General features: G+C 60.9%; 97 protein-coding genes and 2 tRNA genes (1 of these 99 cut by a window edge). 50 read left to right on the top strand and 49 right to left on the bottom strand.

The window, feature by feature from the left end; genetic code table 11:
* Positions 1-61: 61 nt before the first annotated feature.
* From carB to gloB, 6 genes are all read right to left on the bottom strand, one after another.
* Positions 62-3,307, bottom strand: coding sequence for a carbamoyl-phosphate synthase large subunit (gene carB, locus BM136_RS02120; RefSeq protein ID WP_092969885.1), 3,246 nt, complete (start codon positions 3,305-3,307; stop codon positions 62-64).
* A gap of 16 nt (positions 3,308-3,323) precedes the next feature.
* Positions 3,324-3,998, bottom strand: a complete 675-nt coding sequence (leuE, locus tag BM136_RS02115) for a leucine efflux protein LeuE (protein WP_092969883.1) — start codon at positions 3,996-3,998, stop codon at positions 3,324-3,326.
* Between the two features lie 21 nt (positions 3,999-4,019).
* Positions 4,020-5,156, bottom strand: coding sequence for a glutamine-hydrolyzing carbamoyl-phosphate synthase small subunit (gene carA / locus BM136_RS02110; RefSeq protein WP_092969881.1), 1,137 nt, complete (start codon positions 5,154-5,156; stop codon positions 4,020-4,022).
* 347 nt (positions 5,157-5,503) lie between these two features.
* The gene (gene prpE / locus BM136_RS02105; RefSeq protein ID WP_092969879.1) at positions 5,504-7,405 is read right to left on the bottom strand and encodes a propionate--CoA ligase; all 1,902 of its coding nucleotides are present in this window, start codon (positions 7,403-7,405) and stop codon (positions 5,504-5,506) included.
* 145 nt (positions 7,406-7,550) lie between these two features.
* A complete protein-coding gene (locus BM136_RS02100; RefSeq protein WP_092969877.1) occupies positions 7,551-9,101 on the bottom strand; it encodes a transglycosylase SLT domain-containing protein in 1,551 nt (516 codons plus the stop codon).
* 138 nt (positions 9,102-9,239) lie between these two features.
* A complete protein-coding gene (gloB, locus tag BM136_RS02095) occupies positions 9,240-10,079 on the bottom strand; it encodes a hydroxyacylglutathione hydrolase (protein WP_092969875.1) in 840 nt (279 codons plus the stop codon).
* Between gloB and BM136_RS02090 the strand changes: the two genes are divergently transcribed.
* A complete protein-coding gene (locus tag BM136_RS02090) occupies positions 10,078-10,983 on the top strand; it encodes a class I SAM-dependent methyltransferase (protein ID WP_175537058.1) in 906 nt (301 codons plus the stop codon). The genes gloB and BM136_RS02090 overlap by 2 nt on opposite strands.
* A gap of 38 nt (positions 10,984-11,021) precedes the next feature.
* Complete coding sequence (gene rnhA, locus BM136_RS02085; RefSeq protein ID WP_092969873.1) at positions 11,022-11,468, top strand: ribonuclease HI; 447 nt, start codon at positions 11,022-11,024, stop codon at positions 11,466-11,468.
* A gap of 17 nt (positions 11,469-11,485) precedes the next feature.
* Here the strand turns inward: rnhA and BM136_RS02080 are convergent, their stop codons facing one another.
* The 4 genes from BM136_RS02080 to BM136_RS02065 form a co-directional block, all read right to left on the bottom strand.
* Positions 11,486-11,995 (bottom strand): hypothetical protein, encoded by a 510-nt coding sequence (locus BM136_RS02080; RefSeq protein ID WP_092969871.1) that lies wholly within the window; start codon positions 11,993-11,995, stop codon positions 11,486-11,488.
* Between the two features lie 34 nt (positions 11,996-12,029).
* The gene (locus tag BM136_RS02075) at positions 12,030-12,482 is read right to left on the bottom strand and encodes a lysozyme (RefSeq protein WP_092969869.1); all 453 of its coding nucleotides are present in this window, start codon (positions 12,480-12,482) and stop codon (positions 12,030-12,032) included.
* On the bottom strand, positions 12,472-13,236 hold the full coding sequence (locus tag BM136_RS02070) for a DUF2589 domain-containing protein (RefSeq protein WP_092969867.1): 765 nt from the start codon (positions 13,234-13,236) through the stop codon (positions 12,472-12,474). The genes BM136_RS02075 and BM136_RS02070 overlap by 11 nt, the downstream gene beginning before the upstream one ends.
* A gap of 109 nt (positions 13,237-13,345) precedes the next feature.
* Positions 13,346-14,014, bottom strand: a complete 669-nt coding sequence (locus tag BM136_RS02065) for a DUF2589 domain-containing protein (RefSeq protein WP_092969865.1) — start codon at positions 14,012-14,014, stop codon at positions 13,346-13,348.
* 248 nt (positions 14,015-14,262) lie between these two features.
* On the opposite strand from BM136_RS02065, the gene BM136_RS02060 reads away from it, so the two are divergent.
* Positions 14,263-14,922 (top strand): response regulator transcription factor, encoded by a 660-nt coding sequence (locus tag BM136_RS02060; RefSeq protein WP_092969863.1) that lies wholly within the window; start codon positions 14,263-14,265, stop codon positions 14,920-14,922.
* A gap of 174 nt (positions 14,923-15,096) precedes the next feature.
* Positions 15,097-15,375, top strand: coding sequence for a DUF1488 family protein (locus tag BM136_RS02055; RefSeq protein WP_092969861.1), 279 nt, complete (start codon positions 15,097-15,099; stop codon positions 15,373-15,375).
* A 90-nt stretch (positions 15,376-15,465) separates the two neighbouring features.
* On the opposite strand, the gene BM136_RS02050 is transcribed toward BM136_RS02055, so the two are convergent.
* From BM136_RS02050 to BM136_RS25085, 4 genes are all read right to left on the bottom strand, one after another.
* A complete protein-coding gene (locus BM136_RS02050; protein ID WP_092969859.1) occupies positions 15,466-16,974 on the bottom strand; it encodes a SpoVR family protein in 1,509 nt (502 codons plus the stop codon).
* A 117-nt stretch (positions 16,975-17,091) separates the two neighbouring features.
* Positions 17,092-18,354: a YeaH/YhbH family protein gene (locus BM136_RS02045; RefSeq protein ID WP_092969857.1), complete on the bottom strand. Its 1,263-nt coding sequence runs from the start codon at positions 18,352-18,354 to the stop codon at positions 17,092-17,094.
* A 54-nt stretch (positions 18,355-18,408) separates the two neighbouring features.
* On the bottom strand, positions 18,409-20,331 hold the full coding sequence (locus tag BM136_RS02040; protein WP_024975416.1) for a PrkA family serine protein kinase: 1,923 nt from the start codon (positions 20,329-20,331) through the stop codon (positions 18,409-18,411).
* 1,579 nt (positions 20,332-21,910) lie between these two features.
* A complete protein-coding gene (locus BM136_RS25085) occupies positions 21,911-22,183 on the bottom strand; it encodes a hypothetical protein (protein WP_139219333.1) in 273 nt (90 codons plus the stop codon).
* A 191-nt stretch (positions 22,184-22,374) separates the two neighbouring features.
* Here BM136_RS25085 and BM136_RS02035 point away from each other — a divergent pair, with 191 nt between their 5' ends.
* Positions 22,375-23,619 (top strand): MBL fold metallo-hydrolase, encoded by a 1,245-nt coding sequence (locus BM136_RS02035; RefSeq protein ID WP_092969855.1) that lies wholly within the window; start codon positions 22,375-22,377, stop codon positions 23,617-23,619.
* Positions 23,620-23,667: 48 nt separating this feature from the next.
* Entirely contained in the window at positions 23,668-24,282 is a 615-nt protein-coding gene (locus tag BM136_RS25080; RefSeq protein ID WP_139219332.1) for a hypothetical protein, read from the top strand.
* Between the two features lie 108 nt (positions 24,283-24,390).
* On the opposite strand, the gene BM136_RS02025 is transcribed toward BM136_RS25080, so the two are convergent.
* Positions 24,391-24,969 (bottom strand): hypothetical protein, encoded by a 579-nt coding sequence (locus tag BM136_RS02025; protein ID WP_092969851.1) that lies wholly within the window; start codon positions 24,967-24,969, stop codon positions 24,391-24,393.
* Positions 24,970-25,400: 431 nt separating this feature from the next.
* Between BM136_RS02025 and BM136_RS02020 the strand changes: the two genes are divergently transcribed.
* Complete coding sequence (locus BM136_RS02020) at positions 25,401-25,745, top strand: hypothetical protein (RefSeq protein ID WP_092969849.1); 345 nt, start codon at positions 25,401-25,403, stop codon at positions 25,743-25,745.
* Between the two features lie 141 nt (positions 25,746-25,886).
* Here the strand turns inward: BM136_RS02020 and BM136_RS02015 are convergent, their stop codons facing one another.
* A complete protein-coding gene (locus BM136_RS02015) occupies positions 25,887-26,441 on the bottom strand; it encodes a superinfection exclusion B family protein (RefSeq protein ID WP_175537057.1) in 555 nt (184 codons plus the stop codon).
* Positions 26,442-27,428: 987 nt separating this feature from the next.
* On the opposite strand from BM136_RS02015, the gene BM136_RS02005 reads away from it, so the two are divergent.
* From BM136_RS02005 to BM136_RS01970, 7 genes are all read left to right on the top strand, one after another.
* Positions 27,429-27,755, top strand: a complete 327-nt coding sequence (locus BM136_RS02005; protein WP_092969843.1) for a helix-turn-helix transcriptional regulator — start codon at positions 27,429-27,431, stop codon at positions 27,753-27,755.
* Between the two features lie 29 nt (positions 27,756-27,784).
* Positions 27,785-28,705, top strand: a complete 921-nt coding sequence (locus BM136_RS02000) for a replication initiation protein (RefSeq protein ID WP_139219331.1) — start codon at positions 27,785-27,787, stop codon at positions 28,703-28,705.
* A gap of 1,458 nt (positions 28,706-30,163) precedes the next feature.
* Positions 30,164-30,805: a site-specific integrase gene (locus tag BM136_RS01995; RefSeq protein ID WP_254775596.1), complete on the top strand. Its 642-nt coding sequence runs from the start codon at positions 30,164-30,166 to the stop codon at positions 30,803-30,805.
* 318 nt (positions 30,806-31,123) lie between these two features.
* Positions 31,124-35,284 (top strand): HigA family addiction module antitoxin, encoded by a 4,161-nt coding sequence (locus BM136_RS01990; protein WP_092969839.1) that lies wholly within the window; start codon positions 31,124-31,126, stop codon positions 35,282-35,284.
* 163 nt (positions 35,285-35,447) lie between these two features.
* Positions 35,448-36,377, top strand: a complete 930-nt coding sequence (locus tag BM136_RS01980) for a hypothetical protein (RefSeq protein WP_139219330.1) — start codon at positions 35,448-35,450, stop codon at positions 36,375-36,377.
* 584 nt (positions 36,378-36,961) lie between these two features.
* Entirely contained in the window at positions 36,962-37,318 is a 357-nt protein-coding gene (locus BM136_RS01975) for a hypothetical protein (RefSeq protein ID WP_092969835.1), read from the top strand.
* Between the two features lie 195 nt (positions 37,319-37,513).
* Positions 37,514-38,056 carry a hypothetical protein gene (locus BM136_RS01970; RefSeq protein WP_092969833.1) on the top strand — a complete coding sequence of 181 codons (543 nt, stop codon included), beginning with the start codon at positions 37,514-37,516 and terminating at the stop codon, positions 38,054-38,056.
* A gap of 29 nt (positions 38,057-38,085) precedes the next feature.
* On the opposite strand, the gene BM136_RS01965 is transcribed toward BM136_RS01970, so the two are convergent.
* The 4 genes from BM136_RS01965 to BM136_RS01950 all read right to left on the bottom strand — a co-directional run bounded on the left by BM136_RS01965 (position 38,086) and on the right by BM136_RS01950 (position 40,441).
* Positions 38,086-38,772: a hypothetical protein gene (locus BM136_RS01965; RefSeq protein ID WP_092969831.1), complete on the bottom strand. Its 687-nt coding sequence runs from the start codon at positions 38,770-38,772 to the stop codon at positions 38,086-38,088.
* Between the two features lie 18 nt (positions 38,773-38,790).
* Entirely contained in the window at positions 38,791-39,096 is a 306-nt protein-coding gene (locus tag BM136_RS01960; protein WP_092969829.1) for a hypothetical protein, read from the bottom strand.
* Positions 39,093-39,314: a hypothetical protein gene (locus BM136_RS01955; protein WP_092969827.1), complete on the bottom strand. Its 222-nt coding sequence runs from the start codon at positions 39,312-39,314 to the stop codon at positions 39,093-39,095. The genes BM136_RS01960 and BM136_RS01955 overlap by 4 nt, the downstream gene beginning before the upstream one ends.
* Before the next feature lie 86 nt (positions 39,315-39,400).
* Positions 39,401-40,441 carry an integrase gene (locus BM136_RS01950; RefSeq protein WP_092970697.1) on the bottom strand — a complete coding sequence of 347 codons (1,041 nt, stop codon included), beginning with the start codon at positions 40,439-40,441 and terminating at the stop codon, positions 39,401-39,403.
* 1,345 nt (positions 40,442-41,786) lie between these two features.
* On the opposite strand from BM136_RS01950, the gene BM136_RS01940 reads away from it, so the two are divergent.
* The 3 genes from BM136_RS01940 to BM136_RS01930 are packed head-to-tail and all read left to right on the top strand — an operon-like array spanning position 41,787 to position 45,878.
* Entirely contained in the window at positions 41,787-42,182 is a 396-nt protein-coding gene (locus BM136_RS01940; RefSeq protein WP_092969823.1) for a hypothetical protein, read from the top strand.
* Positions 42,175-43,587, top strand: a complete 1,413-nt coding sequence (pilV, locus tag BM136_RS01935; RefSeq protein ID WP_092969821.1) for a shufflon system plasmid conjugative transfer pilus tip adhesin PilV — start codon at positions 42,175-42,177, stop codon at positions 43,585-43,587. The genes BM136_RS01940 and pilV overlap by 8 nt, the downstream gene beginning before the upstream one ends.
* Positions 43,588-43,628: 41 nt before the next feature.
* Complete coding sequence (locus BM136_RS01930; protein WP_092969819.1) at positions 43,629-45,878, top strand: DotA/TraY family protein; 2,250 nt, start codon at positions 43,629-43,631, stop codon at positions 45,876-45,878.
* A 32-nt stretch (positions 45,879-45,910) separates the two neighbouring features.
* On the opposite strand, the gene BM136_RS01925 is transcribed toward BM136_RS01930, so the two are convergent.
* From BM136_RS01925 to mobC, 8 genes are all read right to left on the bottom strand, one after another.
* Positions 45,911-48,070: a P-loop NTPase fold protein gene (locus BM136_RS01925; protein ID WP_092970695.1), complete on the bottom strand. Its 2,160-nt coding sequence runs from the start codon at positions 48,068-48,070 to the stop codon at positions 45,911-45,913.
* A 365-nt stretch (positions 48,071-48,435) separates the two neighbouring features.
* The gene (locus tag BM136_RS01920) at positions 48,436-49,230 is read right to left on the bottom strand and encodes an SIR2 family protein (RefSeq protein WP_092969818.1); all 795 of its coding nucleotides are present in this window, start codon (positions 49,228-49,230) and stop codon (positions 48,436-48,438) included.
* A complete protein-coding gene (locus BM136_RS01915; RefSeq protein ID WP_092969816.1) occupies positions 49,227-49,787 on the bottom strand; it encodes a non-canonical purine NTP pyrophosphatase in 561 nt (186 codons plus the stop codon). The genes BM136_RS01920 and BM136_RS01915 overlap by 4 nt, the downstream gene beginning before the upstream one ends.
* Positions 49,784-50,749, bottom strand: coding sequence for an amidohydrolase family protein (locus tag BM136_RS01910; RefSeq protein WP_254775595.1), 966 nt, complete (start codon positions 50,747-50,749; stop codon positions 49,784-49,786). Before BM136_RS01910 ends, BM136_RS01915 begins: the two co-directional genes overlap by 4 nt.
* Positions 50,750-50,939: 190 nt before the next feature.
* Positions 50,940-51,350, bottom strand: coding sequence for a hypothetical protein (locus BM136_RS25075; protein WP_139219329.1), 411 nt, complete (start codon positions 51,348-51,350; stop codon positions 50,940-50,942).
* 3 nt (positions 51,351-51,353) lie between these two features.
* Complete coding sequence (locus BM136_RS01900) at positions 51,354-52,577, bottom strand: hypothetical protein (protein WP_092969810.1); 1,224 nt, start codon at positions 52,575-52,577, stop codon at positions 51,354-51,356.
* 752 nt (positions 52,578-53,329) lie between these two features.
* Positions 53,330-55,129 (bottom strand): relaxase/mobilization nuclease domain-containing protein, encoded by a 1,800-nt coding sequence (locus tag BM136_RS01895; protein WP_092969808.1) that lies wholly within the window; start codon positions 55,127-55,129, stop codon positions 53,330-53,332.
* Positions 55,126-55,335: a plasmid mobilization relaxosome protein MobC gene (gene mobC, locus BM136_RS25730; protein ID WP_368073436.1), complete on the bottom strand. Its 210-nt coding sequence runs from the start codon at positions 55,333-55,335 to the stop codon at positions 55,126-55,128. Before mobC ends, BM136_RS01895 begins: the two co-directional genes overlap by 4 nt.
* Positions 55,336-57,120: 1,785 nt before the next feature.
* On the opposite strand from mobC, the gene BM136_RS01885 reads away from it, so the two are divergent.
* The 5 genes from BM136_RS01885 to BM136_RS01860 all read left to right on the top strand — a co-directional run bounded on the left by BM136_RS01885 (position 57,121) and on the right by BM136_RS01860 (position 62,226).
* On the top strand, positions 57,121-57,276 hold the full coding sequence (locus tag BM136_RS01885) for a hypothetical protein (protein WP_254775594.1): 156 nt from the start codon (positions 57,121-57,123) through the stop codon (positions 57,274-57,276).
* A 796-nt stretch (positions 57,277-58,072) separates the two neighbouring features.
* A complete protein-coding gene (locus BM136_RS01875) occupies positions 58,073-59,017 on the top strand; it encodes a hypothetical protein (protein WP_092969800.1) in 945 nt (314 codons plus the stop codon).
* A 9-nt stretch (positions 59,018-59,026) separates the two neighbouring features.
* The gene (locus tag BM136_RS01870; RefSeq protein ID WP_092969798.1) at positions 59,027-60,391 is read left to right on the top strand and encodes a phosphoribosyltransferase-like protein; all 1,365 of its coding nucleotides are present in this window, start codon (positions 59,027-59,029) and stop codon (positions 60,389-60,391) included.
* Positions 60,392-60,762: 371 nt separating this feature from the next.
* The gene (locus BM136_RS25725; protein ID WP_368073434.1) at positions 60,763-61,371 is read left to right on the top strand and encodes a YkgJ family cysteine cluster protein; all 609 of its coding nucleotides are present in this window, start codon (positions 60,763-60,765) and stop codon (positions 61,369-61,371) included.
* A 150-nt stretch (positions 61,372-61,521) separates the two neighbouring features.
* Positions 61,522-62,226 carry a hypothetical protein gene (locus BM136_RS01860; RefSeq protein WP_139219328.1) on the top strand — a complete coding sequence of 235 codons (705 nt, stop codon included), beginning with the start codon at positions 61,522-61,524 and terminating at the stop codon, positions 62,224-62,226.
* A 99-nt stretch (positions 62,227-62,325) separates the two neighbouring features.
* Here BM136_RS01860 and BM136_RS01855 read toward each other — a convergent pair whose 3' ends face one another.
* From BM136_RS01855 to BM136_RS01805, 11 genes are all read right to left on the bottom strand, one after another.
* A complete protein-coding gene (locus tag BM136_RS01855) occupies positions 62,326-62,829 on the bottom strand; it encodes a MarR family transcriptional regulator (RefSeq protein WP_092969792.1) in 504 nt (167 codons plus the stop codon).
* A 169-nt stretch (positions 62,830-62,998) separates the two neighbouring features.
* Positions 62,999-64,342 (bottom strand): KAP family P-loop NTPase fold protein, encoded by a 1,344-nt coding sequence (locus tag BM136_RS01850; protein WP_092969790.1) that lies wholly within the window; start codon positions 64,340-64,342, stop codon positions 62,999-63,001.
* 156 nt (positions 64,343-64,498) lie between these two features.
* A complete protein-coding gene (locus tag BM136_RS01845; RefSeq protein ID WP_092969788.1) occupies positions 64,499-64,708 on the bottom strand; it encodes a HEAT repeat domain-containing protein in 210 nt (69 codons plus the stop codon).
* Positions 64,709-65,219: 511 nt separating this feature from the next.
* Positions 65,220-65,753 carry a 3'-5' exonuclease gene (locus BM136_RS01835; RefSeq protein WP_092969784.1) on the bottom strand — a complete coding sequence of 178 codons (534 nt, stop codon included), beginning with the start codon at positions 65,751-65,753 and terminating at the stop codon, positions 65,220-65,222.
* 299 nt (positions 65,754-66,052) lie between these two features.
* Positions 66,053-66,322 (bottom strand): hypothetical protein, encoded by a 270-nt coding sequence (locus BM136_RS25070; protein WP_139219327.1) that lies wholly within the window; start codon positions 66,320-66,322, stop codon positions 66,053-66,055.
* Positions 66,319-66,582, bottom strand: coding sequence for a hypothetical protein (locus tag BM136_RS01830; protein WP_092969782.1), 264 nt, complete (start codon positions 66,580-66,582; stop codon positions 66,319-66,321). Before BM136_RS01830 ends, BM136_RS25070 begins: the two co-directional genes overlap by 4 nt.
* Before the next feature lie 189 nt (positions 66,583-66,771).
* A complete protein-coding gene (locus tag BM136_RS01825) occupies positions 66,772-67,653 on the bottom strand; it encodes a site-specific integrase (RefSeq protein WP_092969780.1) in 882 nt (293 codons plus the stop codon).
* Between the two features lie 271 nt (positions 67,654-67,924).
* Positions 67,925-67,999, bottom strand: a tRNA-Val gene (locus BM136_RS01820).
* A 71-nt stretch (positions 68,000-68,070) separates the two neighbouring features.
* A complete protein-coding gene (gene dnaQ, locus BM136_RS01815) occupies positions 68,071-68,799 on the bottom strand; it encodes a DNA polymerase III subunit epsilon (RefSeq protein WP_092969778.1) in 729 nt (242 codons plus the stop codon).
* Between the two features lie 25 nt (positions 68,800-68,824).
* Positions 68,825-69,691 (bottom strand): formyltetrahydrofolate deformylase, encoded by an 867-nt coding sequence (gene purU / locus BM136_RS01810; RefSeq protein ID WP_092969776.1) that lies wholly within the window; start codon positions 69,689-69,691, stop codon positions 68,825-68,827.
* Positions 69,692-69,726: 35 nt separating this feature from the next.
* Positions 69,727-70,554, bottom strand: coding sequence for an NUDIX hydrolase (locus BM136_RS01805; RefSeq protein ID WP_092969774.1), 828 nt, complete (start codon positions 70,552-70,554; stop codon positions 69,727-69,729).
* Positions 70,555-70,658: 104 nt separating this feature from the next.
* Between BM136_RS01805 and BM136_RS01800 the strand changes: the two genes are divergently transcribed.
* The gene (locus BM136_RS01800) at positions 70,659-71,051 is read left to right on the top strand and encodes a hypothetical protein (protein ID WP_024975412.1); all 393 of its coding nucleotides are present in this window, start codon (positions 70,659-70,661) and stop codon (positions 71,049-71,051) included.
* Positions 71,052-71,055: 4 nt separating this feature from the next.
* On the opposite strand, the gene BM136_RS01795 is transcribed toward BM136_RS01800, so the two are convergent.
* A complete protein-coding gene (locus BM136_RS01795) occupies positions 71,056-71,616 on the bottom strand; it encodes a hypothetical protein (protein WP_092969772.1) in 561 nt (186 codons plus the stop codon).
* A gap of 261 nt (positions 71,617-71,877) precedes the next feature.
* Here BM136_RS01795 and lpxO point away from each other — a divergent pair, with 261 nt between their 5' ends.
* The 12 genes from lpxO (at position 71,878) to BM136_RS01735 (ending at position 85,708) form a co-directional block, all read left to right on the top strand.
* On the top strand, positions 71,878-72,780 hold the full coding sequence (gene lpxO, locus BM136_RS01790) for a lipid A hydroxylase LpxO (protein WP_092969770.1): 903 nt from the start codon (positions 71,878-71,880) through the stop codon (positions 72,778-72,780).
* A 314-nt stretch (positions 72,781-73,094) separates the two neighbouring features.
* Positions 73,095-73,715: a BPSL1445 family SYLF domain-containing lipoprotein gene (locus tag BM136_RS01785; RefSeq protein ID WP_092969768.1), complete on the top strand. Its 621-nt coding sequence runs from the start codon at positions 73,095-73,097 to the stop codon at positions 73,713-73,715.
* Between the two features lie 207 nt (positions 73,716-73,922).
* Complete coding sequence (locus BM136_RS01780) at positions 73,923-75,074, top strand: ABC transporter substrate-binding protein (protein WP_092969766.1); 1,152 nt, start codon at positions 73,923-73,925, stop codon at positions 75,072-75,074.
* A 167-nt stretch (positions 75,075-75,241) separates the two neighbouring features.
* Complete coding sequence (locus tag BM136_RS01775) at positions 75,242-76,216, top strand: LysR family transcriptional regulator (RefSeq protein WP_092969764.1); 975 nt, start codon at positions 75,242-75,244, stop codon at positions 76,214-76,216.
* Complete coding sequence (locus tag BM136_RS01770) at positions 76,213-77,712, top strand: flavin-containing monooxygenase (RefSeq protein ID WP_092969763.1); 1,500 nt, start codon at positions 76,213-76,215, stop codon at positions 77,710-77,712. Before BM136_RS01775 ends, BM136_RS01770 begins: the two co-directional genes overlap by 4 nt.
* Positions 77,709-78,692, top strand: coding sequence for an ABC transporter permease (locus BM136_RS01765; RefSeq protein ID WP_092969761.1), 984 nt, complete (start codon positions 77,709-77,711; stop codon positions 78,690-78,692). Before BM136_RS01770 ends, BM136_RS01765 begins: the two co-directional genes overlap by 4 nt.
* Positions 78,689-79,618, top strand: coding sequence for an ABC transporter permease (locus tag BM136_RS01760; RefSeq protein WP_092969759.1), 930 nt, complete (start codon positions 78,689-78,691; stop codon positions 79,616-79,618). Before BM136_RS01765 ends, BM136_RS01760 begins: the two co-directional genes overlap by 4 nt.
* Complete coding sequence (locus tag BM136_RS01755) at positions 79,615-80,619, top strand: ABC transporter ATP-binding protein (protein ID WP_092969757.1); 1,005 nt, start codon at positions 79,615-79,617, stop codon at positions 80,617-80,619. The genes BM136_RS01760 and BM136_RS01755 overlap by 4 nt, the downstream gene beginning before the upstream one ends.
* Entirely contained in the window at positions 80,616-81,617 is a 1,002-nt protein-coding gene (locus BM136_RS01750; RefSeq protein ID WP_092969755.1) for an ABC transporter ATP-binding protein, read from the top strand. The genes BM136_RS01755 and BM136_RS01750 overlap by 4 nt, the downstream gene beginning before the upstream one ends.
* A gap of 49 nt (positions 81,618-81,666) precedes the next feature.
* Positions 81,667-83,235 carry an ABC transporter substrate-binding protein gene (locus BM136_RS01745; protein WP_092969753.1) on the top strand — a complete coding sequence of 523 codons (1,569 nt, stop codon included), beginning with the start codon at positions 81,667-81,669 and terminating at the stop codon, positions 83,233-83,235.
* 5 nt (positions 83,236-83,240) lie between these two features.
* The gene (locus tag BM136_RS01740) at positions 83,241-85,121 is read left to right on the top strand and encodes a CMD domain protein (RefSeq protein ID WP_092969751.1); all 1,881 of its coding nucleotides are present in this window, start codon (positions 83,241-83,243) and stop codon (positions 85,119-85,121) included.
* Complete coding sequence (locus BM136_RS01735; RefSeq protein ID WP_092969749.1) at positions 85,118-85,708, top strand: peroxidase-related enzyme; 591 nt, start codon at positions 85,118-85,120, stop codon at positions 85,706-85,708. Before BM136_RS01740 ends, BM136_RS01735 begins: the two co-directional genes overlap by 4 nt.
* A 69-nt stretch (positions 85,709-85,777) precedes the next feature.
* Here BM136_RS01735 and BM136_RS01730 read toward each other — a convergent pair whose 3' ends face one another.
* Both BM136_RS01730 and BM136_RS01725 read right to left on the bottom strand, forming a co-directional pair.
* Positions 85,778-86,020, bottom strand: coding sequence for a hypothetical protein (locus tag BM136_RS01730; protein WP_092969747.1), 243 nt, complete (start codon positions 86,018-86,020; stop codon positions 85,778-85,780).
* Between the two features lie 60 nt (positions 86,021-86,080).
* Positions 86,081-87,352, bottom strand: coding sequence for an FAD-binding oxidoreductase (locus BM136_RS01725; protein ID WP_254775593.1), 1,272 nt, complete (start codon positions 87,350-87,352; stop codon positions 86,081-86,083).
* 355 nt (positions 87,353-87,707) lie between these two features.
* Here BM136_RS01725 and BM136_RS01720 point away from each other — a divergent pair, with 355 nt between their 5' ends.
* Positions 87,708-87,965 (top strand): DUF4242 domain-containing protein, encoded by a 258-nt coding sequence (locus tag BM136_RS01720; RefSeq protein ID WP_024975397.1) that lies wholly within the window; start codon positions 87,708-87,710, stop codon positions 87,963-87,965.
* A 12-nt stretch (positions 87,966-87,977) separates the two neighbouring features.
* Positions 87,978-91,043, top strand: a complete 3,066-nt coding sequence (locus BM136_RS01715; RefSeq protein WP_092969744.1) for an AAA family ATPase — start codon at positions 87,978-87,980, stop codon at positions 91,041-91,043.
* Between the two features lie 24 nt (positions 91,044-91,067).
* Here BM136_RS01715 and BM136_RS01710 read toward each other — a convergent pair whose 3' ends face one another.
* The 4 genes from BM136_RS01710 to BM136_RS01695 form a co-directional block, all read right to left on the bottom strand.
* Positions 91,068-93,365: a xanthine dehydrogenase family protein molybdopterin-binding subunit gene (locus tag BM136_RS01710; RefSeq protein ID WP_092969742.1), complete on the bottom strand. Its 2,298-nt coding sequence runs from the start codon at positions 93,363-93,365 to the stop codon at positions 91,068-91,070.
* Positions 93,362-93,829, bottom strand: a complete 468-nt coding sequence (locus BM136_RS01705; RefSeq protein WP_092969740.1) for a (2Fe-2S)-binding protein — start codon at positions 93,827-93,829, stop codon at positions 93,362-93,364. Before BM136_RS01705 ends, BM136_RS01710 begins: the two co-directional genes overlap by 4 nt.
* A 150-nt stretch (positions 93,830-93,979) precedes the next feature.
* Positions 93,980-94,070 (bottom strand) — tRNA-Ser (locus BM136_RS01700).
* A gap of 132 nt (positions 94,071-94,202) precedes the next feature.
* Positions 94,203-94,484: a DUF7696 family protein gene (locus BM136_RS01695; RefSeq protein WP_092969738.1), complete on the bottom strand. Its 282-nt coding sequence runs from the start codon at positions 94,482-94,484 to the stop codon at positions 94,203-94,205.
* A gap of 526 nt (positions 94,485-95,010) precedes the next feature.
* Between BM136_RS01695 and BM136_RS01690 the strand changes: the two genes are divergently transcribed.
* The 4 genes from BM136_RS01690 to BM136_RS01675 all read left to right on the top strand — a co-directional run bounded on the left by BM136_RS01690 (position 95,011) and on the right by BM136_RS01675 (position 101,237).
* Positions 95,011-97,014, top strand: a complete 2,004-nt coding sequence (locus tag BM136_RS01690; protein ID WP_092969736.1) for a CocE/NonD family hydrolase — start codon at positions 95,011-95,013, stop codon at positions 97,012-97,014.
* Between the two features lie 522 nt (positions 97,015-97,536).
* Positions 97,537-99,099, top strand: a complete 1,563-nt coding sequence (locus BM136_RS01685; RefSeq protein ID WP_092969734.1) for a methyl-accepting chemotaxis protein — start codon at positions 97,537-97,539, stop codon at positions 99,097-99,099.
* 316 nt (positions 99,100-99,415) lie between these two features.
* Positions 99,416-100,429, top strand: a complete 1,014-nt coding sequence (locus BM136_RS01680) for a hypothetical protein (RefSeq protein ID WP_092969732.1) — start codon at positions 99,416-99,418, stop codon at positions 100,427-100,429.
* A gap of 4 nt (positions 100,430-100,433) precedes the next feature.
* Positions 100,434-101,237 carry a bestrophin-like domain gene (locus BM136_RS01675; RefSeq protein ID WP_092969730.1) on the top strand — a complete coding sequence of 268 codons (804 nt, stop codon included), beginning with the start codon at positions 100,434-100,436 and terminating at the stop codon, positions 101,235-101,237.
* Between the two features lie 121 nt (positions 101,238-101,358).
* Here BM136_RS01675 and BM136_RS01670 read toward each other — a convergent pair whose 3' ends face one another.
* Positions 101,359-103,422, bottom strand: a complete 2,064-nt coding sequence (locus BM136_RS01670; RefSeq protein ID WP_092969728.1) for a sodium:solute symporter family protein — start codon at positions 103,420-103,422, stop codon at positions 101,359-101,361.
* A 22-nt stretch (positions 103,423-103,444) separates the two neighbouring features.
* Complete coding sequence (gene acs, locus BM136_RS01665) at positions 103,445-105,427, bottom strand: acetate--CoA ligase (RefSeq protein WP_092969726.1); 1,983 nt, start codon at positions 105,425-105,427, stop codon at positions 103,445-103,447.
* Between the two features lie 203 nt (positions 105,428-105,630).
* Here acs and BM136_RS01660 point away from each other — a divergent pair, with 203 nt between their 5' ends.
* From BM136_RS01660 to murI, 4 genes are all read left to right on the top strand, one after another.
* Positions 105,631-106,590, top strand: coding sequence for a DMT family transporter (locus tag BM136_RS01660; RefSeq protein ID WP_092969724.1), 960 nt, complete (start codon positions 105,631-105,633; stop codon positions 106,588-106,590).
* An 87-nt stretch (positions 106,591-106,677) separates the two neighbouring features.
* Positions 106,678-107,217 (top strand): TIGR00645 family protein, encoded by a 540-nt coding sequence (locus BM136_RS01655; RefSeq protein ID WP_092969722.1) that lies wholly within the window; start codon positions 106,678-106,680, stop codon positions 107,215-107,217.
* A gap of 175 nt (positions 107,218-107,392) precedes the next feature.
* Positions 107,393-108,916 (top strand): fumarate hydratase, encoded by a 1,524-nt coding sequence (locus BM136_RS01650; RefSeq protein WP_004634356.1) that lies wholly within the window; start codon positions 107,393-107,395, stop codon positions 108,914-108,916.
* Positions 108,917-108,930: 14 nt separating this feature from the next.
* On the top strand, positions 108,931-109,779 hold the full coding sequence (gene murI / locus BM136_RS01645; RefSeq protein WP_092969720.1) for a glutamate racemase: 849 nt from the start codon (positions 108,931-108,933) through the stop codon (positions 109,777-109,779).
* Between the two features lie 58 nt (positions 109,780-109,837).
* Here murI and BM136_RS01640 read toward each other — a convergent pair whose 3' ends face one another.
* Positions 109,838-111,115: a dicarboxylate/amino acid:cation symporter gene (locus tag BM136_RS01640; RefSeq protein ID WP_092969718.1), complete on the bottom strand. Its 1,278-nt coding sequence runs from the start codon at positions 111,113-111,115 to the stop codon at positions 109,838-109,840.
* Positions 111,116-111,484: 369 nt separating this feature from the next.
* Between BM136_RS01640 and BM136_RS01635 the strand changes: the two genes are divergently transcribed.
* The 5 genes from BM136_RS01635 to BM136_RS01620 form a co-directional block, all read left to right on the top strand.
* Positions 111,485-111,826, top strand: coding sequence for a DHCW motif cupin fold protein (locus BM136_RS01635; RefSeq protein WP_092969716.1), 342 nt, complete (start codon positions 111,485-111,487; stop codon positions 111,824-111,826).
* Positions 111,827-111,962: 136 nt separating this feature from the next.
* Positions 111,963-114,026, top strand: a complete 2,064-nt coding sequence (locus BM136_RS01630) for a ribonucleoside triphosphate reductase (RefSeq protein WP_092969714.1) — start codon at positions 111,963-111,965, stop codon at positions 114,024-114,026.
* On the top strand, positions 114,023-114,199 hold the full coding sequence (gene nrdD / locus BM136_RS25065; protein ID WP_139219326.1) for an anaerobic ribonucleoside-triphosphate reductase: 177 nt from the start codon (positions 114,023-114,025) through the stop codon (positions 114,197-114,199). Before BM136_RS01630 ends, nrdD begins: the two co-directional genes overlap by 4 nt.
* The gene (locus BM136_RS01625) at positions 114,162-114,875 is read left to right on the top strand and encodes an anaerobic ribonucleoside-triphosphate reductase activating protein (RefSeq protein WP_092969713.1); all 714 of its coding nucleotides are present in this window, start codon (positions 114,162-114,164) and stop codon (positions 114,873-114,875) included. Before nrdD ends, BM136_RS01625 begins: the two co-directional genes overlap by 38 nt.
* Before the next feature lie 4 nt (positions 114,876-114,879).
* A protein-coding gene (locus BM136_RS01620; RefSeq protein WP_092969711.1) for a Crp/Fnr family transcriptional regulator crosses the window boundary here: on the top strand, positions 114,880-115,343 show its 5' portion. It continues 214 nt past the right edge of the window; the window shows 464 of its 678 coding nt (coding positions 1-464); it begins with the start codon at positions 114,880-114,882; the stop codon falls past the right edge of the window.

Here is a 115,343-nt window from a genome sequence, read left to right as displayed (position 1 = left end):
CTGCCCCTCTCCGGGCGACTCGCCGCGACGCTATGCCGCGTCGCGGGCCCTGACGATGGGCTTACAGGGTGGCGTGCAGACCCTGCAGATCGTACACATCCAGGTGTTGCATATGCTTCAGGCCCTCCACCGCAGCGCGAGCGCCGGCGATGGTCGTGTAGTACGTCACGCGTTGGGCCAACGCTGCCTGGCGGATGGAACGCGAGTCGGCAATCGCGGCACGCGTCTCGTCGACGGTCGTGAAGACGAGTGCGATCTCGCTGTTCTTGATCATGTCGACAATGTGCGGGCGGCCATCCTTCACCTTGTTCACCACGCGCACGGGAATGCCGGCAGCTTCAATCGCCGAAGCCGTACCACGCGTCGCCACGATCGGGTAGCCCAGCGTATGCAGCGCACGGGCCACTTCCACGGCTTGCGGCTTGTCGCTGTCCTTGACCGTCATCAGCACAGTCCCCTTCTCGGGCAGGCGCGAACCAGCAGCGAGCTGGCTCTTGAAGAGCGCCTCGCCGAAGGTCTTGCCAACGCCCATCACTTCGCCAGTGGAGCGCATTTCCGGTCCAAGCACCGGGTCGACGCCCGGGAACTTGTTGAACGGGAACACGGCTTCCTTGACGCTGTAGTACGCCGGCACGATTTCCTTTTCGATGCCTTGCGAATCCAACGACTGACCTGCCATGCAGCGAGCCGCAACCTTGGCCAACGAGACACCAGTCGCCTTCGAAACGTACGGCACCGTACGCGAAGCACGTGGGTTCACTTCGAGCACGTAGACGATGTCTTCGCCGCCCTTCTGCTGGATGGCGAACTGCACGTTCATCAGACCAACCACGTTCAGCGCCTTCGCCATCGCGGCGGTCTGGCGCTTGAGTTCATCCACGGTGGCCTGCGACAGCGAATACGGCGGCAGCGAGCAAGCCGAGTCACCCGAGTGCACGCCGGCCTGCTCGATGTGCTCCATCACGCCGCCGATGAACACACGCTTGCCGTCAGACAGGCAATCCACGTCGCATTCGATGGCGTCGTTCAGGAAGCGATCGAGCAGCACGGGGCTGTCATTCGACACCTTCACGGCTTCACGCATATAGCGCTCGAGGTCGCGCGGCTCATGCACGATTTCCATCGCACGGCCGCCGAGCACGTACGACGGGCGCACCACCAGGGGGTAGCCGATTTCTTCGGCCAGCTTGAGCGCCTCATCTTCTGCGCGTGCGGTGCGGTTGGGCGGCTGGCGCAGGCCCAGCTCGTGCAGCAGCTTCTGGAAGCGCTCACGGTCTTCGGCCGCATCGATCATGTCCGGCGACGTGCCGATGATGGGCACGCCGTTGGCTTCCAGGTCGAGCGCGAGCTTCAGCGGGGTCTGGCCGCCGTATTGCACGATCACGCCGACCGGCTTCTCCTTGTCCACGATCTCGAGCACGTCTTCCAGCGTCACCGGCTCGAAGTACAGGCGATCGGAGGTGTCGTAATCGGTCGAAACGGTTTCCGGGTTGCAGTTGACCATGATGGTCTCGTACCCGTCTTCGCGCAGCGCCAGCGCAGCGTGCACGCAGCAGTAGTCGAACTCGATGCCTTGGCCGATCCGGTTCGGGCCACCACCCAGAACCATGATCTTCTTGTTGCTGGTCGGCTCGGCTTCGCACTCGCCGTGCTCAGCCTCATAGGTCGAGTACAGATACGCGGTGTTGGTGGCGAATTCGGCAGCGCAGGTGTCCACGCGCTTGTAGACCGGACGGACCTTCTCGGCGATACGCTTCTCACGCACGGCCTTGGAAGTCGTCTTCATCAGCTTGGCAAGGCGGCGGTCGGAGAAGCCCTTCTGCTTGAGCAGACGCAGCTCGGCAGCCGACAGGCTATCCAGTGTGCGAGCCTTGACCAGCGCTTCGGTCTTGACGATGTCTTCGATCTGCGCGAGGAACCAGGGGTCAACGGCGGTCTCGGAGTAGACCTCGTCGATCGACAGGCCCAGGCGGAATGCATCGCCCAGATACCAGATGCGGTCCGGACCGGCTTCGCCGATCTCTTCGATGATCTCGTCGCGGTCGGTGGACTTTTCGTCCAGGCCATCTACGCCGACTTCCAGGCCGCGCAGCGCCTTCTGGAACGATTCCTGGAAGGTACGGCCCATGGCCATCACCTCACCGACCGACTTCATCTGCGTGGTCAGGTGGCTGTCGGCCTGCGGGAATTTTTCGAACGCGAAACGCGGCACCTTGGTGACCACGTAGTCGATCGACGGCTCGAACGACGCCGGGGTCGCGCCACCAGTGATTTCGTTCTTCAGCTCGTCCAGCGTGTAACCGACGGCCAGCTTGGCAGCAACCTTGGCGATCGGGAAACCGGTGGCCTTCGAAGCCAGTGCCGACGAACGCGACACACGCGGGTTCATCTCGATGACGATCATGCGACCGTCCTTCGGATTGATCGAGAACTGCACGTTCGAACCACCCGTATCCACACCAATCTCGCGCAGCACAGCCAGCGAGGCGTTACGCAGGATCTGGTATTCCTTGTCGGTCAGCGTCTGTGCCGGGGCCACGGTGATGGAGTCACCGGTGTGGATGCCCATCGGGTCCAGGTTTTCGATCGAGCAGACGATGATGCAGTTGTCGGCCTTGTCGCGCACGACTTCCATCTCGTATTCCTTCCAGCCGAGCAGCGACTCTTCGATCAGCAGCTCGTTGGTCGGCGAGAGGTCGAGACCGCGCTTGCAGATCTCTTCGAATTCTTCGCGGTTGTAGGCGATGCCGCCGCCCGTGCCGCCCAGCGTGAACGACGGACGGATCACGATCGGGTAGCCGCTCGTGCCGGTTTCCTTGGCGATTTGCGACTGCACGGCCACGGCTTCGTCCATCGAATGCGCAATGCCCGACTTGGCCGAGCCCAGACCGATCTTGGTCATCGCGTCTTTGAACTTCTGACGGTCTTCGGCCTTGTCGATCGCCTCGGGCGATGCGCCGATCAGCTCGACGTTGTACTTCTTCAGCACGCCATGGCGATGCAGGTCCAGCGCGCAGTTCAGCGCGGTCTGGCCGCCCATGGTCGGCAGGATCGCATCCGGACGCTCCTTGGCGATGATGCGCTCGACCACTTCCCACGTGATCGGCTCGATGTAGGTCACATCGGCCGTGTTCGGGTCGGTCATGATCGTGGCCGGGTTGCTGTTGACCAGGACCACCTTGAAGCCTTCTTCGCGGAGCGCCTTGCAAGCCTGCGCGCCGGAGTAATCGAATTCACACGCCTGGCCGATGATGATCGGACCCGCGCCGATGATCAGGATGGTTTTGATATCTGTACGTTTTGGCATAACCCGCTCGATTCGATTAATTCAGTGTGGCCGTCGCCAGCTTGGCGGAGAAGCCGATAAACATGGCGCCGACGCCGCTGCTCATACCGGCAGACAAACGTCGTCGCGCGCGGAACTCCGCGGCCAGCCGCGCGCCCACGAAGATGATGGTGGTCAGGTACAGGAAGCTGCAGATCTGGCAGACCAGCCCCAGCACGACGAACGACACCACCGGCAGCGCATAGTGCGGGTCGACGAACTGGATGAAGAACGAGATGAAGAACAGGATCGCCTTCGGGTTCAGCAGGCTGATGATCAGCGCCTTCTTGAACGGGTGCGATTCATCGGCCGGCGCCGCGTCTTGTGCGACGGATTCGCCGGCCTTGCGCGCGCGCCAATTGCGTACCGCGCCACGCAGCATCTGCAGACCGATCCACGCCAGGTAGGCCGCACCGATGTACTTCACGACGTAGAACAGCGCCGGACTCGCCTTCAACAGCGAAGCCACGCCTGCTGCCGACAACACCATCAGGATGGCATCGCCCAGAAACACGCCGCACGCGCCCTGGTAGCCCGTGCGCACACCGCGGCGGGCGGCCACCGACAGCACGTACATCGAGTTCGGCCCCGGCAGCAGCACGATGAAGATCGTGCCGAGCAGGAAAGTCCAGAACTCGGTGATGCCGAAGTGGGCGAGCATGAAGGCGTTCATGACGATGCGATCTCGTTTGCTTTACTGCTTCGCTGCGTCCATTGCCGCGGTGAAGCGGTCAAACAGATACGCGATGTCGTGCGGACCGGGCGACGCTTCCGGGTGGCCCTGGAAGCAGAACGCCGGGCGGTCGGTCAGCTCGAAGCCCTGCAGCGTGCCGTCGAACAGCGAGACGTGCGTCACGCGCGCGTTGGCCGGCAGCGATTCCGGGTCCACAGCAAAACCGTGGTTCTGCGAGGTGATGACCACACGGCCATCCTGCAGATCCTTGACCGGGTGGTTGGCACCGTGGTGACCGGTTTTCATCTTCAGCGTCTTGGCGCCTACGGCCAGGCCCATGATCTGGTGACCTAGGCAGATGCCGAACGTCGGCAGGCGACGCTCCAGGAATTCCTTGGCGGCAGCGATAGCGTAGTCGCAGGGTTCCGGATCGCCGGGGCCGTTGGAGAGGAATACGCCGTCCGGGTTATGCGCCAGCACCTCGGCCGCGCTGGTTTGTGCCGGCACCACCGTCACGCGGCAGCCACGCTCGGCCAGCATGCGCAGGATGTTGAACTTGACGCCGAAGTCATACGCGACCACGTGGTACTTCGGGGCTTCCTGCTTGCCGTAGCCTCGGCCCAGCGCCCATTCGGTCTGGGTCCACTCGTACGGTTCGGTCACGGATACGACCTTCGCCAGGTCCATGCCCGACAGGCCGGGGAACGAGCGCGCCAGGTCGATGGCTTTCTGCACGTTGTCTTCGCCGGCGAGGATGCAACCGTTCTGAGCGCCCTTCTCGCGCAGGATTCGGGTCAGCTTGCGGGTATCGATTCCGGCGATGGCAACGACCTTCTCACCCTTGAGGTAATGCGAGAGCGAGTGCTCCTTGCGGAAGTTGGACGCGAGGATCGGCAGATCCTTGATGATGAGGCCGGCGGCATGGACTTTCGTAGCTTCGACGTCCTCACGGTTCACGCCAACGTTGCCGATATGCGGATACGTGAGCGTGACGATCTGGCGCGAGTAGCTCGGATCGGTAAGGATTTCCTGATAGCCGGTGATGGCGGTGTTGAACACCACTTCGCCGATCGTATGACCGGCCGCACCGATGGAATAGCCACGAAAGACCGTGCCGTCTGCAAGCGCGAGGATGGCGGGCGGGAAAGACGGCAACACGGGTAGCTCCTGCTGGATTCACCCTGTGCCGACCTGATCACCTTATCGCCAAAGCGGAATTCCGGCTGAGCGGAATCCGGGCCGTTTGCGCGCCGAAAATCGGAACTGGGACAGAACTCACCAGAAATCACCGAGAAACGAGGCAGACGGGGCGGGAGGCGGGAGGTAGGAAGCGGTTGGCGCTAGGGTGATGGGTTTCTGAACTCAAACCTGACGATTATACCCTGGCGCCGCAAAAAACTCAATGAAAGGAAGGACTTAACGGCGTGTGCCACCTCGCGTTGTGACGCTCTTCCATCCCGGCGAACCCAACCTCAAGCTAGCGAGAGCATCACTTTTCTGCCGCCCTACTCACCTCGCATAGCAGCCTGCACCTGAGCCAGTGCCGTCGGGTCTTCGATCGTGGTCAGATCGCCCGGGTCACGCCCTTCCGCTACGGCCTGCATCGCGCGGCGCAGCAGTTTTCCGGAACGCGTCTTGGGCAGCGCCCCGACAAAGAACACCCGCGAAGGCCGCGCCACAGCACCGAGTTGCGCCTCGACCGTGCGCATCAACTCGCCTTCCAGGGCCAAGCGCCCTGCCGCCTCGGTAATGCGCGAGGCGTCACGCACGATGGCAAACCCCATCGCAACCTGTCCCTTGAGTTGATCAGCCACGCCCACCACCGCCACCTCGGCGATGGCCGGATGTGACGACAGACTCTCTTCGATCTCGCGCGTGCCGAGGCGATGCCCCGCCACGTTGATCACATCGTCGGTGCGGCCGAGGATGGTCACGTAGCCCTCTTCGTCGCGCACGCCCCAGTCGAAGCTCGAATAGATGTGCCGCCCAGGAAACGCCGACCAGTAGGTCTTCAGAAAGCGAGCATCGTCGCCCCAGACGGTGGTCATGCAGCCCGGCGGCAGCGGCGCGGCGACGGCGAGGAGCCCTTTCTCCCCCGGGGCGCATGGCTGCCCCGTAGCCTCGTCCAGGATGTCGAGCTTGTAGCCATAGACCGGAAAGCCCGGCGAGCCGAGCTTTTGCATGGAAGGCTCGACCCCTTGCGGAATGGCCAACATCGGCCAGCCAGTTTCGGTCTGCCAGTAGTTGTCGACGATGGGCTTGTGCAGGGCCTCGCCGATCCAGCTGGCAGTGGGCTCGTCCAGCGGCTCGCCGGCAAGAAACAGGCGGCGCAGACTCGACAGGTCATGTCCCTGCAGCAGCGCTGGATCCTGCTTCTTCAGCACGCGAATGGCGGTCGGCGCGGTGAACATCACATTCACGCGGTATTGCTCGACGATGCGCCACCAGACCGCGCCGTCAGGGCGGATTGGCGTGCCTTCGTACATGACCGTCGTCAGGCCCGCCAGCAGCGGCGCATAAACGATGTAGCTGTGGCCGACCACCCAGCCGACATCCGATGCAGTGAACATCGTGTCGCCGGGCTGCGCGCCAAAAATGAGCGGCATCGACGCCGCCAGTGCCACCGCATAGCCGCCGGTATCGCGCTGGACGCCTTTCGGTTTGCCAGTCGTACCCGAGGTGTAGAGGATGTACGAGGGCTCGCTCGACTCCATCCATTCGCATGGCACATCGGCATTCGCGTGCTCTGCCGCGAGCGTTGCGTAATCAACATCGCGCGGGTTGTGCTGCATGGGCGCGAGTTTGCGATTGACGAGCAGCACGCGCTCAGGCTTGTGCGCCGCCAGGTCAATCGCCGCGTCAAGCAACGGCTTGTATTCGACCACCTTGCCCGCTCGCGAGCCCGCATCCGCACTCACGATCACACGCGGCGTAGCGTCGTCAATGCGCGTAGCGAGGCTGTTGGATGCGAAACCGCCGAACACCACCGAGTGGATCGCGCCGATGCGTGCACAGGCCAGCATGGCGAACGCGGCCTCGGGAATCATCGGCAGGTAAATCAGCACGCGATCGCCGCGCCTGACACCCAGCGCCTGCAGACTCGCCGCCATGCGGTTGACCTCGCGATGGAGCTGGCGATATGTGTAGGTGGTCTCCAGGCCGGTTTCGGTGGAGACGTACACCAGCGCCGCTTGCTCACCGCGCGTGGCGAGATGCCGATCGACGGCGTTGTGGCAGAGGTTGGTGCGCCCGCCCACGAACCACTTTGCGAACGGCAAGCGCGAATCGTCGAGGACTGCCGAATACGGCGTTTGCCACTCGATGCGCTGGGCCTGCTCACCCCAAAAGCCTGTGGGATCGTCAATGGAGCGCTGATACAGCGCGCGATATGCGGCGGACATGGGCATGACGTTGTCTCCTGGCCATCGTGTGCGATGGCTCAATCTTGATTGTGCTTGGATACACTTACTTTGCGGTCGCCAACTTACGCAGGTCTTACCGCCGCCCCAAAACAAAACGGCGCCCCGCAGGACGCCGTTTTTCTTGCCAGCCTCAGCGCTTCTTGCGCTTGGCCGAACTGGATGAAGTTGCCACCGGTTTAGCCTTGACCACCGGCTTGCCGGCCACCTTCGCAGTTGGCACGCGCGTGGTTGCCGCTGTGGCGCGCGCCGTCGTGGCCGACACGCGCATCACGCGCACATGCCCACCACGGCTGCCACCGCGCGCTTGCGGCAGCATCAGCACGACACTGTGCCCCTTGGGGATGGCATCGCCGGGGAGCTGGTTCCACGCACGAATCTGGGCAACGGACACGCCGTAGCGCCGCGACAGACCCGCAACCGTGTCACGCTTGCCCGCGCGCACCACCACCTTTCTGAGATCCGGCATGTCGGGTTCGACTGCCATGGTGGCGTTCTCGGCCAACTCGGGGCTGATGTCGGGTGCGTTTTCCTGGGCGCCGTCGGCGCGCGGCACCACCACGGTGGAGCCGGCCTTCAAACGCATGCCCTTCGGAATGCGATTGATCTCGCGAATGGTGTCGGGGTCAACCTTCAGCCGCGCCGCCAACGCCTCCACACGCTCGCGATTGCCGACCGTCACGGCCGTCCAGCTCGAAAGACCGCCGCGGTATGTGTTCAGGTTGTATTGGAACGTTTCTGCGTTGTCGTACGGCAGAAGAATCTGTGGGTTCGACGCGCCCAGGATCACCGGCCGGTTAAACGATGGGTTCAGCGCCTTGAACTCATCCATCGGCAGATTCGCCAGCTTGGCCGCCAGCGTCACATCAATATCACGTGACGTTGTGACGGTGACGAAGTACGGATGGTTGGGAATCTCCGGCAGCGTGACGCCGTAGCGCTCCGGGTTAGCAATGATGTTCTTCACCGCTTGGAGCTTGGGCACATACATGCGCGTCTCGGCGGGCATGTTCAGGTTGACGTAATCCGTCGACAGGCCAGCTGCCTGATTACGCGCAATCGCCCGCGCAACCGCACCTTCGCCCCAGTTGTAGGCGGCCAGCGCGAGTTGCCAGTCGCCAAACTGATCGTGCAGCTTGGAAAGATAGTCAAGCGCAGCATCGGTCGAGGCAAGCACATCGCGACGCTCGTCCTGGAAGACATTCTGCTTGAGGTTGTACGTTCTGCCGGTGCTCGGGATGAACTGCCACATTCCGGCGGCCTTGGCGCTCGACACAGCCTGTGGGTTGAACGCGCTTTCCACGAACGGCAGCAGGGCCAGCTCGGTGGGCATATTGCGCCGCTCCAGCTCTTCAACGATGTGATACAGGTAGCGGTTGGAGCGATCCACCATGCGGCGGAAAGCGTCTGGGCGCTGCGCATACCAGTCGGTACGATCGTCCACAGCCGAGCTTTGCAGGTCGGGCATGGAGAAACCTTGGCGAATGCGCGCCCAGAGATCCTTGGCCGGCCCTTTCAGGGATGCCACGGGCTGCTGATCGACATTGACGACCGGCGCAGGGGCTTGGCCGGTGGCGGTGGAAGCGCTGGTGCTGGCTGTGTCGGCGTTCGGCCCGGGGGCCGTTGCACAGGCCGCAAGGAGCAGACTGAGCACAGTTGCCGCAAGAAGTCGCACGGATCGCATCAAGTTCTGTGAGGTTAGGGCTAAAAATTGCCCCAGATAGTAAGAAACGCATCCGACCGCGTCAACCCGCGTTCACCCGGCGTCGCGCCTGCTGGATGCATCACATGTGGCCGCGGCATCGCCGCGCGCCCAGCATTCTCAACGGAAATCGTTCTTCCACTGACGCAACGCGGCGAAGACTGCCACCGGATCATCCGCGTCGATACCGGCATGGCGTGCCACGGCCTGCGTCACATTGACGTCGTCCGATCGCATGAAGGGATTGGTCGCGCGCTCATGGCCAACGGTAGTGGGTACAGTCGAGCGGCCCTCGGCCCGCAACGCCGTTACCTCATCCTCCCAGGCCGCCAAGTCGGCGTTGCCAGGTTCGACTGCACGCGCAAAGCGCACATTCGATGCAGTGTATTCATGCGCGCAGTAGACACGCGTATCGGGCGCCAGCGCCGCCAGCTTGGCCAGCGACGCGCGCATCTGCGCAGGCGTACCCTCAAAAAGCCGGCCGCAACCGGTGGCGAAGAGTGTATCGCCACAAAACAAGCTCGCCGATGCGGCATTACCCTGAAGGTGCCCCACATAGGCGACGTGGCCGCTGGTATGACCCGGCACATCGATCACCCGAAATGTGGCGGCCGGCTGCAAAAGCGTGACGACATCGCCTTCACGCACCGCCTGCGTGCGGCACGGGATCGCTTCACCTGCTGGGCCGATGACCTGCAATGGCGCACCTTCGGGATTTTCCGGATACGCCGCGAGCAGTTCGCGCACGCCGCCGACGTGATCGCCATGATGATGTGTGATTACAATGGCACCGAGCGCGAGCCCGCGTTCCTTCAGGAAGCGCAGCACCGGTTGCGCGTCGCCCGGGTCGACGACAGCAGCCACACGGCCATCGTGTAGTGCCCAAATATAATTGTCGGTAAACGCAGCGATCGCCTCCACCTCAAGCGCTACACCACGCGGCACACCACCCTGGACCATGTCCGACTCCTCTAACGATCGTCGCATTATAGATTGGCACCACTGGCTCGCTTCGCCGCCCGGGCAATATGTCCTGCGCTGGGAACAGGCGCAGTTCGATCGCACGGTGGCCGACATGTTCGGCTATCACGCGCTGCAGCTCGGCCACCCTGGTTTTGGGGCACTGCGCGAGAACCGCATCCCGCTGATCGCGCGTGTGGTGGATGACATTGACCCGACTGCCCCCACCGAAACGCTCGACCCGATGGACGGCGACCCCGCCGAATCCGCCGACGCGGCTGACACAGAGCCCGACGCCAGCACGCCCCAGCGCCAGGCCACACCGCGCGTCATCTGCCGCTATGACGAACTGCCCTTCGCTTCGCAGAGCATCGACCTCGTCGCGCTGCCCCACGTGCTCGAGTTCACGGATGATCCGCATGAAGTGCTGCGCGAGGTGGCGCGCGTGCTGATGCCCGAGGGGCGCCTGGTCATCACCGGCTTCAACCCGCTGAGCCTTTGGGGTATGCGCCAAGGCATGCGGCGCCTGGGCACGGAATCGTTTCTGCCGGCTCAGAGCCAGATGATTGCGTTCACGCGACTGAAAGACTGGCTCAAGCTGCTCGGATTTGATATCGTGCGCGGCCGTTTCGGCTGCTACTGCCCGCCCAATCGTTCAGACAAATGGCTGCAGCGCACCGCCTTCATGGAAAAGGCCGGCGACCGCTGGTGGCCGATCTTCGGCGCGGTCTACATGCTGCAGGCCGTCAAGCGCGTGCGCACCATGCGTCTGGTCGGCCCGGCATGGAAGACACGCAAATCGCCGGCGCTGGTGCCGGCCGGTACGCCGGTCGCAACACCTTCGGGCTCGCATTCGACCAAGGCGCCATCGGTCACGGCGCGAGACGGCAAATCGGGCGCCTGAGCGCTGCCGTTCCACTCACACGTCACCCACGTTTCTCAATGCAGGAAGTCACCGTTTATTCCGATGGCGCGTGCAAGGGCAACCCCGGCCTCGGCGGCTGGGGCACCGTGCTCGTCTCGGGCAGCCACGAAAAAGAACTCTTTGGCGGCGAAACGCTGACCACCAATAACCGCATGGAGCTGATGGCCGTGATCGAGGCGTTTCGCGCACTCAAGCGGCCGTGCCGGGTGCAGGTGTACACCGATTCGCAATACGTGCAGAAGGGCATCAGCGAATGGTTGGCCGGCTGGAAAGCCCGCGGCTGGAAGACGGCCGACAAGAAACCGGTCAAGAACGACGACCTCTGGCGCACGCTCGACGAACTCGTCACCGGCCACGAGGTGAGCTGGCATTGGGTCAAGGGCCATGCCGGCCATCCCGGCAATGAGCGCGCCGATGCGCTGGCCAACAAGGGCGTCGAGATGGCGCGCCAGGCGAAAGCCTGACGCGGCCGGGCGGTCGCTCACGTGCCCGCGCAGCGCTGCGTGGGGATCTGCGGCGCATTTGCGGCGGTGGTCGTGACGTATTGCGGCTTGCCATCCTGCGCATAAACCAGCCGCAGCGGGCCGCGCTTGGAAAGACCATCGTCGATATCGGCCTGCAACAGACCGGTCTGCGCCCATAAATCACCACCGATGCTGCGCTTCTGCATCATGACGGGGCGATTGGCACCCGGCTCCCAGTTGGCCTGGCGCTCGGGCACGTAGCGGTTGGGCAGCGTGCCGTATGCGTAGAGCTGGCTCAACGCGTCGGCGAGGTAACGCCCAGCTTGGTCATTGAAAATCGGCAGATCCTGGTTTCCGAGTTCGCTGCGGATGCGCTGCGCCTCCGCTGTGCAGGTTGGCGCGACATTGTCGGCCGCGCGGGCATAGGACATGCCGATCGCCACGGCTGCGGCGGCAAGCCAGGTCAGCACGCGATACAGGCGGCGCGGACGGGTGGTGGGAATCACGGACATCGGTTCGGTATGCATGCGAGCTTCTCCGGTGAAGTAACGTGGTGGTGAATCAGGACAGGAACAACTTGCGTTCGGCCTGACGACGCTTCGTCAGCCCCTTGAGCGGCTTGCCGCCGGCCTTGTCCCACAGCAGGAACTGGTTGGCCGCGCCGACGTAATCACCGGCGTTGAGCTTGCGCAGCAGCGTTGACGAGCGCAGCCGCCCCGCCCCCAGGTTGAAGACGAAGGACGCCAGCGCGTCGAACTGACCCTGCGTGATCGACACGCGCACGGCCTTGGCGATGCCTTGCTCGGTGTCGGCGAGGTCTTTGCGCAGCAGCGCTTCGGCCTGCTGCTGCGAGATCGGCCCCTTGAAGGTCTCGCCGGGACGAATCAGGTGGCCATAGCCGATCGTCGGCTTGCCAACCGCATCCAGATACGTCGACAGACGCAGTCCTTCCGATTCCTTGATCAGCGCGAGGCCTCGCTCGCCGGTGGTGCGCGGGTTGTGCTCAGTGCTCATCGCTCTTCTCCTGGGGCGTGCTGGTGGTGTCGGGGCCACCGGAACCGGCTGCATTCGGTTGCACGGGCCTTGGCACCAGCCGATTCGTGTATTCGTCAATCAGCCGCATCACCGCTTCTGGCGGCTGCAGCGCCGTGAACTTCATCTCGATGTCGATGTGCTCGCTATCGCGGCCCGTATCCCGCTTGGAATGCGGCGCGAGCGAGACGTAGAACCGGCCAACGGCGCCGCCGGCAGCGCCGTGTAAAGGCAGGGCCTCGGCGATGTCGCTGCGCACGGTCATGTTCACCGTCATTTCATCGAGCGCGATGCCGCGCGGCATCGCCAACGAGACCAGCGGCAGCGCCAGCCGGTGCTGACTGTCGAGCGCAAGTTCCACCTCGCGGGCGACCAGCGTGCCGCTGTCGTCGGCATCAAAAAACTGGTCGAGCAGCGCGGTGTATTGCTGCGCAAGCATCTGATTGGCGGAGGCTGCGGCATGCTGCATGCCGCGCGTGATGTCGTCGAGCGTCAGGCCATTCAAGCCCGGGTGACCGTGGCTGTTGCTGTTGCTTCCACCGCCGTTGCCACCGCCAGGCGGAGACGAACCCGGTGGCGACGGCGGAGACGCATCGGACGCAGTCTCGGGAAACGGTGCGGCATTGGAAGACACAGGTGGCGCTGGTGGCGCGCTGGCGGGCGGCGCAGGTGGTGTGGCGGGCGCTGACGACGCACGGTCATCATCACGCCCGCGGCGGCTGAAGAGATTGAACATGGTGTCGGGTCGGTCGGATCGATCAGATCAATAGGCGGCGCGCGGCAGGCGCGCACCGATCAGGACACCGGCCGTGGGGAGGCCGGCCGGCGTCCGTCGCCGTGGCGGCTTACGGATTTGCCGGGGCCGGGGCCGGCGCGTTGCCGCCAGCCGGCACCTTTTCGCCGACCATCGTGCCGTCGGTCGGCGTGGCCGGCAGCGGCTTGACGTCGTTCTCCTTGCCCTTGACGACCACCGGCTTGGTTGCCGCGTCAGTCAAGAACTCCATCACGCGCATCAGCGCTTCCGGCGGGTTCTGACGCTTGACCTGGGTGTGGAAGGAGTACTTGGCACGCGTGTCGGTACTACGGGTCTGCTCCGACTTATGCGAGGCGCGTCCCGACACCGACACGCTGAACGGGCCCCAGCCGAGCTTGGCCTGGAACGACCCTTCGGCCTCGGTGCTGGACGACGATTTCTCCGACTGCGAAATCTCCAGCTCGAAGTCGATCGTGCCTTCCTCGATGGCGATCACCGGATGCACGACCGCGCACAGCAGCGGAATGCGCATCGTCTTCTGGATCGTGCCCTGCGACACCCCCTTCTCGTCGACGATGGTTTCGTCGTAGTCAAATTGCACCGCAACGGCTTTGCCGTTCTGAATACACACCTGCAGCAGAAAATCCGCATAGGATTTTGCCGCCGTGGTTTGCGCTGCGATCATGGCCTGCAGCGGCGCAGAGATCATCTTGTCGATCGGCAGCGCATTGATAACCGACCCGATAAGTCCGTTGTCCATTTAAAACTCCTCACATTGAATTATTTGGACGCACAGGTTTGTGTGCCCGAATCCAAAGTAAGAGTTTTTCCTACGGGGTTCGATGCCTCGAAAGTCCCAGCCAAGGCCACGGAACAGCGGCCCAGTACGTATCGACAGGCGGCCCGTGACTTTCGGCACTGAACTTCCGTTTCAATGCATCCGGATCGATCCCGCCCTACAAAATAATCGGTTTCGCCGAAAATAATTAACTGAAGTACGAGGGGTCGATGAATATTCTGGTAATCGATAGCTTGCCGCTTTTTGCGGCAGGTGTGTCCAATGTATTGAATGCACTCGACGCGCAGGGTGTGTTTATCGATACTCACTACGTTGAGCAAATCGGACCGGCTTGCAGGCAAGCCGAACCCAGCGCCGTTGTGATGGAATGGAGCGCACAGGACGACGACGCACGGCAGCGCCTGTCGGAGTTGAAAGCGGTGTTGCCGGAAGTGCCCGTGCTGCTGACGGTGCAAGCGGTCGGCCGGCACGTGGTGGGCGATGCGCTGCGCTTTGGCGCGGCCGGCGTGGTCGACCGGCAAGCCACGGCCGACGTTCTGCTCGAAGCCCTGCTGCGCATTACCTCAGGCGCGGTCTACTTGCCGCCCATCAGTAATCTGTTTCCCGACGATCCGCGCCAAAGCTCAGGAGAAAGCCCGGCCGAACTCTGGCGCCGACTCACGCCGCGGCAACATGAGGTGCTGCAACTGCTTGCAGAGGGCAAATCCAACAAGCAGATTTGCCGCGTGCTCAACGTAGCTGAAGGCACCATCAAAAACCATCTGTACGCGCTGTTCCGGCAAATTGGCGTCAACAACCGGACCGAGGCCGCGCTCTGGCTCTCGCGCTGCAAGGCCAGCCTCGTCCGCCTGCAGATGTGTGCGATGTAGCGCCGCGACATGCACCTGCCCGTGGCCTCCCCTGCCTTTTTCGGACGTCACGGGCCCCAGGGTTCACCGCGGGGTGAAAACACTGAGCCGACCACATTGCATTCACGCAATCGCGCCATACACTGGTTGGAAGGCGGCGCACGGTGCATCGCCGTTTTTTCATGGAGGCCGCCCATGGAAACCATTGAATTCCACGCCAGCCCGCCACGCTATTGCGCTGCGGACCTCACGCTTACCTGCACGGCAAGCGTCGACGGCGTCCCAGCCCGCTATGCGGTGACGGCAGAAGCGCTCGAAGAGCATTTCGGCGCCCGCTCGTGGCGGCAGGAGGATCTGCTGCAAGCTATGGAAAGCCACCGCGGCACCATTGAAGACATGGCGCGTTCGCTGTTCAAGCTGACGGATTCGCACAACATCGTGCTGCGTAGCGGTCATTTCCGCTTCGGCATGTAGCGAAGCGACGGGCAGCATGGCCGACATCCGCGCCTGCGGCGGACAAAAAGAAGGCCAGCGCGAAGCCGGCCTTGTGGAAACGAATGTGGGCTAGTCAGGCTTGCACTCGTGTTTCATCTCGCGTCGCCCGTCTTCGTAGACCACCTCCAGCCGGCACGTAAAGCCCCATAGGCGTACGACGTGCCGCAGCATCTCTTCGTAGTTCGGCCCAAGCGGGCGTCGGTTGCTCTGTAAATGGCGCAGCGTCAATGAGCGATCTCCGCCCACATCAACGTTGGTCACCTGGATGTTGGGCTCGATGTTCGAGAGGTCGTACTGCCCTGCCAACAACTCGCGGATCTTGCGATAGCCATCGTCGTCGTGGATCGCGGTGACGCGCAACTTGGCGTCGCGATCGTCATCGAGCACAGAGAACAGCTTCAACTCGCGGATCACGCGCGGGGAGAGGAATTGCAACAGGAAGCTCTCGTCCTTGAAGTTGCGCATGGCGAAATCGAGTGTCTTCTGCCAATCGCTGCCGGCAATCTCGGGCGCCCAGCGGTAATCCTCTTCTTCTGGCGATTCGCAAATGCGCCGGATGTCCTGGAACATCAGAAAGCCGAGCGTGTATGGGTTCAGGCCGCTGTAGTACGGGCTATTGAATGGCGGCTGATAGATCACGTTGGTATGCGCCTGCAGCAGCTCGAGCATGAAGGCGTCGTTGACGAGTTTCTCGTCGTACAGCTTGTGCAGGATGGTGTAGTGCCAGAAGGTGGCCCAGCCTTCGTTCATCACCTTGGTCTGGCGCTGCGGATAAAAGTACTGCGCGATCTTGCGCACGATGCGCACGATTTCTCGTTGCCACGGCTGCAACTTGGGCGCGTTCTTCTCGATGAAGTACAGCAGGTTCTCTTCCGGCTCGGGCGGAAACTGCGGATCAGGTTCCGGCACGTCGTCTGCGGTTGCCAGCGCACGTGCCCGGTGCGTGGGCAGCGTACGCCACAGGTCGTTCACCTGTGCTTCAAGGTATTTCTCGCGTTCAGCCTGGCGAGCCTGCTCTTCGTTGATCGACAGCTTCTTCGGTCGTCGATAACGATCGACACCGTAGTTCTGCAACGCGTGACAGGAGTCGAGCAGCAGTTCCACCTCCTGCTCGCCGTAGCGCTGCTCGCATTCGGCCACGTAGTTCTTGGCGAAGAGCAGGTAATCGACGATGGCGTCCGCGTTCGTCCACGTCCGGAACAGGTAATTGCCCTTGAAGAAGGAGTTGTGGCCGTAGCAGGCATGCGCGATGGTCAGCGCCTGCATCGGCATCGTGTTCTCCTCCATCAGATAAGCGATGCAGGGGTTCGAGTTGATGACGATCTCGTACGCCAACCCCATGAGGCCGCGCTGGTAACCGCGCTCCGATGCGAGGAAGTGCTTGCCGTATGACCAATGGTTGTAGCCCAGTGGCAGGCCGGACGACGCATAGGCGTCGAGCATCTGCTCGGCGGTGATGATCTCGATCTGGTTCGGATAGGTGTCCAGGCCGAAATCTGCGGCAATCTGGGCGATGCTTTGGTCGTAGCGCCTGATCAGCTCGAAGGTCCACTCCGAGCCCGTAGATAGGTAGGCCATGCTCGTTCCCGTTGGTCCATCACACAGGGTCACAGGTGGCGTGCTCGCCATGGCACACGCTGCCATTGCGCGGCGGCAGTGCCGGGCTGGCAGCAACTCCTGCGGCCCGATCAGCGATCAGGCGGCGCGCTTCTGAAACAGCTCGTGCAACACCGGATAGATTTCGTCCGCCTTGAGGATGCGCTGCATCGCGAAGTTCTCGTGCCCAGCCTTCAACGTAAGATACTCCTCCCACAGGTTCTGCGGCTCCGTGGAGACCACCTCAACATAGGCGTAATACTGCGTCAGCGGCAGGATCGTTTCGCGCAGTATCTTGGCGCACAGCTCCGAGTCCCCTGCCCAGTTGTCGCCATCCGAAGCCTGCGCGCAGTAGATGTTCCATTGGCTTGGTGAATAGCGCTCCTGAATCACTTCCGCCATCAACTTGAGTGCGCTCGACACAACAGTGCCGCCCGACTCCCGTGAGTGAAAGAAATCCTCTTCATCCACTTCCTTGGCCACGGTGTGGTGGCGGATGAAGACGACGTCGATGCGTTCGTAGTTCCGCTTGAGGAACAGGTAGAGCAGCATGAAGAAGCGCTTGGCCAAGTCCTTGCGCGACTCGTCCATCGAGCCGGATACGTCCATCACGCAGAACATCACTGCCTGCGCCTGCGGACGCTTGCGCAGCACGCGGTTGTTGTAGCGCAGGTCGAGCTTTTCAATGAACGGCACGCGATCCAGGCACGAGCGCAGATGTCGCATCTCCTTCATCAGCTCTTGCGCGCGCACGCTGTAAGGGCCGTCGTTTTCCAGCTCCTCGTTGTACTCGCCTTCCAGCTCATGCAGACGGCGCTGATACGGGCTGGACAACGCAATGCGGCGACCGAGCGAGCTGCGCATCGTACGCAGAATCGACAGGTTGGACGGCGTGCCATCGAGCGAAAAACCCGCGCGCACCTTGCGCACCTCCGCGATCTTGGCCAGGCTGCGCTTGGCAAGATCGGGCAACGCCATGTCTTCGAAAAAGAAGTTGAGAAAGTCCTCGCGCGAGAGCGTGAAGATGAAATCGTCTTCGCCCTCGCCCGAGTCGCTGGCCTGCGAACCGGAGCCGCCGCTGCCCTGCTGCGGGCGGTCGAAGCTGTCGCCGCGAATGAACTCTTTGTTGCCCGGGTGAACGCCTTCTCGGCGCCCGCCCGAGCCGTGGTGGAACATGGGCTCGGAGATGTCCTTGACGGGAATGGACACCTGACCGCTCTGCTCGATGTCCATGATCTTGCGACCCGTCACCGCCTTGGCCACCGCACGGCGGATCTGGTCTCGGTAACGCTTGATAAAGCGTTGCTTGTTGACGGTGCTTTTGCCGCCACCGTTCTCCCGCCGATCAATGATCGTGCCCATGTGACTGCCCTCGATTGGAAGTTCGCTGGGTGTCCTTGCCCTCTCCTTACCTCCTTAAGATGACTTCCTGACGCGCAGATACCACTCCACCAGCAAGCGCACCTGCTTCTGGGTATAGCCCTTCTCCACCATGCGGTTCACGAAGTTCTCGTGCTTCTCCTTGTCGTCATGCGACGACTTGGCATTGAACGAGATCACGGGCAGCAGATCCTCCGTGGTCGAGAACATCCGCTTCTCGATCACCGCGCGCAACTTCTCGTAGCTCGTCCAGACCGGGTTCTTGCCTCCGTTCTTGGCCCGCGCCCGAAGCACGAAATTGACGATCTCGTTGCGGAAATCCTTCGGGTTGGAAATGCCCGCCGGTTTTTCCACCTTCTCCAACTCATCGTTCAACGCGCTGCGATCGAGAATCTCGCCCGTGTTCGGATCGCGATATTCCTGATCCTGAATCCAGAGGTCGGCAAACACCACGTAGCGGTCGAAGATGTTCTGCCCGTACTCCGAATAGGACTCCAGATACGAGGTCTGAATCTCCTTGCCGATGAACTCCACGTACGGCGACGTGAGGTATTCCTTGATATAGGACATCAGCTTGGATTCCGTCTCCGGTGGGAACTGCTCGCGCTCGATCTGCTGCTCGAGCACATACAGCAAGTGCACCGGATTGGCCGCCACTTCCGTCCCATCGAAGTTGAAGACCTTCGAGAGCACCTTGAAGGCAAAGCGCGTCGACAAGCCCGTCATGCCCTCGTCGATGCCGGCAAAGTCGCGGTACTCCTGATACGACTTTGCTTTCGGGTCGACATCTTTCAGGCTCTCGCCGTCGTACACGCGCATCTTCGAGAAGATGTTGGAATTCTCGGGCTCCTTGATGCGTGTGAGCACCGCGAACTGCGCCATCATTTTCAGCGTGTTCGGCGCGCACGGCGCCGCGGCCAGCGAGCTGTTGCGCAGCAGCTTGTCGTAGATCTTCACCTCGTCCGACACGCGCAGGCAATACGGCACCTTGACGATGTAAATGCGATCAAGGAACGCCTCGTTGTTGCGATCGGACTTGAAGCTCTGCCACTCCGCCTCGTTCGAGTGCGCCAGGATGACGCCATCAAACGGGATCGCGCCAAAGCCCTCCGTGCCCTTGTAATTGCCTTCCTGCGTGGCCGTCAGCAGCGGGTGCAAGACCTTGATCGGCGCCTTGAACATCTCGACGAACTCGAGCAGCCCGCGGTTGGCCAGGCACAGCCCGCCCGAATACGAATACGCATCCGGATCGTCCTGCGGATAGTCCTCCAGCTTGCGAATGTCGACCTTGCCCACCAGAGACGAAATGTCCTGATTGTTTTCGTCGCCCGGCTCCGTCTTGGAAATCGCAATCTGCGACAGCACCGACGGATGCAGCTTCACCACGCGGAAACGCGTGATGTCGCCATTGAACTCATGCAGCCGCTTGACCGCCCAGGGCGAGGCAATCGTGTTCAGATAGCGTCTCGGGATGCCGTAGTCTTCCTCCAGAATCTTGCCGTCTTCGTCGGGCGAGAACAGCCCGAGCGGGGACTCGTGAATAGGCGAGCCCTGGAGCGCGTAGATGGGAATCTGCTCCATCAGCGCCTTCAACTTCTCGGCAAGCGAGGATTTGCCGCCGCCCGGAGGCCCGAGCAGGTAAAGAATCTGTTTGCGTTCCTCAAGGCCCTGCGCGGCATGTTTGAAGAAGGAAACGATCTGTTCGATCGTGTCCTCCATGCCATAGAACTCCCGGAAAGCCGGGTAGATCTTGATGACCTTGTTGAAGAACAATCGTGACAGCCGAGGATCGTGGTGAGTGTCCACCAGTTCAGGCTGACCAATCGCGGTGAGCATGCGCTCCGCGGCAGTCGCATAGGCGGTCGAGTCTTTTTTGCAGATATCCAGATACTCCTGGATGCTGTACTCGTCCTCTTTGCGAGCTTCAAAACGCGTTGCGTAGTGGCGGAAAATATCCATATCTCCCCCGTAGATTTCTTCCCTACTCCACACCAACAAGCGAGAGCCAGGCTAGTTCTTGCGTGCGTTGCTGATTCCACTGTAGACGAATCACCGATGATCACAAGAACGGTTGAGAGCCTGGAATGGTGCACAACCGTCGCAATTGCGTTAGCGCTCGACAGCATCAAGTGCTAAACGGACCTTGCACGATGCATCAACACGCATGCACCACGACGATCGGCTATCCCGAGCACAGCAGAAAGCGTACCCATGCCACCCGCCCGCGCTCGCAGGTTGGTACGTAACCGATCTGTGCGAGTTCCCGCGCGCACGCTGAATCCAGGAGGGGGATATCCCTGCGTTTTCGTGTCTCGCCAACTGTGGTACTGCACGTGGCGCTTACCAGCAGACCTACGCTTGTAGTGGCAGCTTTTCTTTTTGGCGCGCAACACAGCATTGTGCAAAGCATGGGGCAAAACGGCCTTTGTCGCCCCGACGCGTGCCCACAGCCCGTGGTCGAAAGACCGAAACGGATCGACCAAAGGTGTCTCTTTTTTGCGCCAAGGGAGGTTTGTGCCGGGCGCGACGGTGAATCGGCCGGAAAAGCCCGCACGGAGAACGCGGACAAAAGAAAAAGGCCCTCGGCATTTGCCTGAGGGCCTTTTAAGCGATTTCTCGCTTGTTTGGTGGTGGTACAGGGATTGAACCTGTGACCCCTGCCGTGTGAAACGAAAATTGGCCCAGCTACTTGTGTACAGATTTGCTGCACAGCCTTGAGTCTACTGGGTTTCCTCTCCCTTAGGCTGCCGTCAGTTGCCCTGAAGAGCCTGCCTAGGTGCACCGCTTTTGCACCGCCACAAGCGGGCGCCTAAGAAGCTAGGCGCCGGATAGTTACCCGGCCGACACTGGGCTCGACAAACCGAAGACGGCATCAGCTAGAGCGTGTGGTTGGCCCGGAACGCCGCCTAGCACCATGCCATAGATGGAGAAGCGCCACATTGTGCGCGATGAAGCACTAGGATCTTGTGCCGCCCGATATGTAAACGTTCCTGCACCCAGCGTGACATCGAGTCGCCGCGCCCAACGGCTATCCGCGAACAACTTTTCGAAGGCCATTACTCCCGCGCGGTTGAAGAACGAGGCGCGTAGCTGAATCGGCGGAGATAAGTCTGCCTCCCAGTGATGCCACGCTAGTCCAATCATGATGTACTCACACAGACGCGTAACTCGCTCACTATCAAGGGGCAGCGCCATCGACCCGCGCGGCGCATAGTCTCCACGCCACTGTTTGTTCCAGGCATCTAGAAGCTCTCGATGCAGCCTCGCATTTTTGTTGAGCCGCGGTGGCACTAGTTCGTCCATGGTGCGGCGCGCAGCGGCATGCCTCGCTCCAAACGGCAGTACGGTCACCAAGTAGTGCTCCAAGCGGGACTTTTCATTGTTGCACTGTGCGCACGATGGCACCTGCGGGAGATTTGCACGCTCGGAGGGAAGGAAAAAGCCTCGGGCAATCACGTGGTCACCAGTACTGAAGACCCCTTGTTTTCCGCAGTAGACGCACCGCTTTCCAAGAAAACGCTTGCTCATCGTAGATGCTCTACATCCCTGGTCCGGCAAGCCCCGAACCCGTGGTCAGAACCACTGCAATCGCAGTTAGAACAGCTGCGACCTGATTGAGCTTCGCTGCCTGTGACGCAGCATTGACGATGCCCGCTACCCAGCCGGCATTTGACAACGCTGGATCAACGGGTTCAAGGGCATCAGACCACGTTGGAAGCGTGGCGACGCGACTCGCCTTCCACCAGTAGTAAGAAGCAGCGAGTCCCACGAGGAAACCAGCAACAGCCAAAAACATGGCGAACCCATGCATATCTCACCTCTCCTAGCTGAAGGCCAGTCCAGTGAAGTCGAGGGACGGCCGTCACCATCAAATAGAGAACTGCGCAGACATTACCCCACGGAAGGGGGGCACGGCTGGTAACAAATGGCGGGGTTAAATATCGCGTTTGCCCGTCTCCCGGAACCGCGCGGGTGCACCGTATAAAGCAATCTCGAATCATTATGAACAAACTCTTGGCGCTGCCCATACCCGGTGAATCTTTTCTCCTTCGGCGGGACGGACACAATATCCTCGTGGACGGCGGATACGGTAGTCAGGCCTTGATCTCAGCCCTGTCTGCTCCCGGAGTCGGTGTCAATCATCTGCACATAGTGGTCTGTACACATGCCGATCGGGACCATGCGGGCGGTTTGACAGACCTGCTGGATAGGGCGCCATCTCTGCAAGTGGACGAGTTGTGGTTACCGGGCGCCTGGTCCGAAACGCTGCCAGGACTCTTGCGAAACCCTCGCCGAGTGGTGGACGCGCTGATCGCGGAACTTGAAGAGTTCGGGCCCGACGATGCAGGCAGCCCGGACCAGGATGACGACGCGTTCGAGGCACGTGTACATGCCCGTATTGCCAAACAACGGCGCATTGCACGAGGCGAGCAGCAGAACACTCGATTCGAAACGACGCGGCGCGATGGCGAGACTGGTCTGACGTGGCTGAAGGAGCAAGCGGAAAACGTCGACCTCGATGCCACGTACACCAAGGTTTTCGCCAACGGACGCAGATCGATCAGGTATCGAGCGGCGAAAATGCAGTTAAATCGCCGTTGGACCGCGTTCTGGATCGGCTTGATCGACACCGCCGAGCGCATTCGGAAAATCGCAGTGCAGGCGATTCGTCACGATGTCACGGTGCGATGGTTCGACTTCGGCGAGTTCAGCCGGACGCATCGAGCATCCGGTGGGGCACCCGGGCTGTTGCTTCCGCTGAACTCCGTTGAACTCACGGTGCCGCCGCCTCCTGCCATCGCACTGAGTTACGCGGCGCGGCTCACCCCGGTCAACGAAGAGTGTTTGGTGTTCTTCTCTCCCAGCATGGGTTGGCCCGATGACCTCGGTGTCGTGTTCACCGGCGACTCACCCTTAGGGCATGGGACCAGCTATGAAGACGCGTTGTTGGATTGGCCGTTCGACCCAACGCAGTGGGTAGTCGCGACGACGCCGCATCATGGCTCCGAAAACAACGCTCCCGCCTATGGCCATTTGAGTTCAAGGGTACTCGTAGTGCTCTGGCTGCGTTCTGGTGGGACGTCCAAACACCCTGGCCAGACCTTCCGCAAATTGCACCCGCAAGGCAGAGCGTGCACGCATTGCCCGCATTTGAATCTTCCGCTGCGGGCGGCCGAAGTGCAATTGACGAACTCCGCGGGCTGGCCACTCTTTCGGGTCAGCGCTCACGACTGTCGTTGCCGATAATTGCATCGGCCCAATGACATAGGCGAACCTCAAATCAAGTAACGATCAATGAACGGTATGGATGCGGAGCTACTGGTAATCATCGAGGTTGACCGCGAAGACAGGGTCGTCTGTCAAGCGCCCGGTTGTGGCCATGCGGTCTACAAGCGAGTCCATATTGTTCGCCACGGCGACGTGATGGGCGTCTACGGATCGGATTGCTATGGCCGGCTTTTTCATGACCAGCTTGGTGCGCCGCGCTATGGCGGAGGTACAGGTCGAGTGCTCTCTGTAGAGGAACGGCAACTGCTCGCGCAGAATACCGCACGATTAATTGCGCGGTTTGAGGCGGAGCACCAACTGGCGCTTGAACGAGCTAGCCTGCAAAGGCATCATCTCCAGTTGCAGTTGCAGTTGCAGTTGCAGTTGCAGTTGCAGTTGCAGTTGCAGTTGCAGTTGCAGTTGCAGTTGCAGTTGCAGTTGCAGTTGCAGTTGCAAGCATTGAAGAAGCAGACCGAAATAGAAAACACTTCCGGCCGACTGTCCCAACCTACCGCCGCGCAATTGGCCGCCGTCGAGTGGGAAGCCAAGCAGATGGTACGCGCCAAGTATGGTGTCGATCCAGACGCCCCTGGCTGGCGCGGTTTGGTGATGGCATGTCAGCGTGAACTGCTTGGTCGCTGACCCTCGCGGTAGTGTGGCCCAGGACAGCCGCACGCAAACTCAGTCCCGGGATGCCGGAAGCTGTCGTGGTTACCTCAAGGAATCTTGTCGAGTCCCCGCCCCCTTCTTTCACCTCGCCGGATTTGACGTATTGCGACAGCTTGCCGTAATGCTCTTCAGATTCAGTCGCAAATCTTCGCCGTGCACGTGACGCGGCGGGCAGGTCCCAAGCCGCACGCGGCAGGGACGACTTGCGCTTCCGAACGTCGCGACAACGGTGCTTCTCGACGCCCCGGCAGACAGCTTCTGCACCTGTGTAACGATCGCCAGCGCTTCTTGAAACTCGATCCGCGTGTAGTCGTCAAGCAATGCTCTCGCCCCACCGTCAAAGAGGCGGCGAGCGAGATTCGGGGCGATGCGACGAAAATCGGGGCCTTTCGCATCCAACAGCATGAATTGCTTGAACGAGACGATGTCACCCCGCCAGTCCTTGCCTCCTTGGCGGCGGCGAGGTCCGACGCCCACCCACGTCAGCTTTCCGGCTATTCCGCAGCTCTGCGGCTCCGGCCCAATGCCACCGACACCGATCACGGCATCAAAGCGACGGTTTCGCACAGCGCCCATGCAATCGTTAACGCCAAATTGCCCGGTCCAATCCGGATCACCGATATGCGTGCGTTTGTAGGTGAGGATTCGAAGTGATGACATCGGAATTTTCCTAAGTCTTAGCAACCGCGACCACGCAGGCTCGCCTTGCTGGCCAAGTAGTCCTTCAAGTTCCCGCAGCAAAACACGGCGACTTAGCGCGACCTCCTCAGCGCCCTTCGGCGGGTCATGCTCTATGCCCTCGTCGGCCTTAGGGCAGCGGCTCGAGGTCAAGTTGCCGGCGACAGATGACCCGCACTAGAGATTCGGTCTTGCCCGGGATGACACCTTAAGTAAGTTCTCTGGGCTTTAGGTGCCGAGTAAAGCCTAGTTCGGTATGCTGCCGGCACACCACTCCAGATCTGACAATGAAACGATATCCAGCCGATCGACATCCCGATAGCACGACTGTGCTTACGCATTGGGAGAACCTATATCACACGAACACGGTACCGGTCTCGCGTCATCTCGACGCGATATCCTATGCCCAGAACATGACCAAGGACGTGGAAGACATCGACGAAATTCCAGCAACGTTGATGGCGTTCCTGGCAGAGCTGCCCGTTGAAGAGTTGATGCATGCGGATGACCGTCGCAAGGGCTCGGTACTGGGGCTACTGTCCTTGGCATACCTGCTGCGGCACCAAGATTGCGAAGCCTCGATTCGCCGGATGTTGGGCAATGGGGACGGTATCGCGATAATTCGGATCACCGGCGATCTGAACAATTACAAGGTCAGCCCCGAACTGTTTGAAGACTGGGACTCATACCAAGCCTTCCTGGGCCCAATGCTGGCCAAGGGCGACATGGACCTAGGGAAGAACAGTACGTTGCTCTGAACGGGCGGGTTGCAGACCGATTCGGTCTGCAACCGACCCAGACGCTCCAGCCGGTCGTGTTCAAATTGGTCGCTGTGCGTTGGCCCACCTCGCCACTGTGTCACCAATGCCCCAATCACACTCTGATACCTGTTTGATGCATCAGCGCGACATCCATGCGTGAGGCTCAGTGGCCTGCTGTAAAGCCCCATCAAGCAAAGAGGGATTCTTCTCCAGCGACTCGCGCGCCCACGGCTCCAAGTTATACGGGAAGCCGCTGATAGCATGACCGATGGCGGACGAGCGATACAGAATCCTCTTTGCCTCCAAACCACCGACCACTCCGTCCCCAATTGCATACGTAACCGAGGCCTTTCTACCAAGGATGTAGGGAGCTAGCCGCGCCTTCTCATCAGGGGTGAGCCTTAACAAGGCCCGCTCTCGCCGCTTCTGCGTACGCCTAGTTGCGAGCCATTGCTTGAAGGCATTCCAAACGTAGATGACACCATGTGCGAGTAAATATGCGCAAGACAACGTGAAGGCAATGCCCAACCACGGACGAAACTCTTTGACCAACTTGACGACACCCAGAAGGTCTAAGACTGAGGTGGGCACGAAAATCAAGAAGCCAGCGCCGACAGCGACGGCCAGAAGGGGCTTGACAGCAATCTCCCCAAACGCCTTGACTGCCTCTTGAACGTCCTTGACTAAGCCCACGTACCCTCCCTCCTGCAAGCAGATGCAGCAAGACTCTTCTCGAGTTGATCGAAAAGCAGGTCGATTTCATCGTCGGTCATAGCTTCAACCGAGATTCCAGCCCACGGTTCTGGGTACGTTTGGCGCCAGCCCGTGTCCTGGTGCCGGTATTGCGGGTACCAAGGCGCATCGACGTTCCCTCCCTGAAATCGAATACGTAGCCGATTGAGCGCAGCTCCATTCGGGCGTCTCGGATCAAATGGTTGATCTCCGTCCTCTAATAACCGGTAATCCTCGTCCGTAACGACGCGCTCTTCCTCTTGATAGATGAACTCCTGCAGCAAGAGGTCTTGTTCCGTGACTGAATCCCGATCTTCAAAGACCTCCCCGCCAAGACTCGCCAAATGAGAGCGCCACAACCTGTCCCACTCGAGCTTCTCCGCATCGGTAGCCTTGTTCAGCTTAGGGGGGCAGCCGCCACTTCGGCCTGCTGGCGCAAGGGGCGCCCTGCCCGTCGAGTACCGTCTCAGGCCCGCAGCAAAATCTTTGAGGGCTCTTCTCTCTCGTTGAAAACGGCCACAGGGATCTCCCTCATCCAGTAGCTGCAGCAATCCCAACGCTCGCAGCTCTTCCTGAGTGACATGCCCCATGACTATGGCGTCTGCAGCTACCTGCCGTAGTCGTTCGATACGAAGCGCCTGCTTGTTATGACGGTCGTCTCCTGCATCGTATCGTGGGCATGCATACCGCCGCCACTCCTGACCTGTCTCCCGGTCATAAGGGCCGGAAAGGCCGAGACCATACAGATACTCCAGTTCCGCTCGCGGAAGCCTTGAGTTCCTTTCGATAAAACGCAGCAGTGCGGAGGTGAGGTCCTTCAATCGCCGTTGGCCATGGTCGCCATCTGCATGTCGCCCGGACTTCCAGCGTTGTCGCTCACCGTCCATTAAAACCTCCCCAAATGCCCTTTTGTTCTGCATACGACCTGAAAGCATCCTAGCAAAACTGATGGATACCAGGAAGGTACGGGGAAAGACCATGGCTAGGGAAATAAGCGATTTCCGTGTGGCATTCGCGCAGATGGATGGGGCTGCGTTGCTGACGCCTGATGAGTTCGGCGAGCTCATCGGCAAAACACGCAACGCGATCTACCACATCTTGTGCCGAGACCCAGCCGCGTTGCCCACGCCCGTGTTTCGGCAAAACCGCTACGTCCGTTGGCGAGCCAGTGACGTTCGTGACTGGATCAAGAATTTGCCCACAACTCAGCCGCGTGAAATTGCAGACAAGCCACGCCGCGGCAGACCCCGCCAGGCAGCGCAGAACGTCTTTTGACGCGGTTCTGGATAGTTGCTCCTTGCACTATGGACGAGGTCTCCAATGTGAGCGCCCTCGCGCCTGTTGAGACGGGCAGCCCGGGCCTGGCGATTGATCGCATCCAGATTCCTACCCGCGTTCAACAGCGCGCGACGGAATCCATTGAGGCACGACGCGACGCGTTGGAGCCGCAACAACTCTTCCTGCCTGGCATGGACGAGTTCATGCGAGCGATGCCTAATCATATCGCCCGTTCAAGCCTTTTCGCGCCGGTTGCTCGTGGGCGAAAACGTATCCACAAGGACACCGTTCTCGTCAGCCGCGGCGATGCAGTCATCAAGTTTTGGGGCGAGCAACTGGACGAGGCTCAGGCGGACGTTTGGATGCAAGCCATGCACGAAGCAAGCCGCAGGGCGTTGGGAGAGCCTGTCGTCATCAAGCGGGCGGAATTTCTGCGTTCGATCGGACGGCAGACCGGCAACTACGAATACAAATGGCTCAACCGAACGATGCAGACCCTGACCTTCGCAATGCTGGTCATCGAGGTTCGCGCGAAGGACGGCAAGCCAAAGCTATCTGTCGGGAAGAATCGCGCGCTACACATGGTTGAGGGCTTCGATTTCGACGATCTGACTGAGTCGTACACGCTGCGCATCGATCCTCGCTGGCGGCTCATGTTTGAAAACCGCGAGTTCGCTTTGATCGACTGGGACAAACGGCTTCGCTTTGGTGTCCGACAGGACATGGCCAAGGCACTGCAGCGCCTGGTGGCTACTTCTGACGACAACGTTCAGCGGCATTCGCTCGATTGGCTCAAAGCAAAGCTGGAATACACCGGTCGCATGCGGGATTTCTTGGGGGCGTTGGAGCGCGCCATGCGGGAACTCGAACGGCTCGACATCATCGCTGGCGGTCGCATCGAAACTAGCACCAAAGGGCGGACTCAAGCGGTATGGGTGAAGCTATGACGGTCATCGGGGTTACGTCGCGGCCCTATCGGGGTTACATCGCGCTTTATCGGGGTTACGTCGCTGCTTTTCGGGGTTACGTCGCACACCAAGCCCACAACCCTTTGTATCCATTGAGTTTTTCAGCCTGTTTTTGCCCTCTACCTTCTTTCTACCTTCTCTCTACCAGCGGAGCCCTGTGGACAACGCCATCGAAGCGACTTGCTCACTTGCCCAGCAGCGCAGCTGCGGAGTTAAAGCTGACCCTGCAGCGCTGCTGCTTCAGCGATTTGCTCGCATTCAAATTCAAAAATAAGGGAACAAGATGAGGCCACGCCCAAAAATTCGATTGGTGACGTTGATGCTGTTGGCAGGGCCCAATGCTCTGGCAGCACCGGCACTGTGCTCTCCGGGATATCAGGACTCGACTTGCGTATCTCCAATTCAACACGGGGCAATTCCTCCGCCCGTTTGCCCAACTGGCTACAGGCAAACGACCCCACCCGTCTGGATGGGCTCGGTTTGGAGCGCGCCGGGATGCCAACCGCCATCGCCACCGCCTGCCGCAGTGGTGCCCACAGCGCCCGCTTTGGTTTCGGTTGGCTATGGCTGCCCCGGATGGACCATCTACAGCTACTCAGACGGCTCAGTACAGCGGGTATGGGATCCGGACAACCCCGACAACGTCCTGGTTCAAGGCGGGGCCTGCAGTGATCGCGGCTGACCGCATGCACAGCCGAATCGCCCCTCCGCTCCGCTTCGGGTCGCCGCTCTCCCCGGCTACACCGGGTCCCCGGGCGGCTCGATTCGGGCGCGACGGCGCGCGCGGATGCCAATTCATTGAACTACCGCTGATTGCTTGCAGGAAGAAGTTGGGGGTGGCTTTCTCTCTCAGCTCGGGCAAGCCGCCTCGCGGCGCGTCAGCCCCGAAGGGGTGGCCGCGAGGAGCCGGTGTGGCAACCGGGGGACCGCCGCCAATGGTGGCGGCTGTCCACAGCCGTGCGCTGTGGGCAGCGCGGTTGTCCACGGGCGGACGCGGGAAGGACGGCACGCCATGGCAACCGCTGGGGTGCAAACCGCTCCCCCACGCTCTAGCGAACCCCGCATGCGCTGACACCAACCACATTAGCGCACCACCCATTGGCACCCGTGCATGCCGATTTCATCGCACAGAAAACCAATGTCGGTCCCTTGTCCGACCCTCATGTCGGACAAGGGGGGCTGGCTGACTTTGGGTGTCAATTCCGACATGCGCAGACATGGCGAATTGGTACCCAAAGTCAGTCAGCCCCACACCCCTCAGGGGTCGGGATGCATCGCATCCCGGGGGTGGTTTTGAGCCGCGTGCGAACCATCGAGAAATCGATCCATTAGACGGCGAACGAACCGTTAAACACCGACCCAACTACCGAGACCACTCAGATGGGGAAGGCAAAAAAGTCCGCACTCAAGTTGCTGCCACCAGACTGGCGGGAAACCATGTTCGATCGCGCGTCCCAACTGGACTGGCGCGAATCGCGGCCGCAGCTACTACCCGCGCTAGCCCTACTGCGCGTGATCGGCTGCCGGCCGACCGAGATCGAGCGAGGGGTGCGCATCCTGTATCGCAATGGCGCGCTCCTAATCGCCGTGTCGGGAGCTAAATGCAGCGAAGAAAGGGGGATACGCACGAGGGCATACAAGTTCGAAATTGGGCCGCCCCCAGATACCCACCCTGCCCTGCAAACGCTGCGTGAGTTTGCCGAGCAGAATGGGACGGATGGCGAGGCTTGGGTGACCCACAAGGCCGATTACCTCTACAACTCCGTGATTGCTCTAGGCAAAGCCGTGTTTCCAAAGCTGCGAACACGTGTGAGCCCGTACTGCTTTCGCCATCAAGTTGCGTCGGATTTGAAGGCAGATCCTGACGTGCCCCTCGATGAGGCAGCGATGTTCATGGGGCATCTATCGGACTACTCGATTGGTCGGTACGGCCGTGCGACTCACGGCAAGAGAGGAGGCGAAAGAGTCAAGCCGCTCGGAGTCCAGACATCCCGGCCAGTGAAACACTCGCCCAAAGTCGACAAGCTGGCTCGCTTCAAGATCGCCAGCGCGCAACGACGCAAGCTTGGACCAAGCTAGGAGCGCTCGCCGCATGGACGCTCGAGCCGAGATGCGTCAAAGATGCGTCGTTTCTGCGTCAATTTCGTCATCGCTGTGAAAGCGAAGACGAATCGGTTTCCCCAATGCGTCGAAGTTGCGTCGTTTCCTATGAAACTTGGCCGCTACCCTGTCTAGCGGGTCATGTGCGTCGAAGATGCGTCACTTGCCGACACCAACGAAATAGATGGGCCACAAATGTGCATTATTCGCCGCAATTTTCTTGCAGCAATTCATTTTTGTATTCTGTAGCGCTACACGCTACATTAACCTCATCTCGATTTCGATTTGAGGCGTCACATGTCTAAGGCAACAGGCATCCCCGACCGCGGCTCGGACGCACCCAACGCTTCAATTCCTAGCCATCCAGGCCAGCACATCCGCTCCTCGGTGCTGGCACCAAGAAAGCTCTCGGTTGTAGCCGCCGCAAAGTTAGTCGGCGTCGGCAGACCCGCTCTCTCCAACCTCCTCAATGGTCACGCAGCAGTGACGCCCCAAATGGCGTCGCGCATTGAAATCGCCTTTGGCATTCCGGCTCAAGACCTGCTCGACATGCAGGCCGCATACGACGCCGCTCAATCCAAGGCGAAAGGAGTGCCGGCGGACGCCATGCCGTATGTCCCCCCCTTCTTGGGCATAAAGGCCACCGACATCGAGAAGTGGGTTGTGCGAAACATCGCCGCGCGCACTCGATTTTCGGTTCTGCTACGCACACTTGCGAACTCTACCTGCGACGGGATCACGAAAATCGACTTTCCGGGAAACGACGATGCAGAACGACCTGGTTGGGACGGCTACATCGTATCCACTCGTGCAACACCCTGGATTCCCGAGGGCATGTCTGGCTGGGAATTTGGGGTCAACGAAGACGTTAAGGGCAAAGCCGACGGCGATTTTGCGAAAAGCGTGAAAGCCCTCAAGAAGGAGGAGCGCGATCAAACAACGTTCGTGTTCGTTACCCCACGCCACTGGCCAGCCAAAGATAAATGGATCGAAACCAACAAAGCCAAGGGACTCTGGAAGGATGTGCGTGCGTACGACTCCAGCGACCTAGAACAATGGTTCGAACAGTCTCTTTCCGCGCAGACTTGGTTCGCAAACGAAACAGAGCACGACTCCGAGGGCGTGCGCTCGCTCGACAAATGCTGGCGCGACTGGGCGAACGTAGCAAATCCGCCGCTCTCTGGGTCGTTGTTTGCCTCGTCGGTCGCAAGCGCAGAGCGCACCCTGTTGCCATTGCTCAGGAAGCAGCCCGAGGCGCCGGTGGTTATAGCCGCCGATTCAACCGAAGAAGCGCTGGCATTCTTGGCCCAGCTCTTCAGCCCTGCCGGAGGAGACGAACTCGCGAGCTTTCGCGATCGCGTCCTCGTTATCGATAAGCAGGGAGTTCTACCCAAGCTGGCGCAAGGCGCCAAGAATTTCATCGCCGTTGCGGCAAACACCGCAGTCGAGCGAGAGCTCGGTCCATTCACGCGCTTAATACATACCATAGTTGTCTGCCCACGCAACGCAGCGAATGCCAATCCGGACATAGTCCTCGAGCCTGTGAACTACGAGGCGTTCCGCTCCGCACTTGAGGCGATGGGATACGGCCGCGACGACGTCACCAGGTACAGCAATGAATCGGGACGCTCCCTCACTGTGCTGCGCCGACGTCTTGCAAACGTTCCTGGCGTTCGGACTCCAGAGTGGGCCGCTGACCACCAGGTAGCGCACAGCCTAGCCCCTTTTCTGCTTATCGGCGCGTGGAATGCCACAAATCCCGCCGACCAAACAGCACTCACGCTCCTTGCTGGGGCCAAGTCCTATGAGGCTCTCGAGAAGGAGTTCCAACGACTCGCCCGGCTGAACGACGCCCCCGTCTGGTCGGTAGGCACCTACCGAGGCGTGGTATCCAAGATTGACCTGCTCTTCGCCATTGCCGGCTCGATGACAGAGCAGGATATTCGGAATTACCTAGACGTTGCCGGAATAGTTCTCGGTGAAGATGACCCCAAGCTGGACCTGCCCGACGACAAGCGTTGGACCGCGTCCATTTACGGCAAGTCGCGGGAATTTTCGTCCGCATTGCGACAAGGAATTTCCGAGACGATGGTCCTGTTGGCCGTTCACGGCAACTTTCTGTTCCAGGCTCGCCTTGGTTTTGACTGCAGTGCAGCAGTCACTCGACTTGTAGAGCAACTTCTTACTCCACTGAACACGCGCATTCTTGAGGCCAACGATCGAGACCTCACCGCCTACGCGGAAGCCTCACCAGAGGCATTCCTTTCAATCTTGGAGGATGATCTACAAAAAAGTGACCCCGCTTGTTATGGCTTGATGAGGCCCGCAGGCACCGGTGTCTTCGGCGGGTGCCCGCGAACTGGCCTGCTTTGGGCCCTCGAAGGGCTTGCATGGAACCCTCATCTGCTATCCCGAGCAGCGCTCATCCTAGCCCAGCTGGCCGGCATCGAAATTAACGACAACTGGTCCAACAAGCCGATCCGCTCGCTTGCAGCCATCTTCCGGGCTTGGATGCCGCAAACTGCAGCTGACCATGACGCTCGCCTAGGCGTCTTGAAGCTGCTGGCAAAACGCTTTCCCGAGGTCGCTTGGCGAATCTGCATGGATCAGCTCAGCGCAGGTCCGCAAACCGGGGACTACAGCCACAAGCCAAAGTGGCGTACCGACGCTCACGGCTTTGGAGAACCCCTCAAGACGTGGGCACTAATCCACGCTTTCGTGCGGGCAACTATCGATATAGTGCTGGATTGGCAAAACGGTTACTCGCGGGAAATGCTCTGTGACCTGATCGAGCGCCTCTATGTCCTCCCGGAAGAGCATCAAACGGAGGTGTGGAACCTAGTCAAGACTTGGGCAGAGGCCGGCGCATCGGATCGCGATAAGGCCTTTGTGTGTGAAAAAATTCGCACCACCATCTTGTCGCGGCGCGGCGCGGCGCGCGCAAAGACCAAGGGCGAATTCGCAAAACTATCGGCGGCCGCGATCATCGCACGTCGACAGTTGGAGCCGACGGACCTCCTCAACAAACACGAGTGGCTATTTCGGCAGCATTGGGTCCAAACGTCTGCGGATGAACTGCAAGACGGCGAGATGGATTTCGGAAAGCGCGAAGAGCACATCGCCCAACTCAGAACGAACGCTTTGCAGCAAATCCTTGAGGTACACGGACTAGCTGGCATCTTTGACCTTGCCGAGATAGGTAATGCCGCCACGTCTATCGGGATACTGATGATGCAACGGATTCTGCCGAAAACTGATGTGCCCGACTTCTTGTTGACCGCTTTGTCGTCGTCCACCGAGGACCTGACGAGGAACAGAAAGAACCTCATTGTCGGAGCCACGAGGGCGCTGGAAGAGGGAAAACAATTGGTCGACACCCTGAAGAGGGTGCAGGACGCGCTTCCCGAAGGTGACTTTCTTCAACTGCTGCTGCTCTCCCCCTTTCGGCGTAGCTGCTGGCAGATTGTCGACGAACTTCAATCGGAGCTGGGCCGAAAGTACTGGGACACAGTCACCCCAGAATGGATTTTTGGTGTTGACGACGAATGCATCGAAGCCGTGGAACGTCTTCTGACGGCCGGTCGACCTCGAGCCGCGTTCGCTTGTGCCCAGTATAAGTTTGAGGTGCTCGGGCCCGAATTGCTGTTTCGCGTCATGTGGGAAATCGCCCATAAACAGGGACGAGATCAATCTGGCCAGTTCCAGCTCGATCAGTACTACGTGCAAGAGGCGTTCTCAATCATCGATAGAAGCACCGCCCTTACGCTGGAACAGAAAGCCGGTCTTGAGTTCGCATACATCGACGCGCTGTCGACCCCTTGGGGTAGAGGGGAGAAGCACGGCGTCCCGAACCTCCAAAAATACGTCGAGGAGCACCCGGAAATGTATGTCCAGGCTGTGGTGTGGACGTACAAGCGCGGCGACGAAGGCGAAGATCCGCCGAATTGGAAGGTTGCCCCTGATCAGGTTCAGCACCTTGCGGAGCGTGGATACAAGCTCCTTGATGGGCTCGATAGGGTTCCCGGCCACGACGAAAAAGGGGAGCTCCAAGCAAGCTTGCTTGCGGAATGGGTGAAAGCGGTACGAGACGGATGCGCCGAACTGGGCCGACTGGATATTGCGGATGTATGCATTGGGAAGTTGCTTTCGCACGCCCCCGTAGGAAACGACGGTATCTGGCCATGTGCGCCTGTGCGCGACGTCATGGAAGATGTGCATTCGAAGGCCATGATGGAAGGCGTCCGCACAGGGCTGTACAACTCACGAGGGGCAGTTTGGCGTGGCGAAGGCGGCGATCAAGAGAGGAGTCAAGCGGAGAAGTATCGTCCTTGGGCGAATGCGCTCCAGTACACACACCCATTTGTGGCGACCGAAGTGTTGATGGGCATGGTGGCAACCTACGAGCAAGAAGCCGTGCGAGAGGACGCGAGAGCGGGAATCGTCCGGCGGATGCGCTAGCTTTTGACTGCTGCACGAGATCAATCGACCTGTGCACGCGAATGCACTGAAAAGCAGCTGAGCCCCCCCCCGGAGAACTTGCAATCAAACATCACCCCAGATCCCGTAAATTAATATCTGATAAAAAATATAAATACAAATATCAACAAAACAGAACCTGATCATGTCCACGATTGATTTAATAGGCGCAATTAGCGCAATTTTTGGAATTCTGTCCTTCGGCGGCAGCCTTTTCATTGGAACCGCAATGGCCACCAAGAAGTGGAGAGAGGCCATCATTAAAGAGCTTAACGGCCGATCCTTTGGGGCCGCCACACTTGAGCAATTGGCACGAACATGGGCCGCTATATTCGAGCGATACTTTGGGAACCGATTTTTATCTCCCAGACAACTTATAACAATACCACTCTACACAATGGTAGTATCGCTCGCTTATATTAGCGCATGGATTCTACACAACATCAACTGGAACATCCTCGCCGTTTTCCAACCCTTCTCCCCACTGATGAAGCAGGCGCTATATGACTATTTTCACGAGGCGATATTCGTTGCGCTGATCGTCGATATATTCGCCATCTCCTTTACCCGCATCGCAATTCGCTCCGGCCGCGCAAATGGCTTCTTGTCTTTCCGTTTTTTTTCTATTTTTTTGCTATCGATCTCCATTTCGTTTGCAATATTTTCGCTCGGAACATTTGCTATGCGCGTTTGGGATATGGTCAGACTTTACATTGACCACGCGCCGCAAGACCCCATCCCGATCATGCCCTACAGGCCCTTTAGCAGTTTTGACGTGCTACTTAATCCATTTAACACCCCAACAATAATGCACGTGACGTCGCGCGGCGTCTTTTCAACTTACTTCATACCGGAGCCAGTTTTATTCTATACAGCCCTGACAAGCCAACTATCGTTCCTCTTAATCATCTCATCACACCTTCTCGCAAAGTTATTTCTGCTTATCAGAAACTCTTCTGTGGCAATATTGAAAATTGCCGGGACGCCGAATGGCGCTGCAATCGGCGTATTTGCATCGATGATGATTTGGATGTTTACGATTACTCTTTTCTTCGCCATCCTAGCCTTTCATTGATCAAACTTAGGCGGGAAGGAGAGCTGGCGAAGGCGAACACGATGGTTCGACGCTGCACTACCGAAACACTGTCCACTGTGGCGTAAGCTGCCAACGCGTCGCGCAATGGTCGCCTGAAGTGCTTGGCATCACCGGGCGTTGCCCCGCGGTTGGATAGGGCTCTCGTAGTTGCTGCTCGAGCGCGCATCGAGCCCAATTCTTCCTCCATCTCGTCAATTGCACCGGCCTCTCGTCTGGCGTTCTGAATCTTCACCGTTCGTTCTGAATCCATCATTTTGTGTCGATGCATCTCATCCGCCCTCGCCTAGTGAGGTTATTTGGTCGCGGTCGTTGCTTGGAAGCGGCATTTGCACTCTTTCGCGCTCGACTCACGCAGCGTATTCTTGGCAGGACGCAGTGAGCAGAGGTCCTCGCGCCAGCCGACAAATTCGGGCGATATATGCACGGCAATTTGTTTCTCAAGCGCGAACGAAGCGGTCGCCACACCGTACGCGAGCTGGAGGCGAACGGCATCAAGCCCGTCTACAGCACACGTAAGCGCCAAGACCACTCTGTGGCCATCAAATCTACTAAGGAGTAGCAAGATGACATTCGACAGCGGGGTCATGTTTGGCCGGGCTCTGGCAGCCGAACGAAACGCGCGCGAGTGGCAGAACTATGCTCGCAACTTGGAAACCCAAATCAGGCAGCTTAGGGCCAAGCTGTCATCAACAGCGCAAAATCACGAAGAGACATGCGAAGTCTTGCGCCTGACTGTAGATTTGCATAACAGACAGCAAGCGCGCGCGGCCGCGCTTGACGCACTGCAGAATAAGCTTGCTATCGAACTGGCGAAATTCAGCCCAAACAATCCGCTAGTCCCCCCTCAGTTCCGCGCCATGATTGTCGAGAAGGCGGCCAAAGCCGAGCTCGCCCCGCAGCAGATAAAGCTGAAACCGTGAGCCGTCGTGACACCGAGCAGCGCCTCGGAACCACCAATCACCTCTGACCGCAGCTTTCACATTCAGGCTCGAGAGTTGGGGTTATCTGGTCGCGCTTGGGTGAATTGGTCGAACCTGGACACTACGAAATCCGCTCTTCCGGAGCTGGCACCTGGCGCGTATGCTGGTTTCATGCCTCTACAACGAGATCAAACCATGCCTGCCGACAAGCTGGGCCGTTACATCACGAGCGACTTGTTCCTCAAGCGCGCTAACGAAGCCATTGCCAGGGCTGTGCGTGACCTTGAGGCGCGGGGTATTCAGCCTTGCTATCTGGACCGGAAAACTGGCCTGATTGTTGGTCGCGATCGAACCTATCGCATCCAACTGCGAGACCCGGCCGTGCAGGCAGTCGTGCTGGAACTATTTGCGGACGGCAAGCACGGCGAGCTGATGGACCGACTTGTGGCGTTCGCCGCGACCGACCTCGGAGCGCACCAGGTCAACTACGCGACGCGTGCTGTTACCGGTCTCCTACTGCTGGCAAAGACAGCCATGCCGCGCGAAGCCGCACATTTTGTTCAAACGGTGCGTGAGCAGATGGCGGGAGTGCGGCCATACCCGGAGCTGGTCGAACTGGCCGAGCTGCTGATTGAAGCAGATGCGCGCAGCGATGACGTGCCCCGAGATCCGACCATCATCGATGATGCGCTGTTCTCGCAGCGCATCGAGGCCATCACGCAGGCCCTCCGCCAATGACGAAGGCAGTCGATGACCGGCATCCCCTTCTACAGCGCCAGTGCTACGACGCCAATTGCGCCCACGACAAAGCCGGCTAAGGCGTACCACCAACGACTTTCCTTGAGCGATTTGATACGCTCTTCCGCCGCCTGAGCCGCTTCGCGCTTGACCCGCGCCCGCTCATCGGCACCGGCCAACCACGTTCGCCACACACGATATCGGTCATTGATAACTTCCGCGCAGCGATCTGCCGACAGATCGCTCGCAGCTAGCTCATCGGCTACGCTCCAAGCCCACGCGAAGGCCTGTGGCGCGTTTGCGCCCTCCTCTTGAAGGTCGTACAGCTTGGCACGCTGCCAGAACGGTATCGAACCTGTGCCGGCGCGCAAATACAGAACCAGCACCATCGCAAAGAACGCAGCGTTATGACCGTGGCCCGACAGGAGACGATGAGCCGCCTCATGCAGATAAATCGAGGTAATCAGCTCTGGTTGCGGCTCCCACTCGGCGCGCTCGACACAGCGCAGGTCGATGACCACCTCGCCGGATTCAGTGCAATCCGATGGAACACAAAACCCCAGCCAGGGTGACTCCCCTGCCCCCAACTGCTGACGCATTAGCAATATGGGAATCTCCCGCATGTTGATGCGCGCCAGCAACTCGCTCGACACCGCCTTTGCAAGCGCCGGAGGCGGGGCAACGTCTACTAGACGAAGTGCTCGAATCGAGGTCATGAATCCCCTTTTTTCCACCTACCGTCGGTTGATCAGGAAGAAGAGCTTTCTCGTCATGGGAGTAGCGATGCAGTACCCGTTGACCACCGTGTAATTGGTGGTCATCTCGTTATAGAAAGCTTCGATCCTAGCGTTGTATTCCGCGACAAAAGACGCCGCCTCTGGATCGACCGCGATCAATTTCGCGGGCAATGGATCGTCCGGCGTAGCCGGTCCAGGTTGGACGCCTCCCTCGGAGTTGGAAGGGATCGACAAACCGTGCTGGGCCGCTGCCAGGTTAGAGGCCACTAGGATGGCGGCCGCGATGGCGGCTTTCGCACTCATATGGCCACCTCTAGTCCCGTGCACGCCTTGAGCATACGGCGCGCATCGAGCACGCCCCACAGATAACCTTGCGCCGGGGCCGTCGGTGCTTCCTGAATCAACTGCTCGAGGTCTGCAAGCGGGATTAGGAACGGATCTCTCAGCTCCAAAATCTGCGAAAGTTCGCTGTCGCGTGGAAGAGCGGAGATGGGGTGCGACGATAGAATGGGCACAGCCATGATTCACCTCTCAGTAGGTGAGTTGTGGTCAGGCTTGTTGGCCGGTGCCAGCCGACCGACAAGCCGCTTAGTAAAGCGGGTAGGGGTCAGCCAAGCTTGCGCGCAAGATCACGGGCGTGGGGCTTGTAGTACACACGGTGCAAGACAGTCAACGTCTTGTGACCCGTGATGGCTGCCAATTCGAGAACATTGCCCACGAGCTCCGATAGGCGGGTAGTGGCCTCTCTTCGGATATCGTGAAAGTGGAAATCTGTCAGTTGGGCACGTTCACAAGCACGAACAAAGACTTTTTTCAGTGCGTCCGGAGTGATAGGAAAGACCCGACCGCTGATATGCCTGGGCAGTGCAGACAAAGTGGTAACGGCCCGACTAGATAGGGGTACATCACGCGTCTCACCATTTTTTGTATCGTGGAGCCGAACATATCGGTCCTCAAGGAATACGTCCGACCAGCGCAGCGATAGAATTTCGCTGCGGCGCATTGCGGTTTCGATCGCAACAATGACGACCGGACGAACCCAATCGTTCCGGCTGCCTCCCGCTTCAAAGCGCCCGAAATTGTCCCGAGGACTTGGCTCCAGCTCAGCCAAAAGCCTTTGCTCTTCATCAATCGACAGCCGACGAGTGCGAGCCCGATTTTCGCGCGGCCGACGGATCAAAGACACCGGGTTGGTCTCAATGTGGACCCCCCACTCCTTGCGGGCAACGTTGATCACATGACCGATCAACGTGAGCTCGCGATTGACAGTTGAGCCGCTAACAGGCCTGCAGCCGCCGGCGCCAGTCAACCTCCTGTCGCGATAGTCAGCGAGGACCTTACTGGTGAGTGCGGTGATCTTGTACGCCGCGATGACGTCTTCTCGGAGCTTCTTGATGCGAAGGATCTCACCTGCCCCGCCCTTCTTCTGCGGCGACACCTCCTTTGCGTAACGACTTAGCAGGTCGTCAAAGGTGTTGCGTTCGGCCTCTGACCTATCGACAAACGCCCCCCTGTCCATATCGGACTCGATCCGGCGGGCCCAGGCCTCGGCCGTAGCTTTTGTGTCGAAAGTGCGGGTCTGCAACGGGTAGCCGCGCCGGCGCACAAACGCACGCCAGTAGTTCCCGCGCTTTGAGATGGATGCCACTTGATGCTCCAGACAATCGTTGAACAACGTCTGGGCCAATTTTCGAGGTGCACCACTTTTGCACCAAAAGGGCATTCCGCGAGGTTTCGCAGCAAAGAAAAAAGGCCCTCGGCGAATGCCAGAGGGCCTTGTTTCATGCGATTTCTCGCGAATTGGTGGGTGGTACAGGGATTGAACCTGTGACCCCTGCCGTGTGAATCGGAAGTGATGCGCCAGTCCCACAAGGGGGAAAACAATAATACGCTTTAATAACAAGAGCTTACGTTAGCTCCAAGCGGTTCATGTTAGCACTAGTTAGCTTTTCGCGTGGAGCATTTTTGGGCCGCTTCCGCCATTTTTTCTTGGGCCCATCCCATGAATGCTGGGAGCGGCTGAGGCTCTGGAGCCCGTGAAGGGACAAGCGGAATCGGTCCACTCCGAGGTCGCGGGGAAACGTCCCATTGCCGCTCCTTGACTACCCTCATCGCCACGACGAAGCGTTGCGGCGACATGCTGCGACGACGCAGGTCCCCCCTCTTAATTGCGCGCCACTCATCCGGGGAAAAGTGCAGCAACTCGCTCAGTTGCTTTTGTGTGAGTCCGTCCTTCTTAGCCCGAGCCTCAACGTAGTTCGCCCATGCGCTATAGACGCCGTATCGGTAGTCCCGATAGACCGGCGGCTCAGTACGCGGCCGCCCGGGCTTCCGCGCCTCAGCAGCTATGCCAGACGTCTGTGCCAGCACCTCTGCGGCAAGAACCTGCTCCGCTACGCCCTTGCGAACTCTGTCGATCAGCCTCTCGGCCGTCCACTTGGCCCAAAGTTCTTGCTCATGCGTCAGCAGATCGTCGGCCCCTGCTTCGCAGCCATCACTGGCCGGCGCAACGGCGTCGATGCGACCGCTAGAGAGCGAAGCAGCGACAAGCGATCTCAATACACCCATTTTCCCTCACCACGAATTTTGCACCCTCGCCATCGCGAGCCCTCATGGCTAGCGTGTGGCTTGTTATTCGTACCGACGTTGGAGATAGGTCATGTTAGCCGATCGAACGAGAAATTTTGCACTGGCAATACAGGTGTCTCGCATGAGAGACGACGTGCTTGTTGGCGTGACGGAGGTTGCTGCCCTGTGCGGGCTCTCCGAGGTGTACGTCAAACAAAAGCGTTTGCCTGGCTTCCCGCGCCCTCATCCTGGTTTCCGCCTACTCAAGTGGCGGCTTGGAGATGTCCGCGACTGGATACGCACGGCCACGCCTGCAGGGGAAACTCAATGACCCCCAGAACTACGTCGGCGGTGCTTTGCGCGCTCTCGCCTACCAGATCTGAAGCCCACGCCCTGACCAATTGCGCGGCGCAGCAAAGAACGTTATGACCCGCGACAACTGGACCCAATGGCTTTGGCGCACCGCTAGAGGCTACGCCCTCCTTCTTGTATTCATCTGGCTGCCTCTGGGGCTGCATCGACTCGTGATGCGTCGCCGCGCCTGGTGGCTCTTTCCCGCGCTGTTTTTCATTGGCGGAGGCATAGGCGCTGCTGGCATCCGCTACGTATCGCGCTCGCCAGCCTGGGGACTGTTCCTGTTGCCCTACTTTGCGCTGTTGGCGCATGACACCTTAACCCTGTGGACATGGGCGTGGCCTCGTCGTGAAGCGTTCGCTGACGCGTTACGACGCTTGGATGTGCGCTTTGAAGTATCGCTCCATCTTGCGATGGGCATGGCGCTGGCAGTAGTGCTGTGGTTGTTGGAGATCCACTATGGTTAAGCAACGTGGCTTCACGGCCATCGAACTCATTGTTGTGCTGATCGTATCCGTCGCGGCAATTGGTCTAGGCGGGCAGTACCTCTCGAACTACGCAGATGCTCAGGTCGACCAAGCAGCAGCGGATCACATGAAGACGGTATCCGACGCGGCCGTCAAGTACATCAAGGACAACTACGCTGCGGTTACTGCCAATGCAACCGCGACGACACCGGCGGTCATCACGGTGACGATGCTCAAGAGTACGTCGTACCTGACTAGTTCAGTTACCGACCAGAACGCCTACGGACAGACCTACCAAGTTTTAGCGCTGCAGCCTGTCGCCAACAAGCTGCAAACACTGGTCATCACAACGGGCGGCGAGACCATTCCGGAGATGAGCACTCGTCGAATCGCGCAACTCTCGGGGGCGCGAGGTGGTTTCATCTCCAAGTCGAACCCGGCTACAGCCACGGGGAGCTACGGTGGATGGTCAATGCCACTTGCAAGCTACGGGGTGTCGCCCGGCGCTGGGCACATTGCGACCGCCCTGTTTTTTGACGACGGGATGCTGGTCAGCGACTACCTTTACCGAAGCACTGTGCCAGGACACCCGGAGCTGAACCGCATGAATACTGCGGTCGATATGGGTGGCAACAACGTTAACAATGCCTCTGCGGTGAATGCCCAGCAGGTGGTCGTTCCGGCCGGGAACAGCGTGAAGGTCGGCAACACGGCGCTGTATGGCGACTCACTAAACGCTGCAGTCAGAAGCGCGCCTGGCGGCGCTGTCTACGCGCAGGATACGAACGGCAACTACGTGACGGTCAACTCGGGAAGCGTGAATGCGAGCGGAAACGTCAATGCGTCCGGGAATATGACAGCTGGGGGAGCCGTCAATGCGCAAAGCCCAGGAGGATACGGGCCAACTTCCCTGCAGTCGTATGGGCTGAATGGTGCGTCTCATATCTATATCGAGCCCTCAAGCGGCAACAACCTCTATTTGACAACCAGTGGGTGGAACAACACCGGCTCGTTGTCCAGCTACTTCGGTCAGAACTACTTTCAGAATCGTGTTGTCGCGAACGAGTATCTGCAGGTCGCTGGGAAAGCAAACGTAGGCTGGGGATGCTCACCCAATGGACTGCAAGCGCAGGACGCATCTGGGTCAGGGGCCCCCTTGTATTGCGAGAACGGGGTATGGCGGCGCCTTGGAGGCATCTCGTACGCAACGACATACAACGTTGGCTATCAGCAAGTGGCCGATCTCGGCGTTCACCTCTTCTGCACATTGTCCGGGACACAGAACAACTTCGGCACCGTCGTCGGAAACACTTATTCTGCAGTGTTCGGTAACGTCAACACTTACTGGCAGTATCAGTCCATTGGACATACCGCAGACTACGGGTGGGTCACATGTTTCGACTAACGGGAAATGCTGTCCGGATCCGATCGTCGGGACACGTCTCGATGAAGACAATCCTCGTCCTGCTCCTTGCTCTGGCCGCCGGTGTGGCACATGCGGACTCATCGCTGGGCACGCCACTCAATCAGTTCTCGCCGCCAGCTGGTGACACCTCCGTCGACTTCATGCGCGAGGTGTTCGGCAGCATCGTCGGCATGATCTCCTCGGGCGGAAATCTTCAAACCGGCCAAGCAGATGGCGTGCTCGGTTCGATGATGAAGGTGTTCAACAGCGCGGTCCTGTTCCTGGGCATGCTCTTCGTTGGCTACACCACGGTCAAAGGAACGGTTGATTCCGCGCATGACGGTGAGATCCTCGGCAAGAAGATGTCGTCGATTTGGATACCGCTGCGCACTGTTGGAGGCACTGCCCTGCTGTTGCCGCTAGGCTCGGGCTACTCGCTCATTCAGATCGGGATTCTGTGGCTTGCACTCCAAGGCATCGGTGTCGCCGACGCCGTCTGGAAGGCTGCGATCGAGCAGATCCATCGAGACAACATGATCTCGCGCCCGATGATCCCCGACTCGCGTCCGCTCGCCGCGAACATCCTGAAGTTCGAGGTCTGCGCCGCGGCGATGAACAAGCAGTTCCAGGACTCGGGCCGCTCAACGAGAATTCAGCCCGCCTCGGCCAACCAGGTACTGACGAATACGGGGGAAGTGCTCAACTACGACGTGTTCGATGCCGTGCCAGCTGTTGGGGCGTATACGACTACGCAGAATTTCTCTAACGCTCAGTACACGGTCACCAGCTACCAGTGGAAGGCGAATGACAACAGCTACCTCAATCCTGTCGTCTGCGGTGGGATCTCGTGGAAGCAGTCTTGGGAAGCGTCTGCTGGAAACAGCAACACCAAGGTCATCAAGGCCCCGATCATGGCGGCGCATGCTCAAGCAGTGCAGTCCATGATTCAGGAGCTGCAGCCCGTCGCCGCGCAGATTGTGGCGGGGCAAAAGCCGGCGACGGGAGCAGTCGACCGAGCCGCCAACAACTACGAGAACGCACTGCGCAACGCGGCGAAGAATGCCGTCTCGCAGACCAACGATCGAGCCCGAAGCGACTTCCTGCAGGCAGCCAAGGACGGCGGCTGGATTTTCGCGGGGACTTGGTACAACCACATCGTGAAGATGAACGATGTGATGCAGTCGACTTTGAACGGCCTCCCCACCTCCGAGCCGATCGACATCACCGACAAGGAGACCAAGGACGCTCTGCAAACCTATCAAGACGCCATGGCTGCGGCTGACGAGTACACAAAGAATCGTGTGGAAGGCATCCGGCAGGTCTACTACAACCAGACCGACGTCCGGGCCCCGCAGCAAGGCGAAGGCGCTTGGGAATACGTCCGGAAGCTCATCTCTGCACCCTTCATGGGCGCGATCAATCTGATGACGCAGTCGATTGCAGGTTCGAACCTCAATCACATGAGTCAGATGAAGTCGTTTGGCGACACCATTGTCGGCACCGGCGAGGCACTATTGGCAACAATGGCGGCCGCTACGGGCACAGCAAACAGCGCCGCTGCAAAGGCAACTGTAGGCCTGGCTTTCGATGTCGGGGCCGTCATCCAGTTTCTTTCTGGTTTGGTGACAACGCTCACCATCGCCCTGTTCTTCTTCGGTGCGGTGCTGTCGACCTACGTCCCAATGATCCCTTTCATCACCTGGATGACCTCTGTGGTGAACTGGTTCGTGCTGGCATTAGAGTCGGTCATTGCCGGCCCTCTATTCGCGGTTGCACACGTCCACCCTGACGGAGACGATGCCGTCGGCAAAGCCGGTCACGGGTACATGATGACTCTGTCGCTTGTAATGCGACCTTCGCTAATGCTATTCGGGCTAATTGGAGGCATGTTGCTGACGCAACCGGTGGTCGGTCTCATCAACATCGCGTTTATGACCGTAGTAGCAGGAGTACAGGCCGACTCCACCACAGGCATCGTCTCCTTCTTTGCCTATGTTGCGATCTACGTCACGGTCATGACGACAGTGGTACACATCGTCTTTTCGCTAATCCACTGGATCCCGGACAACATCCTGCGGTGGCTTGGCGCCCACGCTGGCGGCATCTCCAGCGCAGAGGGAGCCGGCGATAAGGGGCACGACATCTTGGTCGGCGGCACGCGCGAAGTCAAACATGGTGCCAGCGGTAGCCTGGGGGGAACCCGCCCGAAACGGCCGGGTGCCGGCGTTGGGGCGTTGGACGAAATCAAGCCCAGCCCAACGCCATCGAACAAAGATCTCCTCGGAAACTGAGTCGTGGGGCGCCGACCAATCAACGTAACCGCTCAACCTTGCCCGCCCCGTTCCGGTTGATCCCAAGCCTGCAGGAATTCCACTAGCTCAGGCGCATTGCCCTCCGCAGCAATTTCCTCAGCCCGTCGCCGAAAAACATCAAGATCCGCAAACTCACCCAGGCTCTTCACACGAGCGTGAGTCGTGCGCTTCGCCACTACGTCGCCAAGCCCGTGAAGCCCCAGACCTTGACTCCAACCATAGGAGGTAAAGGCCTTCACGAGTTGCCTAACCCCTACTTCCGTATCCACAAGCGTGGCCACCCAAGCACGGATGGCTGCGCCACCATCGTCGGCGAGATCGAGCCACCAATGGAGCAGGAATGCCAATTGTCTATGAGGCGCTAGAGAACCATCTTTGGCCGCAGCAATCAGGCGAGCATGCAGCAATTCGCGCAATCGCCCCGCGTCGGCTTCAGTTGTCAGGCATTGCTCAACAGGCTCTGGGGGGCGTTCTCCATGAGGATGATAGTCACTCCATGCAGACCGTACGAAATCTGCCAACCAGCCAATGGGTGCGCCCTGACATGCCTCGACGAAAAGCGTAGAACGCTCCTCTAGCGCCATACGCTCGCGCGTCAGGCTGCGCAGCAGCCAATGCAGACGAAGCTCATTGCTACCGATCGAGAAGGCCCCCGCCTCATCCGCCTCTACGTTGAGTTCGTCCGCTATTGCGAACAACGCAGTCAATAGCGAGGGCACCTGCTCGCGGCTGATTCGCTCAGCGTTTGTATCCAGCTCGCCCAGCAGCACCGCTGCTTTTGTCCCACCTGCTTTGCGCACCACCTTAAGGGCATCTCGCATTGTCGCGATGACGTACTCGCGATCACCCGCTCGGCGTATGAATTCCTCCAGCTCTGCCCGAGGAAGGATGTCGTCGCCAACGGTGAAGCGAAAATAGGAATCGAAGTGGGCATTCGAACAAACGCGTCTTTCGGCGGCCCATCGACGCGCAAAGCCCTCGCTATAACCCCTGTTCGCCCACACGGACTCAAGTGCGGGAAAGAGACGCATCAGCAAGCGACGTAGCCGCTCATGTTGAGCGGGAGGCTCGGCACCGAAGAGAAGCTCGCGATATTTCTCAGCGGCCGCTGAGCGGTTGCCTCTAACGTCGGGGGACGCATCGCACATCACGGACTTGTTCTGCCGAACCGCGCGGTAGGTGGATGGGTAGAGAAGCCGGCAGACTTCCAAGGCGAGAAAGTCCGCTAGGTTGACCTCACCCTCAACAGCCGGCCACGTAACCGCGAGTGCGTTTGCAAAACGTGCAACGTCCCTTGGCGTGCGTACCAAATGGGCGATGCCATCGTGAAAGACGTTCATGAAGCGCGTCACGTCATCTTCACCGGGAGTGCCACAGATGGCCGCAATCTGGCTCAGTAAGTGTGCTTGAAGATCGGCCGGCGATGGCTCCGGCAATTCGAACGCAGCCTGTACGATCTTTTCCAGGTAGTGTGGCCCCTCGGATGGATACCTCTCGCTGACGATCTTCTCGGCAAGTTGACGGTCATAGACCAACAGATACATCACATTTGGTAGGCGCCCAACAGACTTAACGAGCCGAAAGATCAGTAGTGCTTCGTCGGGCGACAGGCGATCAATGTCATCAACAATGACAAGAAAGCGCTTCTTTTGCTCTGCCAGTGCCCGAGACAAATCGCTGTGGAGCTTTTCAACGCTCTCGTCCTGCTCGATCAGGCCGCCGATCCACTCCATCACGCTGCCTGCAGCCTTACCGATACCACCTGCGCCGGCCACGTCAGCAGCCCCACCGAGCACTGAGCCCGCACGCAGCAATCGAGCGCCGAGCTTCGGCAAAGCCTTTTTTATCTTTTCGCCTAAGCTGGGCGCAAAGCCAGCGTACAGTTCGCGAAAAAATGCAAGCGCTAGCGCGTCCTCGCCACGAAACCACCAGCACGCGAAATCAATGACTACGAGCTCGTCGGCCTTGACTGCATCCGCGAGATGGTGACGGATTAGATTGACGGCGCTGCTTTTTCCCGAGCCCCACGGCCCATTCACCGCCACTACCGACCCGGTCGGCGCCTTTAGCCTTCGTATGCTGCTAGCTAAGGCACGCGCAAATGGGTCAATACCGAATCGATCTTCGCTCGGCTCGGAAATCGGCTGATCATTGTGAGATAGGAGATCCATGCTCGTCGTCATTCCCGTACGTAGAAAGTGACGATAGCGTACCCGCCAGCAGCTGGCCAGCGTCTCAAGTTGCGGGATACACGCGAGCGCCACCGTCACGCATCACCATCCGGACGGTGAAGACAGTCCCGCCTAAAAACGGGATATCCGCATTATTCGGTTGATCTCGCCGTGTGCACTTCAACGTATGGGCGAGAGTAAATCCGGGGGCGTCGCGAAGCGGCCAGAAGCAGACGATCAGGGCTACTTCTGAAACGACCGCTCCAGCCTTGCGGTCAGTCGCTGACTGCCGATACCTTGGTAGCTTCTGGTCAAGAGCCGCCCTTCCCGAGAAGCTACCTCCGCCCACTCGGTGTTACTCAAAGTCAGGTCACCAAGTCCTGAAGGAAATCCGTGAGCGCCTTCTTGGGGTCGTCCTCCTCTGAAACGATCATCTTGATCCCCCAGTGGCCCAAGACCTCCTGAGCCACCGGATTCGGACGATTTGTGAAAACGTAGGACTTCGGCCTTGCGGACGCAAGGGGAGATCGCCTCCACATCTCCGTCAGGCGATAAAACAGGAGGCGGATGTTGACATCGTTCAGGCTGTAGCCGATGAAGAGGACAGAGCTGCCCAGCACGTCATTACGGAGCTTGATGTCCAGCGGCGTATCGAAGTCCAGCCGCTGGAAGTAACTGGTCTCATCAAGGACGATCGAGTCGTCTGCGTCGAAATCGCCATGGAACTTGATGATCTGCCGGCGACCATCGGTGACGGAAACGAGATCGGCCACACTTGCGATCTTGTCGTACTTCACACCGAACGCATCGTGGGCGTTCTCCAACCATCGGTCGTAGTTGGTGGTGTAGATCCTGGAGAAATTGCCCTGTGTGATCAGCCGATGAATGTCGGACTTGGAGACGTCCGTTGTTGATTTATGCCATTCACGGTCCATCCAGCTGCGCAGCTGCCCGAGCCCGCCTTTCTTCTTCTTGTAAAACTCTGCAAGGGCCAGATGAGTGCCGTAGGTAGAGAAGATTTTTGGGTCATAGCCAAGCTCCTCCGCGATGTGCGCGATCAAAGCGCCCCAATCCGGCAGGTCAAGGTTGGCAGACACTCCGGCGCCCACAAACAGCATCAGCTTGCCGGCGCGATGCGCATCAAGCAGTTCGTCTCTCATCTTTTGCCCTTCGCGGATTTGAGGTGGGCAGCAAACAGATCGAGTGCTTTGCGCCGCATGGAGATGTGGTCCTTGGCCGCCCCCATCTGGGCGAACGTCTGAGTGCTGCCATCAGGGATGAAAACACAGTCCCATTGGAAATCAGTAGGACCGGCAGGTGTGCGAGGTACGGTCCCGTTGATCGCACCCTCGAATATGTGGATTTCGCGTCCGTCGCAGTACCCGAGGATCGTCTTGGCGGTCACCTTGGCGTCGCCAAGACCTGCAACGAGATCAGCAAAGCGATCCGCCTGCAGCCTGTCCCAGAATATCTGCGTCAAACCTGCGGGAAGGCCATTGAGGCCGTTCAAGTACAAGCCGGTGTGCTCGACGAACAACGGGCGACCGATGGCTTCGAACGCTTTGGCCACCTTGTCTCGCACCAACCGGTCAACGTCTTCTGTCTGAAGCTCCTCGATTTTCTTCGACACCGGCACGATGTCCACCTCAACCGGTGCTAGGATCCGCTGCACCTCGGCAATCTTGTGCTCGTTGCCGGACATGAATCGGATTTTCAAGTTAGATCCTTCATGAATGAGTAGCGCTTAGCTAGTTCGTACTGCTGTCGCATGTCACCGATCGACAGGCCTTCGGCCATCGCGGCGGCTTGGTCGTCCGCTAGGCCGTGCTGGTGGATTGCGGGGTTATCCGAGCAAATGACAAAAGGAACGCCATATCGGCGGAACTGTTGAAGCGGGTGAGCTTCGTTCGTAGGAACTGCGCCCGTGAGGCGATTGCTGATTGGGCACACCTCTACGCAAATGCCCCTCGCGGAAAGAAGCTCCAGCAGCTCTGGATCCTTGCCAGCCGCTGTCCCGTGGCCAACGCGATCTGCGCCGAACAACTCTACGGCAGATCGGACATTCTCCACGCGGCCGGTTTCACCGGCATGGATCGTGATCCCTAGCCCGAACCTATCTTTGGCCTCCCGAAAGAGCGAGGGCAACTCCGTCGGATACGCCATTTCTTCATCGCCAGCCAAGTCAAGCCCAACCACTTCTTTCGGCTCACCAAGGTCCTGGTAGGCCTGCAGGAGGGTGGACAGGCTGACCGCGCTGTAGTCGCCACGCGTCACCGTGAGAATCAGGCCTCGACGGATACCGTGGCGCTGTGCAGCTTCCCCGGTCGATTCGATCAAGCGCTCAAGCGCCTGCGCTGGCGAACACTTCTGAAGCGCCGCGAGGTACAGAACGCTGCTTCGGAGTTCGACGAAGCGCACGTTGTTTTCCGCCAAGCCTGCGACAACCGCAAGGGTGAGGTGATCGAGGTTTTCGCGCTTCCTAGGAAAGAGTCGCAAAACTTGCCAACACGTCAGGTATTCGCCCAGAGATTGGCAGGGTGTAGCCCGAACTAGGTCTCGCTCGAACTCGAATCCAGCCGGCAATACGGTCGCTTCGTCAGTCAGGATCTCTCGAACCTTCGACGTTGGAATAGCGCCGTTCATGTGCACATGAAGCTCACCCCGGTTAGGCACATCCATGCCACTCCCATCTGCGCCTGCCTCCTCGACGACGCCGGCTTCTCCCAGCGTCCATGGCAGATCTAGTTGCCGCTGATCCAATCGTCGTCCCCGTATCTACCTATTGAGCATCTAACCTACTCGTTTTTGAGTATCCTAAAGCGTTCGCAGATTTTAATGCCGCTTCGCAGACCTGTAGGCATGGGAGTGATTATACGATCACGGGTACCGCGGATGGGAAAGTGATATTGATCCTACTAAGATCTGAGGCTGCGACAAAAATTCGGATTGCGAGATCTTTTCGGACATAGGCCGCGGCAACTCGATGGTTGCCGTCATAAATGTGGCCTGTTATCTCTTCCCCATGGTTTACCAACATTAAAGCTGGCGTTTCCATTTCCATACCAAAAAGAGTCGCAATGCGGTTTATGTGGAAGTCCCTAGCCTCTTCGGGCGTTTTAATCTTTTGCATTGCTTCTTCCCAACCCATGGGCTCGTGAGCTCCACGGGAGATAGCTTCCAACACCTCTGCCTCTGAAATCGGTTTGCATTTCCACATTTTTCCATCCAGCGGATCAACGAATTTTCGAAGCTCGGTCGATGGGATTTCATATAATTTCATATCTTACCAATCCATGTTTGCAGCGCGCTCTTGAGCATCCAACTGGCGTCTGATTAGCCTCCCCATAGCGTCGACTGAACGCATTGCCAATAGGTAGGTTCCATCGCTTGCGAACGTAAGCACAGTAGGAACTTCGCTCTCCATATATTCCCTCGCTGGCTCCCTTGGGCCAGTCCAAAGATGCGTGACGAATGCCTCGATTTGCAGTAACGCAGCCTTCTCATCGAATGCCGGTCCGCCCGTTAGAGAGTAGCCATGCCTAGGATTTCTCGTAAGGAGGACGGGCACGGCGCCTGCTCCTGAGTGAAAAGAGAATGCCTCACCACGTTTTCCAAACGCACCGTGTGCCATATAGTTTCGGATTTGAGTCCTCAGAGCGAGAAGACCGTCGTAGTGGCTTTTTGTAGCGATATCGTTGATATCCAGCGCCGTCCTAAATTTTGTTTTCCAATCTGCTGCCGCTAATTTTGCAACCTCTTCTCCCGTTCGGATAAATCCTTGCAAGACTGCGAGATGGATGAAAACGTGTTCAGTCCAACCAAAAAATGCCTCAATTGCAGCCTGAGCACTCCACTCCGCCTCTTCCTTGAGTCTGATGGAGGGAAACATATGCGCAAACCGCAGTTTATAGCCGGGCACCCCCTCATCGGACGAAGTCATCTCTTCGCGTCGAAGTAATGACTCCGACGTCTTCAACTCAAACTGCTCGCAGAAGAACCGATATCGCTCAAAAAGTGCGGCACTTGTGTTTACAACATTGATATCGCGACCCTTAGCGGCAGTTTGGGCTCGCCATTCAAAGTAAGGTGCAGCTAAGTCTACAGCCCGTTTTATGCGCCGAACAATCTCACGAGCATCGGATTCTTCGCCTTCGCTCGCCACTCCACTACTTCTTGCAGACGGATTGGAATTCGGTGCAAATACGCCCATCCCCATCTTTCGATGCTCCACTCCGTAGAGCTTGCGGCCAAGGCGGACTGGCACAGCCCAAGCGACCTTCTCCCATCGTCCAAGACACGGGAATCTCAAAAGATCGATCAGAAGAAAATGTACTAGATAGTGTGGCGGCAAATCCCGCCCGGCCTTGGTCCACGATGATAAGAAGAAGCTCTTAGACTCGTCTTTGGAAGCGGGCGGTCCGGCGGGAACGAGGTCATCCATCGCGGATAGCGCGGCATCGCGGACTGCGAGTAGCTCAGGGGGAAGCGCTTCTTCTTGGTTTTTCATGAGACAAATATGTCGAGTTCGAAGGCCGGCCAACTCGCGCGGTTGGGTCTATTATTCCAAACACGAACGGTGTCTCAGGTGTTGGCTCAAGCCCCTAACGAACACACAGCATGCCAAGAACTACTCGCCGTACACTCGAAAGCAAAAGCGTGGCGATGCGGGAGAAATGGCAGGGTAACCTCTCACACGGCCACCACGCGGACAAGATGCCTCGAATGGCTGAAGCGAGGAATACAGCAGACACTTGCAGATGAAAGCCTACTGTACGTGAAGGGGCGAACTGGGACGAACGATCCTGCTGTTCGGTCGCAGTTTCGACCGTCAACTCTTGCATTGCAGCAGGCGATTGGCACGTCAACCACGAAATGCGAATGCCTCGAAAACCAATAGCAGACCGAAAGAGCCTAGCCTCTCTTTGAGAGCGCTCCCGATTTAGCGTCGTACGCATAGCCTCGTTCAGCGTAAGCCTTGGTCCGTGACTCCTCAAAGAGGGCCGCAGCTACGTCATCTCGGAGAAGAGGATGAGTCGGAGCCAGCTCGGCCAGGGCTTTCCGTAGCGCGCGAACGTAGTCAACACTGACCTTGCGCTCAACATGTTCGTTGAGTTCCGCATTCAAGACAGCGGACAGCCGTCCCTGCAATTTCTGTGAGTGCTCGGCCCATTCAGCAACCGCTGTTTGCCCATCTCGCACGGCTGCATTTCGGGCTGCCATCCCGGCGGCCAGACCATTCGTGTAGTTGCTCATCGCGCTCTACCTTATTCGATGTCGAGGGCCATCTGCCTCGGATACAGCCTCATCACAGGTATCGCCTCTCGCCGGCGAATTGACGTCGCTGCCTTGTACCTCTCCAACCTCCAACCCAGAGATCAATACGTCGGCAACCGCCACAGCGTGGGGCTTCAATCCGATTTTGCCATCAATAGCATCTTGCAGCTCACGCGGCATGCGACCCGCACGGATTTCTCGTAGCCAAAATGCCAGATCCTCGACTTCAAATACCAGCCGGCTGCGATCGGCGTCTGCCGCGCGTAGGATTCGCTCGCAGTGCCGCAGGTATACGGACCAGGCCTCCGAATTTCTGGCCATGGCCCGCTCGATCAACAACATATCCTTCGCCTGCAGCAACGCAGTCCGACTCGCGGTGGCGATACTCTTCGCCTGATGGTATTGCCGGTCCGCGTGGAGTTCGGCAAACACGTATTGATCAGCACGCAGCGTGTCACCCTCGATGCTGGTCAACGGAATCTTGGCGTAACGTGCCCGATGTACTGCCAGATCCGCTTCTGCCCGAGCTTTAAGCAAGAGAAGTTGTCGCCCCACGGGGTCTTTCTCTTTGTTCGCAGCCCGCATAGCAATGTCGTAGCGACGCTCAGCAAGCGCGACCAAATCTTCCTTAGTTGGCTCGTAGCCGATCACCGTGATCCCCGTGAGCTGCCCCTGCATCCATACCCGTCGGCGAAAATCGATTGAGCCAGCGACTTCGGTCCCAGTCCACCCCTTCTCACGCGCGAGCTGCAATGCTGCTCTCACGACTGTGTCTGGCGAGCGTTCGAACCGTATCCGATCGCCCAAATCATGGAAGGCGGGCGATTGGCTTCGCCTCCACGCATAGGTGCCGTTAACCAGACGGACAAATAGAAGATCAATAGTGCGGTTGCTGCGTACCGGACGCACCAATTCTTCGAGCGCAACCGCTTCTGCCCGCAGAACATTCTCCGATTCCTCCCCCTCGCGCGCCTTCGCTGCAGCAGCAAGCTTCTCAATGAGGGACACATGTCTGCCCTGGTCAAAACCGGTCCTCTTGGCCAGGTTGGCCCATTTGTACTTGGAGCCGAGGTCAGACGCCTTCATCACCTCGCCATCAAGGCGGAACGAAAACCCATTCATCCGCCCAGTGCTGGCCAAGTTGGGGACAAGCTGCAACCCAGCTTCATCACAAATCTGTACAAAGCCCTCAAAGCTGCCAGCTTGGATTGCACGATTCAAAATGACCTGCATGCGCTCCTTGAGAGACGTCTGCCCGGTGCGTTTCTTCCGCGCCGCCTCCCCCTTCGCTCGCTTCGGGTGTTCAGGTTCGCTATTCCGCCCGGGCGTCAATCGCAACCCAAACTCGCGCTCCAGCGCCTGTGTCGACTCAATCGCAGCCCTCACATCATTTCGGCCGTGCCACAAAGTGGCATCGAGACCAATTCGGCTAACAACAAGATGCACATGATCGAAATCGGTGTCGTCATGGCGCACCGCTACCCACATGTGATTCTCGTCGTCGATACCCATGAGCTGCAGATGACGCTTGCAAATTCGCTGCCAAGCGATGCTATCAAGCCGCTCACCCTTAGGCAGCGCTAGCGAACAGTGCCAAACCGGGTTCTTGGCTTCGGGCCGGAGCTTCCGGCAAATAGCGAACTCGGCCGCCAAGCCACGTGGGTCGGTAGCGGCCATGTTGCCGCCGACGATTGAAGCACGGTCGCCCTTCCCTTTCTGCCCCGCCCCAAAGACATACGCCAGCAGGCCTCGAAACCCATTGCCTCGACCGACTTTGGCCTTCATCGCTGCTTTTCGCTCAAGACTTGCAATGCCAGCGACTTCGCGACTGCGGCCAGGCGCCGGATGACACTCTCGTCGACACCGGTAGCGGTACCCGCATTCAGGTGGTGGGCGATCTGATTTAAGTTGCTGCCAACGCGTGCCAGCTCAAGATACGTCTCCCGATTGACTGCAGGGATCTCTGCTCGCGCCGGCACCACCGAACCCATCGCAGCCTGGCGAATGAAGGTCGCTGGCGGAAGACCTGCCTCAGATGCACGTCTTTCTATATGCGCCCGCTCGCCTCTGTTTAGCCGGATAGCCACCACATGTCGCAGGCCACGTTCCGGAACTTCCGCCATCCCATCCCTCATCTGCCCTCCAAACTCTCATGGTGGGGAAGCAAAGCGCCCCACCTACCCCGTAGGGCGAGGTGAACTCCGGATGAAGCGTGCTAGCACGCGTAATACGGAGTTATACCTCGCTACCCGCCTAATCTGAGAGCAATATAGGGTTGCGCCAGCCAATTTAACAAGCCGGGTCACGGTGACCTATTTTTATGGTCGAATCTCTATAAATTTGGCCACATTGACTATCTAGCCCACTGAGCTAGGAAATTTAGTCAACAGTGACCTACGCTTGCGTAAAAACCAATCAAATTTAGGTCACAGTGACTGCATATGTTTCGAAACTTGGGTCACAGTGATCCTTCTCTACATAGAAATTGGGTCACATTGACTCCAATTGAGCCCATCATCAGGTTTGGATCACAACGAATCCAGTTTGGCGTGTTCTTTGTAGTGTTGTTTTAATGTTCAAAACCAAACTACCTGAAGCAGGTGTTCTCGTAGCGTCAAGCTAGGGCACAAATCGCTCTACGTGGGTGATCGAAATCCCCTGAACCTTCGTGCTGACGCCAACTTCCAGAGCAGGCTCGTCGAGGTAACTCGGATACCCCGCCGCCCTAAGTGAAGAATGGCCAACTTGAGATGCCTCTCGCTCCCATCGTCCGCAGCCCACGCCGCGCGACTGACACGGCCGCTTTCCGCTCTGATGAGCAGTTGAATACTCGTCAAACCACAGGTAAATTACGCACCCCGAAGCGACTGACCGGATGAGATCGAGCGCTTCCTGGCGGCGAAAGCCGTACCCGCGCAAGGCGGGTCGAAAGTGGTGTCCGGATCTGCTTCACAGCTTTTGAAAGAGGCGCCTTCGGCGCCTCTTTCCATTTCTGCGCCACCGATTGATCGCAGGATATGCGTACGCCAATGTGACTCACATTTCCACGAACCACCGGTGCCCTTAGGTCACATTGACTTATCGGAGCCCTGTGGATATCTCCCCATATCTTTTCACTTTACCTACACGGTGAAAGTTTATGGGGTTATAGGTGAAAGCTTATGGGGCACCCACATCCCCACATTTGTTCACCTATAGCCCCATAAACATTAACCTTCCAGCCCCATATCCTTTCACCTTCAGCGCGAATTATCCTTTCCATTCATAGCCTTATAAGCACGTATACGTATACAGTTTGTTTGTTATTTAAGAACAAACAGACAAACTAAAGACACAGCCTGCACGCCAGTTTGGCGACGGCGGTACATCAAGCTATGGACAGCCGCTACGCGGCCCGCATGGACCGGCTGATGGACAACCCGATGGACAGGCTACACGCCTGCCCACAGGTTGCCCACGAACCGGCCCACACTTGTCCACAGCAGCATCGGTATGCGCGCCAAAAGCACGACCGGCCAGCCACAAGTGTCCCTGCAACACAAAATCGCTCAGAGTGGTTGTAAACGTGCACTGAGGCACCACTGCGACCCCTTACTACCAAATAACCTGCACTCACGCCCCTCCGGGGCATGATGCCGTCGATTTCGCGAAGCAGTAGTGCGATGGTTCCCAGACGCGGATGAAGCTTGACGAGGCGGCCGACAGGCCGGATCGGTAAAGCTGCTAGGCTACCTACGAGACAGGGAGTTGATATGAGTGACCCCGTGGATACAAAGATGCCGGCCACACCCTCCGCGCCGAAAGTCGTGATTCGCCGCTCCTCGAAGCGCGTGGCAGTCACCGCTGCCATGAAGGAACGGCTGCGCAGCAACGCGAAGGTGTCCACCCGTGATGTCTTCCCAGAGCTGCCAGAATGGCGGATCGTGCGATAGATCAGAACGAGCGTTGTAGCTCGCCTTTCATAGTGGGCTCGACGGACGGGGCACCGGTCGCGCAGAGGACCAAATCACGCTCAAGAACCAAGCTTTGCAACAGAAAACGCATGCCGATAACGGCCAGGTGCCCCCCAAGCTCAGTGAGGGGGGGCGCGAGCCCATCGCCTCGAACCCTCAAAACGCAGTTGGCACAACAGCACACCAGCTTTGCAGAGCACGTCACACGAGTTTTGCCCCTGTCTGTGCGGTCCGCTGCTCCTTCGGACTTCGCTGCACCGGCTCCCCATGGCGTCCATCGGAGAAATTTCAATAAAAATCAAACAGTTAGATGCAAATCTCTTCCGGCGAAAACTAACTAAAGTTGGGGGCCCGGAAACCACCTTGTGCGCATCCCATGTGCTGTTTTCCGAGCAACTGCTTGGGCCAGCCGCTCGTTTGAGTTGACACCGAAGCCAGGACTTGACAAAATATTCTTCATCTGTCGCACAACGGACTAACTTAGAGGTCGCTTGTGCGGGGTAACCCCTCGCAGCCACCGGCTGCGTACGGATAGCGAAATCTGCGGTTACGGCAGATTTCCCCTCTTGATCTGCGCACCTCGCTCAAGAGCGGTAAGAAGGGGTGTGCCCCCGTCCGACAGGAACTGGATCCAATCCAGTGGGCACGCGGAAGGAGTCAGCCTTCTTGCAGCAAGCGGAATCCTCGGCGCTTGTTGTGACATAGATATCCCGAGCAGAACATTGTAATCACCTCAAGTGGCAACGCTTGAGGTGATTGCGTTTGTGGGCGCCGAATGCATATCTCTTCTACCCTCTCACCGACGGAACAAGCATTTGTTGAAACAGCTCTGGCGGGTTACCTCGCAAGTAAGGGGCCATTCATCCTCGGCGCTGAGCTGGGCCAGTTTGTTACTCAGGCCATCAGACCGCGGACGGTAAAGCAGCTTGGCGGGCTAAAGAAAATCGCTGCTACCGATTTGGAAGGGTTGCTCCAAGAGACGGCCCCAGATCCAGACGCGGTCGACGTCGTCTATGAGATCCTCCCCTCCCGAGTTCAACGACCGCTTCCGCAGGATCTCGCCAACGCCAAGGGCGGTGTCATGGAGGTGGCCGGAAAATCTCTGTGGCGCATCTTCTCCAACCCGCGCCGTGATAACGACTTACTTGTCGACGGAGACGGGCGTATCTTCGCAAGCGCACCAGGCGCCGTAGCCCCCGAGACCTACCAGCAGCTCGCAAAACCTACCGAGGAACAATTTCGAGCACTAGCAGAACAATTCGCCGATAGCCAGACTGACCTCGCCCAGAAGAGTTTCCTCAAGGCTGCGCTCGCACCGGAGGACTACTATGACGGTTGGATTAAAGAGTTGCGCCGACTGCGCGGGCCATCGTCGAATTTGCTGCGTGAATGGGAGACGTTGAAGTCGGAGTACGTAGCCAAACAGCTCCATGACAGCCTATTGGCTTGCAATGCTGACAACGTGCGGGCGACAGAGATTGTTCGTTTGGCGCGCCCCAACGTTTACTCCAATGCGGTCGCGCATAGCGCGCCCGCCGTTGCTGGACAACACAAAGCAAGCCATCCCCCCTCCCAGCTTTCCAGTGCTGGGGCCGAGTTGTCCGAACTCAGGAATATCCTCCATCACGCGATTGATCTAATGTCGTTTGCCGAACTGCGTGAGCTGAAAATCTCAGCCGGGGTGTATTACGACGCGACGCAGCAGGCGAAGTTGAGATAATCCTTCGCTATGCGGCAACTGGTGATCGTCTGCGGGCGTGAAAACGCGACAGCAGTGCGCAAAGGGCTAGCGATGTACGGCCACCCTCGGGCCGTGTCCGACTTCGTGAGCGTAGTCGACCTTGATCTAGAGACGGATCTCGACCCACATCAATTGCGAGGGCGTGTCTATGAGCTCGTAAAAAGACATCCTGCGGCAAGTAAGGCCACCGGCGAGCCACTCGTCTGTACCACGCGAGAAATATCGAAAGCACTAAGCATCAACGTACTAAAAGGGATGATCCCGCTGGAGGCCGAGATTGTTCGGGCTCGCGACCTTTGTTCCTTGCAAGCCACTGATGGGTCTCCACTTATCTGCCGACTGCTGAATAAGTGCGACCTGTCACTGAAAAACGCTACCGCACACTACATCTCCCAATGGGACCATCACCAGCTCGGGCGTCCGGAAGTTCTGGCGTGGTTGGAGCAATTTGGTGCACTCGGAAAATTCAGGTGGATCGGCGAAGCAATCCTCCGGAGTCTTCGCATTATCGATGCCAACGAGCTTGGGCAAGGCTTTGCGTCAGTTTTTAATGGCATGGACGGCGAGCTGTGCGTCAATCGCGATGCCCGTCGGCATGGGAAGAGTGGCGACACGATCGCGACATTGATAACGAAGCGCAGCAACCGTATTGTCCACGAATCGCCCGCAACCGCCATTGACCAACACGGCAAACGCAAGATCATCCTATTTGAGGATGGGCTGTGGTCTGGAACCGAGGCCATGGGCGTCATCGAGAGCTTACAGGGTAAGCGGCAGGGCAAAGAAAAGACCCGCGCACTGCAGGATCCAGCATGCCTGAGTGAGGTTGAATTTACCTTTGCCTACGGAGTTGCCACAGACTACGGCCAGTCCGTCGTAAGACGGTTCATCCATGACGTGGGCCTAAACGGGATCTTTACGGTTGTGGCCGCAGAGACCGTTTCAGTGGCCAGCGATAAGCTGCTGTCGGATATTGAAAGTGGCCTCCTACCCTTGGATGAAATTCGCCGAATAGGGCCGCCTCTGTCTGAACTTCGCCCTTACATAAACAAGGAGTTGATCAAGGACTCCAGCGTGCCTGCAGCACAGCAGCAGGAAGCGGCAACTTTTTGCTCGGAAGTCGGCCGGCAGCTTTTTGCCGCCTACCTTGAAGGTATGCAGAAAACTGCCAATTGGGACCCGTGGCCGGAAGAGAAAGTAGCTACGTGCGGCCTCGGTATGAATGGCTTAGGAATGGTGCACGCCTTCAGCCACTCGGTGCCTAAGGCGACTCTACCGTTGATTTGGGGTAATGGTCTCGTGGAGTGGAAGGGACGCCACGTCAACTGGCGACCTCTACTGCCAAATGCCTGATCAGAGCGCAGAGTGGACTTATCACCGCAGTACCGGCAGATGACGTGCGACGACATGCTGACCTGGCCTTCAACAGAGCTTGAATAGCAGCGCCACAGAAGCACCTCGATGAAGGACAGGCTGGCCACCCGCTCGAACTGAGTACCCCTGCCAGTCGCGGCGGTGACGCAGGCATATGCAATTGCGGTTCAATCGGGCACGCAACACCGTTAGTCAACTCGTGCCGCGCAGACGCCAGAAATCTCTACTCCTGAGCAGTATTAAATCTGCGCGGGGCCGGAATGTTCGACTGGACGCTCAAGTTCCATTGATAACAAGCCGATATGCAGCTTTACGAGAGACCTTTATAACCCTTGATCCACGCGGATATCGTGACGTCAGCTCCAATCAAGTTTTTCAAAAGTCCCGCGGACGTAAAGCTACCGCCGATTCCAGAGTCTCTCGTGCATAACGCTAACGCGCTTTACGCTTCGTTGAACCAGCCGGGACGCTCGTTGGGTGAGCAACTGAAACAGGTCTACACATACCTGGACGAGTTCAGACCGTATGTGAACTCTTTCGTCTCCTGCTCCAAGGGCTGCTCACATTGCTGTTCAATAGATGTCCAGTTGACGACCCTTGAAGCTGAGTACATACAGGTCTACGCAGGAGTCCCCCTTGATGCAAGGGAAGGGCTGACAACGGGACACCGGACTCCCTGCCCGTTCCTAACCGATGCTGGGGCATGTGGAATATACGAGCACCGGCCGGTCGTTTGTCGTATCTATCATGCACTCGGGGATCCAAAAAACTGCTTGCCGGGTCGCTCACAAATTCAGTATGGTGCGCCCCCCAAATATGGGAACGATATTTTCGCGAATCTAGTCCGTTGGGTACACCATGTCACCGCGCACGCGAACGGTACATGCAAGGATATTCGGAATTTTTTCCCATATCCTCGGGCACAGGTTCAATCGTTCCTATCGCAACGGACGCGCTGAACACAGCTTGCCAGAGCGGCAACTACCGGCGCGAGGAGAAACCGAACATGCCTCGCCGGCTACAGCGCCCGTGCCATAGCTCTCCCGGCCGAGCACCTCGCATGTTGCGCGTACGGCCACATGAGTTCTTTTCAGCGACACAAGCTCTCGATGACGCCTGCGTTCCCCTCCTCGGGATCATCAAAAGTGCCCGCACCCCAGCAATCTGTCGAGCCGGTGTGGTGGGAGAAAACAGTCGAGTATCTCTACGCATCAAGGGAGATGGCTCAGTACGCATTCGTTGCCCCGCTCGCCGGGAAGCATGAAGCGGCTGGCGATCTGGTACTGCGCGACCTCAACGCGCGATGGAACTTGGTTGAGTTCAAACGTGCAGAACCTGACATCGACTCTGAACGTGAGAAATATGACTGCGTCAGCGATGCGTTCAAGCTCTTCGTGACCGCATTCGGCACAGGCAAGAGAAACCTGCCTCATTTCATCGTATTTGGACACCTTGACGAACAAGGCACGCTAGCTCTTCAAGCGAGGCACTATTGGGGACGTTGGACAGGGGTTGAGATCGCAACGGATCGGTCCGTACCCGTCAATGCGATCAGCAGATTTGGTCAAACATATGAGCACTTCATCAGCTACCTCAGCATCCTGCTTACTCTCAAGTCCAGGACAAACTCGACCTCCGCAAGTCGCCCCGAGTTTCAATCCGTCATTGGGATCACTGGCAATTGCGCAATAGCTGTTCCCCTGTCAGATTTCATCGACGGAACCCCACAATTGGCACATAGGCTCCCCCCTGAGTCAGCGGAGACTGTTTTACATTCCCCAACGCAGGCGGCCGATACGGACTGCGCGCCCTGAAGCGACAATCTTCCTTCGACGTACCGAGTGTGGCAAAGCCTAGGCTTTTGCGCCTAAAAACGCGTGCCGATAATAGCTCGCGACTAAAGTCTCGAACTGTCACGCGCCCTGCATACGTTCGATGTCGAGGGCACGCTGGCGCCCCGCGGCAGTCAGTTGCAGGAAATCACGGTCACTGGCAAAGGGTTGCTCCAACAACCCTTTTGCGATCAGCTCGTCGGCAATCGCTTGCACTGCAAGCCGGGAGAGTGGCAAGCGTTCGTAGTCGAGATACCTTATGTTGAGCGATTGCTTGTCGTTGCGCCCTACGGCCAAGAGCATGTTGGCTTGATCCGGTGTGAGGCTATCATCAGACCGCCACGTTGTAACAACGTGCGTCACCACACGATACCCCTTGCCAAAAAACTGCGCCAACCAGATTGCCAGCAATGTACCCGTGAACAGCATCACAGCAACAAGCGCAAAACCCCAGGGTTCCGGCGCGGCAGGCACATAGCCGGGAGCGAGCCGATTACCGACATATAGGCCCGCACTGGCAACAAAGGCTGCGGTGACCACGGAGCGCGACAGGTTCAGGTGTTTGAGCAATGCAGTCCAGTCCATCCCCTACCCTCCAAATCCTCATTTCTTGAGATTAAGTCGTCCGGTGACCACCGTGCCACTGACCGCGCCAGCATCGGGCAGGCCATGTGAACCCGCACGGAATGCCTGGACCGATGTTTGTCCGCAAGTCGCAGCAAACGGTCGAGAGGGAACCCTTGCCTGAGTTCACCTACTGAACCTCAAAATCAAGGCTCTGCATGAGCGTGCGCATGGTCTTCACGGGTGAACGCGCTGCCGACCGAATCATGCCGCGTCCGAAGAGTAGTTGAGACTCCTCGTCATCCAGCGCTTGCTCATCATCCCGAATCTGCGCCAGGGAAAGCAGATTCACTAGGGCCTGCACGTAGTCAGAGACCCATCCCCCAGGTTGAGCAATGCGCTGGACCACGTCTTGTAAGAGCGCAACGCCGCGCTCGTTTGCTTGGGAGTCGTCAGCGCGAATACCGTCGAACAGCTCGGGATATTTGACTCGTAACGCGACGAGGAAGCTCAGAAGAGCGGGCCAGCGGGGCCTCACCAAGAAGCACATGGCGCAAGCACGCTCGACCTCACGGAGCGACAAACGGAAGGCCTCGGCCCATACAGTCAGATGGTGCCCCAACTCACCACCGTCGTCGCCGTAGTCGTAGCGGCGCAATACATAGCTGACGAACCCGCGCATGAAATGCGCGCCTCGATCCAGCTCCCATGAACGGGGGCGCGGCAAGGCAAGGGACAGGTGCAGGAACTTGCCCAGATAGGTCGCAGCGTCCGTTTCCGCACCGTACACGCCTTTGACAGCCGTTTCGAGCTGGCGGCGATTCATGACTAGGACGAATACGAGGTTCGGCACGTCAAAGTAGTGCTTAATACGTTCGAGCAAGCGCACCGCAAACGCCGGCCGGCACCGGTCCAACTCGTCGATAATGATCACCACCGGCTTGTCATCGTTGCCTTTGGCAAAGGTCTCCAGCTCCTTGCGGAAAGCCCGCATCGAATCGCGCTCTTTGTCATGCTGCTCGATGCGACGCTTAACCCACGCCTGCGCCGCGTCGGCGCCTTTCTCCCCCGCCTTCGCAACCTGGTCGGACCATTCGCTGGCGAGATCCGCAGTGCCGACGGCTTTGCCCACCAGGTTGATGGTCATCTTGGCGGCCATTGGCATCAAGGCCTTGCCGACCTGGGCAGCCTGATTGCTCAGCCGCTCCGCAAGCGATTTGTCGGCTGCACTCAGCCGCCGCACTTCGGCCGCCAACAATAGAAACGGGTCTTCGACGTAATCGTTCTCGAAGGCATCGATCCAACCAACGCGGTAATTTTCCGCCTTGAGATACGCGGCCCAGTGGCGAGCGAACCAGGTCTTGCCCTCGCCCCATGGAGCATCAAGAGCGATCACAGCACCCAGGCGCAGACGTGCGAGATAGCCGGTCAATTGCTCGGCCAAGCGGCGCCGGTCAAGCACGTCACCCTCGAACGGGTTGACAATGGTGTCCCAGCGATCGGTGGGCAAAGTCAGTTGCGAAGCTTCAGACATGGCACGGGCGTAGTGTAGAAGTAGCTAATTTCGGCAGGACAGCGATTTTTGGGCTGAAACGCCGCGCAGATAGCAGCAAGTTATCTGCAATGGCGGAAACACAGCGAAAAAGCCGCCAAAAATCGGCGGCTTTAGTTTGTATCCTCCTCCCAATGGCTACCGATGCGTGGCTTGGCCGAGTGCGCGAGCTGCAGCTGCTCGCACTTCAGCGGCCTCGCGCGCGTTGAGAATCTTGATCAACTCCTGCCGTGCCACCGAGCCCCCAATGATCCCGAGCCCCTCAATTGCCGCAACACGCAGCCCAACAGCTTCCCGACCGTTCAGAATCTGAAGCAGTGAATTGAGCGCGTCCGTTTCGTTTGCCATAGTGTCCTCGATATAATTAATTGTGCAGCCATGTTACTTCTGCCGCGTGGGGCCGGTGGCGCGCAAGGCCGTCAAGGCCGATCGGGCCACGCGCATCGTCTGATGCCTCCAGGCCTCCTCTCAGTATCTTTATTCCTGCAGCAACGACAAAAAATCTGCCATTGGAAGGCTAATGATCGACGATCAATCTGTCTTCGCTCGCACCAGCAACTTCCACCGGATCGGCGGCTGGTCCGTCCCATGCTGGTGATGGTTTTGTGGCGGGAACGGGTCGCCTTTGTTGCTGGCTACCTCCTTGTTGCATCCTGTGCAACGGTAAATGCCAGATAGCGGGACCGTCTCTCCCGGTTTGTGGACCGCGTTCCAATGCGAACGATCTGCCACACCTTTAGTTACGCGGTTTGCATCGATATACCACGCCATATCCCCCCCTCTACCAGCGTGCGCTGTTGTCGGTCGAGAACACAATGTGAAGGCAAACAGATGTGATTCAAGGACGCTTCCATTAAAACTATTGGTCAAGGATGACCTGCAATAGTTTGGCTACATTGAGCGCGTCATCCAGGGCTCGGTGGTGCGCACCATCAAGCGGTAAGCCGGCCAACTCCAAGGCCTTCGCCATACCAACCTCCTTGCCAATACGTCGTGCCTTGGCGAACAGCCGCTTCGCATTCACGTGAGGTAGGTCAATGGGTAAGGCGATGCCGTGTCGCGCGCTGTCACGTTCAAGCTGCTTGCAGTCCCACGCGCCCCAACTTGCCCACACCGAGTTGGGCTGCCCGCAGTACGCTACGAACGTCCGTAGGGCCTCGGCTACTGCAGGGAACAGGGGGGCGCTGTCTACGTCGGCCTGACGGATACCCGTCAGCGCCGAACAGAATGGGGTGAGTCGGGGATTGACAACTGGGCGCACGAAGGCCTGAAAACAATCCACCACAGAACCATCGGCCATCCACACTGCACCGACCTCAATGCATTCCATATCGAACGATGGCGCGTTTTCGTCGCACGTGGCTTCGAGATCTACAACCAGAATGTTTGGCATGGCCGGCCAGATGTTTGGATTGGGAAAGTATCCATCAATGGTCGCAAGGCAAGGCCGCAGTGTGGGCAAGCGTGGAAAACCTCGTGGGCAGGCTCGTGGTCAACCCGCAGGGTTGTCCAACAGCCTGTCCATCAGGTTATCCATGCGGGGCGCGCAGCGGCTGTCCACACAGGAGGCCGCGTCAGTCCCAGCAATCCTCCCGGAGGTCTCGCCACCAAAGCCATGCCAATGTGCGTTGACTCGGAAATGCGCTTTCCCCATAAACGTTCACCTTCAACCAAGGAACACGGGCGATCACGCTAACGGCTCCCTCCGCTTACGCGTACTGCCAACTCGTCATAGGGTTCCCCGCCGTTCGGCACGTCATGTTCGCCCGCACCATAGTCAGCAGGCGCATGTTTCTCTGCTCTGCCAAACACGCATGCGTGCGGGATTTTGTTTGCACCAATCAACAGTGGTTGCTTAACGACTGTGCTGACATCGTCGTAGCCAAACTCACAGCTATCGACGACAACCCGTGCATCGGCTGGATATGTGCGCAGGATTTCAATCAGTTGTTGGACGGTCATTGTTCGTCCTCCATGAGCTCGGTCAGGTTTGCTGCGAAGAGATCGAACGCTGCCGCAGCTGCGGCAACCGGTGCCAATCGCTCCCGCTGCCGACGGATAACACCCGACAGATCGCCTCTTTGTTGGCACGCCCGAACAAGTCGATGCAGCGATGGCCGCAGAAAATTCATGAGATCACTAGGTACCGCGTCATCCAAATCTGGCTGCGCCTCAATCAGAAGGCTGGCGACGAAGAACCGCGATATGCTGCTAGTAGCCATGATTCACCTCTCTCACAGGTGGGTGGTGGTCAGGCGCGCATGAGGTTGCAGCCTCGCATGCGCCGCCTGAATCGCTTTCGCGACGTTGTGTTGCTCTTGCCCCATAAACATTCACCATTGCGCGGCGGGGCCTATGCGCGACGGTGCTGAAGCCATGGTGTACGCCGGGGCTGTAGTACCCCAAAGCCTCTAACCCAGTTTTCGCGCCAAATCTCTGGCGCGCGGGTGGTAGTACCTCTTGAGCATTTGCACCGTCTTATGACCAGTGACCGCTGAGAGCTCTAAGATGTTGTCCAGCTTTTCCGCAATACGGCTCGTCGCTTCGTGGCGGAGATCGTGGAAATGGAGATCCTGAAGCCCCGCTCGGACCGCAGCGCGGCTAAACGACTTTTTGACGGCGTCTGCACTGACCGGGAACACTTGGCCTGAGATATGTCGAGGAAGCCCAGCCAGCGTGGACGCTGCTCGGGTGGACAGTGGCACGTCGCGGGCATCGCCATTCTTCGTGTCGTGGAGTCTTACATAGCGGTCCTGCAGTTCAACGTCCTGCCAACGAAGCGCCAACAACTCGCTGCGCCGCATAGCCGTCTCGACAGCTAGGACGACCAGGGGGCACATCCACGGGTTACTTGGACCGGTAAGCCGCCCTTTCTCGTCACGAGGGGGCACTTCAAGCGCTGCAAGCAAACGCTCCTCCTCACCGAGAGCCAGCCGGCGAGTGCGGCCGCGATTCTCCGGTGGGCGACGAATCATGGAAATTGGATTGTCGACGTGCACACCCCATTCCTTGCGTGCGACGTTGATGACGTGAGAAATAAGGTTCAGGTCCCTGTTGGTCGTCGAGCCTGATACCTCTTTGAGGCGTTTATCCCGCCACTGCGCCATGAGCTTCCCAGACAAGGCGGCAACCTTCGTCTTGGCGATCGGATCCCTAAGAAGGGAAGCAACCCGATACCGTTCCGATTCCCTGCCTTTCTTTTGGCTGGACACCTCGACGGCGTAGCGCTGCAGGAGATCACCAAGGGTGTTTTTCTCAGCCTCGGTGCGGTCGATATAGACGCCCCGCTCCATCTCTGACTCGATGACGGTTGCCCAAGCGCGAGCGTCTGATTTTGTGGAGAAACTACGGGAGAGCGTTGGCCACCCTCTACGGCGGACTCGTGCTTCCCAATAGCTTCCTCGCTGTCGAATCGTTGCCACTTCTCATCTCCAAAGCTCTGCGCGTAGGCGCGTGGAGCAAATCTGGAGCAGCTGTTCCGATTCAGCGAGGGTGCAAAATTCCGTGTTAGTGATTCCTAACCCGGAAATGAAGAAAGCCAGCACGAGGCTGGCTTTCCAAAATTGGTGGGTGGTACAGGGATTGAACCTGTGACCCCTGCCGTGTGAAGGCAGTGCTCTACCGCTGAGCTAACCACCCGAATGCGGTGAAAACGAGATTATGGCGAAAAGGCGCAGCCGTGTAAATACCCTGGCCGCACATTTTTTTGATCAGGCAACCGGCGGCGCAGATTCCACAGCTTCGCGCGTCCAGACGGTCTTGCCGCCGCTGGCCTTGTCGATTTCCTTGAGCACGCCGGCATGCGCTTCGGCCTCGGCTTCGGTTGCCAGCAGCACCGGCAGTTGCAGCGCGCTCAGATCGACAGAGACGGCTTCGGCCAATGCGCCTTCGCCTGACTCCAGCATGTCGATCACCAGCGTGTTCTGGCCGCGCGTCATGGCGAGGTAGACCTCGGCCAGCAGTTCCGCATCCAGCAATGCGCCGTGCAGCGTACGGTGCGCGTTGCTCACGCCCAGACGGTCGCACAGCGCGTCCAGGGAGTTGCGCTTGCCCGGGAACATCTGGCGAGCCTCGCGCAGCGTGTCGATGTGGCCCGACAGGTGTTCACGGAATGCCGGCAAGCCGAGGCGCTGGAATTCCATGTCCAGGAAGCCCAAGTCGAACGCCGCGTTGTGAATAATCGCCTCGGCGCCCTGCACGTAGTCGCGGATCTCGTTAACGATCTCGGCGAACTTCGGTTTGTCGGCCACGAACTCGTTGGTGATGCCGTGCACGGCCATCGCGCCGGCGTCGATCTCACGCTCGGGGTTGATGTAGAAATGCAGGTTGCGGCCGGTCAGGCGGCGGTTGACCATCTCCACGCAGCCGATTTCGATCACGCGGTCGCCGGTGGCGGCATTCAGGCCGGTGGTTTCGGTATCGAGAATGATCTGTCGCATCGCGCGCTCCCCTACTCTGACTGGATTACTTGAAGACGACGGTCTTGTGGCCGTTGAGCAGGATGCGGTGTTCCGCATGCCATTTCACCGCGCGGGCCAGCGCCACACATTCCACGTCGCGGCCGACTGCGGTGAGCTGCTCCGGGTCCATGCTGTGATCCACGCGCTCGATTTCTTGTTCGATGATCGGGCCTTCGTCCAAATCAGCCGTCACGTAGTGCGCCGTTGCGCCGATCAGCTTCACACCACGCTCATGCGCCTGGTAATACGGCTTGGCGCCCTTGAAGCTCGGCAGGAACGAGTGGTGGATGTTGATGGCGCGGCCTTCAAGCTTGCGGCACAGATCGTCGGAAAGAATCTGCATATAGCGCGCAAGCACGACCAGGTCGATCTGCTGCTCCTGCGCGATCTCCCAGATGCGGGCTTCCTGCTGCGCCTTCTGCGCGTCCGTCGCCTGCAGCAACGGCAGGTGCATGAATGGCACGTCGTACGACGCAGCCAGTTGGTAGAAATCGCGGTGATTCGAGACGATGGCCGCAATCTCGATCGGCAGTTGGCCGGCGCGGGCACGGAACAGCAGGTCGTTCAGGCAATGGCCGATCTTCGAAACCAGGATCATCACGCGCGGCTTGATTGCGGCGTCGAACATGCCCCACTGCATGGAGAAACGGTCGCCGATGGGCGCAAAGCGGTCACGCAGTGCGGCAAGGTCCAGCGGCTGGCCCTGCGGAACAAAATGCACGCGCATGAAGAAACGGCCCGTGAATTCGTCGCCAAACTGGTCCGAATCGAGAATGTTGCAGCCCTGCTCGAAAAGCAGGCCCGACACGGCGTGGACGATGCCCGGTTGGTCCGGGCATGACAGGGTAAGAATGAAACCGGAGTGACTCATGAAGCGTTTTATGTATTGTTGCCGGACGCAAACCGCTACGGCGCCCGGGGCAAACTCAGGCGCGCCAGGGCGTCGAGAGTGACGAGCGTCGCGTCGACCGTCATCGCGAAGTCCGCCATGATATCAAGCGCCGCGTCGGGGCTGGCACGCAAATGGCCGGCGACCTCCCCGTCCTGATTGGCGGGGATGAAGCTGTCCGGCAGCGTCAGGTTGAAGGCGAACAGCGTTTCGCACTGGATGCCCTCGGGCACTTCGCGCAGCACATCCAGCGTGCCGCACGGCACCAGTTGCGCCGCCAGATCGGCGCCGATGCCCGCCTCTTCCCAGCATTCCTTTTCCAGCGCGCCGCGTGCATCGAAGCCATGGCCGATGCCGCCGGCGACGAGGTTGTCCCACATGCCGGGGTCGATCGGCTTGGTTTCGGCGCGACGGGCCAGCCAGAGCGCCGGCTCGGCACCCTCACCGCCGTCGATCAGGCCGTTCATGTGCGCAGCGTAGGTTCGGATGCCGAAGAAACGCGCGGCGGCGCGCTCGATCAGCGCCAGCGCGGGCGTGCCCCAGCCGGTGTTGACGGCGAAACGCTCGTCGCGCCAGCCGAGCACGTGGCCGTCTTCCGCCAGGCGCATGATGACTTCGGCCAGCGCCGCGGTGCGCTCGGCCTCGTTGTCGAGCGTCTCCCGCAAATCGACCCGCTGCGTCGACACGTCGAACCACTGCGGCCAGCGCGCAAGCAGTGACGCTCTCTCTCGGCTCAGCCAGCCGACACGTTGTCCGGCAGCAATCCAAGGAACGAGCTCATCAACGTCGAACGCCAGCCGCGCGGCCAGGCCGTCCCGAATGCGCTGCATACGCTGGTCGGTCATATCAGCGCCCCACCACATCGGGCGTGCATTGTGCTTTCCGTGCAGCACGGGTCGCGCGATAATGCGGCGTTAATACAAGCCGTCATCAGACTGGAGAAACAAGGATGGATGAAATCGACGAGCTGTCGGATCTGCCGACCCCGCGCTTTATCTGGGGCTTCGCCATTGCCGTCACACCGTCCGGCGAAGTGTCGCACGATGAATTCGAATATCTGACGCACACTCGCACACCGCGCTTCACCTGCCGCGTGGTCGAACTCGAAGACGCACCGGCCGAGCCGGAAGACGAAGGCGACATCGACGGCCGCATCGTCCACTTCGACAACCCGAAGCGGATGTTCTACATCACAGACTTGGGCCTGGCGTTGATGAACTTCACGCTGTTCGACAAGGTAGACAACAAGTCCAAGCTAAAGGACGCCTGCGACCAAGCCATCGCCGACTGGCTCACCCGCCGCGAATTCCTCGACTCCGAACCGGACGACGACGAAGATTGATCGCCTAGCCCTGACCGGCGGCGCTGCCATCCTCGGCAAAGCGCAGGTCGGTCAGGCGCACATCGGCGTAGGAACGCCCGGCATCCAGCAGGGCCGAAACCTGCGCCTTCACCCGCTCTTTCTGAGCGCGCAGCGCACGCGGCGGCACGGTCGAATCCTGACCGGTGTGGTGCAGATACAGCATCTTGTAGGTGAGTTGACTCACCATCCACTGCCGCAGCACGCGGCGCCGGCCGGCATGGTCGGCTTCCAATCCATCGATCTGCCCAAGCAACGCGGAAAACGCCCGCGCCAGGCTTGCCGGCTCCGTTGCCTCGCCGGCAATGCAACGTTCGGCCAGGGCGCGCGCTTCTGCTGAGGACATGGTGTCGTCAGTTTCAACGAAGCGATCTGTCGCCGGGTCCGGACGCGGCGGCGCAGGCCGGCTTGCCAGTCGAGCAGACACCCCGGATAGCGCTTCCTGGGCACGGCGGATGGACGCTTCCAGCGCTTCCGCACTGCTCGGCACGATGCCAATGGTGGTCGGCATGTCGCTCGATTCTTCGTCGCGTTTATTGACGCCCATCACTCCCTCCGGTGATTGCCCTCGGCCATGGTGCCTGGCAGGCGAAGCGGAATTGTAGAACGCGACGCACATTTCGCGACAAATCAACGCAGATGTTCTTTATTGCCAAGGCAGCGCAAACGGTAACGTGGCATCACAAAACCACGTTGCACTGTTGGCAGCGACCCACGCGGCGCGGCCTCGCCACGGGTAAAATGCCGGATTGCGCTGCCAGCGCATGCACTCAATTGCTGACCGCCACCGTGCGGCAAGGAAATCGCCTTGATCAAGTGGATTATCGTGGCTCTCTATTTGGGCTCCATTCTGTACGTGCACTTTCGCGGCAAGGTGCGCCTGAAATTCTGGCGCCAGATGTTTGATCACTCGGCCGTGGTCGCGCCGGTCAACTGCTTCATGTACGCGTTTTCGGGCGTGCCGCAGACGCCGTATGTGCCTGTCGAGCGTTTTCCGGATCTGGAAAAGCTGCAGGCCGCGTGGCCGCAGATTCGCGACGAAGGTCTGGCGCTCGTCAACCTGCGCAAAATCAAGGCTGCCGAGAAGAACGACGACGCCGGTTTCAACTCGTTCTTCAAGAATGGCTGGAAACGCTTCTACCTGAAGTGGTACGAAGCCCATCATCCGTCCGCCGAGCAGCTCTGCCCAAAGACCGTCGCGCTGCTGCGCGACCTGCCAAGCGTGAAGGCGGCGATGTTTGCCGAGCTGCCGCCGGGCGGCAAGCTGAATCCGCACCGTGACCCGTTTGCCGGCTCGCTGCGCTATCACCTGGGTCTGGCCACACCCAACGACGACCGCTGCTTCATCGAGGTTGACGGCCAGCGCCACAGCTGGCGTGACGGCCAGGGCGTCGTCTTTGACGAGACCTATCTGCACTGGGCCGAAAACGCCTCCGACAAGGATCGTCTGATCCTCTTCTGCGATATCGAACGCCCGATGAAATTCGGCTGGGCGCAGCGCATCAACAAATGGCTGGGCCGCAAGGTCATGACCGCCGCCAGCTCGCCCAACGATGAGGGCGACCAGACCGGCGGCATCAACAAACTGTTCCGCTACGTGTGGGTGATGGGCCAGTACCGCCGCCGCTTCAAGGCATGGAACCGCAAGGTCTACTACGTGGTGAAGTTCGGCCTGATCATTGGCGTGGCAGCGTTGATCATTTGGATCTGACGGCCAACCCTCCACGCCTCCTGCATCGCACAAAGAACCGGCCTGAAGCGCCGGTTTTTTGTTGCGCGTGAAAAAGCTACCTGCATTGCGGTCGGGTTGCGTTTTTACAAAGCAGTGAAGCAAAAGCGCCACATGGGGCACAAATCTCGCCTAATGTCAGGAATTGAGCGCTCCGGCGCTTATGCGATATGGCGGGCACGCCGCTTGCTCCACCTTGGTCGACACCCTTGCTCAGCGCATGGGACCGAGTCAGAGCCGGGATGCGCGTGTGCCTGTGTCCCTCGTCAACAACAAAGACAGTGAGATCAATCGCCATGAAAAAGAACCACCTCATCAGCCGCCAGACCATCGTCACCCGCGCCGCCGCGCTTGCTGCTGTCGCACTGCTCGGTACCCAGATCGCGGCCTGTACCACGACCAGTCCCAATGCTCAGGGCTCGGACGTGATGTCGTCCACCAACAAGCACGCCACCACCAACTCGCAGGCCGATTCAGTGCTCTCGCGCCTGTACACCACGGCCAGCGGCTCGCGTGAGCTGGTCGGACGCGCCAAGGGCGTACTCGTGTTCCCGTCGGTGCTGAACGCCGGCTTTGTGGTGGGCGGCCAATACGGCGAAGGCGTGCTGCGCACCGGCGGTGGCCGTCCGCTGGGCTACTACAACATCGCCTCCGCGTCGGTGGGCTTCCAGGCTGGCGCGCAGTCGCGTGCGCTCATCATCCTGTTCATGACGGACGAAGCGCTGCAGAAATTCCAGAACAGTCAAGGTTGGACGGCTGGCGTGGATGCCACCGTGGCACTGGCAAAGATCGGCGCGAACGGCGCGGTCGATACCAACACCGCTCAGCAACCAATCATCGGCTTCAACCTGACCAACGCGGGCCTGATGGCCGGCGCATCGATCGAAGGCACGAAGATCACGAAGCAGAACAACTGATCAGCGCTTCGTTTTCCAGCCATACCGCCGTCTCGTACGGCGGTTTTTTTTCGGAACCCGCATGAAGCGTTGCGGCAATGTTGCAGCCCTAGGGAAATCCGGAGGGAGCAGCATGGGGCTTCTCGGCTAGCATCGTCCGGCCGATGTTGCAGTGCGCGCTGCCGTATCGGCATACGACAAAACAATCACCCAGGAAGAGGGGGAGACATGACAGGTTGCAACGCTGCCTTGCGCAGCGCCATTGCATGCGCGTGGCTGTCTGGGTTGCTGTTGGCGTCTGGCCCGACGCTGGCCGAACCGGGCGTCACCGACACCAAGATCGTCATCGGCCAAACGGCGGGCTTCACCGGCCCCGCCGGCGAGCAGGTCAAGGAGATGACACAGGGCGCCAAGCTCTACCTCGATGCCGTGAACCGTGCGGGCGGCGTGAATGGACGCAAGATCGAGTTGATCTCGGAAGACGACGGCTTTGATGCGGCCGCTTCCAAGAAACACGCACACACGCTGCTGGTCGATAAACAGGTCTTCGCCCTCTTCCTCCCGCGCGGCACCCCGAATACCGAGGCCATCATGACCGAAGCCCGGCCGTTGGGCGCGCCGGTGGTGGCGCCTTCAACCGGCGCTTCAACGTTCTTCGATCAGCCTGACCCGCTGCTTTTTGTGGTGCGCGCGAAATACCAGGCGGAGATTGCCGAGCTGGTGCATTACTTCGACACGCTCGGCTTGCGCCGTCTGGCGCTCGTCAACGTGAACGACACCTTCGGCAAAGACACCGAAATCGGATTCAACAACGCCACGAAAAAACTGCCCGCCGACGCGCACAGCATCTTCACCGTCGACCGCCTGAAACCAGACATCGCCAAGGCGGCAGCAGATGTCGGCAAGTTCGCGCCGCAAGCGGTGATTCTGGCCTGCCCGGGCACGACGGCGCGCGCCATGATCGAGGCGCTCAACAAGCAAGGCACGGTGACGCAGATTGCGGCGCTGTCCAACAACGCCGGTCTGGCGTTTGCGAAATCGCTCGGGGCGCTAGGGCGCGGTGTGGTGGTCTCGCAGGTGATGCCGTCGCCAGTGCGTTCAACTTCGTTGCTGGGTCGGGAGCTGGCATCCAGCGCGAAATCTGCCGGTGTGGCGCCGTCGTACGCCATGATGGAAGGCTATGCTGCCGCGCGCGTGCTGGTCGAAGGGCTCAAGCGCGCGGGCAAGTCGCCGACGCGGGCCAGCTTTGTCTCGGGGCTCGAAGCCGCCGGCACGATCGACCTGGGCGGGTTGGAAGTCCGCTACGGCCCAAACCTGCGCAAAGGATCGAATTATGTCGAGCTGACGGTGATCGGGCCAAACGGCACCTTCGTCAAATAAAGGCGGATGCGCGCCGCGTGCAACCTGCCTCGGCAGTGGTTGCACCGCAGGAAATAGCGGTTGCCAGCGCAAAACGCATGAGTACATAAGAAAATACTATTTGGAATTCGCATACTGCCTCTACCAGAATGCATGAACCACATGCATGACTGAGATCAAACAGGCGGATGGAACTCCGACAACTCGAAGCATTTGCCGCGGTCATGTCGACCGGCAGCGTCACCGCGGCGGGCAAGCTGCTGGGACGCTCGCAACCCGCCATCAGCCGGCTCATCCAGGATCTGGAAGCTGAAATCGGCTATGCCCTGTTCACACGCGCGGGGCCGCGCGTCTCGCCGACGGAGCAGGGTTTCCTGCTGTACGAAGACGTTGAGCATACCCTGATCAGCTTACGTCAGATACGAACGCGTGCCGAAGAAATCGCGCGCGGCGAGGCACGCCCGCTGCGCCTGGCAGCGACGTCCGCATTGGCGGCCGGCTTGCTGCCCGCTGCCTTGGCTGATGAGCCTGAGCTCGCGCAGCACATCCAGATTCGCAGCGCCTCGCCCGAGCAGGTGGTGCACGCCGTGCTGACCGGCGCGGCCGACCTTGGCCTCAGCAGCCTGCCGTTGGAGCATCGTGGCGTCACCGTGCATTGGATCGGCGAAGCCGCGTGCGTGGCTGCCGTGCAGACACACGACCCGCTGGCCGCTGGCAAGCGCGTGGCGTTGGCCGATTGCGCGGGACAGCGGATCATCACGATGCACAACCCATATCGATTGCGCCGCCGTCTGGACCAAGCGCTGGCGAAGGCCGGCGTGGAACCAGCCTCGCTCATCGAGACGAATGCCTCGCTGAATGCGCTGGCCGCCGTGCGTGCGGGCTTGGGCGTCGCATTGCTCGAGCCGGTGACGGCGTACGGCGTGCCAATCGACGGCGTGACCGTGCGCCCGATCGACGCCGACATCCCCTTCTTCTTTGGCGTGATCACGCCCGAGGCCAAGCGGCCGTCGGCGGCGGTGACCTCACTGACCGACGCCCTCGCGCGCGCGGCGCAGCGTCTTCTGCCGGACTGCAAGCTGCACGATCCGGCGCGCCACGCCAGCATGCTGCAGGTGCTGTATGGCGAATCCATCAACGAAACCGAAGGCGCGTCCGCATGACCGCTGCACAACACGACAACGCGCCGCAAGTCACCGGGCTCGCAGCGCTGGAAGCCCGTTTGCACCAGGACCTGTCCTGGCTTGAACTCCCCGCGAAAAATTGGACGCTGCCACACACCTTAGAGGGTCAACCTGTGCTGGATGTGGCCGTCATCGGTGGCGGCATGGCCGGCCTGGCGGCGGCAGCGTCGCTCAAACATCTCGGTATCGGCGTGGTGGTGTTCGACCGCTCGCCCGCCGGCTTCGAAGGCCCCTGGGCGACGACGGCGCGCATGGAAACGCTGCGTTCGCCCAAGCAATTGACCGGCCCTGCGCTCGGCCTGCCGGCGTTGACGTTTCGCGCATGGTTTGAAGCGCAGTTCGGCACCGATGCGTGGGAGGTGCTCGACAAGATTCCGCGCCTGCAATGGATGGACTATCTGCGCTGGTACCGCCGCGTGCTGCAGCTGGACGTGCGCAACGAACACCACGTAAAGGCGATCCACCCGCGCGTGGATGGCGCCGTCGAACTGCTGATCGACATGCCGGGCCAACCGACCCAGCGAGTGTTTGCACGGCGCGTGGTGTTGGCCACCGGGCGTGACGGGCTAGGCGGTGCATCCGTGCCGGACTTTGCGCACCGGCTGCCGCGCCGATGGTGGGCGCATTCGTCCGACGAGATGGACTACGGCACGCTGGCCGGCAAGCGCGTGGGCGTGATCGGTGCAGGCGCATCCGCAATGGATTCGGCCGCGACGGCGCTGGAGGCCGGCGCTGCCAGCGTCGACATGCTGATCCGCCGCCCCGACCTACCGCGTGTGAACAAGGGCAAGGGCGCCGGCAGCCCGGGTCTGGTACACGGCCACCTGCATCTGCCCGACGCATGGAAATGGCGCATTCGCCATTACATCAACGTCGAACAGGTACCCCCACCGCGCGGCAGCACGCTGCGCGTATCGCGGCACCCGAACGCGCGCTTCAACCTCGGCTGCGGCATCCTGGGCGTGGATGAGCACGACGGCGTGCTGCACGTGGCCACCACCAAGGGCGTATTCCAACTGGACTTTCTGATCTTCTCGACGGGCTTTCGCACCGATTGGGCCTCACGCCCCGAGTTCAGCGCACTGGCACCGCATATCCGCCAATGGCGCGACCGCTATACGCCGCGCCCCGGTGAGGAAGACGCGGAACTCGCCGATTCGCCCGACCTCGGCCACGCGTTCGAATTTCGCGAGAAGACGCCCGGCACGCTGCCCGGCCTGTCGCGCGTGCATTGCTTCTGCTATCCGGCATCCGTCACGCACGGCAGCGTCTCGGGCGACATCCCGGCCATCAGCGAAGGCGCGAAACGCCTGGCGCAAGGCATTGCCGGCTTGCTGTACCAGGAAGACATCGACGCGCACTACGCGGCTATCCAGGCCTACGCCGAGCCGGAGATCTTTGGCGACGAATGGACGCCCGCCCCGCCCCCCGGCGTGGAAGCGAATGCCACTTCCAGCCAGGAGGCTGCACGATGACAGGTTGGCTCATCCGCCGCATCGGCCAGGCGCTGCTGGTCGTGCTGGTGATGACAGTGATCGTCTTCATCGGCCTGCATGCCATCGGCAACCCGGTCGACATACTGATCGGTCAGGACGTGGACCAGATCGACCGTGCACGCATCATTGCCGAACTGGGTCTGGACAAGCCGTTGTGGGAGCAGTACCTGGCTTTCCTGAACGGTGCCCTGCACGGCAATCTGGGCAAGAGCTTCGTCTACAACGAACCGGCCATCCAACTGATCCTGCAACGCCTGCCGGCCACGCTGGAGCTAGCATTTTCGGCGCTGATCATCGCGGTGGTGATCGGCGTGCCGCTGGGGCTGTTCGCGGGGCTGTATCCGCGCCATCCGGTGTCGCGCCTGCTCATGACGGGCAGCGTGGTGGGCTTTTCGCTGCCGACGTTCTGGGTGGGCCTGATGCTGATCATGGCGTTCAGCGTGAGCCTCGGTTGGCTGCCCGCGAGCGGGCGCGGCGAAACGGCACGCCTGTTCGGCATCGAATGGTCGTGGCTGACAGTGGATGGACTGCGACACCTCGTGCTGCCGGCGGTCAACCTGTCGCTGTTCAAGCTCTCGCTGGTGCTGCGGCTGACGTCTGCCGGTGTGCGCGAGGTGCTGCCGCTGGACTTCGTGAAGTTCGCGCGTGCCAAGGGCCTGTCGCCGTTGCGCGTGGTGCTGGCGCATGTGCTGCGCAATACGCTGATCCCGCTGGTGACGGTGCTGGGCCTGGAGCTGGGCTCGACCATCGCCTTTGCGGTGGTGACGGAAAGCATCTTCGCGTGGCCCGGCGCGGGCAAGCTGATCCTGGATAGCATCAACTCACTGGACCGGCCGGTCATCGTGTCCTACCTCATCGTCGTGGTGTGCCTGTTTGTGTCGCTCAACCTGATCGTCGACATCCTGTATCGAATGCTGGACCCGCGCGTGCGTGCGGCTGATAGCGCGGAGGCTGCATGATGAATACGACTTCGCAATCCACGACGGCGACAGCGGCGTCCGCCCCGCGCAGGCAATCGCCCTGGCGGCGCGTGGCATCGGATTTCCTCGCCTCCAAGGCGGCCATCTTCGGCCTGGTGGTCGTCGTGGTGCTGATTCTGGCCGCGCTGGCCGCACCCTGGATCACGCCGCAGAATCCGTACGACCTGATGCAGCTCGACGTGCTCGACTCGCGTCTGCCACCGGGATCGCCGGCCGGCACGGGCACGTTCACGTACTGGCTCGGAACGGATGGCCAGGGGCGTGATCTGTATTCCGGCATCCTCTATGGCCTGCGCATCAGCCTGGGTGTGGGGATCGGCTCGGCAGCCGTGGCGGCGGTGATCGGCACGCTGCTCGGCCTGATTGCGGCGTATGCCGGCGGCCGCGTCGACAGCCTCATCATGCGCACGGTCGACCTGCTGCTGTCGTTCCCGTCGGTGCTGGTGGCGATGATGATCCTCGCCTATCTCGGCAAGAGCATCACCAATGTCGTGCTGACGCTGGTGCTGCTGGAGTGGGCGTATTACGCGCGGACGGTGCGCGGGCAAGCGCTGGTCGAGCGTCGCCGCGAATACGTGGAAGCCGCGCGCTCGCTCGCCCTGCCCGGCTGGCGCATCGCGCTCAGGCACATCCTGCCGAACTGCCTGCCGCCGCTGATCGTCGTGGGCACGCTGCAGGTGGCGCGCGCGATCACGCTGGAAGCCACGCTGTCGTTCCTGGGCCTAGGCGTGCCGATTACCGAGCCGTCTCTGGGCCTGCTGATTTCCAACGGATACCAATACATGCTGTCTGGCCAGTACTGGATCAGTTTCTATCCGGGCATCGCGCTGTTGCTGGCGCTGGTGGCCATCAACCTGGTGGGCGACCGCCTGCGTGAAGTCCTGAACCCGAGGGCGCAACGATGACGGCGTCCACCAACGCGACCACACTCGAAGTCCGCAACCTGCGCACGCATTTCTTCACGCGTGAAGGCGTGCTGCCGGCGGTGGATGATGTGTCGTTCTCGCTCGCGCGCGGACGCATCCTCGGGCTGGTGGGCGAATCGGGCTCAGGCAAGTCGGTCACCGGCTTCTCGATCATGGGCTTGGTCGACCCGCCCGGCCGCGTCGTCGGCGGCGAGATCCTCTACCAGGGCCGCGACCTCACCAAGCTCGCTCCGCGCGAGCTGCGCAAGCTGCAGGGCAACCGCATCGCCATGGTCTTCCAAGACCCGATGATGACGCTCAACCCCGTGCTGCGCATCGATGCCCAGATGATCGAGGCCGTGCGCGCGCACAGCAGCATGAGCCACAAGCAAGCCCGTGAGCATGCGCGCGACACGCTCGGCCTGATGGGCATTCCAAGCCCCGAAGAACGGCTGCGCGCGTATCCGCATCAGCTTTCCGGCGGCATGCGCCAGCGCGTGGCGATTGCCATTGCGATGCTGCATCGGCCCGACCTGATCATTGCCGACGAACCGACCACGGCGCTGGACGTGACCATCCAGGCGCAGATCTTGTCTGAAGTGCAGAAGCTCGCGCGCATGCACGGCACGGCGCTGATCTGGATCACGCATGACCTGTCTGTCGTTGCCGGGTTGGCCGACGAAGTGGCCGTGATGTATGCCGGGCGCATCGTCGAACACGGCCCGGTTGATGCCGTGCTCGATGCGCCGCTGCACCCCTACACCATGGGCCTGATCGACAGCCTGCCCAGCGAGAACCGCCGCGGCCAACGCCTGCGCCAGATTCCCGGGATGACACCGAACCTGCTATCGCTGCCGGCAGGCTGCGCGTTTGCGGCACGCTGCCCGCGTGCCACCGATGTCTGCAGCGTCCCCCCGGAGATCACGCAACCGATCGTTGGTCGCCTCGTGCGCTGTTTCCATCCGGGCGCGCAGCACGCTTCCTCGCGGGAGGTCGCATGAGCACGCCGCTTGTCGAACTCAAACAGGTCAGCAAACGCTTTGGTGATCGCAAAATCGGTGTGGGTGATCGCGTCTTGCAACGCTTCGGCCTGGCACATCCGCCGGCAATCGTTCGTGCGGTCGACGGCGTCGACCTCGCGATCCAGCCCGGTGAAGTCGTCGGCCTCGTCGGCGAATCGGGCTGCGGCAAATCCACGCTCGGCCGGATTGCTGCCGGCTTGATGCCTCCATCGGACGGCGAGGTGCGCGTGGACGGCAAGGCTGTCGACACGCTCTCCGCAGACGAAGCCCGCGCGGCCCGCCTGAAGATCCAGATGATCTTTCAGGACCCGTATGCGAGCCTCAACCCGCGCCTGCGCGTGGAAGAGATCGTTGGCGAAGCGGCCCGCGTGCACGGCCTGACCGACCGCGCCAACTTTGCCGATTATGTGGCTGCGCAGATGCAGCGCGCCGGCCTGGACCCTGCCTTGCGCGACCGCTATCCGCATCAGTTCAGCGGCGGCCAGCGGCAGCGCATCGGCATTGCGCGCGCGCTGGCGGTGCAGCCGTCGATGCTCGTCTGCGACGAAGCGGTTGCGGCACTGGACGTGTCGATCCAGGCGCAGATCCTGAACCTGTTCATGGACCTGCGCGAGCAGCTCAACCTGACCTACCTGTTCATCAGCCACGACCTGGGCGTGGTGGAGCACCTCTCAGACCGCGTGGTGATCATGTATCTCGGGCGCGTGGTGGAATCGGCCCCGGCGGAGGAAGTCTTCCGCCGCCCGAATCACCCTTACACGCAGACCTTGCTGGCGGAGATTCCGCGCCTGTCGGCCCGGCACAAGACGTTTACCGCCATTCAAGGCGAGATGCCCAGCCCCCTGCACCCGCCGACCGGCTGCCATTTCCACCCGCGCTGCCCGCACGCCATGCCCCGCTGCAAGACCGAGACGCCGACGCTGCGCGGCATTGCGGTCAACCACGTCAGCGCGTGCCACCTGAACGACGCGACCTGAACGACATTCAATAAGCCAACGATTCCAAAAACAGGAAAAGGGAACCCACGTGAAACGCCTCCTAGCCTCGTCGCTTGCTGTAGCGCTGTTTGCCGCTGCCGGTGCTGTCAGCGCGCAGACGCTGAACATCGCCTTTGCCGATCCGCTGTCGTCGCTCGACCCGCAGCTGAACAACCATGCCGGCGACCGCTCCGTCGACGTGCATTTCTGGGATTTGCTGGTCGAAAACAAGTGGAACAAGCTGCAGCCGGGCCTGGCCCTGTCGTGGAAGACGCTGGATCCGAAGACGTGGGAATTCAAGCTGCGCCCGAACGTGAAATGGCACGACGGCCAGCCGTTCACGGCCGATGACGTCATCTTCTCGTACCAGCGCGCGCGCAGCGTGCCGGGCAGCGTGGCAACGTTCGCGGGCTATCTGCGCACGGTGGAGTCGGTCACGGCCAAAGACCCGTTGACGCTGATCATCAAGACGAACATCCCGAACCCGGACCTGCCGCTGAATCTGGCGTCCGTGCACATCGTCAGCAAGCATGTGGGCGAGAAATCGTCCACCGAGGACTACAACGCCGGCCGCGCCGTGGTGGGCACCGGCCCCTACAAGTTCGTCTCGTATGTGCCGGGCGATCGCGTGGTGATGGCGCGCAACGACAACTACTGGGGCGGCAAGCAGCTCTGGGAGAAGGTCAATTACCGCTACATCAACAATGCTGCCGCACGTACGGCCAACCTGCTCTCAGGCGAGGTCGATGTCATCGACAAGGTGTCAGTGTCGGACCTGGCGCGCCTGCGCCAGTCGCCCAACGTGAAGGTCTTTGCCTACCCCGGCCTGCGCGTGATGCTGCTGCAGCCGAGCTTCCGCAAAGGCGAGAATCAATACATCACCGGCAACGACGGCAAACCGCTGCCGAACAACCCGCTGCTGGATGTGCGCGTGCGCCGCGCGCTGTCGCTGGCGATCGACCGCAAGGCGATCGTCGACCGCATCCTGCAAGGCGCCGCCACCGTCGCCAACCAGTGGATGCCGTCGGACACGTACGGCTACAACCCCGACGTGAAGGACATCGCCTACGACCCCGCGCAGGCCAAGAAGCTGCTGGCCGATGCAGGCTTTCCGCAAGGCTTCAACCTGGTGATGCACGTGCCGAACGACCGCTACCCGCAAGGCCCCGAGACGGCGCAGGCGGTGGCACAGTTCTGGACGCGCATCGGCGTGAAGGCGCGCGTGGAAGTGGTGCCCTGGTCGGTCTACTCGGGCCGCGCCAACAAGAATGAATATGCGATGAGCATGCTGGCGTGGGGCAACGGCACGGGCGAAGCAAGCTACGCGCTGGTCAACGTGCTGGCCACCGTCGATACCAAGAAGGGTCTGGGTGCGTCCAACTGGGGCCACTACAGCAATGCGGCTGTCGACAACGCGCTGAACGCCTCCACTGAAGAATTCAACGTGGAAAAGCGCGCGGCCATCCTGCGCCACTCGGTCAAGCTGGTGTCGGATGACGTAGGCGTAATGCCGCTGTACCACTACCAGAACGTATGGGCCGCCAAGAAGGGGCTGAAGGTGACGCCGATGACGAGCGATCGCACGGCCGCCCAAATGGTCACCAAGGACGGCAAGTAAGCGCCATGGGAACGTTCGCGCTCAGCGTGACGCCGGCGGATGACCTGATCGATGTCTCGCGCAGCATCGTTGTGACGGGGCTTGCTCCCGGCGCGCAGGTCGGCATCGTGGCGCAAACGCGTCGCGGCAATGGCGTGCTGTGGCACAGCCGCGCCGTGTTCGTTGCCGACGCGCAAGGCACTGTCGACCTGACACGCGACGCGCCCGTCTCCGGTGATTACACCGGCGTCAGCGCGATGGGCATCATCTGGAGCCAGCGCCCGGATGACGGAAAAGCACGCGAGGTGTTTCCGCACCCAGCCACGGAGCCGTTGACGACCACGCTGACGGCCACGGCCAACGGCGAGTCGGTCCATGCGAGCTTCGTGCAACGGCTGGCCGCACCGGGCGTGACGCGCCACGACGTGCGTGACGAAGGTCTTGTCGGCACGCTTTACCTCCCCGATCCGTATGCGCACCCGGGCCCGCGCCCTGCCGTGCTCATCCTCAACGGCTCGGGCGGCGGCATCAATGAGCCACGCGCGGCACTGTTTGCCTCGCACGGTTATGCCGCCTTTGCGCTGGCGTACTTCAAAGCGCCGGGGCTGTCGGACTACATCTCGAACACGCCGCTGGAATACTTCGAGCGCGCGCTCGCCTGGCTGCGCAAACGCGTGGAGCCGCTGCACGACTTCGTTGCCGTGAGCGGCCAGTCGCGCGGGGGTGAACTGGCATTGCTGCTGGGCGCGACATTCCCTGAAGCGGTGTCTGCGGTCATCGGCTACGTGCCAGGCGCCGTCGTGCACAGCGGGCAGAATGCTGCCGACCCCGCTATCGGACGCGAGGGCCCGACGTGGCTGTATCGCGGTCAGCCGCTGCCGCATCTGTGGGAAGGCAACCGCACCGCGACCTGGGCACCGTTTGACGAAGGTCCCGCGCCGCATCGGCATGAACGCGCCATCCGCACCGCGCTGCAAGATGCCGATGCCGTGGCACGTGCGCGCATCCGCATCGAACGCACACGCGGGCCGGTGCTGCTGCTATCCGCCACGGATGACGGCTCCTGGCCCTCGAGCGATTACTCACGCATGGTCACCGGCAAGCTGGCCGAGGTACGCCACCCCTACCCCGTCCAACATTTCGATTACGAAGGCGCGGGCCACGCCATCGTCTTCCCGTACGTGCCGACCACGCAGCTCGTGTATGCGCACCCGGTGTCGGGCCGCATCAGCACCGGCGGCGGCGAGCCACGCGCCAACGCGCGCGCCGATGCCCAATCGTGGGCAGCGGTGCGGCGCTTCCTCGCCAGCGCAGTGGCTGCGCGTGGCGCCTCCGTACCCGACTCCCGGAGCCTTTCATCAATGGATTTCACGCCCACACAAGACGTGGTCGACCAGGTTGCCGACCTCGGCGACGGTAGCCCCACGCATGCGCTGCGCCACGCGCGCGAAAAAGTCGCAACGGCCACGCAAGGCAGCTACGAAGCGCTGTTCGACGCCGCCCTGCCCGGCCTCACGCTGGGCGAACGCCTGCTCGTGGCGCTGTACGCCTGCAGCCTGACGCCCGCGCCGGAACTGGCCGAGCACTACCGCGCGCGCCTCGCGAACGCGCCCGTCAACACAGATGCCCTGCAAGCGGTCGACCACGGCGATATCGACACGCTGACCGACGCACGCCTGTGCGCCATCCTCACCTTTACGCGCACGCTCGTCGAGCGCCCCATCGAGGGCGACCGCGACGCGCTGTTGCGCCTGCCCGCAGCGGGCCTTGCCACGGCCGACGTCGTGACGCTCGCGCAACTCATTGCCTTCCTGTCGTATCAGACGCGGCTCGTCGCCGGCCTGCGCGCGCTTCGCGAAGCTGCCGGCACCTGCAGCGCCAACGCCTCCACGGAGACCGCAGCATGACCGAGATCATCCGCGCCCACGGCTTCACCAACGAATCGCTTGAGTGGCAGGCGTGGCTCGATGTGGTGGACCTCGACCGCGCCACGCCCGAGCAGATCGCCGTGCTGGAAGAAAGCCACCCCAAGGCGAAAACCTCGGATTACTACCGCTTTCTCGTTCACCAGCCCGAGATCCTGCGACAGCGCTCGGCGGCGTTCAACGCGATCATGTATGCGCCGGGCGGCCTGTCGCGTGCTGAACGTGAACTCGCCAGCGCCGTGGTGTCGCGCGTGAACGGCTGCGTGTATTGCGCGTCTGTCCACGCGCAACGCTTCGAGCAGCTTGCCAAGCGCAACGACGTCATCAAGCAGGTCTTTGAAGATCCGCACATCGCAGGCACGAATGCGCGTGAGCGTGCCATCGTGCTGTTCTCGATCGACCTGACACTGCGCCCTGGAGATGTGCGTGGCGAAGACCTGAAGCCGCTCAAGGATGCTGGCCTGACGGATGCGGAGATTCTCGACCTGATACATGCCGTGGCCATCTTTGCGTGGGCGAATCGCCTGATGCTGAATCTGGGCGAGCCCGTGTTTCCGGACGCGGCCTGAGCCGGGCGGCATCGCCCCAAAGAAAAAAAGCCGCAGGCACAAACCTGCGGCTTTTTCTTTGCAGACAGACTAGCGCACGCCGTCCGTCGTGGGTACACGCATGCCTTCGGTATAGGAATCGAATTTTCCAGCCCTTGCGCCATCCGCATGGACGTCGAACCTCGTGGCCAGACCGCCATCGGTGTAAGGATTGCGCGCCTCCATGGAGGCGGTGCCATCCGTGTACACATCCCGTGTGGTGCTCGCATACGTCACGGTTGCACCTAACGCCGCAATAATTGCCGTGACGACGACCCACAGTCTCTTGTCCATTTCACACCTCCTTTCCTGCAGGATGGGTGTCCTGCAACCAACTGATCAAAATGAGCATGCTCACGACGCGGGCCTCACGTTCTGGTTGACACGGAACAGGTTGCCGGGATCGTATCTGGCCTTGATCGCTGCCAACCTGGCGTAGTTGTCGCGGTAGGTGGCCTGCACCCGCTCCTGCCCCTCGTCCATCATGAAATTCACATAGGCGCCGCCTGCCGAATAGGGATGCAGTGCGTCCCAGTACCCCTTGCACCAATTCGTGATGCGCTCGCGCTGGCCAGGGTCGGGGTCAACGCCCACGATGACGGCCGCCCATTTCGAATCGCGGTAGGCGAACGGCGTCTCCTTGCGCCCCATGCGATGCACGGCAGCGTCGATCGGATACAGGTGCATCGTGGAATGCATGGTCGGCAGTTTCGAACCATGTTCCACATGCAGTGCAATAGCCTCTTCCGGCAGGTCGTTGACGAAGTCGGCCCGCCAATACCACTGCAGGCCGGGCGGATATAACGCATCAAAGGCGGTTTGCAACATCGGATAGGGCATGGCCCCTACGCCGTACAGCGCGGGCTGTTGCGCTCGAACTGGCGCGAATGCCTCTTCCGCCGCTGCAGGGTCGCCCGTGTAGCACCACACAACGCCGCACATCTTCTGCAGATGCAGCGCGGGCGGGAACGGTGGTGCTGGCGGCACCGTAAGAAAAGCGAAGAAGCCGTTGAGTTCGGGCGGTGCCTTCGGCAGGAAGTCGCGATACCAGCGCAGAACGTCGGCGGCTTTATCAAGCGGCCACAGCGTGGGACCCGCGACCACGCTACTCACCGCATGCAGGCGGAACTCGAATGAGGTTACGACACCGAAGTTGCCACCGCCGCCGCGCACCGCCCAAAACAGATCGTCATTGGCATGCGCATTGGCAGTTACGAAGCTGCCGTCGGCCAGCACGATATCGACCGACAGCAGATTGTCGATCGTCAGGCCAAAGCGCCGTGCCAGATGACCGATCCCTCCTCCCAGGGTTAGCCCGCCAACCCCGGTGGTGCTGATGATGCCCGCCGGCGTTGCGAAACCGAATGCGTGCGTCGCATGATCGACGTCTCCCCATGTGCAGCCGCCTTCGGCGCGCACCGTGTGGGCGACAGGATCGACACGAATGCCGCGCAGACGGGCCAGATCGATCACCAAACCGTCGTCACACACACCCAGACCGCCGCCATTGTGAGCGCCACCGCGCACGGCCAGCAGCAAGCCGTTGTTGCGCGCAAAGTTGACTGACGCAATCACGTCGGCTACGTCTGAACACTGCGCGATGAAGCGCGGCCGCTTGTCGATCATCGCGTTGTAGACACGGCGTGCCGCGTCGTAATGCGGATCGTCCGGTTCGACGAGCGGCCCCCGCAATTGCGCACGGAAGGCCTGCACCGTGGCGTCTTCGAGCATGTTGATCTCCTGGGCAAGCGCCACGGAACCGATCTGGCTGGGTCTGCAGAGCGGAACATCAGGCGTGGGGGATGGTGAAGGAAGTCTAGAAGCGGGACATCGCCAGTTCTATCCGCTGCCTTGATCATTCTTGTGTGGCGGTCGGTCTGTCCTGGGATAGTCAATACTGACTATTTGTTTTGCCCCATCTTCGGCCTTCAATAAAACGCAATGGCGGCATGGCCCGTCGAAGCGTCAGGAGGGAAGAAAAATGCCGCTGTTTCTCATCGAACGTCAGTTTGCGGAACAATTGGAGATCGGCGCCGCAAGCGTTGCGAACATCCAGCACATCAATGCAGATGTTGGTGTGAACTGGGTCTTCTCTTTCCTCTCTGCCGACCGCAAGAAAACCTATTGTCTTTACGAGGCCCCAAGCGCGGATGCCATCCGACAGGCGGCACACCTGGCAAGCCTGCCTGCTGACGTCGTGATCGAGGTGACCCAAGTGCGTCCGGAGAGCTTCGTGTGACGCTCTGCAACCATGCATTGCGCTCGCTGCCACCGATTGTGCCGGCCCGACGCGAGGTTTTGCGACGGCTGCGGCAGACCGCTACCGGCTGAATCTGCAGCGCTAAGCGACAGCGCCTGCGACACCGACAATGCGCCAGCGACGGCGCGCTTCGTTGGCCGCGAGCGTGAGCTCGAGGTACTGGGCCACCTGCTGGCGCGAGCGCAAGACGGTACTGGTGGCATTGCTGCGTTGGCTGGGGAACCCGGCATTGGCAAAACGCGCACCGCCGAAATTGTTGCCCAACAGGCCGAACAACGCGGCATGCAAGTGCTCTGGGGCCGCTGCAACGAGGAGCCCGGCGCACCGCCCTACTGGCCTTGGCAACAACTGGTACGAAGTTGGATTGCCTCACACGACGAAGACAGCATCCACCAGGCATTGGCCTGTGGGGTAGCGCCGCTCGCGGAAATCGTGCCCGACCTTGCAGATCGGCTGCCCGATCCGGTGCGTGATCGCGCAGTTGCCACGCCAAGTACCGAAGTCGCGCAGGCGCGCTTCCGACTCTTCGACGCAGTGAACACCTTCTGGCAGCGCGCGGCACAACAGCATCCGCTGCTGCTCATCCTCGACAACCTGCACTGGGCCGACGCGTCGTCCCTGCGACTGCTCGAGTTTCTTGCACCTGACGTGTGCAGCAATCGCATTCTTCTCCTTGTGACGTACCGTGATGTCGAGCTATCGAGACAGCACCCGCTGTCGGCCACGCTAGGCGAACTGGCGCGCCAACCACGCTTCGAACGGTTGCGACTGAGGGGGCTGACCCATGCGGAAACAGCGCACATGATGGAACTGGCTGACGACACGACCGTCGCCCCCGCGCTGGTCGATGCGGTCCATGCGCAAACGGAAGGCAACCCCTTGTTCGTGGGAGAAATGACCCGTCTGCTGGCACAGGAAAATTCGTCCACCAGCACGGGCCATGTACTGCGCATTCCGGAGGGCATCAAGGAAGTCATCGGGCGCCGCTTGAGTCGTCTGTCCGCGAATGCGAATAAGGTGCTTACCGCGGCAGCGGTCATCGGCCGCGCATTCGAATTCCGTCTGCTGACCGCGCTGGCCGGCGATGTCGACGAAGAGACCTGCAGCGCAGCCATCGACGAAGCCCTGCAGGCGCGTGTGGTCGAGGCCTTGCGCGACCCCGGCCACTATCACTTTGCCCATGCCTTGTTTCGCGAGACCCTCTACGACGAGATTCCCATCCCTCGACGCAGCCGGCTCCATCTGAAGCTGGCGCGTGCCATCGAGATGATTCACGGCGACGACCCCGAGCAGCATCTGCCAGCGCTGGCCTATCACCACTGGGCCGCCCTGCCCGGAGGGGACGCCGCACTCGCGGTGGATTACGCGCAACGTGCGGCGCGGCGTGCCGACCGCCAGCTCGCGCACGAAGAATCGGCACGCTACTGCCAGATGGCACTGCAGGCCATGGACGCTGGCAGCGGCCTTGCGCGCGAGGCACGCTGCGGCCTGCTCAATGCGCTAGGTGCCGCGCACAGCCATGCCGGTGATTGGCTCCAGGCCATGCAGACGTTCAAGGAGGCGGCTCGCTTGAGCGCGGAGTACGGCAATACAAGGGAACTCGCTCACGCCGCGCTTGGCTTCGAAACCGCGAGTTGGGCGCCAGGACTGCCAGGCGGCCCCGCGGCCGAACTCCTGCGCGAGGCCCTCGCAGCTCAGGGCAGCGACGAGCCCGTGATGAGCGCCCGCCTGCTGAGCGCCCTGGCGCGCGCCCTCATCTTCAGCGGCGAGGAGGCACAAGCAAGCCGGGTGCATGAGCAGGCCATCGCAGTGGCGCGCCGGGCCGCCGACCCCGCAACACTGGCCGACACCCTGGTTGCGACCGTGTCGCTGCGCTGGCAGCAGGAGCACATTGCCGAGCGCATCGCCGCCTCGGATGAAGCCTACGAACTGGCCCGGCAGGCCGGCGACCGCACGCTGATGTGTGCAACACGTGCGTGGCGCTTCTTCGATGACTTTGAACTCGGCGACATGGCAGCCTGGCGAGCAAATCTTGAGGAATACGAGCGCGGTGGAGAGACGCTGCGCCAGCCCTTCATCCATTACACCGCTAGCATGTCGCGCGCCATGCATGCGCTGTTCGAAGGGCGCTTTGCCGATGCAGAGCGCTTGATCCCCAACGCTTACGAGATCGCGCGGCGCATGCCCGGCATGGATGCCGCCGGCGTCTACGGTGTCCAGATGTTCATGCTGCGCCGCGAACAAGGCCGACTGCACGAGGTGGCGCCTCTGGTCGAACATTTCGTTGAGCACACCAGCGCGATGGGCATCTGGCAGCCGGGCATCGCCTTGATGCACGCAGAGCTTGGTCAGTTGGAGGCAGCACGCAAGACGTTTGACACGCTGGCCAACGCCGACTTTCTCACGATCGCGCGCGATGGTGTCTGGGTAGCCAATCTCACGTATCTGGCCATCGTGTGCCATGCGCTTGGCGACGCCGCCAGGGCGACGGCGCTGTACCAACTACTTGCCCCGTTCAGTAGGCGCAACCTGGTGTTCGGCACCGCGATCGCCTCGTTTGGCGCAGCCGATGCGATCCTGGGCGCATTGGCCACAACGATGGGCAACTGGCCGCAAGCGCAACAACATTTTCAGGCCGCCCTGGAGATGAACGAACGCCAAGGTGCAAGGCCAGCGCTCGCACGCACGCGGCTGGACTTTGCGCAGATGCTCTTACGTCGCGCCGACCCGAGCGATCTCGATCGCGCCGATACCTTGTTGAGCGCCGCAGAAGACGAAGCGGCAACGCTCGGGATGGCCAGTCTGCTGGCGCGCATCGAGGCCGCCAGAGCGTCGGTCAAGACTGCTCCGGTGGAGCACTATCCTGCGGGGTTGAGTCGACGCGAAGCCCAGGTGCTCCGCTTGGTCGCGCAGGGCAAGGGCAACCGCCAGATTGCCCGTGAGTTGTTCGTCAGCCCCAACACAGTGGCAAACCACGTGAGCAGCATCCTGAGCAAGACGCACAGCGCCAACCGGGCGGAGGCGGCTGCGTTTGCCATCCGCCATGCGCTGCTGTGAGTTCAACGCCGCGGCAGCAGACCGTCAGACGATGGGCAACTGCCTCACCGGTTTGCCCGTCAACTGCGCCACGGCATGGGCCACGGCCGGCGCAATTGGCGGCACACCCACCTCGCCCATGCCGCTGGGTTCTGCGGTGCTCGGCACGATGTGCGTTTCAATAACGGGCGCCTCGGCCATCTTGAGCGCCGGATAGTCCGGAAAGTTCGACTGCACGACCTGGCCGTCCTTGATGTCGATCCGACCATAGAGTGCCGCCGTCAGGCCAAAGATGACCGCGCTTTCCATCTGCTGCGCTACGATGCCCGGGTTGACCACCGTGCCGCAATCGACCGCGCAGACGACGCGATGCACGCGCGGCTTGCCGTCCTTCATCGACACCTCGACCACCTGCGCGACCACGGAGCCGAAGCTCGGATGCAGCGCAATGCCGCGCGCGCGTGGGGCACCGTCGGCCGCCGGGGCGAGCTGTTGCCCCCAGCCGGCGGCCTCGGCGGCCGTGTCCAGCACCTTCAGCTCACGCGGGTGGGCCTTCAGCAAATCACGCCGCATCGCCAGCGGGTCAAGCTTGGCAGCGGCCGCCACGTCGTTGAGAAAGCCCTCCATGAAGAACCCGTTATACGAGTGGCCAACGCTGCGCCAGAACCCCACGGGAATCGGCAGATCGACTGCCAGGTGCGCGACGTGCTCGTGCTCGATTTCGTACGGCAAGTCGAACAAACCTTCAGCGGTGTAGCGGTCGATACCCGCCGACGGCGCACCAAACAGGCGATCCAGCTCGCCTGCCAGAATCGATTGGCCGGCGCTGCGCGACGCGATCGCTGTGACCTTGCCGTTCTCGACACGCGCCTTGAGCCGGGCGATGGCTTGCGGGCGATAGAAGTCGTGGCGAACGTCCTCTTCGCGCGACCAGATGACCTGCACGGGCTTGCCATCGGTCTTGGTGGCGATGGTGACGGCTTGGCCGATGAAATCCGACTCCAGCCGTCGCCCGAAACCGCCGCCGATGAGCGGGATGTCGATATGCACCTTGTCGCCGCTCACACCTGCCGCGCGTGCCGCCACCAGCTGTGCCAGCGTGGCAACCTGCGTGGGCGCCCAGAGATGCACGCCGTCTTGCGTCACCTGCGCGGTGCAGTTGATCGGCTCCATCGTGGTATGCGCAAGATACGGCGCGGTGTATTCGGCCTCGACGAGGGTGGCTCCATCGGCCTTGTCGAAGGCTTTCAGGCCATCGCCCATGGATCGATACGTGAAGCCACCCTTGTCGCTGTCGAGCGCGCTCACGAGCTGCTGCCGAATGCCTGCCGAATCGAGCTTGGCATGCGGGCCGTTGTCCCACACGGGCTCGATCGTTGCCAGCGCCTGACGCGCCTGCCAGTAATGATCAGCCACCACCGCCACGCCGGGTGCGCCGCCGGCAGTGCCCTCAAACGGCACCACGTAACGCACGCCCGGCATGCCAAGCGCCGCTTTCGATTGAAACGTCTTGAGCTTGCCGCCAAACACCGGGCACATCACGACGGCGGCATACAGCATGCCGGGCAGGCGCGTGTCGATGGAGAAGCGCGCGCTGCCATCTGTCTTCGCAGCAAGATCATTGCGCGGCGCCGGCTTGCCGATCAACTGGTATTGCGAAGCCGGCTTGAGCGTGACGTTGGACGGCGCAGAAATACCACGCGCCGACTTGGCCATCTCGCCAAACGTGGATTGCTTGCCGCCGGGGCCAATCAACTGGCCATCACGGATGCTGACTTCCGCAGCCGACACATTCCATTCGCGTGCTGCAGCTTGCACCAGCGCCGCCCGCGCCGTGGCGGCAGCCTCGCGCACCGGCTGCCAGCCATCGGCGGTGCTGCTGCTACCGCCGGTAATGATGAGACCGATCTCGCGCGCACTCTTGGCCATGATCCAGTGCAGTGCGCGGGCCCATGTCTTGTCGGCGCTATCAGGATGCAGCGGCAGCGAGCTGTCGCCCATGGCCACGACGTTGCCGTAGATGCGCTCCACGGGCGAGCTTTCGATGCTCACGCGCGAGAGCGGAATGTCCAGCTCTTCCGCCGCCAGCATCGACAGTGCGGTGTGAATGCCCTGCCCCATCTCCACACGCGGCATGGCGAGCACGACGTTGCCTTCGGGCGTGATCTTGATCCAGCCGTTCAGCGCAATCTCGCCGTTGTGCTCGGGGAAGACGCTCGCGTCGCCCACGCGGCTGCGCGGTGGCATCACGCCCCAACCCACCACCAGCGCGCCGCCAATGCCAAGCGCGCCGAGCAGGAAACGGCGGCGTCCGCTACGCGGTTTCGTTGATTTCGCGTTCATGCGCGGCCCTCCCGCAACGCCTTGGCGGCGCGCTTGATGGCAGCGCGCATGCGCGGATACGTGCCGCAGCGGCAGATGTTGGTCATGGCCGCGTCGATGTCGGCATCAGTCGGATCAGGGTGTTGGGCCAGCAAGTCCGCCGCGGCCATCAGCATGCCGGATTGGCAGTAACCGCACTGGGGCACCTGTTCGTCTATCCAGGCTTGTTGCAGTGCGTGGCGTTTGCCCTCGCCGCCGGCAAGTCCCTCGATGGTGGTGATGTGCTTGCCGGCCACGGCCGCCACCGGCAGCACGCAGGACCGCACGGCCGCGCCGTCCACATGCACCGTGCAGGCGCCGCACGCCGCAACGCCGCAGCCGAACTTCGTACCGGTCAGGTTCAGGTGATCACGCAGCACCCACAACAGGGGCGTGGCCGGGTCGCAATCAACGCTGACCGGCTTGTGGTTGACGTCCAAATCCATGGGGCGGTGGTCTCCTTGGCTCTTGTGATTTTTTTGCTGGCCAAGCGTACGTTCAAACGGCTGATGTCAGCAATAGTGGTCCACCTCGACATGGCAACCGCCCGGAATGCAAAAAGGCCCGAGCACTTGCGCGCTCGGGCCTTGGATTCTTGGCGGAGAGAGGGGGATTCGAACCCCCGATAGGTTATTAACCTATACACGCTTTCCAGGCGTGCGACTTAAACCACTCATCCATCTCTCCGAAGCCCGCGATTGTAGCACACCGTACGGGCTCGCCAAGGTCCGCTCAAACAAAAGGCCCGGTCTCCCGACAAGGCCTTTTGCATCCCACCGCCGCCGACGCGTCTGCGCGGTCGGCATCCCCTCGCGTAACTCAATGCAGCGTAGCTTGCGTCTCGCTCGTCAGCAGGGTCTGTGTAATCTGATCGCGAATCGACTGCGCTTTGAGCAACAGGCGCAGGGCAATATCGGCACCGCGGCTATTGGCCACGTGCTCGATAAACGCAGAGCGTGCGCGCTCATTCAATGTGGCAACGTGCGCGGCTTCTGACCACACCCGCCAGGCGGCGGGCTGACCGGCAAACTGCTCGCGGCGGCGGAGCAGGTCCGAGTCGATGGCAGCGGCAATCTCGACGTCTTGAATGGTGCGATTCATGATGGCCCCCTTGCTGTCTGTGCTGTTGTTGCGCTCTTCGTGTGGCGCCCTGTGCCGGGCGTGCAGCCTAAATATGCAACGTCCATGCCAACGCCACTGAGCCGGTCAATGCGCGCTTTTGCATGCACGCATTGTCGTTTTGATGTGTTTGAAACACCCTGCTGACGCGGCTTCGCGGGCAGCATCCCTCCATTGGTGGGGTGCGGATTCCTCATCTGAAAACGGCTGTAGCAGGCCCCTTGTTACGCGGAACGTTACGTAACGCCGGTAGCGTTCCGAGCCCCGAAACACATGCCACACCGCCGTACAGCGCCATCTGCGGGTGTCGTGGCGTGGGCATGCTTGGTGCTTTATCCGTGCGCCCAAGCCCGCCGGCGCGCGGTCGGTCGTGTCACCCACCCCTCTTCTGCGCCGGCCTCTTCGCTTGCTTCGCTTCCCCACCGGGAGCGACCGGCCGCATGCCGCCACCCTCGGCGTGCCGGCCATCCCCCCCCCCACAACAAAAGCATTCAAGAGGAGACACCCCATGCAAATGGGCAACCCACGCGTGCGGCACGGCCGCATGCTGATGTCGGCGCTGCTGTGCGCGGCGCTTTCGCTGCCGGGCTGCGGCGGCGGTGACAGTTCAGCCGTCGCCAACAGCATCCCCGCAGATTCAAACACCGCGCAGCCAACACAACCGGCGCAGCCCGCCGCAGTCAACTGGACCACGCTTGGTACGCGCGCCACACCGGCGCAGCCAGGCACGTCCATTACGAGCAACGCTGGCGCCAAGTGGGTCGACTACAACCCGCCCGCTCTGTATGCGGGCGTCGCGCGGCAGGCCATGCAGTACATCACCATGCCCGACGGCACGAAGCTCGCGGCGTATGTGACGTTGCCCGCCGACGCATCGGGCAAGGCCGCTGCGGGGACGTTCCCCACGGTGCTGGTGCAGACGTCGTACAACGGCGGCAACGCGCAATACGAAGCATCGATCGGTGCAGCGCTGGGCGCGGCCGATCCGTACATCGTCCAGCATGGCTATGCGACGGTGGTGGTGGATGTGCGCGGCACCGGTCAGTCGCAGGGGGCGTGGGATGCCTTTGGCGCCGACGAACAAAGCGACTACGGCCATGTGGTCGACTGGGTGACGCAGCAAACGTGGAGCAACGGCGCGATCGGCCTTTACGGCGTGTCATACCTCGGCATCACGACGGTCATCACGGCGGCGCAGAACCACCCTGCGGTCAAGGCGGCGTTCCCGATCGTGCCGATTGGCGATGGCTACCGCGACATCGTCTTCACGGGTGGGCAGACGAATCTCACGTTCATACCGGCGTGGTTCGGTTTGGTATCGGTACTGAGCCTGACCGATCCGACGCTGGTGACGGACCCGACCATCGGGTTGCCGGCTGTTCTGCAGCATCTGGTGTCTGCCGTCACGACCTTCCAGTTGCCGACCATGCTCCAGGCGCTGCTGGGCAGCACGGCCACGGCCTACGACGGCGCGTTCTGGGCGACACGCTCGCCGCTGGAGAACGACGGCAAGATCAAGGTGCCGACCTTCGCGGTGGGCGGCCTGCACGATCTTTTCCAGCGCAGTGAACCGCTCACGTACGAGAGCATCAAGACGCAGGCGCCGGCCAAGCTGCTGATCGGCCCATGGACACATCTGCAGGCCGCGTTGGGCAGCGGGTTACCCGTCGACGGCGTGCCGCCGCTGAACCACATTCAACTGCAATGGTTCGACCAATACGTCAAAGGACTGAACGTGGGCGCCGATGCGCTTCCCAACGTCACGCAATACGTGACCGGCCTCGGCCACTACGCCACGGCCACGGACTGGCCGCATCCACAGGCGCAGGCGCAGCAGCTCTTTCTGCGTGGCGATAAGAGCCTGTCGGCCACCGCGCCTGCGGCAAACGAAGCGTCCAACACGGTCGCACAGCTGCCGCTGAACGGCGCATGTTCGATCAGCCTGTCGCAATGGACCGCCGGCTTGACGGGTTTCCTCCCGCTGCCGTGCCAGACCGACGACACCATCGCCGAAGCCGCCGATGTGAAGTTCGAGACGCCGCCCATGCCGGCCGATGTCTACCTCAACGGGCCGATCGAAGCGGATGTGTGGATCTCGACCACTGCGCTGGACGCCGGCGTCTCGGTACGCATTGACGACGTGGACGGGGCGGGCAATGTCACGCCGCTCACCGATGGCCTCCAGACGGCCTCGTTGCGTGCGGTGGACGCCAGCCGTTCGCGCACGATGAACGGCCTGATGATCCAGCCATGGCATCCGTTCACGCCCGGCTCCGTCCAGCCGCTCATGCCGGGTCAAGCCGTGATGGTGCCGGTCGAGGTATTCCCGACCAGCGCGCTCATCGCCAAGGGCCACAAGCTGCGGGTAGCCGTGGGTGCAAGCAACCTGCCGCAAGGCGTGCCGCCGCTGCCCACGCTGCTCAACTCGTTGTTCGGCGTGCTGACGGTCTACAGCGATGCGGCCCATCCCTCGAAGGTTGTGCTGCCCGTGGTGCCGGCCACGGTGCTGTAGCAAGCGCCCGTCCGCGGTGATCTGACGGCCCGCTTCGCGGGCCGTTTTCTTTAGATACCAGGCACCACCAAAATATGTAATCCGGCAATTACATCCGCAAAACTACGCATCGCGAATACTGTAGTGAAAATATCGACATCTGAATATAAATAACGCAAATAGAGTAGGAAAACGTTGGCGCCATCCAGCCTGCATAATCCATCCCACGATTCGAAACGATGGCGCCCCAGCCCTTGCCAGGCAAGGTTTCATCAGCAAAACAACCGCCCTAATCCGCATTAAGTGAAAACGCTCAGAAGAATGTTATTCAGGATTTTCTTTTCAATGCCGATAACCCCGTGGAGACCGGAAAATCCAACTAGGGAAAATCGGTCACACCGTGACACAACCTGTCCCTTTCTTAACTACGCAGCCCTTGCGCATAACTAAAGTGGTCGTCGACCGTCTTTCTCAAGCCGCTCCGGTGCGCGACCACATCTCAATTCATTCAGCAAACCGGAGGACGCTGTGAACCTTTTTCAGATGACCATCAAAGCCAAGCTCACAACGGGCTTTGGCGTGCTGGCAGCCATTGTTGTCGTGGTATCGGGCATGTCGTTGCGGGCGCTGTCCGAATCGACCGAAGGATTCTCGAACTACGTGCACGGCATCAGCGCCCGCGCAGACGTCGCCAACGACGTGCGCACGGCGGTGGATCGCCGCGCCATCGCCGCACGCAACCTGGTCCTCGTGGTCACGCCAAAAGATCTGGATCTGGAGAAGGCTGACGTCTTTCGTGCGCACGACGATGTGAAGAGCAAGCTCAAGCAGCTCAACGACATGATTGCGGGCGCCAAGGACGTCAACGACCGCGCCCGTACGCTGGTGGAAGACATCAATCGCGTGGAAGCCCAGTACGGCCCCGTGGCGACCGACATCGTCGGGCTGGCACTGGCCGGCAAACACGACGAAGCCATCCAGAAGATGGACAACGAATGCCGCCCGTTGCTGGCCGCCCTAATCAAGGCCACCGACGCGTATGCCACTTACACGCACGAGCGCCAGGAACAGCTCGTACAGGCGTATGAGGCGCAGTACGTCATGCAGCGCAATCTGCTGGCCGGCCTGTCGATCGGCGCGGTGCTGCTGGCAGTGATCGCCGGCATCATCATCACACGCTCGATCACGCAGCCGATCCGCACGGCGGTGGATGTCGCCCAGACGGTGGCGCGCGGCGATCTGAGCAGCCGCATCGACGTACAAGGCAAGGATGAGACGAGCCACCTGCTCTCTGCCCTGCGCGACATGAACGGCCGCCTGACCGAGATCGTCGATAAGGTGCGCGACAGCAGCAGCAGCGTGGCCGGCGCAGCCAAACAGATTGCGGCGGGCAATGCCGACCTGAGCCAGCGCACGGAAGCACAGGCATCGTCGCTGCAGGAAACGGCAGCCAGCATGGAAGAGCTGACTTCCACCGTGAAGCAGAACGCCGAGAATGCACAGCACGCCACCGCGCTCGCCTCCACCGCCTCGGAAGTGGCGCTCAAAGGCAGCACGGTCGTTGGTCAAGTCGTATCGACCATGCACGACATCAGCGAGCGCTCGAGCAAGATTGCAGACATCACCGGCATCATCGAAGGCATCGCGTTCCAGACCAACATCCTCGCGCTGAATGCCGCCGTGGAAGCCGCACGTGCGGGCGAGCAAGGCCGCGGCTTTGCGGTCGTCGCCAGCGAGGTGCGCAGCTTGGCGCAGCGCTCGTCAACGGCGGCCAAGGAGATCAAGGAACTGATCGCCTCGTCGGTGGAACGCATTCACGACGGCTCCACGCTGGCGGGCGAGGCCGGCGAGACGATGACGGAGGTCACGCAAGCGGTGGCCCGCGTCACGCACATCATGGAAGAGATTGCCGCCGCATCGGTCGAGCAGAAGCGCGGCATCGAACAGGTCAACCAGGCGATCTCGCAAATGGATGAAGTCACGCAGCGCAATGCGGCGCTGGTGGAAGAAGCCGCAGCCGCATCGCAATCGCTGCAGGACCAGGGGCAAGAGCTCAACGCTACGATGTCCTTCTTCCGGGTCGATCCGCACGCCGCACGCGCCTGACCGGAGCACGGTCACCGTAGCAGTTGTCGTCTCCAAGCTGTCATTGCGCCCGCCGCCGAAAGGCCGCGGGCGTTTTCTCTTTTCTGTCCTGTGTCTTTCGTTAGGCCGTCGTTCGTGACTTCCGTTGCATTGGCGGGCTCGCACGCGCGACGCAAAGTGGATTGGCCCCGCGTGAGACAAGCGACGGGGCAAGCCGGGGCCGTGCACGGCCCGCCCTGCCGACGAAAGCCACCATGCGACACAACAGCCCACACCTGCAACGCGGCTCGCTTTCTACCTTCCTGCCGAGCATGCCATCCAACGACGGGAGGCTCGCATGATCCCGCTCGGCTTCGCGCATTGGCTACGCCCGCGTGCGGCTCCGCAGCCACAACCAATCCCGCCCCTCGTTGAACAACTGCGTGAAGAATGTGAAGCGATGGCCCGCTACGCCCTGCACCACGGCTTGCCAGTCGCGCCAGAACTCATCGCCCAGCTCGGCCCGCTCATCGACCGCCAGATGCCGCCGCAGGCCACACCGCACCACGCGCTGGCAGCCATCCACCGCAAGCTTGCAGCCGCCATTGCACCAGCCACGCCGCAGGCCGTCACGCTGCTCGACACGCAGCATCGCAGCGATCATCCATTCCCATGGCTCGGTCCTGTGCCGTTGATCCGGCTGCTGACCAGCGCTGCGATCGTCTTCCTGATCGCCGTGATTGCCACCGGCATGTCGCCCGACGTATCGAGCGCAAACATCGACCGGGGCTTCCTCGATTCGGACGGCGCGCCCCTGTTATGGAACACGCTGTTCCTGCTGTTCTGCGCGGGGTTGGGCGCGTCGTTTGCCACGCTGTTTCAGGCGCATCGCTATGTGGCGGCAGCCACCTACGACCCGAAGTACGACGCGTCCTACTGCGCACGGTTGATCCTCGGCGTGATTGCCGGATTGATTCTGGTCGAGATGCTGCCGGCGCATCTGTTCGATGGCGGCAGCATGCACAACTTCGGGAAACCGACGCTGGCGATGCTGGGCGGCTTCTCTGCCACCGCCGTGCACCGGCTATTGCAGCGGCTGGTGGATGCGCTCGAAACACTCGTACGCGGTGACCGCTGGGCCGATGCCGACGCTGCCATGCAGACCTATCGCGCCCGCGCTGCCAGTGAGCGTACGCAGTGGCAAAGCGAACTCGCCGCAAACCTGATCGATCTGCAACAGTCGTTCGACAGCAACGCCTCACCCGAAGCGATGCGCCAACGCCTGGCCGACTTCACGCGCGCCATGCTCGCCGCCAGCGACCCGCCGGCTTCTGCGCCCCCCTCTGCCTCCAACCGGCCATCCAAGGAGTGACCTCATGCTGTTCCTCTACAACATCCCCGCATGGGCGATGGGCGCGATCATCGTCTTCGCCACGCTATTCGTGGCATTGGGCGGCTACGTGCTAGTCCGCCGTGTTCTTCCAGTCACGCTCGACGCCGAACAGCGCAACATGACCATCGCCATGATGACGGCCGTCACGACCATCAACTCACTGCTGGTCGCCTTCTCGGCCATCTCGGTATGGGGTGCGTATCAAGCCGCCGCCGACATCGTCGCCGCCGAAGCTGCGTGTGCCACGGAACTTGCCCGCGATCTCTCTGCGTTCTCGCACCCGAGCGCCACCACCGCGCGGCGCGAGCTGATCACGTATCTGGAGCATGTCGTCCACGACGAATGGCCGAGCATGCAGCAGCAAGCGCGTCCTGATGCCGACACGGAGGCTGCGTTCAACAACATGTTCGCCACGGCCAACCGCATCACGCCCCATGACGACCGTGAGCGCGTGCTGCTGATTGAAGTGCTCGCCCGCGTCAACGAGATGGTGAAGTACCGGGAGAAACGCCTGCAGAATCTGGAAGCCGCCATGCCCGGCACGCTTTGGGGCGTGATGCTGATCGCAAGCGGCCTTTCGCTGTTGCTGCTCTATGCGCTGCCAGCCACGCGCTTTCACATGGCGCTGGTGGCGGTGTGGGCGACCACGCTGGGCCTGGCGTTCTTTTTTGTGCTGGCCGTGGACCGGCCCTTTGCAGGCGAAGTCAGCGTCAGCGCGGCGCCGCTGGAGCGGTCTATCCAGACGCTATCGAACGACAAGCCGCAGGCGCATCCCTTGCCCGACTGAGCGCGCCGCCTCGCCGCGCTGCCCCCACTCGTGTTGTGGGCTGGCGGGAGAGGTCAGCCCAAGGGTCGGAGTTCCCACGCTTCGACCCTGCCCTTTGCCGGCTCGTCGGGAGCCGGCTTTTTTACTGCGGATCGCGAATATAGCCGACGAGTTTGTCGATCACCGGCCGGTTCGGCTTGGTCACGAGGCTCACGACAATCGCAGCAACAAAACCGGCCGGCACGCCGAACGCACCGGAGGCGATCGGGTCGACGCCAAACCACGGCTGGCCAAGCACGCCCGTCATGCGCGTGAAGAACGGGTAGTTGGCGATGATGTAGTACACGCTCACGGCCAGCCCCGCCAGCATGCCCGCGATGGCACCGGCACGATTGGTGCGTTTCCAGAACACGCCCAGCACCAATACCGGAAAGAAGCAGGACGCCGCCAACGAGAAAGCCGCCCCAACCAGAAAGAGAATGTTGCCCGGCTTCAGTGACGTCACATAAGCGGCCAAGAGCGCCACGCCCAGCAACACCACCTTGGCGCTCGTCACGCGCCGCTGGTGGCTGGCCGTGTTGTCGATCATGTGGAAGTACACGTCGTGCGACAGGGCGTTGGCGATGGTCAGCAGCAGGCCATCGGCCGTCGACAGCGCCGCTGCCAACGCGCCCGCTGCAATCAACCCGGACAACACGTACGGCAGCCCCGCAATTTCGGGCGCGGCCAGCACGATCATGTCTGGCTGCATCATCACCTCTGCCCACTGCACGATGCCGTCGCCGTTGATGTCATGCAGAGCGAACACGGGTGGGTCGACCTTGCGCCACGGCACGATCCACTGCGGCAAGTCAGCAAACGGCGCCCCGACCAGATGCTGCAGCAAATCAAGCTTGACGAGCGCCGCCAGCGCCGGCGCCGACACATACAGCAGCGCCACGAAAACCAGCGTCCAACTCACGGAATTGCGTGTCTCTCGCACTGACGGCGTGGTGTGAAAGCGCGTGAGGATGTGCGGCAGGCTGGCCGTGCCGACCATCAGGCAAAACACCAGGAGCACAAAATTCAGCCGCTCGGTGCCACGCTCGTTTTGCGACGCCGACGGAAATGGCTCAGTGGATGGCGGCGCCATGCGGCTGCGTGCCAGCGCGTCTTCGCGCTGCTGATTCCAGAGGATCGACGCGGCGGCCGCATCCGGCGGAAATTCTTCGCGCTGGCGCTCCAGAGACTTGATCTCGCGCAGCGGCGCATTGCGTTCGCGTGCAAGCCTGAGCTGCGTATTCAGCGTTTCCCGCGCATGCTCGAACGACTGCGGCAGTTGCGAGATGCGCTCCTGCAGCGCCTGCGCCTCGCTCAGGAACTGGTCGCGCACGTGCTGCTCGGCAGGGTCGTGCGCGATGCGCCGTTCCTCTTTCTCGATCTGCAGCAGCAAGCGGCCCGTCGAAAGCTGCGGTACCGGATCGTGATACCGATGCCAACCGATGATCGACACCACCCCCAGGAACGACACGATCATGATGATGTACTGCGCCACCTGGGTCCAGGTCACAGCACGCATGCCGCCCAGGAACGAACAGACCAGAATGCCTGCCAGCCCGAAGAACACGCCCACCGAAAACTCGACGCCGATAAAACGCGTGACCACCAGTCCCACACCCTGGATCTGCGCGACGAGGTAGACGAACGAACACAGCGTCGCACCCAGCACCGCGATGCCGCGCACGACAGAACTGCCGCCGCGCTCGCCATTGCCGTAGCGATTGGCCAGGAAATCCGGCACCGTGTAGCCACCGAACTTGCGCAGGTACGGCGCCAAAAGGAAAGCGACCAGGCAGTAGCCGCCCGTCCAGCCCATCACGTAAGCGAGGCCCTCGTAGCCCGAGGCGAACACGATGCCCGCCAGGCCGATGAATGAGGCGGCGCTCATCCAGTCAGCCGCCGTGGCCATGCCGTTGAAGAACGCCGGCACGCGGCGCCCTGCCACGTAATACTCGGTCAGATCGGCCGTGCGGCAGATCAGCCCGATGCACGCATAGATGGCGATGGTGACGAACAGGAACACGTAGCCGAGCCACACGCCCGGCCCACGCACACGCTCGATCGCGCCCATCATCACGATGAAGAGCAGCAGCCCTACGGTATAGAGCCCGTAATAGAGAAACAGCCGCTTGCGAAAGCGGCTGTCTTGTTGGGAGTCGGCGGCCAAGGTTGGCGACCAGCGCTGGCGGTTAGCGCGTTTCCTTCAGTTGATCGAGGATGGCCGGATTCTCGAGGGTGGACGTGTCCTGCGTGATGTCCTCACCCTTGGCCAGCGAGCGCAACAAGCGGCGCATGATCTTGCCCGAGCGCGTCTTGGGCAGGTTGTCGCCAAAACGGATGTCCTTTGGCTTGGCAATCGGGCCGATCTCCTTGCCGACCCAGTTGCGCAGCTCGTTGGCGATCTGCTTGGCTTCCTCGCCATCGGGGCGCGAGCGCTTGAGCACCACGAACGCGCAGATGGCTTCGCCCGTCATGTCGTCGGGGCGGCCCACCACGGCGGCCTCCGCAACAATCGGGTTCGCCACCAGCGCCGATTCGATCTCCATCGTGCCCATGCGGTGGCCCGAGACGTTCAGCACGTCATCAATGCGGCCCATGATGGTGAAGTAGCCGGTGTCCTTGTCGCGGATGGAGCCATCGCCCGCCAGATACAGCTTGCCCCCCAGCTCTTCTGGGAAGTAGCTCTTCTTGAAGCGCTCCGGGTCGCCCCAGATGTTGCGGATCATCGACGGCCACGGACGCTTGATGACCAGGATGCCGCCCTGCCCGTTCGGCACGTCGTGCCCGGTTTCATCGACGATGGCAGCCATGATGCCCGGCAGCGGCAGCGTGCATGAGCCCGGCACCAGGGGCGTGGCCCCCGGCAGCGGCGTCATCATGTGGCCGCCGGTCTCGGTCTGCCAGAACGTATCGACGATCGGGCAACGGCCGCCGCCAATGTTCGTGTGGTACCACATCCAGGCTTCCGGGTTGATCGGCTCGCCCACGGTGCCGAGCAGGCGCAGGCTTGAGAGATCGTACTGCTTGGGGTGGACCTTCTCGTCGGCTTCGGCAGCCTTGATCAACGAGCGGATTGCCGTCGGTGCGGTGTAGAACGTGTTGACCTTGTGACGCTGGATCATGTCCCAGAAGCGGCCGGCGTTCGGATACGTCGGCACACCTTCAAACACGACTTGCGTGGCGCCGGCCGCGAGCGGGCCGTACGCGATGTAGCTGTGACCCGTCACCCAGCCGATGTCGGCCGTGCACCAGAAGATGTCGTCGGGTTTCAGATCGAACGTCCACTGCATGGTGAGCAACGTCCACAGCAGGTAGCCACCCGTGCTGTGCTGCACGCCCTTCGGCTTGCCGGTCGAACCCGAGGTGTAGAGGATGAACAGCGGATGCTCCGCGCCCACCGGCGTCACTTCGCAGGTGTCGGGCTGACCCGCCTCGACTTCGTCCATCGCGCGGTCGCGACCTTCCACCCAGTTCACATTGCCGTTGGTGCGGCGGTAGACGATGACGTGCTTGACGGCGTCGGTGCCTTCCATGGCGAGCGCTTCATCGGCGATGGCCTTGAGCGGCAGCGCCTTGCCGCCGCGCATCTGCTCGTCGGCCGTGATGAGCGCCACGGCGCCCACGTCGACGATGCGTTCCTGCAGCGACTTGGCGGAGAACCCGCCGAACACTACCGAGTGCGTTGCACCGATGCGCGCGCACGCCTGCATGGCGACGATGCCTTCGATCGACATCGGCATGTAGATCACGACGCGGTCGCCCTTCTTGATGCCCAGGGCCTTCAGGCCATTGGCGAAGCGGCAGACGCGGGCGTGAAGTTCGCGGTAAGTGACGCGCGATACCTTGCCGTCGTCGGTCTCGAAAATGATGGCGACCTTGTCGGCGTTGCCGTTCTCAAGGTTGCGTTCGAGGCAGTTGTACGAAGCGTTGAGCTCGCCGTCTTCAAACCACTTGTAGAACGGTGCGTTGGACTCATCCAGCACCTTGCTGAAGGGCTTGTGCCACAGCAGATGCTCGTGTGCGAGGCGCGCCCAGAAGCCTTCGTAATCGTGCTCGGCTTCGGCACACAGCGCACGGTACGCATCCATGCCGGCGATGTTTGCCTGTTTGACAAAGGATTCGGGCGGGTCGAACACGCGCGTTTCCTGCAGGACAGATTCAATGCCAGCCATGGTGTCTCCTGATAGCGATGTCTGTAGTCGTTTTGCGGCGAATCTAAGGGGCTGACCTGACTCCAGCCTTACGCATTTCTGCACCGCAAACCGACGTGAAGGGCATTACTATAATGCGTCACTTCATGTTACGGCACGCATCGCAACGCAACATAGCCGGCCAGAGAGCCGCGTCCCGTGCCGGTTTCCACTGATTCCTCATCGTGCCCATCCACGCCCTTTTCCTGATTGCTGCCATGGCATTGGTCGGCAGCAACGTCGGTTTCGGCAAGTCAATCGTCGCCGTCATGCCGGTGATGTTGTTTGCACTGCTGCGTTTTCTGATTGCCATCGTCTGCATGGCGCCGTGGTACAAGCCGTCGCGCATGCGCCGCGTGACGCGCAGCGAGTGGACCAACCTCTTCCTCCAAGCGTTCTTCGGTACCTTCGGATTCACGCTGCTGATGCTCAACGGCGTGCGGCTGACCTCGGCGCTGGCCGCCGGCATCATTACCAGCACGATCCCGGCCGCGGTGGCGCTGCTGTCATGGCTCGTGCTGCGCGAGAAACCGTCGGGGCGCACGCTGGTGTCGGTGGCGCTCGCAGTGGCGGGTGTCGCCATTCTCAACGCCTATCGCGGAGGCGAGTCTTCGGGCGCGGCGCCTGCCGATTCGGGACAGGCGCTGCTGGGCAATGCGCTGGTGATGGGCGCGGTGTTATGCGAGTCGATCTACGTCATTCTGTCGCGGCGCCTGACGCAAACGTTGCCCGCCATCGAGATCTGCGCGTACACGCACCTGATCGGCGGCCTGCTGATGCTGCCCCTGGGGCTGATGCCGCTGCTCAGCTTCAATGTGTCGAGCGTGCCGTTGCCTATTTGGGGCCTTGTGCTCTGGTATGCGCTGTCGGCCAGCATCTTCTCGTTCTGGCTGTGGATGAAAGGCATCCGGCACGTGCCGGCGCATCTGGCGGGCGTGTTCACCTCGGTGCTGCCGATTGCGGCAGCCACCTACGGCATCGTCGCTCTGGGCGAGACGCCGGGCTGGCCGCATGGCATTGCGCTGGTTTGCGTGGTGGCGGGCATCCTCATTGCAAGCTGGCCTGCACGGCCACGCTATCCGGCGCGCCGCTCGCGTGTGGCGGACCCGCTGGACCCGCTCGATCCGTCACTGGACCGCGAATAGCGCAAGGGGCGGCAGCCGTCTTCCAGTCAGCGGTTCGGCAAACTTGGGACGCTACAATCACGCGTTTTTCACCCGGCCCCGTTTCCCATGAAGTCGCCCATCGCTCCGCTGCGCCCGATTCCGCGCCTGATTTTCTTTTCCCGCTGGCTGCAACTGCCGCTTTACCTGGGGCTGATCATCGCCCAGGCAGCGTATGTGTACCTCTTCGTCGTCGAGGTGTGGCACCTGGTTTCGCACCTGGGCGACCTGGACGAAACCAAGATCATGCTGGCCGTGCTGGGCCTGATTGACGTGGTGATGATCTCCAACCTGCTGATCATGGTGATCATCGGCGGGTACGACATCTTCGTGTCCAAGCTCGGCATTGAGGGCCATGAAGATGAGCCCGAATGGCTGGATCATGTCAACGCGGGCGTGCTGAAGGTGAAGCTGTCGATGGCGCTGATCAGCATCTCGTCGATCCACCTGCTCAAGACGTTCATCGACGCGGCGCAGAAAGACACGCACACGATCCTGTGGCAGGTTGTCATCCACGTGGCGTTCCTGGTTTCTGCACTGGTGATGGCGTGGGTAGACCGCATCGTTTCGCATGCGCATCCGCACGGCGGGGCTGCCGACGCACATTGACGCCGTGCCCCTGTCGGCGCGGCGAGTCCGATGAAACCGGTCGGACAATCCGTGGCCGACATTGGGTGTATGATCGCAGGCTATTCTGAACCGGCAGCGCCCGCTGCCGGTGCGCAGTGCAGATCACTGCCCTGCCGCATCCCCGGTTTCTCATTCCTACACGTTGGTCCCCACCATGACCGTCATTCGTCAAGAAGACCTCATCCAGAGCGTCGCCGACGCCCTGCAGTACATCAGCTACTACCACCCGATGGACTACATCACTGCTCTGGGCCGCGCCTATGAGCAGGAGCAGAGCCCGGCCGCCAAGGATGCCATCGCGCAGATCCTGACCAACAGCCGCATGTGCGCTGAAGGCAAGCGTCCGATCTGCCAGGACACCGGCATCGTCACCGTCTTCCTGAAGGTCGGCATGAACGTGCGCTGGGACGGCGCCACGATGAGCCTCGAAGACATGGTCAACGAAGGCGTGCGCCGCGCGTACAACGACGTCGACAACAAGCTGCGTGCAAGCGTGCTGGCCGACCCGGCCGGCAAGCGCACCAACACGAAGGACAACACCCCGGCTGTGATCAACATGTCGATCGTGCCGGGCGACACAGTGGACGTGATCGTCGCAGCCAAGGGCGGTGGCTCCGAAGCCAAGTCGAAGTTCGTGATGCTGAATCCGTCGGACTCGATCGTCGACTGGGTGCTCAAGACCGTGCCGACCATGGGCGCCGGCTGGTGCCCGCCGGGCATGCTGGGCATCGGCATCGGCGGCACGGCTGAAAAGGCCATGCTGCTGGCCAAGGAAGCCCTGATGGAGCCGATCGACATTCAAGACCTGATCGCCCGCGGCCCGAGCAACCGCGCAGAAGAACTGCGCATCGAGCTGTACGAGAAGGTCAACGCGCTGGGCATTGGCGCGCAAGGCCTGGGCGGCTTGGCCACCGTGCTCGACGTGAAGATCCTGGACTACCCGACGCACGCGGCCAACCTGCCGGTCGCCATGATCCCGAACTGCGCCGCAACGCGTCACGCGCACTTCACGCTGGACGGCAGCGGCGTTGCCAAGCTGGAAGCGCCGGACCTGTCGCAATGGCCGAAGGTCGAGTGGGCACCGAATACGGAAACGTCGAAGCGCGTCGACCTGAATACGCTTACGCCGGAAGAAGTTGCTTCGTGGAAACCGGGCCAAACGCTGCTGCTCAACGGCAAGATGCTGACCGGCCGCGATGCCGCACACAAGCGCATCGCCGACATGCTCGCCAAGGGCGAAAAGCTGCCCATCGACTTCACCAACCGCGTGATCTACTACGTCGGCCCGGTCGACCCGGTGCGCGATGAGGTTGTCGGCCCGGCAGGCCCGACCACGGCCACGCGCATGGACAAGTTCACCGAGACGATGCTCGCCCAGACGGGCCTGATCGCCATGGTGGGCAAGGCCGAGCGCGGCCCGGTCGCCATCGAGTCCATCAAGAAGCACAAGTCCGCTTACCTGATGGCCGTGGGCGGCGCGGCGTACCTGGTGTCGAAGGCCATTCGCGGCTCGAAGGTGCTGGCGTTCGAAGACCTGGGCATGGAAGCCATCTACGAATTCGACGTGAAAGACATGCCGGTCACCGTGGCCGTGGACAGCTCGGGCACATCGGTCCACAAGACCGGCCCGGCGGAATGGCAAGCGAAGATCGGCAAGATTCCCGTCGCAGCAGGCTGATCCGTTCACGCGATATGACGACACGCGCGCAGGCACCGGTCGGGGTCTTTGATTCCGGCCTCGGAGGGCTCTCCGTCCTGCGCGCGATTCGTGCCGAACTGCCGGCCGAATCGCTTCTCTACCTGGCGGATTCCCGCCATGCCCCGTACGGGGAAAAATCTCCCGAATACATTGCCGAGCGCACGCTGCAAGTGTGCGAATGGCTGGTCAATCAAGGCTGCAAGGCACTGGTGATCGCGTGCAATACCGCCACGGCGCAGGCCGTGCACGTGCTGCGCGAAAAACTCGCGGTGCCGGTGATTGGCGTCGAGCCGGGTGTAAAGCCAGCGGTTGCCACGTCGAAGAGCCGTGTGGTTGGCGTGCTCGCCACCGAAAGCACGCTGCGCAGCGAGAAATTTGCACGCCTGCTGGCGGCGGCCTCCGGCGATTGCAAGGTGCTGAGCCAACCCGGCTACGGCCTCGTCCCCCTGATCGAGCGCGGCGATACCCACTCGCCTGCGGTGCTTGAGCTGCTGCAGGCCTATCTGCAGCCGATGCTGGACGCGCATGCCGACACGTTGGTGCTCGGCTGCACGCACTACCCGTTCCTGGAAGACGCCATCCGCGAGATTGCGGGCGACCGGCTGACATTGATCGACACCGGTCACGCCGTCGCGCGCCATCTGGGCCGCACACTGGCAGCAGCGGGATTGCAGGCATCAGGCCAAGCCGCGTCGCCACGCTTCATGAGCACCGGCGACGTGCTTCCGCTGCAAGCCATGGTGGCTGCATTGTTGGGAGAGGCGCCGATGGCACAGCGCGTCGATATTGGCGATACGCCGCTGAGCCCGGCCACGACCTCGCTCGCTTCTCAACCGGAATAACGCCGCTCAGATACAACAACGCCGCCCTGAAAGGCGGCGCTGTCATCTTGGCCTAAGGTCAGCCGACGGTCGGCTGCACTGCGGGTTCTGCGGCCTCTTCCGCCGCTTCCTCTTCTGCCGGCTCATACTTCGCCACCACGGCGGTGGCCAGGCTGTTGCCGATCACGTTGGTGGCCGTGCGGCCCATGTCGAAGAACTGGTCGATGCCGATAATCAGCAGCAGACCCGCTTCCGGCAGGTGGAACATCGGCAGCGTGGCCGCCACCACCACCAGCGAGGCACGCGCCACGCCGGCCATCCCCTTGCTTGTTAGCATCAGCACCAGCAGCAGGGTGACCTGTTGGGTGAAGCTCATCTCGATGTTGTAAGCCTGTGCGATGAACAGCACCGCAAACGCCTGGTACATCATCGAGCCATCGAGGTTGAACGAATACCCCAGCGGCAGCACGAAGCTGGAGATGCGCTTTGGCACGCCAAAACGGTCCAGCGCCTCGATCGTCTTCGGGTAGGCGGATTCGCTGCTTGCCGTGGCAAACGCCAGCATCGTCGGCTCACGAATCAGCCCCAGCAGGCGGCCCAGCGACCGGCCCAGCAGCAGGTAGCCAACGAAGAACAGGATCGACCACAACAGCGCCAGACCCAGGTAGAACTCGCCGATCAGCTTGCCGTAGGTCCACAGCACGCCCACGCCTTCCACCGTGATGGCAGCGGCCATGGCGGCAAATACGCCCAGCGGCGCAAAGCGCATCACGTAGTCGGTAATGCGGAACATCAGCTTGGTCAACTCTTCCAGGCCACGGCCGATCACGCTGTCCATCGGGTTCTTCATCGTCGACAGCGCCGCGCCGAAGAACAGCGAGAACACCAGGATCTGCAGGATCTCGTTGGTGGCCATGGCCTCCACGATGCTGCGCGGGAACACGTGCGTGATGAAAGCCTTGAGCGTGAAATCACCCGTCTTCAGGCCCGACGTGGCCGACACATCCGGCAGCGCGAGGTTCATGTGCACACCCGGCTGGAAGAAGTTGACCAGCAGCATGCCCAGCGCCAACGACGTGGCCGATGCACATACAAACCAGATCATCGCGCGCAAGCCCACGCGGCCGACCGAGCGGCCGCCGCTCATGCTCGCCAGGCCCGTCACCAGCGTCGAGAACACCAACGGCGCGATGATCATCTTGATCATGCGCAGGAAGATGTCGGTGATGATGCTGAAGTACGAAGCGATGTCCTTGGCCGCCGCGGCGTCCTTGGCATATTCGTGGCAGCCCCACCCGACGGCAATGCCCAGCAGCATTGCCAGCCCGATATGGGAGGTCAGACGTTTGGTGTTCAAGACTTTCTCCAAGGAATACCGTGGCCGGAGGGCCGGCGCGCGGCAGACGCGGATCTCATGGGGCCAAGGGCCGGCCCAAGTTCGTCACGCTTTGTAAAAAGCGACGATATTAGAGAAGCGCATGACGATCGTTATGTCGATGTTGCATGGCACCATGCAATTTCTGCATACATTGATATGATGCCGTCGACACCTTGCTGCGATGCCGCACGGGCAGTGGAATCAGCCGGTCAGAAGCGGATTATTGAGCCGCACGCAATGCCGTCGCGGCGTACTAACAAGCGACTTTTTGGGCACATGGAATGCGACGCCTGCGCCACGAAGCCGCTGATACCATCATGGGCTTACGTCACCCACCGGAGTCCCGCGATGAAAATGGCGCCCTTCGCCTTTGGCACGACCGACTGGTCCGCCGTTGAACCTACCGAACACACCGGCGAGACCGGCATGGCGATCTGGCGCACCCGTTACTTTGGCGACGAGCCGGACCGCATCCGCGTGCGCATGGTCGAGTACACGCCCGGCTACCTGGCTGACCATTGGTGTAAGAAGGGCCATATCCTGTTCTGTCTGGATGGCGAGCTGGAAACCACGCTGGAAGACGGCCGCAAATTCACCCTCACGCCCGGCATGAGCTACCAAGTGGGCGACAACGCTGAAGCCCATCAGTCGTACACCAAGAACGGCGCCCGGCTGTTCATCGTCGACTGACGGCGACACGACCTTTCTGCGTCGCAAATGGCCCCGGTTGACCGGGGTCAAGCGATTTAAAAATCAAGGTCTTTAGGGCTCATCGACCACAATATGTAGTGCTAGTCTCACTCCATACCACTAGATGGAGTACCTCATGACGGGCACACAGGTCACCAGGCAAGTCACCAAGCGCGACGGTTCATTGGCCCCGTTTGACGCGCAAAATATCCGCCAAGCCATCGCGGCAGCCGGACAGGCCACTGGCGAATTCGACACCGCCGAAGCGCAGCGCCTGACCACGGGCGTGCTCGAACGTCTCGCCCCGCTCCCCTGCCCCGGTATCGAAATCATCCAGAACTGCGTGGAAGAGGTGCTGGTCGACGCCGGTTATTGGCGCACCGCGCGTGCCTACATCGTCTATCGAGAGCAGCACGCCCGGCTGCGTTCGCTCAAGCACACGCTGGTCGATGTCGAGAGCACGATGGACGAATACCTCGAGCAGCGCGACTGGCGTGTCAATGCCAACGCCAATCAGGGGTACAGCCTCGGGGGCCTGATTTTGAACGTGGCGGGCAAGGTCACCGCCAACTACTGGCTCTCGCATGTCTACAGCCCCGAGGCGGGCACCGCGCACCGCGAGGGCGACATCCACATCCACGATCTCGACATGCTGTCGGGCTACTGCGCAGGCTGGTCGTTGCGGCAGTTGCTGACGGAAGGCTTCAACGGCGTGCCGGGCAAGGTGGAAGCGACGCCACCGCGGCATATGTCCGCGGCCATCGGGCAGATCGTCAACTTTCTCGGCACGCTGCAAAACGAATGGGCCGGCGCGCAGGCGTTCAGCTCATTCGATACGTACATGGCGCCGTTCATCCGCCGCGACGCGATGTCGTATGCGGCAGTCAAGCAGTCCATGCAGGAGCTGATCTACAACCTGAACGTGCCCAGCCGCTGGGGCACGCAAACGCCGTTCACCAACCTCACGTTCGACTGGACTTGCCCGGCGGATCTGCGTGAGCAGATTCCGTACATCGGCGGCGAAGAAATGCCCTTCACCTACGGCGATCTCCAGCCCGAGATGGACATGATCAACCGCGCGTACATCGAGGTCATGATGGCGGGCGATGCAAAGGACCGCGCGTTCACGTTTCCGATTCCGACCTACAACATCACGCCGGACTTCGATTGGGAGCACCCCAACACCACGTTGCTGTTCGAGATGACGGCACGCTACGGGCTGCCTTACTTCCAGAACTTCCTCAACTCCGATCTGGAGCCGCACATGGTGCGCTCGATGTGCTGCCGCCTGCAGCTCGACCTGCGCGAGCTGCTCAATCGCGGCAACGGGTTGTTTGGCTCGGCTGAGCAGACCGGCTCCATTGGGGTGGTGACGGTGAACTGTGCGCGATTGGGTTATCTCTACGCGGGCAACGAGGTGGCGCTGCTGGCGCGGCTTGATACGCTGCTCGCTCTCGGCCGCGACGTACTGGAGGTCAAACGCAAGTTCGTCCAGCGGCTGATCGACCATGGGCTGTATCCGTACACGCGGCGCTACCTGGGCACGCTGCGCAACCACTTCAGCACGCTCGGCGTGAACGGCATCAACGAAATGGTGCGCAACTTCACCCACGATGCCGACGACATCACCACGCCATTCGGTCACGCCATGGCGGTGCGCCTGCTCGACCACGTGCGCCAGCGCATGACCGAATTCCAGGAGGCGACCGGCCATCTGTACAACCTCGAAGCCACACCCGCAGAGGGCACGACCTACCGCTTCGCCCGCGAAGACAGCAAGCGCTGGCCAGACATCCTGCAGGCCGGTACGACAGAACAGCCGTACTACACCAACTCCAGCCAGCTGCCCGTCGGCTACACCGACGACCCGTTCGAAGCACTGGCGCGCCAGGAAGCGCTGCAGAGCAAGTACACGGGCGGCACCGTGCTGCACCTGTACATGAACGAAGCGATCTCCTCGCCGCAGGCGTGCAAGGAACTCGTACGGCGCGCGCTGGCGAACTTCCGCCTGCCGTACATCACCATCACCCCGACGTTTTCAATCTGCCCGAAGCACGGCTACCTGTCCGGCCATCACGCGTTCTGTCCGAAATGCGATGCAGAACTGCTGGCACAGCAGCCTAGCGGCAAGTGCAACTGCACAACGGCGGGCACTCCAGGTTCTTCCACCCACCTCCATCACGAAGGAGCCTCCGTATGAACACCGTTGCACACACCACCAACCACACCGCTGCACTCGACGACACCCAGCGCACGCGCTGCGAAGTCTGGACCCGCGTGATGGGCTATCACCGGCCCGTCAGCTCGTTCAACATCGGCAAGCAAGGGGAATTCCGTGAACGCCGCTTCTTTGTTGAAGACCGCGCCCGCTGAGCCACCGCACTGCCCGCCGCCGGCCATCGGCGGCCTGGCACCGTTTTCCAGCGTCGACTGGCCGGGGCAGCTTGCGGCAGTAGTGTTCGTGGCCGGCTGCCCGTGGCGCTGTCATTACTGCCACAACCCGCACCTTCAAACGCGAGCACGCACGCTGGACTGGGACGACGTCTTTGCGTTTCTGCGGCGCCGCGTAGGGCTGCTTGATGCGGTTGTCTTCTCCGGCGGTGAACCGCTGAGTGAGCCGCAATTACCGCAACTGATGCGCGACGTGCGCGCCCTGGGCTACAAGATTGGCATGCACACCGGCGGCATTTATCCGGCGCGTCTGGCAGACGTACTGCCGCTGATGGACTGGGTGGGGCTCGACATCAAGACCAGCGCACCGCGCTACGATGCACTCACGGGCCGCCGCGGCAGCGCCGCGCCGGTCGATGCGTCCCTGGACCTTCTGCTGCAGAACGGCGGCGCATTCGAGTGCCGCACCACGTGGCACCCCGACTGGTTGCCCGAACCGCAGCTTCTTGCGCTGGCGCAAAACCTCAGCCAGCGCGGCGTGAAACACTACGCATTACAAGCCTACCGAAGTGCCCCCGGAACCCCTGCCATCACGCTGCCCAGCAAGGGCACCCAGCGCGCATTGGCCGCCTGTTTTTCTTCTTTCTGTTGCCGGTGACACCATGCAAGACCCCCTCAATGTGGGCGATCTGCTCAAGCACAGCCCGCTGTTCCTGGACTTCGACGACGATGACATGGCTGTGCTCACGCGCGACAGCCATGCAGTGCGCGTGTTGCGGCACGACTTCGCGTTTCATCGTGGCGATCGCGCCGATGGCTTCTATGTTGTGGTGGTCGGCGCGATCAAGCTTGTGTTGCCCGGTGCGCACGGCCAATGCAAGGTCATCGAATTCTTTGGCCCGGGCGAGTGTTTTGGCGAGCCCTTCATGTTCCTGAACCGCCCTTACGCGGCAGATGCGCAAGCCATGGAAGACAGCCTGCTGGTCTGGATCGACAAGCGCGCCATCGACGATGCACTGCACGTGCATCCGCGCCTTGCGCGGCAGATGCTCGCGGGGCTGTCCGCGCGCCTGCACACGTTGATGTGCGACATCGAAACCGTGAACCTGCAAAGCGCCAATGAACG

This window comes from Ralstonia sp. NFACC01, from assembly GCF_900115545.1.
Classification (GTDB): domain Bacteria; phylum Pseudomonadota; class Gammaproteobacteria; order Burkholderiales; family Burkholderiaceae; genus Ralstonia; species Ralstonia mojiangensis.
Note: the sequence above shows the minus strand (reverse complement) of the source record. Positions and strands in the feature narration are given on the sequence as shown.

Coding starts and splice junctions, on each gene's coding strand:
- carB (WP_092969885.1), bottom strand. CDS start 3,307: ATGCCAAAACGTACAGATATCAAAACCATCCTGATCATCGGCGCGGGT.
- leuE (WP_092969883.1), bottom strand. CDS start 3,998: ATGAACGCCTTCATGCTCGCCCACTTCGGCATCACCGAGTTCTGGACT.
- prpE (WP_092969879.1), bottom strand. CDS start 7,405: ATGCCCATGTCCGCCGCATATCGCGCGCTGTATCAGCGCTCCATTGAC.
- BM136_RS02100 (WP_092969877.1), bottom strand. CDS start 9,101: ATGCGATCCGTGCGACTTCTTGCGGCAACTGTGCTCAGTCTGCTCCTT.
- BM136_RS02090 (WP_175537058.1), top strand. CDS start 10,078: ATGTCCGACTCCTCTAACGATCGTCGCATTATAGATTGGCACCACTGG.
- gloB (WP_092969875.1), bottom strand. CDS start 10,079: ATGGTCCAGGGTGGTGTGCCGCGTGGTGTAGCGCTTGAGGTGGAGGCG.
- rnhA (WP_092969873.1), top strand. CDS start 11,022: ATGCAGGAAGTCACCGTTTATTCCGATGGCGCGTGCAAGGGCAACCCC.
- BM136_RS02080 (WP_092969871.1), bottom strand. CDS start 11,995: ATGCATACCGAACCGATGTCCGTGATTCCCACCACCCGTCCGCGCCGC.
- BM136_RS02075 (WP_092969869.1), bottom strand. CDS start 12,482: ATGAGCACTGAGCACAACCCGCGCACCACCGGCGAGCGAGGCCTCGCG.
- BM136_RS02070 (WP_092969867.1), bottom strand. CDS start 13,236: ATGTTCAATCTCTTCAGCCGCCGCGGGCGTGATGATGACCGTGCGTCG.
- BM136_RS02065 (WP_092969865.1), bottom strand. CDS start 14,014: ATGGACAACGGACTTATCGGGTCGGTTATCAATGCGCTGCCGATCGAC.
- BM136_RS02060 (WP_092969863.1), top strand. CDS start 14,263: ATGAATATTCTGGTAATCGATAGCTTGCCGCTTTTTGCGGCAGGTGTG.
- BM136_RS02055 (WP_092969861.1), top strand. CDS start 15,097: ATGGAAACCATTGAATTCCACGCCAGCCCGCCACGCTATTGCGCTGCG.
- BM136_RS02050 (WP_092969859.1), bottom strand. CDS start 16,974: ATGGCCTACCTATCTACGGGCTCGGAGTGGACCTTCGAGCTGATCAGG.
- BM136_RS02045 (WP_092969857.1), bottom strand. CDS start 18,354: ATGGGCACGATCATTGATCGGCGGGAGAACGGTGGCGGCAAAAGCACC.
- BM136_RS02040 (WP_024975416.1), bottom strand. CDS start 20,331: ATGGATATTTTCCGCCACTACGCAACGCGTTTTGAAGCTCGCAAAGAG.
- BM136_RS25085 (WP_139219333.1), bottom strand. CDS start 22,183: ATGCATGGGTTCGCCATGTTTTTGGCTGTTGCTGGTTTCCTCGTGGGA.
- BM136_RS02035 (WP_092969855.1), top strand. CDS start 22,375: ATGAACAAACTCTTGGCGCTGCCCATACCCGGTGAATCTTTTCTCCTT.
- BM136_RS25080 (WP_139219332.1), top strand. CDS start 23,668: ATGAACGGTATGGATGCGGAGCTACTGGTAATCATCGAGGTTGACCGC.
- BM136_RS02025 (WP_092969851.1), bottom strand. CDS start 24,969: ATGTCATCACTTCGAATCCTCACCTACAAACGCACGCATATCGGTGAT.
- BM136_RS02020 (WP_092969849.1), top strand. CDS start 25,401: ATGACCAAGGACGTGGAAGACATCGACGAAATTCCAGCAACGTTGATG.
- BM136_RS02005 (WP_092969843.1), top strand. CDS start 27,429: ATGGATACCAGGAAGGTACGGGGAAAGACCATGGCTAGGGAAATAAGC.
- BM136_RS02000 (WP_139219331.1), top strand. CDS start 27,785: ATGGACGAGGTCTCCAATGTGAGCGCCCTCGCGCCTGTTGAGACGGGC.
- BM136_RS01995 (WP_254775596.1), top strand. CDS start 30,164: ATGTTCGATCGCGCGTCCCAACTGGACTGGCGCGAATCGCGGCCGCAG.
- BM136_RS01990 (WP_092969839.1), top strand. CDS start 31,124: ATGTCTAAGGCAACAGGCATCCCCGACCGCGGCTCGGACGCACCCAAC.
- BM136_RS01980 (WP_139219330.1), top strand. CDS start 35,448: ATGTCCACGATTGATTTAATAGGCGCAATTAGCGCAATTTTTGGAATT.
- BM136_RS01975 (WP_092969835.1), top strand. CDS start 36,962: ATGACATTCGACAGCGGGGTCATGTTTGGCCGGGCTCTGGCAGCCGAA.
- BM136_RS01970 (WP_092969833.1), top strand. CDS start 37,514: ATGCCTGCCGACAAGCTGGGCCGTTACATCACGAGCGACTTGTTCCTC.
- BM136_RS01965 (WP_092969831.1), bottom strand. CDS start 38,772: ATGACCTCGATTCGAGCACTTCGTCTAGTAGACGTTGCCCCGCCTCCG.
- BM136_RS01960 (WP_092969829.1), bottom strand. CDS start 39,096: ATGAGTGCGAAAGCCGCCATCGCGGCCGCCATCCTAGTGGCCTCTAAC.
- BM136_RS01955 (WP_092969827.1), bottom strand. CDS start 39,314: ATGGCTGTGCCCATTCTATCGTCGCACCCCATCTCCGCTCTTCCACGC.
- BM136_RS01940 (WP_092969823.1), top strand. CDS start 41,787: ATGACCCGCGACAACTGGACCCAATGGCTTTGGCGCACCGCTAGAGGC.
- pilV (WP_092969821.1), top strand. CDS start 42,175: ATGGTTAAGCAACGTGGCTTCACGGCCATCGAACTCATTGTTGTGCTG.
- BM136_RS01930 (WP_092969819.1), top strand. CDS start 43,629: ATGAAGACAATCCTCGTCCTGCTCCTTGCTCTGGCCGCCGGTGTGGCA.
- BM136_RS01925 (WP_092970695.1), bottom strand. CDS start 48,070: ATGGATCTCCTATCTCACAATGATCAGCCGATTTCCGAGCCGAGCGAA.
- BM136_RS01920 (WP_092969818.1), bottom strand. CDS start 49,230: ATGAGAGACGAACTGCTTGATGCGCATCGCGCCGGCAAGCTGATGCTG.
- BM136_RS01910 (WP_254775595.1), bottom strand. CDS start 50,749: ATGGATGTGCCTAACCGGGGTGAGCTTCATGTGCACATGAACGGCGCT.
- BM136_RS25075 (WP_139219329.1), bottom strand. CDS start 51,350: ATGAAATTATATGAAATCCCATCGACCGAGCTTCGAAAATTCGTTGAT.
- BM136_RS01900 (WP_092969810.1), bottom strand. CDS start 52,577: ATGAAAAACCAAGAAGAAGCGCTTCCCCCTGAGCTACTCGCAGTCCGC.
- BM136_RS01895 (WP_092969808.1), bottom strand. CDS start 55,129: ATGAAGGCCAAAGTCGGTCGAGGCAATGGGTTTCGAGGCCTGCTGGCG.
- mobC (WP_368073436.1), bottom strand. CDS start 55,335: ATGGGTTCGGTGGTGCCGGCGCGAGCAGAGATCCCTGCAGTCAATCGG.
- BM136_RS01885 (WP_254775594.1), top strand. CDS start 57,121: ATGCCGGCCACACCCTCCGCGCCGAAAGTCGTGATTCGCCGCTCCTCG.
- BM136_RS01875 (WP_092969800.1), top strand. CDS start 58,073: ATGCATATCTCTTCTACCCTCTCACCGACGGAACAAGCATTTGTTGAA.
- BM136_RS01870 (WP_092969798.1), top strand. CDS start 59,027: ATGCGGCAACTGGTGATCGTCTGCGGGCGTGAAAACGCGACAGCAGTG.
- BM136_RS01860 (WP_139219328.1), top strand. CDS start 61,522: ATGACGCCTGCGTTCCCCTCCTCGGGATCATCAAAAGTGCCCGCACCC.
- BM136_RS01855 (WP_092969792.1), bottom strand. CDS start 62,829: ATGGACTGGACTGCATTGCTCAAACACCTGAACCTGTCGCGCTCCGTG.
- BM136_RS01850 (WP_092969790.1), bottom strand. CDS start 64,342: ATGTCTGAAGCTTCGCAACTGACTTTGCCCACCGATCGCTGGGACACC.
- BM136_RS01845 (WP_092969788.1), bottom strand. CDS start 64,708: ATGGCAAACGAAACGGACGCGCTCAATTCACTGCTTCAGATTCTGAAC.
- BM136_RS01835 (WP_092969784.1), bottom strand. CDS start 65,753: ATGCCAAACATTCTGGTTGTAGATCTCGAAGCCACGTGCGACGAAAAC.
- BM136_RS25070 (WP_139219327.1), bottom strand. CDS start 66,322: ATGACCGTCCAACAACTGATTGAAATCCTGCGCACATATCCAGCCGAT.
- BM136_RS01830 (WP_092969782.1), bottom strand. CDS start 66,582: ATGGCTACTAGCAGCATATCGCGGTTCTTCGTCGCCAGCCTTCTGATT.
- BM136_RS01825 (WP_092969780.1), bottom strand. CDS start 67,653: ATGGAGCGGGGCGTCTATATCGACCGCACCGAGGCTGAGAAAAACACC.
- dnaQ (WP_092969778.1), bottom strand. CDS start 68,799: ATGCGACAGATCATTCTCGATACCGAAACCACCGGCCTGAATGCCGCC.
- purU (WP_092969776.1), bottom strand. CDS start 69,691: ATGAGTCACTCCGGTTTCATTCTTACCCTGTCATGCCCGGACCAACCG.
- BM136_RS01805 (WP_092969774.1), bottom strand. CDS start 70,554: ATGACCGACCAGCGTATGCAGCGCATTCGGGACGGCCTGGCCGCGCGG.
- BM136_RS01800 (WP_024975412.1), top strand. CDS start 70,659: ATGGATGAAATCGACGAGCTGTCGGATCTGCCGACCCCGCGCTTTATC.
- BM136_RS01795 (WP_092969772.1), bottom strand. CDS start 71,616: ATGGGCGTCAATAAACGCGACGAAGAATCGAGCGACATGCCGACCACC.
- BM136_RS01785 (WP_092969768.1), top strand. CDS start 73,095: ATGAAAAAGAACCACCTCATCAGCCGCCAGACCATCGTCACCCGCGCC.
- BM136_RS01780 (WP_092969766.1), top strand. CDS start 73,923: ATGACAGGTTGCAACGCTGCCTTGCGCAGCGCCATTGCATGCGCGTGG.
- BM136_RS01775 (WP_092969764.1), top strand. CDS start 75,242: ATGGAACTCCGACAACTCGAAGCATTTGCCGCGGTCATGTCGACCGGC.
- BM136_RS01770 (WP_092969763.1), top strand. CDS start 76,213: ATGACCGCTGCACAACACGACAACGCGCCGCAAGTCACCGGGCTCGCA.
- BM136_RS01765 (WP_092969761.1), top strand. CDS start 77,709: ATGACAGGTTGGCTCATCCGCCGCATCGGCCAGGCGCTGCTGGTCGTG.
- BM136_RS01760 (WP_092969759.1), top strand. CDS start 78,689: ATGATGAATACGACTTCGCAATCCACGACGGCGACAGCGGCGTCCGCC.
- BM136_RS01755 (WP_092969757.1), top strand. CDS start 79,615: ATGACGGCGTCCACCAACGCGACCACACTCGAAGTCCGCAACCTGCGC.
- BM136_RS01750 (WP_092969755.1), top strand. CDS start 80,616: ATGAGCACGCCGCTTGTCGAACTCAAACAGGTCAGCAAACGCTTTGGT.
- BM136_RS01740 (WP_092969751.1), top strand. CDS start 83,241: ATGGGAACGTTCGCGCTCAGCGTGACGCCGGCGGATGACCTGATCGAT.
- BM136_RS01735 (WP_092969749.1), top strand. CDS start 85,118: ATGACCGAGATCATCCGCGCCCACGGCTTCACCAACGAATCGCTTGAG.
- BM136_RS01730 (WP_092969747.1), bottom strand. CDS start 86,020: ATGGACAAGAGACTGTGGGTCGTCGTCACGGCAATTATTGCGGCGTTA.
- BM136_RS01725 (WP_254775593.1), bottom strand. CDS start 87,352: ATGATCGACAAGCGGCCGCGCTTCATCGCGCAGTGTTCAGACGTAGCC.
- BM136_RS01720 (WP_024975397.1), top strand. CDS start 87,708: ATGCCGCTGTTTCTCATCGAACGTCAGTTTGCGGAACAATTGGAGATC.
- BM136_RS01715 (WP_092969744.1), top strand. CDS start 87,978: ATGCATTGCGCTCGCTGCCACCGATTGTGCCGGCCCGACGCGAGGTTT.
- BM136_RS01710 (WP_092969742.1), bottom strand. CDS start 93,365: ATGAACGCGAAATCAACGAAACCGCGTAGCGGACGCCGCCGTTTCCTG.
- BM136_RS01705 (WP_092969740.1), bottom strand. CDS start 93,829: ATGGATTTGGACGTCAACCACAAGCCGGTCAGCGTTGATTGCGACCCG.
- BM136_RS01695 (WP_092969738.1), bottom strand. CDS start 94,484: ATGAATCGCACCATTCAAGACGTCGAGATTGCCGCTGCCATCGACTCG.
- BM136_RS01690 (WP_092969736.1), top strand. CDS start 95,011: ATGCAAATGGGCAACCCACGCGTGCGGCACGGCCGCATGCTGATGTCG.
- BM136_RS01685 (WP_092969734.1), top strand. CDS start 97,537: ATGACCATCAAAGCCAAGCTCACAACGGGCTTTGGCGTGCTGGCAGCC.
- BM136_RS01680 (WP_092969732.1), top strand. CDS start 99,416: ATGATCCCGCTCGGCTTCGCGCATTGGCTACGCCCGCGTGCGGCTCCG.
- BM136_RS01675 (WP_092969730.1), top strand. CDS start 100,434: ATGCTGTTCCTCTACAACATCCCCGCATGGGCGATGGGCGCGATCATC.
- acs (WP_092969726.1), bottom strand. CDS start 105,427: ATGGCTGGCATTGAATCTGTCCTGCAGGAAACGCGCGTGTTCGACCCG.
- BM136_RS01655 (WP_092969722.1), top strand. CDS start 106,678: ATGAAGTCGCCCATCGCTCCGCTGCGCCCGATTCCGCGCCTGATTTTC.
- BM136_RS01650 (WP_004634356.1), top strand. CDS start 107,393: ATGACCGTCATTCGTCAAGAAGACCTCATCCAGAGCGTCGCCGACGCC.
- murI (WP_092969720.1), top strand. CDS start 108,931: ATGACGACACGCGCGCAGGCACCGGTCGGGGTCTTTGATTCCGGCCTC.
- BM136_RS01635 (WP_092969716.1), top strand. CDS start 111,485: ATGAAAATGGCGCCCTTCGCCTTTGGCACGACCGACTGGTCCGCCGTT.
- BM136_RS01630 (WP_092969714.1), top strand. CDS start 111,963: ATGACGGGCACACAGGTCACCAGGCAAGTCACCAAGCGCGACGGTTCA.
- nrdD (WP_139219326.1), top strand. CDS start 114,023: ATGAACACCGTTGCACACACCACCAACCACACCGCTGCACTCGACGAC.